Annotated in this window: 86 protein-coding genes, 1 tRNA gene and 1 pseudogene; 52 read left to right on the plus strand and 36 right to left on the minus strand. The window is 66.3% G+C overall.

The window, feature by feature from the left end; translation table 11 throughout:
• Positions 1 to 293 precede the first annotated feature (293 nt).
• The 3 genes from ACYCUK_RS05425 to ACYCUK_RS05435 form a co-directional block, all read right to left on the minus strand.
• The gene (locus ACYCUK_RS05425; RefSeq protein ID WP_461593810.1) at positions 294 to 1,280 is read right to left on the minus strand and encodes an aldo/keto reductase; all 987 of its coding nucleotides are present in this window, start codon (positions 1,278 to 1,280) and stop codon (positions 294 to 296) included.
• 373 nt (positions 1,281 to 1,653) lie between these two features.
• Positions 1,654 to 2,124, minus strand: coding sequence for a pilin (locus ACYCUK_RS05430; protein WP_461593811.1), 471 nt, complete (start codon positions 2,122 to 2,124; stop codon positions 1,654 to 1,656).
• Positions 2,125 to 2,346: 222 nt separating this feature from the next.
• Positions 2,347 to 3,225: an alpha/beta hydrolase gene (locus ACYCUK_RS05435; protein ID WP_461593812.1), complete on the minus strand. Its 879-nt coding sequence runs from the start codon at positions 3,223 to 3,225 to the stop codon at positions 2,347 to 2,349.
• A gap of 235 nt (positions 3,226 to 3,460) precedes the next feature.
• Between ACYCUK_RS05435 and ACYCUK_RS05440 the strand changes: the two genes are divergently transcribed.
• From ACYCUK_RS05440 to ACYCUK_RS05450, 3 genes are all read left to right on the plus strand, one after another.
• Positions 3,461 to 3,865, plus strand: a complete 405-nt coding sequence (locus tag ACYCUK_RS05440) for a MerR family transcriptional regulator (RefSeq protein WP_461593813.1) — start codon at positions 3,461 to 3,463, stop codon at positions 3,863 to 3,865.
• A gap of 121 nt (positions 3,866 to 3,986) precedes the next feature.
• Positions 3,987 to 4,466 (plus strand): PaaI family thioesterase, encoded by a 480-nt coding sequence (locus ACYCUK_RS05445; protein WP_461593814.1) that lies wholly within the window; start codon positions 3,987 to 3,989, stop codon positions 4,464 to 4,466.
• A gap of 70 nt (positions 4,467 to 4,536) precedes the next feature.
• Positions 4,537 to 5,715, plus strand: a complete 1,179-nt coding sequence (locus ACYCUK_RS05450; RefSeq protein WP_461593815.1) for an isovaleryl-CoA dehydrogenase — start codon at positions 4,537 to 4,539, stop codon at positions 5,713 to 5,715.
• Between the two features lie 28 nt (positions 5,716 to 5,743).
• On the opposite strand, the gene ACYCUK_RS05455 is transcribed toward ACYCUK_RS05450, so the two are convergent.
• Positions 5,744 to 6,907, minus strand: a complete 1,164-nt coding sequence (locus ACYCUK_RS05455) for an alanine--glyoxylate aminotransferase family protein (protein WP_461593816.1) — start codon at positions 6,905 to 6,907, stop codon at positions 5,744 to 5,746.
• A 236-nt stretch (positions 6,908 to 7,143) separates the two neighbouring features.
• Between ACYCUK_RS05455 and aceK the strand changes: the two genes are divergently transcribed.
• The 24 genes from aceK (at position 7,144) to ACYCUK_RS05575 (ending at position 30,263) form a co-directional block, all read left to right on the plus strand.
• Entirely contained in the window at positions 7,144 to 8,964 is a 1,821-nt protein-coding gene (aceK, locus tag ACYCUK_RS05460) for a bifunctional isocitrate dehydrogenase kinase/phosphatase (RefSeq protein WP_461593817.1), read from the plus strand.
• Positions 8,961 to 10,157 (plus strand): acetyl-CoA C-acyltransferase, encoded by a 1,197-nt coding sequence (locus ACYCUK_RS05465; protein WP_461593818.1) that lies wholly within the window; start codon positions 8,961 to 8,963, stop codon positions 10,155 to 10,157. Before aceK ends, ACYCUK_RS05465 begins: the two co-directional genes overlap by 4 nt.
• Positions 10,154 to 10,534, plus strand: coding sequence for a RidA family protein (locus tag ACYCUK_RS05470; RefSeq protein ID WP_461593819.1), 381 nt, complete (start codon positions 10,154 to 10,156; stop codon positions 10,532 to 10,534). Before ACYCUK_RS05465 ends, ACYCUK_RS05470 begins: the two co-directional genes overlap by 4 nt.
• A 1-nt stretch (position 10,535) precedes the next feature.
• A complete protein-coding gene (locus ACYCUK_RS05475) occupies positions 10,536 to 11,663 on the plus strand; it encodes an acyl-CoA dehydrogenase family protein (RefSeq protein WP_461593820.1) in 1,128 nt (375 codons plus the stop codon).
• Between the two features lie 28 nt (positions 11,664 to 11,691).
• Entirely contained in the window at positions 11,692 to 12,294 is a 603-nt protein-coding gene (locus ACYCUK_RS05480; protein WP_461593821.1) for a DsbA family protein, read from the plus strand.
• A gap of 61 nt (positions 12,295 to 12,355) precedes the next feature.
• Complete coding sequence (locus ACYCUK_RS05485) at positions 12,356 to 14,053, plus strand: AMP-binding protein (RefSeq protein WP_461593822.1); 1,698 nt, start codon at positions 12,356 to 12,358, stop codon at positions 14,051 to 14,053.
• 80 nt (positions 14,054 to 14,133) lie between these two features.
• Positions 14,134 to 15,747, plus strand: a complete 1,614-nt coding sequence (locus ACYCUK_RS05490; RefSeq protein WP_461593823.1) for a carboxyl transferase domain-containing protein — start codon at positions 14,134 to 14,136, stop codon at positions 15,745 to 15,747.
• A gap of 45 nt (positions 15,748 to 15,792) precedes the next feature.
• The gene (locus tag ACYCUK_RS05495; protein WP_461593824.1) at positions 15,793 to 16,047 is read left to right on the plus strand and encodes a type II toxin-antitoxin system VapB family antitoxin; all 255 of its coding nucleotides are present in this window, start codon (positions 15,793 to 15,795) and stop codon (positions 16,045 to 16,047) included.
• Positions 16,044 to 16,442 carry a type II toxin-antitoxin system VapC family toxin gene (gene vapC, locus ACYCUK_RS05500; RefSeq protein ID WP_461593825.1) on the plus strand — a complete coding sequence of 133 codons (399 nt, stop codon included), beginning with the start codon at positions 16,044 to 16,046 and terminating at the stop codon, positions 16,440 to 16,442. The genes ACYCUK_RS05495 and vapC overlap by 4 nt, the downstream gene beginning before the upstream one ends.
• A 40-nt stretch (positions 16,443 to 16,482) precedes the next feature.
• Positions 16,483 to 16,773, plus strand: a complete 291-nt coding sequence (locus ACYCUK_RS05505) for a YciI family protein (RefSeq protein ID WP_461593826.1) — start codon at positions 16,483 to 16,485, stop codon at positions 16,771 to 16,773.
• A gap of 44 nt (positions 16,774 to 16,817) precedes the next feature.
• On the plus strand, positions 16,818 to 17,354 hold the full coding sequence (locus ACYCUK_RS05510) for a DinB family protein (protein ID WP_461593827.1): 537 nt from the start codon (positions 16,818 to 16,820) through the stop codon (positions 17,352 to 17,354).
• Entirely contained in the window at positions 17,351 to 18,145 is a 795-nt protein-coding gene (locus ACYCUK_RS05515) for an enoyl-CoA hydratase-related protein (RefSeq protein ID WP_461593828.1), read from the plus strand. Before ACYCUK_RS05510 ends, ACYCUK_RS05515 begins: the two co-directional genes overlap by 4 nt.
• 19 nt (positions 18,146 to 18,164) lie before the next feature.
• The gene (gene bioB / locus ACYCUK_RS05520) at positions 18,165 to 19,181 is read left to right on the plus strand and encodes a biotin synthase BioB (RefSeq protein ID WP_461593829.1); all 1,017 of its coding nucleotides are present in this window, start codon (positions 18,165 to 18,167) and stop codon (positions 19,179 to 19,181) included.
• Positions 19,182 to 19,210: 29 nt separating this feature from the next.
• A complete protein-coding gene (locus ACYCUK_RS05525; protein ID WP_461593830.1) occupies positions 19,211 to 19,915 on the plus strand; it encodes a DUF4126 domain-containing protein in 705 nt (234 codons plus the stop codon).
• Positions 19,916 to 20,081: 166 nt separating this feature from the next.
• Positions 20,082 to 22,196 carry an acetyl/propionyl/methylcrotonyl-CoA carboxylase subunit alpha gene (locus ACYCUK_RS05530; protein ID WP_461593831.1) on the plus strand — a complete coding sequence of 705 codons (2,115 nt, stop codon included), beginning with the start codon at positions 20,082 to 20,084 and terminating at the stop codon, positions 22,194 to 22,196.
• Positions 22,197 to 22,233: 37 nt separating this feature from the next.
• Positions 22,234 to 23,184, plus strand: coding sequence for a 2-hydroxyacid dehydrogenase (locus ACYCUK_RS05535; RefSeq protein ID WP_461593832.1), 951 nt, complete (start codon positions 22,234 to 22,236; stop codon positions 23,182 to 23,184).
• Positions 23,185 to 23,247: 63 nt separating this feature from the next.
• Complete coding sequence (locus tag ACYCUK_RS05540; protein ID WP_461593888.1) at positions 23,248 to 24,207, plus strand: hydroxymethylglutaryl-CoA lyase; 960 nt, start codon at positions 23,248 to 23,250, stop codon at positions 24,205 to 24,207.
• Between the two features lie 146 nt (positions 24,208 to 24,353).
• Complete coding sequence (locus tag ACYCUK_RS05545) at positions 24,354 to 24,842, plus strand: YbaK/EbsC family protein (RefSeq protein WP_461593833.1); 489 nt, start codon at positions 24,354 to 24,356, stop codon at positions 24,840 to 24,842.
• A gap of 57 nt (positions 24,843 to 24,899) precedes the next feature.
• Positions 24,900 to 25,136, plus strand: coding sequence for a DUF1289 domain-containing protein (locus ACYCUK_RS05550; protein WP_461593834.1), 237 nt, complete (start codon positions 24,900 to 24,902; stop codon positions 25,134 to 25,136).
• 60 nt (positions 25,137 to 25,196) lie between these two features.
• Entirely contained in the window at positions 25,197 to 26,252 is a 1,056-nt protein-coding gene (gene dusB / locus ACYCUK_RS05555; protein WP_461593835.1) for a tRNA dihydrouridine synthase DusB, read from the plus strand.
• A complete protein-coding gene (locus ACYCUK_RS05560) occupies positions 26,252 to 26,491 on the plus strand; it encodes a helix-turn-helix domain-containing protein (protein ID WP_112485148.1) in 240 nt (79 codons plus the stop codon). Before dusB ends, ACYCUK_RS05560 begins: the two co-directional genes overlap by 1 nt.
• Before the next feature lie 191 nt (positions 26,492 to 26,682).
• Complete coding sequence (purH, locus tag ACYCUK_RS05565) at positions 26,683 to 28,263, plus strand: bifunctional phosphoribosylaminoimidazolecarboxamide formyltransferase/IMP cyclohydrolase (protein ID WP_461593836.1); 1,581 nt, start codon at positions 26,683 to 26,685, stop codon at positions 28,261 to 28,263.
• Between the two features lie 40 nt (positions 28,264 to 28,303).
• A complete protein-coding gene (ruvC, locus tag ACYCUK_RS05570; protein ID WP_461593837.1) occupies positions 28,304 to 28,894 on the plus strand; it encodes a crossover junction endodeoxyribonuclease RuvC in 591 nt (196 codons plus the stop codon).
• A 205-nt stretch (positions 28,895 to 29,099) separates the two neighbouring features.
• Positions 29,100 to 30,263 (plus strand): branched-chain amino acid ABC transporter substrate-binding protein, encoded by a 1,164-nt coding sequence (locus tag ACYCUK_RS05575; RefSeq protein ID WP_461593838.1) that lies wholly within the window; start codon positions 29,100 to 29,102, stop codon positions 30,261 to 30,263.
• Between the two features lie 69 nt (positions 30,264 to 30,332).
• On the opposite strand, the gene ACYCUK_RS05580 is transcribed toward ACYCUK_RS05575, so the two are convergent.
• The 9 genes from ACYCUK_RS05580 to ACYCUK_RS05620 all read right to left on the minus strand — a co-directional run bounded on the left by ACYCUK_RS05580 (position 30,333) and on the right by ACYCUK_RS05620 (position 37,679).
• Positions 30,333 to 30,761 carry a F0F1 ATP synthase subunit epsilon gene (locus ACYCUK_RS05580; protein ID WP_461593839.1) on the minus strand — a complete coding sequence of 143 codons (429 nt, stop codon included), beginning with the start codon at positions 30,759 to 30,761 and terminating at the stop codon, positions 30,333 to 30,335.
• 80 nt (positions 30,762 to 30,841) lie between these two features.
• Positions 30,842 to 32,257, minus strand: a complete 1,416-nt coding sequence (atpD, locus tag ACYCUK_RS05585; RefSeq protein ID WP_112485140.1) for a F0F1 ATP synthase subunit beta — start codon at positions 32,255 to 32,257, stop codon at positions 30,842 to 30,844.
• Between the two features lie 36 nt (positions 32,258 to 32,293).
• Positions 32,294 to 33,172 carry a F0F1 ATP synthase subunit gamma gene (atpG, locus tag ACYCUK_RS05590; protein WP_461593840.1) on the minus strand — a complete coding sequence of 293 codons (879 nt, stop codon included), beginning with the start codon at positions 33,170 to 33,172 and terminating at the stop codon, positions 32,294 to 32,296.
• Positions 33,173 to 33,291: 119 nt separating this feature from the next.
• On the minus strand, positions 33,292 to 34,848 hold the full coding sequence (gene atpA, locus ACYCUK_RS05595; protein ID WP_461593841.1) for a F0F1 ATP synthase subunit alpha: 1,557 nt from the start codon (positions 34,846 to 34,848) through the stop codon (positions 33,292 to 33,294).
• 48 nt (positions 34,849 to 34,896) lie between these two features.
• On the minus strand, positions 34,897 to 35,442 hold the full coding sequence (locus tag ACYCUK_RS05600) for a F0F1 ATP synthase subunit delta (RefSeq protein ID WP_461593842.1): 546 nt from the start codon (positions 35,440 to 35,442) through the stop codon (positions 34,897 to 34,899).
• Between the two features lie 12 nt (positions 35,443 to 35,454).
• Complete coding sequence (locus ACYCUK_RS05605; RefSeq protein ID WP_112485132.1) at positions 35,455 to 35,925, minus strand: F0F1 ATP synthase subunit B; 471 nt, start codon at positions 35,923 to 35,925, stop codon at positions 35,455 to 35,457.
• Positions 35,926 to 35,971: 46 nt separating this feature from the next.
• Entirely contained in the window at positions 35,972 to 36,220 is a 249-nt protein-coding gene (gene atpE / locus ACYCUK_RS05610; RefSeq protein ID WP_013107156.1) for a F0F1 ATP synthase subunit C, read from the minus strand.
• Between the two features lie 61 nt (positions 36,221 to 36,281).
• Positions 36,282 to 37,142, minus strand: coding sequence for a F0F1 ATP synthase subunit A (gene atpB, locus ACYCUK_RS05615; RefSeq protein ID WP_112485130.1), 861 nt, complete (start codon positions 37,140 to 37,142; stop codon positions 36,282 to 36,284).
• A gap of 60 nt (positions 37,143 to 37,202) precedes the next feature.
• Entirely contained in the window at positions 37,203 to 37,679 is a 477-nt protein-coding gene (locus tag ACYCUK_RS05620) for an ATP synthase subunit I (protein ID WP_461593843.1), read from the minus strand.
• A gap of 125 nt (positions 37,680 to 37,804) precedes the next feature.
• On the opposite strand from ACYCUK_RS05620, the gene ACYCUK_RS05625 reads away from it, so the two are divergent.
• Together ACYCUK_RS05625 and ACYCUK_RS05630 are read left to right on the plus strand one after the other, a co-directional pair.
• A complete protein-coding gene (locus ACYCUK_RS05625; RefSeq protein WP_461593844.1) occupies positions 37,805 to 38,062 on the plus strand; it encodes a hypothetical protein in 258 nt (85 codons plus the stop codon).
• 49 nt (positions 38,063 to 38,111) lie between these two features.
• Entirely contained in the window at positions 38,112 to 38,558 is a 447-nt protein-coding gene (locus ACYCUK_RS05630) for a CopD family protein (protein ID WP_461593845.1), read from the plus strand.
• A 22-nt stretch (positions 38,559 to 38,580) separates the two neighbouring features.
• Here ACYCUK_RS05630 and hemB read toward each other — a convergent pair whose 3' ends face one another.
• Positions 38,581 to 39,582 carry a porphobilinogen synthase gene (gene hemB, locus ACYCUK_RS05635; protein ID WP_461593846.1) on the minus strand — a complete coding sequence of 334 codons (1,002 nt, stop codon included), beginning with the start codon at positions 39,580 to 39,582 and terminating at the stop codon, positions 38,581 to 38,583.
• Between the two features lie 299 nt (positions 39,583 to 39,881).
• Between hemB and ACYCUK_RS05640 the strand changes: the two genes are divergently transcribed.
• The 5 genes from ACYCUK_RS05640 to ACYCUK_RS05660 all read left to right on the plus strand — a co-directional run bounded on the left by ACYCUK_RS05640 (position 39,882) and on the right by ACYCUK_RS05660 (position 43,995).
• Positions 39,882 to 40,322 (plus strand): CopD family protein, encoded by a 441-nt coding sequence (locus tag ACYCUK_RS05640; protein ID WP_461593847.1) that lies wholly within the window; start codon positions 39,882 to 39,884, stop codon positions 40,320 to 40,322.
• A gap of 11 nt (positions 40,323 to 40,333) precedes the next feature.
• On the plus strand, positions 40,334 to 41,467 hold the full coding sequence (locus ACYCUK_RS05645) for a VanZ family protein (RefSeq protein ID WP_461593848.1): 1,134 nt from the start codon (positions 40,334 to 40,336) through the stop codon (positions 41,465 to 41,467).
• Between the two features lie 12 nt (positions 41,468 to 41,479).
• Entirely contained in the window at positions 41,480 to 41,821 is a 342-nt protein-coding gene (locus ACYCUK_RS05650) for a (2Fe-2S) ferredoxin domain-containing protein (RefSeq protein WP_461593849.1), read from the plus strand.
• Positions 41,818 to 42,501 carry an alpha/beta hydrolase gene (locus ACYCUK_RS05655; RefSeq protein ID WP_461593850.1) on the plus strand — a complete coding sequence of 228 codons (684 nt, stop codon included), beginning with the start codon at positions 41,818 to 41,820 and terminating at the stop codon, positions 42,499 to 42,501. The genes ACYCUK_RS05650 and ACYCUK_RS05655 overlap by 4 nt, the downstream gene beginning before the upstream one ends.
• A gap of 246 nt (positions 42,502 to 42,747) precedes the next feature.
• Positions 42,748 to 43,995, plus strand: coding sequence for a D-alanyl-D-alanine carboxypeptidase family protein (locus ACYCUK_RS05660; RefSeq protein WP_461593851.1), 1,248 nt, complete (start codon positions 42,748 to 42,750; stop codon positions 43,993 to 43,995).
• 121 nt (positions 43,996 to 44,116) lie between these two features.
• On the opposite strand, the gene miaB is transcribed toward ACYCUK_RS05660, so the two are convergent.
• The 8 genes and pseudogenes from miaB to ACYCUK_RS05700 form a co-directional block, all read right to left on the minus strand.
• Positions 44,117 to 45,469, minus strand: a complete 1,353-nt coding sequence (gene miaB, locus ACYCUK_RS05665; protein ID WP_461593852.1) for a tRNA (N6-isopentenyl adenosine(37)-C2)-methylthiotransferase MiaB — start codon at positions 45,467 to 45,469, stop codon at positions 44,117 to 44,119.
• Between the two features lie 96 nt (positions 45,470 to 45,565).
• The gene (locus tag ACYCUK_RS05670; protein WP_461593853.1) at positions 45,566 to 45,955 is read right to left on the minus strand and encodes a hypothetical protein; all 390 of its coding nucleotides are present in this window, start codon (positions 45,953 to 45,955) and stop codon (positions 45,566 to 45,568) included.
• 133 nt (positions 45,956 to 46,088) lie between these two features.
• Complete coding sequence (gene rfbC / locus ACYCUK_RS05675; RefSeq protein WP_461593854.1) at positions 46,089 to 46,658, minus strand: dTDP-4-dehydrorhamnose 3,5-epimerase; 570 nt, start codon at positions 46,656 to 46,658, stop codon at positions 46,089 to 46,091.
• A 31-nt stretch (positions 46,659 to 46,689) separates the two neighbouring features.
• Entirely contained in the window at positions 46,690 to 47,583 is an 894-nt protein-coding gene (gene rfbA, locus ACYCUK_RS05680; protein WP_461593855.1) for a glucose-1-phosphate thymidylyltransferase RfbA, read from the minus strand.
• 215 nt (positions 47,584 to 47,798) lie between these two features.
• Positions 47,799 to 51,020 carry a type I restriction endonuclease subunit R gene (locus tag ACYCUK_RS05685; protein WP_461593856.1) on the minus strand — a complete coding sequence of 1,074 codons (3,222 nt, stop codon included), beginning with the start codon at positions 51,018 to 51,020 and terminating at the stop codon, positions 47,799 to 47,801.
• A gap of 414 nt (positions 51,021 to 51,434) precedes the next feature.
• A pseudogene (locus tag ACYCUK_RS05690) lies at positions 51,435 to 53,801 on the minus strand (AAA family ATPase).
• A gap of 54 nt (positions 53,802 to 53,855) precedes the next feature.
• Positions 53,856 to 55,067, minus strand: coding sequence for a restriction endonuclease subunit S (locus ACYCUK_RS05695; RefSeq protein ID WP_461593857.1), 1,212 nt, complete (start codon positions 55,065 to 55,067; stop codon positions 53,856 to 53,858).
• A complete protein-coding gene (locus ACYCUK_RS05700) occupies positions 55,064 to 56,698 on the minus strand; it encodes a type I restriction-modification system subunit M (protein ID WP_461593858.1) in 1,635 nt (544 codons plus the stop codon). The genes ACYCUK_RS05695 and ACYCUK_RS05700 overlap by 4 nt, the downstream gene beginning before the upstream one ends.
• 263 nt (positions 56,699 to 56,961) lie before the next feature.
• On the opposite strand from ACYCUK_RS05700, the gene ACYCUK_RS05705 reads away from it, so the two are divergent.
• On the plus strand, positions 56,962 to 57,939 hold the full coding sequence (locus ACYCUK_RS05705) for a serine/threonine protein kinase (protein ID WP_461593859.1): 978 nt from the start codon (positions 56,962 to 56,964) through the stop codon (positions 57,937 to 57,939).
• Positions 57,940 to 58,049: 110 nt separating this feature from the next.
• Here ACYCUK_RS05705 and ACYCUK_RS05710 read toward each other — a convergent pair.
• The 3 genes from ACYCUK_RS05710 to ACYCUK_RS05720 all read right to left on the minus strand — a co-directional run bounded on the left by ACYCUK_RS05710 (position 58,050) and on the right by ACYCUK_RS05720 (position 61,052).
• Positions 58,050 to 58,126 (minus strand) — tRNA-Met (locus tag ACYCUK_RS05710).
• 74 nt (positions 58,127 to 58,200) lie between these two features.
• Positions 58,201 to 58,977, minus strand: a complete 777-nt coding sequence (locus tag ACYCUK_RS05715; protein WP_461593860.1) for an enoyl-CoA hydratase — start codon at positions 58,975 to 58,977, stop codon at positions 58,201 to 58,203.
• 203 nt (positions 58,978 to 59,180) lie between these two features.
• Complete coding sequence (locus ACYCUK_RS05720) at positions 59,181 to 61,052, minus strand: M61 family metallopeptidase (protein ID WP_461593861.1); 1,872 nt, start codon at positions 61,050 to 61,052, stop codon at positions 59,181 to 59,183.
• Between the two features lie 261 nt (positions 61,053 to 61,313).
• Here ACYCUK_RS05720 and ACYCUK_RS05725 point away from each other — a divergent pair, with 261 nt between their 5' ends.
• The gene (locus tag ACYCUK_RS05725) at positions 61,314 to 62,099 is read left to right on the plus strand and encodes an EAL domain-containing protein (RefSeq protein WP_461593862.1); all 786 of its coding nucleotides are present in this window, start codon (positions 61,314 to 61,316) and stop codon (positions 62,097 to 62,099) included.
• A gap of 46 nt (positions 62,100 to 62,145) precedes the next feature.
• Here ACYCUK_RS05725 and ACYCUK_RS05730 read toward each other — a convergent pair whose 3' ends face one another.
• On the minus strand, positions 62,146 to 62,499 hold the full coding sequence (locus ACYCUK_RS05730; protein ID WP_461593863.1) for a hypothetical protein: 354 nt from the start codon (positions 62,497 to 62,499) through the stop codon (positions 62,146 to 62,148).
• A 241-nt stretch (positions 62,500 to 62,740) separates the two neighbouring features.
• Between ACYCUK_RS05730 and ACYCUK_RS05735 the strand changes: the two genes are divergently transcribed.
• The 5 genes from ACYCUK_RS05735 to ACYCUK_RS05755 all read left to right on the plus strand — a co-directional run bounded on the left by ACYCUK_RS05735 (position 62,741) and on the right by ACYCUK_RS05755 (position 69,857).
• Complete coding sequence (locus ACYCUK_RS05735; protein ID WP_461593864.1) at positions 62,741 to 64,048, plus strand: TolC family protein; 1,308 nt, start codon at positions 62,741 to 62,743, stop codon at positions 64,046 to 64,048.
• Positions 64,045 to 65,655 carry an efflux RND transporter periplasmic adaptor subunit gene (locus tag ACYCUK_RS05740; protein WP_461593865.1) on the plus strand — a complete coding sequence of 537 codons (1,611 nt, stop codon included), beginning with the start codon at positions 64,045 to 64,047 and terminating at the stop codon, positions 65,653 to 65,655. Before ACYCUK_RS05735 ends, ACYCUK_RS05740 begins: the two co-directional genes overlap by 4 nt.
• On the plus strand, positions 65,652 to 68,789 hold the full coding sequence (locus ACYCUK_RS05745) for an efflux RND transporter permease subunit (RefSeq protein ID WP_461593866.1): 3,138 nt from the start codon (positions 65,652 to 65,654) through the stop codon (positions 68,787 to 68,789). The genes ACYCUK_RS05740 and ACYCUK_RS05745 overlap by 4 nt, the downstream gene beginning before the upstream one ends.
• Before the next feature lie 177 nt (positions 68,790 to 68,966).
• On the plus strand, positions 68,967 to 69,497 hold the full coding sequence (locus ACYCUK_RS05750) for a hypothetical protein (RefSeq protein ID WP_461593867.1): 531 nt from the start codon (positions 68,967 to 68,969) through the stop codon (positions 69,495 to 69,497).
• Positions 69,498 to 69,653: 156 nt separating this feature from the next.
• The gene (locus tag ACYCUK_RS05755) at positions 69,654 to 69,857 is read left to right on the plus strand and encodes a hypothetical protein (protein ID WP_461593868.1); all 204 of its coding nucleotides are present in this window, start codon (positions 69,654 to 69,656) and stop codon (positions 69,855 to 69,857) included.
• Positions 69,858 to 70,008: 151 nt separating this feature from the next.
• On the opposite strand, the gene ACYCUK_RS05760 is transcribed toward ACYCUK_RS05755, so the two are convergent.
• Together ACYCUK_RS05760 and ACYCUK_RS05765 are read right to left on the minus strand one after the other, a co-directional pair.
• Positions 70,009 to 70,728, minus strand: a complete 720-nt coding sequence (locus ACYCUK_RS05760; RefSeq protein ID WP_461593869.1) for a DsbC family protein — start codon at positions 70,726 to 70,728, stop codon at positions 70,009 to 70,011.
• 144 nt (positions 70,729 to 70,872) lie between these two features.
• A complete protein-coding gene (locus ACYCUK_RS05765) occupies positions 70,873 to 72,069 on the minus strand; it encodes an FAD-dependent monooxygenase (protein ID WP_461593870.1) in 1,197 nt (398 codons plus the stop codon).
• Positions 72,070 to 72,175: 106 nt separating this feature from the next.
• Between ACYCUK_RS05765 and ACYCUK_RS05770 the strand changes: the two genes are divergently transcribed.
• Positions 72,176 to 74,659, plus strand: a complete 2,484-nt coding sequence (locus ACYCUK_RS05770; RefSeq protein WP_461593871.1) for an AsmA family protein — start codon at positions 72,176 to 72,178, stop codon at positions 74,657 to 74,659.
• Between the two features lie 77 nt (positions 74,660 to 74,736).
• On the opposite strand, the gene ACYCUK_RS05775 is transcribed toward ACYCUK_RS05770, so the two are convergent.
• The 5 genes from ACYCUK_RS05775 to ACYCUK_RS05795 all read right to left on the minus strand — a co-directional run bounded on the left by ACYCUK_RS05775 (position 74,737) and on the right by ACYCUK_RS05795 (position 79,602).
• Positions 74,737 to 75,639, minus strand: coding sequence for an ABC transporter ATP-binding protein (locus tag ACYCUK_RS05775; RefSeq protein ID WP_461593872.1), 903 nt, complete (start codon positions 75,637 to 75,639; stop codon positions 74,737 to 74,739).
• Entirely contained in the window at positions 75,636 to 76,382 is a 747-nt protein-coding gene (locus ACYCUK_RS05780) for an ABC transporter ATP-binding protein (protein WP_461593873.1), read from the minus strand. The genes ACYCUK_RS05775 and ACYCUK_RS05780 overlap by 4 nt, the downstream gene beginning before the upstream one ends.
• Positions 76,372 to 77,349 (minus strand): branched-chain amino acid ABC transporter permease, encoded by a 978-nt coding sequence (locus ACYCUK_RS05785; protein ID WP_461593874.1) that lies wholly within the window; start codon positions 77,347 to 77,349, stop codon positions 76,372 to 76,374. The genes ACYCUK_RS05780 and ACYCUK_RS05785 overlap by 11 nt, the downstream gene beginning before the upstream one ends.
• The gene (locus ACYCUK_RS05790; RefSeq protein WP_461593875.1) at positions 77,342 to 78,223 is read right to left on the minus strand and encodes a branched-chain amino acid ABC transporter permease; all 882 of its coding nucleotides are present in this window, start codon (positions 78,221 to 78,223) and stop codon (positions 77,342 to 77,344) included. Before ACYCUK_RS05790 ends, ACYCUK_RS05785 begins: the two co-directional genes overlap by 8 nt.
• 137 nt (positions 78,224 to 78,360) lie before the next feature.
• Complete coding sequence (locus ACYCUK_RS05795) at positions 78,361 to 79,602, minus strand: amino acid ABC transporter substrate-binding protein (RefSeq protein ID WP_461593876.1); 1,242 nt, start codon at positions 79,600 to 79,602, stop codon at positions 78,361 to 78,363.
• 520 nt (positions 79,603 to 80,122) lie between these two features.
• Between ACYCUK_RS05795 and ACYCUK_RS05800 the strand changes: the two genes are divergently transcribed.
• The 7 genes from ACYCUK_RS05800 to ACYCUK_RS05830 all read left to right on the plus strand — a co-directional run bounded on the left by ACYCUK_RS05800 (position 80,123) and on the right by ACYCUK_RS05830 (position 88,710).
• On the plus strand, positions 80,123 to 81,364 hold the full coding sequence (locus ACYCUK_RS05800) for a GTP cyclohydrolase II (RefSeq protein ID WP_461593877.1): 1,242 nt from the start codon (positions 80,123 to 80,125) through the stop codon (positions 81,362 to 81,364).
• A complete protein-coding gene (locus ACYCUK_RS05805) occupies positions 81,361 to 82,821 on the plus strand; it encodes a DUF1688 family protein (protein WP_461593878.1) in 1,461 nt (486 codons plus the stop codon). The genes ACYCUK_RS05800 and ACYCUK_RS05805 overlap by 4 nt, the downstream gene beginning before the upstream one ends.
• Positions 82,822 to 82,880: 59 nt before the next feature.
• Positions 82,881 to 83,516: a uracil phosphoribosyltransferase gene (gene upp, locus ACYCUK_RS05810; RefSeq protein WP_461593879.1), complete on the plus strand. Its 636-nt coding sequence runs from the start codon at positions 82,881 to 82,883 to the stop codon at positions 83,514 to 83,516.
• The gene (locus tag ACYCUK_RS05815; protein WP_461593880.1) at positions 83,516 to 84,307 is read left to right on the plus strand and encodes a TetR family transcriptional regulator C-terminal domain-containing protein; all 792 of its coding nucleotides are present in this window, start codon (positions 83,516 to 83,518) and stop codon (positions 84,305 to 84,307) included. The genes upp and ACYCUK_RS05815 overlap by 1 nt, the downstream gene beginning before the upstream one ends.
• A gap of 57 nt (positions 84,308 to 84,364) precedes the next feature.
• Positions 84,365 to 85,639, plus strand: a complete 1,275-nt coding sequence (locus ACYCUK_RS05820) for an amidohydrolase family protein (protein WP_461593881.1) — start codon at positions 84,365 to 84,367, stop codon at positions 85,637 to 85,639.
• A gap of 206 nt (positions 85,640 to 85,845) precedes the next feature.
• Positions 85,846 to 87,255, plus strand: coding sequence for a purine-cytosine permease family protein (locus ACYCUK_RS05825; RefSeq protein ID WP_461593882.1), 1,410 nt, complete (start codon positions 85,846 to 85,848; stop codon positions 87,253 to 87,255).
• A 132-nt stretch (positions 87,256 to 87,387) separates the two neighbouring features.
• Positions 87,388 to 88,710 carry a solute carrier family 23 protein gene (locus ACYCUK_RS05830; RefSeq protein WP_461593883.1) on the plus strand — a complete coding sequence of 441 codons (1,323 nt, stop codon included), beginning with the start codon at positions 87,388 to 87,390 and terminating at the stop codon, positions 88,708 to 88,710.
• A 1-nt stretch (position 88,711) separates the two neighbouring features.
• Here ACYCUK_RS05830 and ACYCUK_RS05835 read toward each other — a convergent pair whose 3' ends face one another.
• Positions 88,712 to 89,044: a hypothetical protein gene (locus tag ACYCUK_RS05835; RefSeq protein ID WP_461593884.1), complete on the minus strand. Its 333-nt coding sequence runs from the start codon at positions 89,042 to 89,044 to the stop codon at positions 88,712 to 88,714.
• 137 nt (positions 89,045 to 89,181) lie between these two features.
• Between ACYCUK_RS05835 and ychF the strand changes: the two genes are divergently transcribed.
• Entirely contained in the window at positions 89,182 to 90,273 is a 1,092-nt protein-coding gene (ychF, locus tag ACYCUK_RS05840) for a redox-regulated ATPase YchF (RefSeq protein ID WP_461593885.1), read from the plus strand.
• A 348-nt stretch (positions 90,274 to 90,621) separates the two neighbouring features.
• Complete coding sequence (locus ACYCUK_RS05845; RefSeq protein ID WP_112488140.1) at positions 90,622 to 90,831, plus strand: cold-shock protein; 210 nt, start codon at positions 90,622 to 90,624, stop codon at positions 90,829 to 90,831.
• A gap of 122 nt (positions 90,832 to 90,953) precedes the next feature.
• Here ACYCUK_RS05845 and ACYCUK_RS05850 read toward each other — a convergent pair whose 3' ends face one another.
• Positions 90,954 to 91,658, minus strand: coding sequence for a fumarylacetoacetate hydrolase family protein (locus ACYCUK_RS05850; protein ID WP_461593886.1), 705 nt, complete (start codon positions 91,656 to 91,658; stop codon positions 90,954 to 90,956).
• Between the two features lie 259 nt (positions 91,659 to 91,917).
• Between ACYCUK_RS05850 and rarD the strand changes: the two genes are divergently transcribed.
• A complete protein-coding gene (rarD, locus tag ACYCUK_RS05855; RefSeq protein WP_112485068.1) occupies positions 91,918 to 92,799 on the plus strand; it encodes an EamA family transporter RarD in 882 nt (293 codons plus the stop codon).
• A 17-nt stretch (positions 92,800 to 92,816) separates the two neighbouring features.
• Here the strand turns inward: rarD and ACYCUK_RS05860 are convergent.
• On the minus strand, positions 92,817 to 93,024 hold a 208-nt coding region (locus tag ACYCUK_RS05860), incomplete at its 5' end, for a hypothetical protein (RefSeq protein ID WP_461593887.1).

Below are 93,024 nucleotides of genomic sequence, written 5' to 3' on the forward strand. Positions count from 1 at the left end.
GACCTGGGCGAGATAGGTCTGCCACGGGCTGTCGGGCTGGGGGTCGATGTAGGACAGGGGATTCTTCGGGCTGGCTTTTTGCAGCATGGCGGTTTCCGTGTAGTGCGGCGCTCGTGGCGCCTTGTGGGTGTGGTGTTGTTGTGAACGGCCGGTCGGGCCACCTCCACTCTACGCCCGGGCCAAGTCTGAATCCACCTCGGTTGCGGCAGCTTGGCCGGATTGACGCATGCCGTTCCCTCGGCGCCCCACGGCGCGAGGGGAGCATCGAGCCGGCTCGGAGCCCTGTCGGGCAGCTACCGGTTCACCGCCTTCAGCGCCGCCTCGGGGTAGCGCGTGCCCTGGGCCGCACCCGGAGGCATGGCCTGATGGATGCGCAGCAGGTCGTCGGTGGACAGCGGCACTTTCAGCGCGCCCAGGTTCTCCTCCAGGCGGCTGATGCGCCGCGTGCCGGGGATGGGAATGATGTCGTCGCCCTGCGCCAGCAGCCAGGCCAGCGCCAGTTGCGCCGCGGTGCAGCCGCGCTCGGCGGCCATGTCGTGCAGGGTGTCGGCCAGGTGCAGATTGGCGGCAATGGCGTCGGCCTGGAAACGCGGCGAATGCAGCCGCCAGTCGCCGGGGCTGAGGTCTTCCTGCCTGCGGATCGCGCCGGTGAGAAAGCCGCGCCCGAGCGGGCTGTAGGCAACGAAGGCGATGCCGAGTTCGCGCACCGTGTCGAGCAGTTCGCCTTCCGGGTCGCGGCTCCATAGCGAGTATTCGGTCTGCAGCGCGGCAATCGGGTGCACCTTGTGGGCACGGCGGATGGTGGCGGGCGCCGCCTCCGACAAACCGAGCCAGCGCACCTTGCCGGCATGCACGAGATCGGCCATCGCCCCCACCGTCTCTTCGATCGGCACCTGCGGGTCCACGCGGTGTTGGTAGTACAGATCGATGACGTCGAGCTTGAGCCGGCGCAGGCTGGCGTCGCAGGCCTGGAGCACATACTCCGGGCGGCCGTTGACCCCGGCAAAGCTGCGGTCCGGCCCCCTGACGTTGCCGAACTTGGTGGCCAGCACCGCCTGGTTGCGGCGCCCGCGCAAGGCGCGGCCCAGCAGTTCCTCGTTGTCCCCCGCGCCATACATATCGGCGGTGTCGAGGAAATTCACGCCCAGGTCCAGCGCGCGGTGGATGGTGGCGATCGACGCCGCCTCATCCGCCGGGCCATAAAACTCCGACATGCCCATGCAGCCCAGGCCCAGCGCGGACACCAGCGGACCGCTGATGCCCAGATGTCGCATTTGCATAACCATCACCTCCCAAAATGCCAGGCTCCGAAGCTTGGCGCCCGATGCCTGCATCCTAGGAAAAACCACCCGCTCACGCTGCAACAGTTTGTTTGCAGCTGCCGTGAATGATGATGGGAGGGCGATGCGCGAATGCCCCCAGGTACCGTGGCGTTTGCCGCCTTCGGCACCCAAGGGCTCGCCATGGGGTGGTTGGATGTTGCCGGTGCCGGTGCCGGTGCCGGTCAGCGGCCGCGGTCCCGCCAAGAAAAAGCCCGCCTTGCGGCGGGCGAAAGTCCCGGAGATGAGAGAACAACACAACTTGTTCACTCTTCATCTAGCAGATTGCGTGCCAGCTCGTGCCGCACGCGCGTGCGGCAGCGTGGCTGAGGGGTCAGGTGCAGGAGGTTGGCAGGTACGCGGTGGCGATGGGCTGGCTGCCGCCGGAGACGCAGGTCCAGGCGATGGCGCCGGCGCTGGTGCGGGCGGAGAGCAGCAATGTGCTGCCCAGGATGTCGCTGTTGGCCTTGCGCCCGTACTGAACCTGAATCACGCCAGCGCTGCGCATGGTGACGTTGCTGACGTAGTTGCCCTGGATGGTGCCGGGCAGGTTGAGCGAGGCATTGCTCGCCGGCAGATAGCCTTTCTGCCCGTAAAAGTCCCCCAGGGCCAGCTTGGTGCCACCCGCAAGGGAGAGCCCCTCGGAAACCTGGGCGCGAATCACATAGGTTTGATAGGCGGGAATGGCGATGGCGGCGAGGATGCCGATGATGGCGACCACGATCATCAACTCGATGAGCGTGAAACCCCCGCTGGCGCTGCGGTGTCGGTTTCGCCGCGGGTGTGGGCGCTTGGCTTGCAGCATGGCGTGCCTCTGATCTTGGTTTGGATATGGGGTAGCGCTGGACACGCCGCTGGCCCCCAGGTGGGGGCACTGGGCGAGCAGCAAGAGTTGCGCCATGCGGAAATTAGGGCTGGACGTGCAACTTGTCACAAAAACGTCGAAATTTTGCGCCGGAAGCCCGTGCGGCATTGCCATGTTTTGTCACACTCCGACCGATTTCGCGCATGAATGCGACATAAAGCGTCAGCCGGCTGCGCCGAGCCCCGCATGCTTCGCGAGGGCACGCGCCAGGGCCAACAGCGAACCTTCGGGCCGCTCCAACTCGTGCAGGATGTCGAAGTGGTTGCGCCCGGACAGCGCGTGGAACTGCGCCGGCTCGCCTGCGGCCTGGAGCGCTGCGGCATAGGCACGGCTCTGGCGCTGCAGTTCAGGCAGTTCGGCCGCGCCGACGGCCACCTCGGTGATGCGGCCGGGCCGGATGCGGCGCTGCGGACTGCACTCGGCGATCTCGTCCTCGCTGAGTTGCAAGGCGTCGTTGAGGGCGCCACGCGCAATCGGTGCCAGCTCGAACAGACCGCTGATGGCGAGCACCGCGGCCACCGCCGGGTGGGCACGGTGCATGGCGGCCAGATGACCGCCGGCCGAATGCCCCGCCAGCACGATGCGCGGCGGCTGCCCTTGCGACTGGCCGAGCCCGGGGTGGGACTGCAGCGCGTCCAGCAGCAAACCGACTTCGGCGACGATGTCGGGCATGCGCACCTGCGGCGCCAGGGTGTACTCGCCCAGCACCACATGGAAGCCGGCTGCCAGCGGGCCGGTGGCGATGCAGGCGAAATCATCCTTGCTGCGCCATTGCCAGTAGCCGCCGTGGAGAAAGGCGAGGATGGGCGCGGCATTGGCGGCGCCGGCCGCTCGCACTGGCGGCGCGGGTGCAAACCAGTCGAACACCTGGCGCGGACCCGGGCCGTAAGGGATGTTGCGCGTGCAGTCATGCTGCGCGTACGCGGCCTGGCTGCGTCCCAGCAAGTCGTGCAGCAAGGACTGCGCGTTGGGCACGGCAGCGGAGTTGTCGTAGGCGGCGCTGTATTGCTCCCGGGTTTGCAGCGGGGTGGGCTCGGACATGGGCTGGGATATGGGTGGAGCAAGGGGGGGGGGTGGAACAAGGCGGGTGAAGCAAGGCGGGTGGAGCAAGGCGGGGAGAACAAAGCGTATGGCCAAAGCCGAAATTGTGCGCGCCAGGCCAGGCGGTTTCAGGCCAGGGCCGATTGCCGCCGATTGCCGATCGGCCGCTGCAGACCTTCTGACTACACTTGACGTATACGTCAATTCGGTCCCGACCTTCCAGCCCGCGCTCCCCATGGCCAAACCGCTGCCACCCCGCTACACCATCGCTGAACTGGCGCGCGAGTTCGAGCTCACGCCGCGCGCGATTCGCTTCTACGAGGAAGCGGGCTTGCTCCAACCCGAACGCGAGGGACGGCAGCGGGTGTACTCGCAAGGTGACCGCACGCGCCTGAAACTCACGCAACGCGGCAAGCGCCTGGGGCTGAGTCTGGCGGAGATCAAGGAACTGGTGACGATGTACGAGTCGCCCCGCGACACTGCGCCGCAACTGCGCCGCTTCCTGGACGTCCTGGGCGCGCACCGCCGCGACATCGAGGAGCGCATGGCCGAACTGCAAACCACGCTGGATGAGATTGGCGGCTATGAAGCCGAGGCTCGCGCCCTGCTGGCGAAGCAAGGCGCCAGGGAGGCCCGGTAGGGGACAGCGCGCGACATCCGCTTCAGCCGGCTGCTACGATTGCCGTTAACGTAAACGTCAATCAAATTCTCCATCAACGCGACCATCCATCCGCACCTGCCACCATCCCGGGCACCGAACCATGCAGCAGCCACCCACCGAAACCCAGGGCGCGCAGGAAGCCGCCGCTGCGCTTTCCCCGACGCAGGACGCCGCCGTGCGGCAGAGCTTTGCGCGCCAAGGCCTGATGCGGCATTGGGACGCGGGCATCGAGCATCTGGCGCATGGCAGGGCCGACCTCCGGCTGCCGCACTCCGAGCGCGTGAGCCAGCAGCAGGGCAGCTTTCACGGTGGGGCGATGGGCGCGCTGGCCGACATTGCCGCCGGCTACGCCGCGATGACCGTCGCGCCCGAAGGCATGGAGGTGGCCACGGTGGAGTACAAGATCAATTTCCTGGCGGCCTGCAGCGGCGGCGCGTTGCTGGCGCGGGGGCGGGTGGTGCGCGCCGGCCGGCGCATCATCATCACGGCGGCGAACGTGGTTCACCAGGCCGACGATGGCCGCGAGACGCTGTGCGCCGTGATGCAACAGACCATCATGCCGGTGACGAAAGGCTATTGAGCACCACCGCCCGGAGGCGCGCGGCAAACAACGCACGCCACGAACAAGACGATACCCAAGGAGACTCGCGATGAACCTGCCCGGACTGGACTTTCAACTCGGCGAAGACATTGACGCGCTGCGCGAGGCCGTGCGCAACTTTGCGCAGGCCGAGATCGCGCCGCGCGCGGCGGACATCGACCGCAGCGACCAGTTCCCCATGGACCTCTGGCGCAAGTTCGGCGACCTCGGCCTGCTCGGCGTGACCGTGCCGGAGTTGGAGGGCGGCAGCGGCATGGGCTATCTGGCTCACATGGTGGCGATGGAAGAAATCTCCCGCGCCAGCGCTTCGGTGGCCTTGAGCTACGGCGCGCATTCCAATCTCTGCGTCAACCAGATCCGGCGCAACGGCAATGCCGCGCAGAAGGCGCGCTACCTGCCCAAGCTCCTGTCGGGCGAGCATGTGGGCGCGTTGGCCATGAGCGAGCCGGGCGCGGGCAGCGACGTGGTCAGCATGAAGCTGCGCGCCGACAAGCGCGGCGATGCCTACGTGCTCAATGGCACCAAGATGTGGATCACCAACGGGCCCGACGCGCACACCCTGGTCGTGTATGCCAAGACCGATCTGGCCGCGGGCAGCAAGGGCATCACCGCCTTCATCGTGGAGAAGGGATTCAAGGGCTTTTCCGTGGCGCAAAAGCTCGACAAGCTCGGCATGCGCGGCAGCCATACCGGCGAACTGGTGTTCCAGGACGTCGAGGTACCCGCCGAGAACGTGCTGGGCAGCGTGGGCGGCGGCGCGAACGTGCTGATGAGCGGGCTGGATTACGAGCGCGCGGTGCTGGCTGGGGGGCCGGTGGGCATCATGCAGGCGGTGATGGACAACGTCGTGCCCTACGCGCATGAACGCAAACAGTTCGGCCAGGCGATTGGCGAATTCCAGCTCATCCAGGCCAAGCTGGCCGACCTCTACACCACGCTGCAAGCCGGGCGCAGCCTGCTCTACATGGTGGGCAAAAACCTCGACGCCCTAGGCGACGGCCACGCCAGAGGCGTGCGCAAGGACTGCGCCGCGGTCATTCTCTGGTGCGCCGAGAAAGCCACCTGGATGGCGGGCGAAGGCATCCAGATCTTCGGCGGCAACGGCTATATCAGCGACTACCCGCTGGGGCGGCTGTGGCGCGACGCCAAGCTGTACGAAATTGGCGCCGGCACGTCCGAGATCCGCCGCATGCTGATCGGGCGGGAACTGTTCGCGCAAACGGCCTGAGTCGATGGCTGCGCGCATGCAAAGCGTGTCACGCCATCTGCGGCCGGGTCTGCGGCGCCGGCACCAGGCCCACGGCGTCGAACGCGGCCTCCAGCCGACGCACGGCGGCGGGTACGTCGGCCCATTTGTCCAGGCCGAACAAGCCGAGGCGGAAGCTCATGAAATCGGCCGGCTCGTCGCAGGCCAGGGGCACGCCCGCAGCGATTTGCAGGCCAGCGGCGGCGAACTTCTTGGTGTTCTGGATCTCGGGGTCGCGGGTGTAGCTCACCACCACGCCTGGAGCTTGAAAACCAACTGCCGCCACGCTTTTCACGCCACGGCGTTCCAGCGAGGCACGCACCGCGCGGCCGAGTTCGATCTGCGCCGCCTTGAGCTTGGGCAGACCGATGGCGCAGGCTTCGCGCATGACATCGCGGGTCTGCTCCAGCGCCTGGGTGGGCATGGTGGCATGGTAGGCATGGCCACCCTTGACGTAGGCCTGCATGATCTGCTGCCACTTCTTCAGGTCGCAGGTGAAGCTGTCGCTCTGGGTGGTGTCGAGCTTGGCCACGGCGCGCTCGCCCAGCATGGCGAAGCCGCAGCAGGGCGGGCCGCTCCAGCCTTTTTGCGGCGCGGAGACGAGCACGTCCACCAGGTTGTCCTGCATGTCCACCCACATCGCGCCGGAAGCGATGCAGTCGAGCACGAACAGGCCGCCGACTTCGCGCACCGCCGTGCCGATGGCGCGCAGATGGTCGTCGGGCAAGATCAGGCCGGCGGAGGTTTCCACATGCGGCGCGAACACCACGGCGGGGCGCTCGCGGCGAATGGCGGCGACCACCTCGGCGATGGGCGCGGGGGCGAAGGGCGACTCGCTGGCCTCGGCGGTGCGGCGTGCCTTGAGCACCGTCACCTTGTCGCTGAGCTTGCCCATCTCGATGATTTGCGACCAACGGTAGCTGAACCAGCCGTTGCGCACGATGAGCGCGCTCTGGCCTTGCACGAACTGGCGCGCCACGGCTTCCATCGCGAAGCTGCCGCTGCCGGGCACGATCACGGCTTGGTGCGCGTTGTAAGCGGTTTTCAGCATGTCGGACAGATCGCGCATGACCTGCTGGAAGCGCTTGGCCATGTGGTTGAGCGAGCGGTCGGTGTAGACGACCGAATATTCCAGCAGGCCGTCGGGGTCGACATCGGGAAGCAGTCCGGGCATGGCGTGTCTCCTGAAAATGTGAAGATGGGTGATGGGGCTGACCGGGCATGGCGCACCGTGCGACTCGCCGCACCTGCCTTGCGTTCTGCTGCGACGCAGCGGGCCAGCCTGTCCAACTCAAGGGCGTTCAGCCTAGCACGCAGGCTGCCGCGGGGCATGGCGCCCGGCCCTGTTCCTGAAACTGAAACGCGGGCGCGGGTACAGTCGGAGACGTTCTTGTTTTGTGGGCGCGCCCGATGAACCAATTTCCACCCCGGCTGGATTCGCATGTCGCGTTCGCCATCGCCCGCGCCATGCTCGACGGCTTCAACAAGCATTACCGCCTGTTCCGTGAGGTCAGCCGCGAGGCCAAGGCGCGGTTCGAGGCGGCCGACTGGGCCGGGCAGCAGCGGGCGCAGCGCGAGCGCATCGCCTTCTACGACACCCGGGTGGACGAAGCCACCGAGCGGCTGCAGACCGAGTTCGACGCCGGACATCTGGACACGGCCATCTGGCACCAGGCCAAGCTGCATTACATTGGCCTGCTGACCAACCATCTGCAACCCGAGCTGGCCGAAACCTTCTTCAATTCGGTGACGACCAAGATCCTGCATCGGCAGCATTTCCACAACGACATCCTGTTCGTGCGTCCGGCCCTCTCCACCGAATACATCGAGTACGACGAGCCGGCCGCGCAACCCACCTTCCGCGCCTACTACCCCACACGCGAAACCCTGCGCGACACGCTGGTGCGCATCATCCACAACCACCTGCTGCAGCTTCCGTTCGAGCATCTGGAGCGCGACATCGACCAGGTGCTGGAGGCCGTGGAGCGGCGGCTGGAGGGCGCGCGGCTGCGCAGCAATTTCCAGATTCAGGTGCTGTCCTCGCTGTTCTACCGCAACAAGGGCGCCTATGTGGTGGGCAAGATCATCAACGGCTTCTGGGAGTTTCCGCTGGCGCTGCCCATCCTGCACGACGCGCGCGGCCGGCTCGTCATCGACACCGTGCTGCTGCACGAGGACGACCTGCTGCTGCTGTTCTCCTTCGCCCGCGCCTACTTCATGGTGGACATGGCGGTGCCCTCGGCCTATGTGCAGTTTTTGCGCACGCTGATGCCGCGCAAACCGCGTTCCGAGCTGTACAGCGCGCTCGGCCTGGCCAAGCAGGGCAAGACCTTGTTCTACCGCGACTTCCTCTACCACTTGCGGCATTCGAGCGACCGCTTCACCACCGCCCCGGGCATCAAGGGCATGGTGATGCTGGTGTTCACCCTGCCCTCGTTTCCCTTCGTGTTCAAAGTCATTCGCGACTTCTACCCCGCCCCGAAAGACACCACGCGCGAGAAGATCAAGGCCAAGTATCTGCTGGTGAAGCAGCACGACCGCGTGGGCCGCATGGCCGACACGCTGGAGTATTCCAACGTGGCCTTCCCGCGCGAGCGCTTCGATGCCGAGCTGATTGCCGAACTCAAGGCCACCTGCGCCTCGCTGGTGGAAGAGGAAGGCGATTTGCTCATCATTCGCCATTGCTACATCGAGCGGCGCATGATTCCGCTGAACATCCACCTGCAGGAGGCCACGCCGGCGCAACTGGAGGCGGCGGTGATCGACTACGGCAACGCCATCAAGGACCTGGTGGCGGCGAATATTTTCCCGGGCGACATGCTGTGGAAAAACTTCGGCATCACGCGCCACGGCAAGGTGGTGTTCTACGACTACGACGAGATCGAATACATCACCGACTGCAACTTCCGCCACGTGCCCGCGCCGCGCTGCGAAGAAGACGAAATGGCCGCCGAGCCCTGGTACCCGGTGGGCCCGCACGACATCTTTCCCGAGACCTTCGGCACCTTCCTGCTCGGCAACCCCAAGGTGCGCGAGGTCTTCATGCGCCACCACGCCGATCTGCTCGACGCCGCGTACTGGCAGCAGCAACAGCAGCGCACGCGCGAGGGCCATGTGTTCGACGTGTTTCCGTATGACACGACGCGCCGCTTCGGCCATCGGCATGCGCAGTCCGCGTCCGCGCCGGTGGGCGCGGCACCCCTTTCAACAACCGCTCTGGAGGCATCATGAATTCCGATCCCATCGTCATTGTTTCCGCCGCGCGCACCCCCATCGGGGGGCTGCTCGGCGACTTCGCCGCCGTCCCCGCCTGGGATCTCGGCGCCACGGCCATCGCGGCTGCCGTGCAACGTGCCGGCATTGCCGGCGACGCCGTGAACGAAGTCCTCATGGGCAATTGCCTCATGGCCGGCCAGGGCCAGGCCCCGGCGCGGCAAGCCGCGCTCAAGGCCGGGCTGCCGCAATCCGCCGGGGCCGTGACGCTGTCGAAAATGTGCGGCTCGGGCATGCGGGCGATGATGTTCGCCCACGACATGCTGGCCGCGGGTTCGGCCGATGTGATGGTGGCCGGCGGCATGGAGAGCATGACCAACGCGCCCCACCTGGCCTTCGTCCGCAAGGGGGTGAAGTATGGCGCCACCCAGTTCTACGACCACATGGCGCTCGATGGCCTGGAAGACGCCTACGAGCGTTCACCAAACGGCGGCGGCAAGGCGATGGGCGTGTTCGCCGAAAGCTGCGTCAGCAAGTACAGCTTCAGCCGCGCCGAGATGGACGCCTTCGCCATCGCCTCCACCGAGCGCAGCAAGAAAGCAAACGAGGACGGCAGCTTCGACTGGGAAATGGCGCCGGTCACCGTGGCGGGTCGTGGCGGCGACACACAAATCAACCGCGACGAGCAGCCGTTCAAGGCCAAGCTCGACAAGATTCCCGGCCTGAAGCCCGCGTTCAAGAAAGACGGCGCCATCACCGCCGCCACCTCGTCGAGCATTTCCGACGGCGCAGCCGCCTTGGTGCTGATGCGCCAATCCACCGCCGCCAAGCTGGGCTGCAAGCCCATCGCCCGCATCGTCTCGCATGCGGTGCACGCGCAGGCGCCGGAGTGGTTCACCACCGCGCCGGTGGGCGCGATCCAGAAGGTGCTGGACAAATCCGGCTGGAAGGCGGCCGACGTGGACTTGTGGGAAGTGAACGAGGCCTTCGCCGCCGTCACCATGGCGGCGATGCGCGAATTCAGCCTGCCGCACGACATCGTCAACGTGCATGGCGGCGCCGTGGCGCTGGGCCACCCCATCGGCGCGAGTGGCGCGCGCATCGTCGTCACCCTGCTGGGCGCACTGCGCAAGCACGGGCTCAAAAAAGGCGTGGCCGCGCTGTGCATCGGCGGCGGCGAGGCCACCGCCATGGCGGTGGAACTGCTGTGAACAAACACATCAGATCCGGCTCCAGCTTCGAGACCCTTGCCGGCTACAGCCGCGCCGTGGTCGATGACCGCTATGTGCATGTCTCCGGCACCACGGGTTTCGACTACACCGCCATGACCATCAGCGACGACGCGGCGGAGCAAACCCGGCAATGCTTTCGCAATATCGCCGCCGCCTTGCGCGAGGCTGGCTGCACGCTGGACGATGTGGTGCGGGTGCGCTACCTGCTGACCGACGCCGCCTTGTTCGACCAGCTCGCGCCCATCTTCGGCCAGCACTTTGCCCGTGCACGCCCGGCCGCGACGGCGCAAATCTGCGGCTTGATCGACCCTCGCATGCGCGTCGAAATCGAAGTGACCGCCAAGCTGCCCGACTGACATGCTGCTCTCCGACGACCACCGACTCATCCGCGACGCGGTGCGCGACTACGCGCAAGCGGAAATCGCGCCGCACGCCGCCGCCTGGGCGCGAGAGGCCCGCTTCCCACGCGAGGCCTTGCAAGGCCTGGCCGCGCTCGGCTGCCTGGGCATTGCCGTGCCAACACAATGGGATGGCGCCGGGCTGGACTATCTGGCGCTGGCGCTGGCGATCGAGGAAATTGCCGCCGCCGACGGCGCCACCAGCACCATCGTCAGCGTGAACAACTGCCCGGTGTGTTCGATCTTGATGGCCTGGGGCAGCGAGGCGCAGAAGGAGCGCTGGCTCAAGCCGGTGGCGCGCGGCGAGACGATCGGGGCGTTCGCGCTGACCGAGCCGCAGGCTGGCTCGGATGCATCGAATTTGCGAACAAGCGCAAGGCTGGATGGCAGCCGCTACGTGCTCGACGGCGTCAAGCAGTTCATCACCAGCGGCAAGCACGGCGGTGTCGCCATCGTGCTGGCGGCCACCGACCGGGCTGCGGGCAAGAAGGGCATCAGCGCTTTCATCGTGCCCACCGATGCGCCGGGTTATGTCGTGGAACGCTTGGAACACAAGACCGGGCAGACCGCAAGCGACACCGCGCAGATCCGCTTCGACGCCTGCCGCGTGCCGCTGGAAAACCGCATCGGCGCCGAAGGCGAGGGCTACAAGATCGCGCTCTCCGGTCTGGAAGGCGGGCGCATCGGCATTGCGTCGCAGGCGGTGGGCATGGCGCATGCGGCGTTCGAGGCGGCCCTGCGCTACGCCCGCGAGCGCAGCGCGTTCGGCAAGCCGATCGTCGAGCATCAGGCGGTGCAGTTCCGGCTGGCGGACATGGCGATGCAGATCGAGGCGGCGCGGCAGCTGGTGTGGCACGCGGCCAGCCTGAAGGATGCCGGCCAGCCTTGCCTGAAAGAAGCTGCGATGGCCAAGCTGTTGGCCAGCACCATGGCCGAGCGCGTGTGCAGTGACGCCATGCAGATCCACGGCGGTTACGGCTATGTGGAAGACTTCCCCGTCGAGCGCATCTGGCGCGACGTGCGGGTTTGCCAGATTTACGAAGGCACCAGCGATGTGCAGAAAATGCTCATCGCCCGCGCGCTATAACGTCGGGAACAGCCCCCGGAGACTCACCATGCCCGTCAGCCCCATCACCTTTTATTTCGACTTCACCTCGCCCTACTCCTACCTCGCCAGCACCCGCATCGAGGCGCTGGCGGCGAAGCACGGCCGTGGCATCGAATGGGTGCCCATCCTGCTGGGGCCGGTGTTCGCAGCAACGGGCGCCAAGGCGCTGGTGGACCAGCCGATCAAGGGCGATTACGCCCTCATCGACATCCCGCGCTCGGCCCGTTTTCTCGGCGTGCCCTATCTCCATCCCGAGCGCTTCCCCGTGGTCACCTATCAGGCCGCGCGCGTGGTCATCGGGTTGCAACGGGAGCACCCCGACAAGGCCGCGCCCTGGGTGCATGCCTGCTTCGGCGCCTACTTTGCGCACAACCGCAACATCAGCGACATGCCAGTGCTGCACGAGCTGGCGCGGGAACTGGGATTGGAGCCGGCGCAGGTGGATGCCTGGTGCGGCGATGCGCAGATCAAGGCCCAGCTCAAGGCGAATGTCGATCGCGCCCTGCAAAGTGGCGTGTGCGGCGCGCCATTTTTCGTGGTGGACGACGAGCCTTTCTGGGGCGTGGACCGCCTGCCCCAGCTCGACGCCTGGCTGACGGCGAGATTCTGAAGTCTTGCCATCATCCAACCAGACGGTGCCCGAGCGCCGCACCCGAACCCTGGAGACAACCATGACCGACGTTCTCACCACCAGCTATGCCTGCGGCGACAAGCTCGCGCCGCTCATCACCCAGACCCTGGGCGATTTCTTCGATGCGATGGCCGCGCGCCAGGGTGAGCACGAGGCCCTGGTGTCGCGCCACCAGGGCCTGCACCTGAGCTACGCCGAACTCAAGCGCGAGGTCGACCGGCTCGCCAGCAGCCTGTTGCGCAGCGGCCTGCGCAAGGGCGACCGCGTCGGCATCTGGGCGCACAACGGCGTGGAATGGGTGCTGATGCAACTGGCCACGGCCAAGGTGGGCGTGATCCTGGTGAACATCAACCCGGCTTACCGCACATCGGAAGTGGAGTACGCGCTGAACAAGGTGGGCTGCCGCGCGCTGGTGACGATGACGCGTTTCAAGACCAGCGACTATCTGGCCATGCTGCGCGAACTCGCGCCGGAGCTTGCCACTTGCGCTCCGGGTGAACTGCGCGCCGCGCGCCTGCCGGACTTGCGCCTCGTGGTGCATCTTGGCCTGGAAGCCGAACCCGGCATGCTGCGCTTCGCCGACTGGCTCGCGCAAGGCAGCGGCGCCGACCCGATGGTGGCGCAGGCGGCGGCGCAGCTGGCCGCGTTTGATCCCATCAACATCCAGTTCACCAGCGGCACCACCGGCTTCCCCAAAGGCGCCACGCTGACCCACAGCAACATCCTGAACAACGGCTATTTCATCGGCGAGGCCATGCGCCTCACCGCGGCCGACCGGCTGTGCATTCCAGTGCCGCTGTACCACTGCTTCGGCATGGTGCTGGGCAACCTGGCATGCCTCACGCATGGCGCCACCATCGTTTATCCGAACGATGGGTTCGACCCTTTGCTCACCCTGCAGACCGTGCAGGAAGAGGCCTGCACCGGACTGCATGGCGTGCCCACCATGTTCATCGCCATGCTCGACCATCCGCGCTTCGCGGAGTTCGACATGGGCACGCTGCGCACCGGCATCATGGCCGGCAGCCCCTGCCCGACCGAGGTGATGAAACGGGTGGTGCGCGATATGCACTTGAGCGAGATCACCATCGCTTACGGCATGACCGAAACCGCGCCGGTGAGCTGCCAAAGTTCCACCGACACGCCGCTGGACAAGCGCGTCAGCACCGTCGGCCAGGTGCAGCCGCATCTGGAGGTGAAGATCATCGACCCGCAAACCAGGGCCACCGTGCCACCCGGCACGCCGGGCGAGCTCTGCACCCGCGGCTATTCGGTCATGCACGGCTATTGGGGCGATGCGGAGAAGACGCAAGAGGCCATCGACCCCGAGGGCTGGATGCACACCGGCGACCTGGCGACGATGGACGCCGAGGGCTATGTGAACATCGTCGGCCGCATCAAGGACATGGTGATCCGCGGCGGCGAGAACATTTATCCACGCGAGGTGGAGGAATTCCTCTATCGCTGTCCCGTGGTGCAGGACGTGCAGGTGGTGGGCGTGCCCGATGCGAAGTACGGCGAGGAGTTGTGCGCCTGGATCATCGCCAAAGCTGGCACGTCTCCCACGGACGACGACATCCGCGAGTTCTGCAAAGGCCAGATCGCGCACTACAAGATCCCGCGCCACATCCGCTTCGTGCAGAGCTTTCCAATGACCATCACCGGCAAGGTGCAGAAATTCAAGATTCGCGAAGCCATGCAGCGGGAGTTGGGCGTGCAGCCGGAGCGCACGGCCTGAATCCGGCTCGACAACTTCACGGCCATACGGCCAGCCGCCAACCCGCAAGCCCTTGCCTCCCCCAGGACCGAATTCCCGCCATGCCCCGTCTTGAATCCAGCATCGACCTCCGCAGCGCCGCCTTCGCCGCGAATGCACAAACCATGCGCGCGTTGCTCGACGACTTGCGCGCCAAGCTGGCCCTGGCGGCCCTGGGCGGCGGCGAGGCCGCGCGGGCCAAGCACACCGCGCGCGGCAAGCTGCTGCCGCGCAGCCGCGTGGCCGCTTTGCTCGATCCCGGCACGCCTTTCCTGGAGTTCTCGGCGCTGGCGGCGCTGGGCCTGTACGACGACGCCGCGCCGGGCGCGGGCATCATCACCGGCATCGGCCGCATCCAAGGGCGCGAGTGCGTGGTGGTGTGCAACGACGCCACGGTGAAGGGCGGCACCTATTACCCGATGACGGTGAAAAAGCATCTGCGCGCACAAGACATCGCCCGCGAAAACCGCTTGCCCTGCATCTATCTGGTGGACTCGGGCGGCGCCAATCTGCCCAATCAGGACGAGGTGTTTCCCGACCGCGACCACTTCGGCCGCATCTTCTACAACCAGGCGACGATGAGCGCTGCGGGTGTGCCGCAGATTGCGGTGGTGATGGGTTCGTGCACCGCGGGCGGCGCTTATGTGCCGGCGATGAGCGACGAGTCGGTCATCGTCAAGGGCCAGGGCACCATCTTCCTCGCCGGCCCGCCGCTGGTGAAAGCCGCCATCGGCGAAGTGGTGAGCGCCGAAGACTTGGGCGGCGCCGACGTGCACACGCGGCTCTCGGGCGTGGCCGACCACTACGCCCACGACGACACCGAGGCGCTGGCGATCACCCGTCGCATCGTCGGCCATCTGCCCGCCGCAGCCGACAAGCGCCAGGGGCTGGAGTTGCGCGAACCACGCGCCCCCGCCTACCCGGCCGAGGAACTACACGGCCTGGCGCCACTGGATTTGCGCAAGCCGCTGGACGTGCGCGAGATCATCGCCCGCATCGTCGACGGCTCGGAGCTCGACGAATTCAAGGCGCGCTACGGCACCACCCTGGTGTGCGGCTTCGCCCACATCCAGGGCATGCCGGTGGGCATCGTCGCCAACAACGGCATTTTGTTTTCCGAGTCGGCGCTGAAGGGTGCGCACTTCATCGAGCTGTGCTGCCAGCGCCGCGTGCCGCTGGTGTTCCTGCAGAACATCACCGGCTTCATGATCGGCAAAAAAGCCGAGAACGAAGGCATTGCCCGCAACGGCGCGAAGATGGTGACGGCCGTGGCCTGCGCCGCGGTGCCGAAGTTCACGGTCATCATCGGCGGCAGTTTCGGTGCCGGCAACTACGGCATGTGCGGCCGCGCCTACGGCCCGCGCCAACTCTGGATATGGCCCAACGCGCGCATCAGCGTGATGGGCGGCGAGCAGGCGGCCAGCGTGCTGGCCACGGTGCGGCGCGACGGCATCGAGGCCAAGGGCGGCGCCTGGAGCGCGGCGGAGGAGGAGGCCTTCAAGGCGCCCATCCGCGACCAATACGAAACCCAGGGCCACCCCTACCACGCCACCGCCCGGCTGTGGGACGACGGCGTCATCGACCCCGCCGAGACCCGCCGCGTCCTGGCGCTGGGGCTGTCGGCAGCGCTCAATGCGCCGATCCCCGAAACCCGCTTCGGGGTGTTCCGGATGTGAGGCAGAAGCCTACAATGTGTATCACTCCATCATTTCACACACATCATGCGCACGAACATCGACATCGACGACGCACTCATGGACGCGGCGATGCGCGCCGGCCCGTTCAAGACCAAGAAGGACGCGGTGGAGGCCGGCTTGAAGCTGCTGCGCAGGCAGGCAGCCTACCGCGACTTGCTCGCCCTGCGCGGCAAGCTGCGCTGGGAAGATCCCTTGGCCGCGGATGCCGCGCCGCCCATGGTGCAGGCATCGCGCAACGCCTACGGCCCCGCGGCGACCCGGGGCAAGGCGGCGAAATGATCCTGGTGGACAGCTCGGTGTGGATCGATTTTTTCAACGGCCGCACGACCCGGCAGACCGACCAGCTCGCCTGGCTGCTCGAAGACATGGCGCCGCTGGCCGTGGCCGACCTGGTGCTGTTCGAAGTGCTGCGCGGTTTCCGCCACGAGCGCGACCACCTCGCCGCGCGCAAGACCCTGGCCGAATTGACCACGGTGGACATCGGCGGCGAGCACAACGCCCTGCAAGCCGTGCAGCACGACCGCCTGCTGCGCGCGATGGGCTACACCATCCGCAGCCTCATCGACATCCTGCAAGCCAGCTACTGCATCGAGCACGGCCACGCCCTGCTGCACGACGATGCCGACTTCGACGTGATGGAAGACCTGCGCGGCCTCAAGGTCTGGCGGCACTGATCCATACACATCCCCTGCCCTGCAAACGCACGCTCAGACCATGTTCCTCATCCTGCTGAAGTACATCCGCCCGCTCGACCAGGTCGAAGCCCACCTCGCCGCGCACCGCGAATACCTGCGCCGCCGCTACGCCGACGGCAGCTTCCTCATGTCGGGCCGCATGGAGCCGCGCACCGGAGGCGTGATCCTGGCGCAGGCCGCGAGCCGCGATGCGGCCGAGGCCATGATGCACGAGGACCCCTTCTACACGGCAGGCGTGGCCGAATACACCCTGGTGGAATTCCACCCCACCATGACCGCGCCCGCACTGGCGCAGTTCAAGGCGCATTGAGCCCGCTGCCGCCCCCGTCGCCACCGATCCATGGAGCCTCGACCATGACCAACCTGCGCAACCATCTACGCACCATGGCCCGCTACCACGCCTGGGCCGCGCGCAAGCTGCTCGACGAGCATGTGGCCGCGCTGCCGGAGGCCGATTACCGGCGCGATTGCGGGCTGTTTTTCAAGAGCGTGCACGGCACCTTGAACCATCTGCTGGTCGGTGAGCACCAGTTGTGGTTCAGCCGCTTCGCGCTCGGCATTTCGCCAAGCGGCATCGCGCTCGACCAGGAAGCCGAGCCCGACCGCGCCCTGCTGGCCCAACGCCTGCTCGCCGCGGCACAGGCGTGGGGGCCGTTCATCGAAGCCTTGCCGGAAGACCGCTTCTCAGGCTCGTTCAACTACACCAGCAGCAAGGGCGTGCCGGTGACCGCGCCTTATGCCGCCACCCTGGCGCATGTGTTCAACCACGGCACCCACCATCGCGGCCAGATCACCGCCGCACTGACGATGATGGGCCACACCTGCCCCGAACTCGACCTGATTTACATGCTGCAGGCCGAGCGCCGCCAACAGGAGCAGCAACAGCAATGAGCGCAGCACCCATCCACCTTTCCCGCAACGGCGCCGTCGCCACGGTCACGCTGGCGCGCCCCGAGGTGCGCAATGCCTTCGACGCCGCCACCATCGCCGCGCTGCACGCCGCCTTCATCGAGCTGGGCGCCGCGCCGCAGGTGCGCGTCGTCGTGCTGGCGGCCGATGGCCCGGCGTTCTCTGCCGGCGCCGACCTGAACTGGATGCGCGAGATGGCCGGCTACAGCGACGCCGAGAACCGCGACGACGGGCTCAAGCTCGCCCGCATGCTGCGCGCCATCGCCGATTGCCCCAAGCCCGTGATCGCGCGGGTGCAGGGCGACGCCTTCGCCGGCGGCGTGGGCCTGGTGGCGGCGTGCGATCTGGCCGTGGCGCTGCAGTCCGCCCGCTTTTGCCTGAGTGAGGTCAAGCTCGGGCTGATTCCCGCCACCATCGCCCCGCATGTGCTGCGGGCGATGGGGCCGCGCGCGGCGCAGCGCTACAGCCTCACCGCCGAGGTCTTCGACGCCGCCACGGCGCGGCAGACGGGCCTGATCCACGAGGTCGCGACGGACGCCGCCGCGCTCGATGCCCAGGTGCAACAATGGTGTGCGGCGCTGCTGGCCGCCTCGCCCCAGGCGCTGGCTGCCGCCAAGCGGCTGTTGGCCGACGTGGCGCACCGCCCGCTGAACGAGGCGCTGCTGGCCGACACCGCAGTACGCATTGCCGAAGCCCGCTCCAGCGCCGAAGGGCGCGAAGGCATCGCCGCCTTCCTCGCCAAGCGCAAACCCTCCTGGGCGCAGCCCTCCTGAATTCGTCTCGCAAACCGCCATGACCACGACCACCTCTTCCTCCTGGACTCCCGCGCGCATCGAAGCCCTGCTCGCCCTGCCGCTGCCTGAACTGCTGTGGCAGGCGCAGCAGACGCATCGCGCGCACTTCGACCCCACCGAGGTGCAGCTCTCCTCGCTGCTGTCGATCAAGACCGGCGGCTGCGCCGAAGACTGCGGCTACTGCCCGCAATCCGCGCATTACGACGTCGGCGTGAAGGCCGAGAAGTTGATGGACGTGGATCTGGTACTGGCCAACGCCCAGGCGGCGAAGGACGCCGGCGCCAGCCGCTTCTGCATGGGCGCGGCGTGGCGCGAACCCAAGGACCGCGACATCGACAAGGTGGCTGCCATGGTGGAGGGCGTGAAAGCCCTGGGCCTGGAAACCTGCATGACCCTGGGCATGCTGCAACCCGCGCAGGCGCAGCGTCTGGCCGACGCCGGGCTGGACTACTACAACCACAACCTCGACACCTCGCCCGAGTTCTACGGCAGCATCATCACGACCCGCACCTACCAGGAGCGGCTCGACACCCTGCACGCGGTGCGCGAGGCCGGCATGCATGTATGCTGCGGCGGCATCGTCGGCATGGGCGAGAGCCGGCGCGACCGCGCGGGCCTGCTGGCCGAGCTGGCGAACCTCGACCCCTACCCCGAATCCGTGCCGATCAACGCACTGGTGCGCGTTGCCGGCACGCCCTTGGAACACGCCGCCGACCTCGATCCCTTCGAGTTCGTCCGCACCGTGGCCGCAGCGCGCATCGCCATGCCCCGCGCCTGGGTGCGGCTGTCGGCCGGACGCAAGGAACTGGGCGACGGCATCCAGGCCCTCTGTTTCCTGGCCGGCGCCAACTCCATCTTCTACGGCGACACCCTGCTGGTGACGGGCAATGCCGATGTCGACGCGGACCGGGCCTTGTTCGCGCGGCTCGGGCTGCGGGCCACGGGCGTGCAGGCTGCTGCGCCGCAAGCTGCCCCGGCTCCACGTCGCGTCATTCCGATGCAGACCGCGCTTTGACGCTTTGATCCACGCAGGCCAGCGCCGCCATGACCCCGCCCGCATCCGACACCCTTCAACTGCTCGCGCTCGCCGCCGCGCTGGGCTGGGCCAGCGGCTTTCGCGCTTTTCTCGTGCTGTTCGCCGTTGGCGTGGCGGGGCTGGCCGGCTGGGTCCATCTGCCGGGCGGGCTGCAAGTGCTCGCCAGTCCGGTGGCGGTGGGCATCACCGGCGTGCTGGCGCTGGCCGAGTTCATCGGCGACAAGATTCCGGGCGTCGACAGCCTGCTCGACTTCATCTCCACGCTCTTGCGCATTCCCATGGGCGCCTTGCTCGCGGCCAGCGTGTTCGGGCTCAACCACGGCTTCGTCGCCGCACTGGCGGCAGCGGCTGGTGGCAGCCTGGCTGCCGTGAGCCACGGCACCAAGCTCACCACCCGCGCCGCCATCAACACCTCGCCCGAACCATTCTCGAATGTGGGCGCCTCGTTCGGCGAAGACGCGCTGGTGCTCGGCGGCCTGTGGCTGTCTTGGGCGCACCCGCTGGTGTTCTTCGTCGCCCTGGTGCTGACCCTGATCGCCATGGTGTGGCTGGCGCGCAAGAGCTTTCGCTTCGTCCGCGGCCTGCTCGGCAAGATGGTGCGCCTGTTCAGCGGCCGCCCCGAACCCGGCCCGCCCATGCCGCCCGCCCCCTCGCCACGCCCGCTGCCGCCGATGCACGATGTGACCGATGTGCATGTTCAAGACAAGCCTTGAGCTGCAAAAGTCAACCATCGGGTTCGCGAACAATTCTTCTTTTCTGAGGCCTGCTGAGATGTTCTCGAAAGTGCTCATCGCCAATCGCGGCGACCAGTGTCCCCGCAAGGGGCGCGCAGCGCCGCCGCAGGCGATCTCGCCGCGCACAGACTGGAGGCCTGCTGACATGTTCTCGAAAGTGTTGATCGCCAACCGCGGCGAGATCGCCTGCCGCGTTGCTGCCACCTGCCGCGAACTCGGCATCCGCATCGTGGCGGTGTATTCCGAGGCCGACGCCCAGGCGGCGCATGTGGCGGCTTGCGACGAAGCCATCTGCATCGGCCCGGCGCCTGCGGCGCAGAGCTATCTCGACGCCGCGCGCATCCTGCAGGCCGCGCGCGACAGCGGGGCGCAGGCGGTGCATCCGGGCTACGGCTTCCTGAGCGAAAACGCGGCGTTTGCGCAAGCCTGCGCGGATGCAGGCGTGGTCTTCATCGGGCCGCCGCCAGCAGCCATCCATGCGATGGGATTGAAAGCCGAGTCCAAGCGCCTGATGCAGGCGGCCGGTGTGCCGCTGGTTCCGGGCTACCACGGCGCCGAACAGGACGACACACTGCTCGCGGCCGAGGCGGCGCGCATCGGCTATCCGGTGTTGATCAAGGCCAGCGCCGGCGGCGGTGGCAAGGGCATGCGCGAAGTCATGGCGGCGGCGGACTTCGCCGCTGCCTTGGGCTCGTGCCGGCGCGAGGCCAAGGCCGCTTTCGGCAACGATGCGGTGCTGATCGAGAAGCTGGTGGCCAAGCCGCGCCACATTGAAATCCAGGTGTTCGCCGACAGCCACGGCCACACCGTGGCGCTGTTCGAGCGTGACTGCTCGTTGCAGCGCCGCCACCAGAAAGTGGTGGAGGAAGCGCCCGCGCCCGGCCTCACGCCCGAGCAGCGCGCCGCGCTGGCGCAGGCCGCGGTGGCCGCGGCGCAAGCGGTGGGCTACGTCGGCGCCGGCACGGTGGAGTTCATTGCCGAAGGCGATGGCGCCGGCGGCATCCGCAGCTTTTATTTCATGGAGATGAACACCCGGCTGCAGGTGGAGCACCCGGTGACGGAAATGATCACCGGGCTCGACCTGGTGGCGTGGCAGTTGCGCGTGGCCGCGGGCGAGCCGCTGCCCGCAGCGCCGCAGATGCCGCATGGGCACGCAGTCGAAGTGCGGCTGTACGCCGAGAACCCTGCCGCCGGCTTTCTGCCATCCACCGGCCGGCTTGCACGCCTGGAGCTGCCGCCGCATGTGGCCTTCAAGGTGGACGGCAACCCTGCCGCGCTGCGGGTGGACAGCGGCGTGCGCGAGGGCGACGCCATCACCCCGCATTACGACCCGATGATCGCCAAGCTCATCGCCTGGGGAGAAACCCGCGCGCAAGCCCTGGCGCGCATGGCGCAGGGCTTGCGCGCCGTGCGCATCGTCGGGCCCGACACCAACGCGGCTTTCCTGCACCGCCTGGTGCAATCGCCCGCCTTCATGGCCGGCCACATGGACACGGGCCTGATCGCCCGCGAGCAGGGCACGCTGTTGGCCGAAGCGCTGGCGCCCGAACACGCCGCGCTGGCCGCCACCTGCGCCCTGCTGGAAGCCGAGCGCGCGCAACAAACCCTCGACCCCTGGAGCGCCTGCGACGGCTGGAGCAACGGCGTGCTGCCGGCACGCGAGCTGCATTGGCAGTGGGGCACGCATGCGCTGCCGGCCAGCTTGATGCGCGGCGCCGAAGGTGGCTGGCGACTGGCCTTGGCGGCGTCGCAGCCACAGCCGCTGCATTGGCATGCCGTACCCAGCGGCCCGAACGAGCTGGCGCTGTCGATCCGCTGGGGGGAGCAGACGCTGCGCGCGCATGTCGTGCGCCAGGACGACAACCGGGATGACAGCCGGAACGGCAGCCAGGCAGCCAAACCCGCGCGCCTGCATGTGTTCGCGTCGGACGGCCACGCCGCGCTGTCGCTGCGTGAAGCCAGCACCCATGCCGCCAGCGGCGCTGGCGGCAATGGCCGCTTGAGCGCGCCCATGCCCGGACGCATTGCCGCGGTGCTGGTGGCGCCGGGGCAGACGGTGCAAACGGGCCAGCCGCTGCTGGTGCTGGAAGCCATGAAAATGGAACACACGCTGCAGGCCAGCGATGGCGGCGTGATCGACGCCGTGCTGGTTGCCGTGGGCGAGCAGATTCAGGAGGGCGCTTTGCTGCTGCGCATGCGGGCAGCCGAGGCGAGCGAACAGGACGCCGCCGGAGTCACCACGACCGGCAGCGCCGCCTGAGCCCATCGACCCTGGCCCGCCCATCCACCCCTCGCGCATGCGCCTCGCCGTCTGGGATCCTGATGAGCCGTTTCGCCGCTGGCGCGAGGCGCTGGTGCAGCATGCCGCCGACCTCAAGCTGGCGGTCGAGGTCATCGACGCCAGCGCCGAGCCCGAAGCCCAGGCCGATTTCGCCCTGGTGTGGCATCCCCCGAGCGACTGGCTGAGCAGCCAGCTCGGCCTGCGTGCCGTGTTCAACCTCGGCGCCGGAGTCGACGCCGTGCTGCCGCAGATGCAGCGCAGCCTGCCCGGGGTGCCGCTCATCCGCCTGGAAGACGCCGGCATGGGCCGGCAGATGGCCGACTATGTGAGCGAGGCCGTGCTGCACGCCTGGCGCCGCATGGCGGACTACGCCGCGCTGCAACGCCAGGGCCGCTGGGAGCCGCTGGTGCTGCCGCCGCGCGGCAGTTTCAACATCGGCTTTCTCGGCCTGGGGCAGATGGGATTTGCCGCCGCCAAACGCGTCGCGGCGATGGACTTCCCGGTGCTGGCCTGCAGCCGCAGCGGCCAGGCGCGCGCCGGCTTCGACGCCCCCTGGCCGATCTACCCGCTGGACCGGCTCGACGCCTTTCTCGCCCAGACCCGGGTGCTGGTGGTGTTGTTGCCGCTCACCGCGCAGACCCGCGGCTTGCTGGACTACGCTGCGCTGTGCCACTTGCCGAAAGGCGCGCACCTGGTCAACGCCAGCCGTGGCGCCGTGCTCGACCAGGATGACTTGCTCGACTTGCTGCACAGCGGCCACCTCGCCAGTGCCACGCTCGACGTGTTCACCACCGAGCCGCTGCCGCAGGATGACCCGCTGTGGCGCCACCCGCGTGCGCGCATCACCCCGCATGTGGCGGCGCAAACCCTGGTCGGCCCGGCGGCGGCGCAGGTGATGCGCAAGATCGCCGCCATCGAGCGCGGCGAACGTCCCGGCGGCGTGGTGGACGCGCGGCTGGGGTATTGAACACGACGGCCCGTCCGCCAAGCTGATGTTGTTCGAGAACACGAGGAGATGAGCATGAGCCCGATGACCCTTCCCCGCCATGTCAAGCTGGTCGAAGTCGGCCCGCGCGACGGGCTGCAGAACGAAGCCAACCCGGTGCCGCTGGCGGTCAAGGTCGAACTCATCGACCGCCTCTCCGCCGCGGGCTTCGCCAATGTGGAAGCCGCGGCTTTCGTCTCGCCCAAATGGGTGCCGCAAATGGCCGACAGCGCGCAGGTCATGGCCGCCATCCGCCGCCACCCCGGCACGGTGTATTCGGCCCTGGTGCCCAACCTGAAGGGGCTGGAAGCGGCACTGGCTGCGGGCGCGAACGAAGTGGTGGTGTTCAGCGCCGCGTCGGAGGCGTTCGCCCGGCGCAATATCAACTGCTCGATCGCCGAATCCATCGCCCGCTTCGAGCCCGTGGCGCAAGCCGCCAAGGCCAGCGGCTTGCGCCTGCGCGGCAGCATTTCCTGCGCCCTGGGCTGCCCGTATCAGGGCGAGGTGCTGCCCGCCGCCGTGGTCGATGTGGTGCAACGCATGGCCGCGCTCGGCTGCGATGAGATCGACATCGCCGACACCATCGGCGTGGGCACGCCGGGCCGGGTGCAGGCGGTGTTCGAGGCCACGGCTAAAGCCTTTCCCATCGAGCGTCAGTCCGGGCATTTCCACGACACCTACGGCCAGGCGCTGGCCAATATCCTCGCCGCGCTCCAGGCGGGCGTGAGCATCTTCCACGCCTCGGTTGCGGGCCTGGGCGGCTGCCCCTATGCGAAAGGCGCCACCGGCAACGTCGCCACCGAAGACGTGCTCTACATGCTGCAAGGCTTGGGGCTGCACACCGGCGTGGACCTTCGCGCCGTGGTCGATGCCGGCGATTTCATCAGCCGCAGCATCGGCCGCCCGAACAACAGCCGCGCCGGGCGGGCGCTGCTGACGAAGTGGCAAAGTACGGACAACAACGCGCGCTCCGCCCAGGCGCCTGCCGCGCAGGCCGCAGCCTGAGTCGCCCCGATGAAGCGCAGCGCCATGTGGAACGACAGGGACCTGCACGCCCGCCCGCATCAACCGGGCCGCGGCCTGCTGCGGCTTGCATCTGCGCGACGTGGGCTGCGTCCATGGCCATGACGCATCCTGCCCCTGAGTCCTCAATGTTCGTGTCGTCGGACTCGGCCCAGCGCGTTGCCGCCGCGCTGCAAGCCCTGGGCCATGACGCGCCGCCCGTGATGCTCGACGCCGCCGCCCGCACCGCGCAGCAGGCGGCGGACGCTTTGGGCGTGCAGCTCGGGCAGATCGCCAAGTCCATCGTCTTCCGTCATGTCGATAGCGACCGCGCCGTGCTGGTGGTGTGCGCCGGCGACCGGCGCGTGGACGAAGCGCTGGTGGCGCGGCAGGTGGGCGCGCTGGCGCGGGCCGACGCCGGCTTCGTGCGCGCGCGCACCGGGTTCGCCATTGGCGGGGTGAGTCCGGTGGGGCATCGCGAGCCGCCGCTGGCGCTGATCGACCAAAGCCTGTGGCGCTTCGATCGCATCTGGGCCGCCGCCGGCCACCCGCACGCGGTGTTCCCGCTGGCGCCCGACGACCTGCGACGCTGGCTGGGCGCTGCGCCCAGCGCCGTCACGACAGCGCCCGTCGCCTGAACCCGCAGCCGACATGCCCCCGGCCTTGCGCCGCAAGCTTCCGCCCAGCCTCACGCCATGTCCGTCCCCTCCCCCTGCATCCAGATTTGCACCATGGACACCACCAGCGGCTATTGCCAGGGATGCTGGCGCACACTGGACGAAATTGCCGCCTGGAGCACCCTGGGCGACGCCGACAAGCTGCGTGTGTGGCGTGTTCTGCGTCAACGCCGGAAGACCGCCGCGCAGGCCGCGCCCAAGCCCGCGCAAGACGCGCGAGCGGGAACGCATGGCGGCCCGAACCCGCAGGACTAGAATCCGCCTCCTGCACAAAAAACAGGCAGCGCGGACGCCGCGCCCAGGCTCGTTTCTTCCATGTCCTCCCCACGCCCACAAGCCCCCACCGAAGCCAGTCCGGCCGCGCTGCGCCTGGGCAACTTCGTGCTGCCCAACCGCGTGTTCGCCGCCCCCATGGCCGGCGTCACCGACCTGCCCTGGCGGCAGATGGCGCGCAAGCTGGGCACGGGGCACTGCGTCAGCGAGATGGTCACGTCCAAGCGCGAGTTGTGGGACACGCTCAAGACCTCGCGCCGCCGCGACCACACCGGCGAACCCGGCCCGGTGGCGGCGCAACTGGTGGGCGTGGACCCGGCCGACATGGCCGATGCAGCGCGCGCCAATGTGGAGGGCGGCGCGCAGATCATCGACATCAATATGGGCTGCCCGGCGAAGAAGGTGTGCAGCCGCTGGGCCGGCTCGGCGCTGATGCAGGACGAGACGCAGGCGCTGCGCATCGTCGAAGCCGTGGTGCAGGCCATGCAGCCGCTGGGCGTGCCGGTGACGCTGAAAATGCGCACCGGCTGGTGCACCACTGAGCGCAACGCGCCGCGCATCGCCCGCGCCGCGCAGGACGCCGGCGTGGCGATGGTCGTGGTGCATGGGCGCACCCGCGACCAGGGCTATGGCGGCGGCGCCGAGTACGACACCATCGCCGCCATCAAGCAGGCGCTGCGCATTCCGGTGGTGGCCAATGGCGACATCGACAGCGCCGCCAAGGCGCGCGCCGTCATGCTTGCGACCGGCGCCGACGCGGTGATGATCGGCCGCGCCGCTTTAGGCCGCCCCTGGCTGCTGGGCCACATCGCCCAGGCGCTCGAGAGCGGCGTCGAACCCGCGCCTCCCGGCTTGCAGCAGCAAGGCGCGTGGCTGCTGGAGCATCTGGACGCGCACCATCTGTTCTATGGCGATGCTGGCACGAAAACCGCCCGAAAGCACGTGGGCTGGGCGGTGGCCGACCTGCCTGGCGCCGCGGCGTTCCGCGCCGGCTTCAACACCTTGACCGAGCCGCAGGCGCAGCGCGACGCCGTGGCGGCGTATTTCGACATGCTGAGCAGCGCACGCAGCTCCGACCTCCTTCCCTTAGCAGCCTGATGAGCAAGAAATCCTCCCTCGAGCAATGCGTCATCGACAGCCTCGATGCGTATTTCGACGACCTCAACGGCACCGAGCCGCATGGCATTCACGCCATGGTGATGCAGACCGTGGAAAAACCGCTGCTGCAAACCGTGATGCGCCGCACCCAGGACAACCAGTCGCTCGCGGCCGACTGGCTGGGCATCAACCGCAACACCCTGCGCAAGAAGCTGAAGGACCACAAGCTCATCAAATGAGTGCCGTCTTGCGCGCGGCGAGCGTTGCGTGCGGGTGTTGCGTGCGGGCATGGTCTGCGCGGCCTGGCCAGAACATGCCGGGCCCATGCTCAAGGACCAGACCACGCCCCGAACCTCCGCTCCAGCGCATCTCACCTCACCGACGACCCCGCATCACTGAAGCCCTTCTTCCCAAGTTCTGCCCGACCCCCATGTACGCACTGCTCTCCGTTTCCGACAAAACTGGCGTCCTCGACCTCGCACGCCGCCTGCACGCCAAAGGCGTGACGCTGCTGTCCACCGGCGGCACCGCCAAGCTGCTGCTCGAGGCCGGCCTGCCGGTGACGGAAGTGGCGACGCACACCGGCTTTCCCGAGATGCTCGACGGCCGCGTCAAGACCCTGCACCCCAGGGTGCACGGCGGCCTGCTGGCGCGGCGCGACTTGCCGGCGCAAATGCAGGCCATCGCCGCGCACGGCATCGCGGCCATCGACTGGCTGGTGGTCAACCTCTACCCCTTCGAGGCCACCGTGGCCAAGACGGGCTGCACGCTCGAAGACGCGATCGAGAACATCGACATCGGCGGCCCGGCCATGGTGCGTTCGGCGGCGAAGAACTGGCAGGGCGTGAGCGTGCTCACCGATTGCGCGCAGTACGAGGCCGCGCTGGCCGAGTTCGAGGCCAGCGGCGCGGTGTCGCAAGCCACGCGCTTCGCCCTGGCGGTGGCGGCGTTCAACCGCATCGCCCAGTACGACGCCGCCATTTCCAACTATCTGTCCGCGCTGCAGGCCGACGGCACGCAAGCCACCTATCCCGCCCGGCTCAACTCCAGCTTCGTCAAGCTGCAAGACCTGCGCTACGGCGAGAACCCGCACCAGAGCGCCGCGTTCTACCGCGACCTGCATCCCGCCCCCGGCTCGCTGCCGCTGGCGCGGCAACTGCAGGGCAAGGAGCTGAGCTACAACAACATCGCCGACGCCGACGCGGCGTGGGAATGCGTCAAGAGTTTCGCCACCGGCGCCTGCGTCATCGTCAAGCACGCCAACCCCTGCGGCGTGGCGCTGGGCGACACGGCCGAAGCCGCTTACCGCAAAGCCTTCGCCACCGACCCCACCTCGGCCTTCGGCGGCATCATCGCCTTCAACCAGGCTGTGGACGAAGCCGCGGCCAAGGCCTTGAGCGGCCAGTTCGTCGAAGTGCTCATCGCCCCCGCCTACAGCGACGCGGCGCTGGCCGTGCTGGCCGCCAAAGCCAATGTGCGCGTGCTCGCCATCGACCTTGCCCAGGTGGACCGCCACGGCGCCACCCCCTGGGCCCAGGGCCGCAACGCGCAGGATGTGAAGCGCGTGAATTCCGGCATTCTGGTGCAGACGGCCGACAACGCCGTGCTCACCACCGCCGACCTCAAAGTGGTGACCAAGCGCGCACCGAGCGATGCCGAAATCGCCGACCTGCTGTTCGCCTGGACCGTGGCCAAGTTCACCAAGTCCAATGCCATCGTGTTCGCACGCGACGCCCAGACCATCGGCGTCGGCGCGGGGCAGATGAGCCGGGTCGACTCCACCCGCATCGCCACCATCAAGGCCGCCAACGCCGGGCTTGCGGTTGGCGGCAGCGCCGTCGCCTCCGACGCCTTCTTCCCCTTCCGCGACGGCGTCGACGTGCTCGCCGCCGCCGGCGCCAAAGCCGTGATCCAGCCCGGCGGCTCGATGCGCGACGCGGAAGTGATCGCCGCCGCCGACGAACACGGCCTGGCCATGGTGCTCACCGGCGTGCGCCACTTCCGCCACTGAAACCGAGCCGGTGGACCCTCACCGTGGTGCAATACACGCCATGCGCATCCTCGGTATCGACCCCGGACTCAACATCACCGGTTATGGCCTGCTCGAAACCCGGGGCCAGCGGCTGCATTACCAGGCAAGCGGCGCGATTCGCATTCCGAAGGGCACGCTGCCGGATCGGCTGAAGACGCTGTTCGAGGGCGTGAGTCAGGTGGCGCAGGACGCGCGGGCCGATATCGCGGTGGTGGAAATCGTGTTCGTCAACGTCAACCCGCAGTCCACGCTGCTGCTGGGGCAGGCGCGCGGGGCGGCGATTGCAGCGCTGGTCGCCAGCGGTTTGCCGGTGGTGGAATACACGGCTTTGCAACTGAAGAAGTCCGTCGTCGGCTACGGCCGCGCCAGCAAGGAGCAGATGCAGGAGATGGTCATGCGCCTGCTCGCCCTGCCCGGCCAGCCGGGGCCGGATGCGGCCGACGCGCTGGGCTTGGCCATTTGCCACGCGCACGCCCACCGCGGGCTGACTGCGCTGCAGGTGGCCAGCCCGGACAACGGCAGGGTTTCCAGAGACGCTGCTTCAGCGGGAACCTTGAGTGCGGCGCAGCTGCGTGGCCTGCGCGTGCGCCGCGGCAGGCTGGTGGGTTGATCTGCAGCAGCGCCACTGCCCTGCTGCGCATGGCGCGAGGTCGTCGCGCATGCGCATGGCATGTCCCGTTGCGGCGGTGAGCCATCCCGAATGGCAACACCGCGCGCACGAATTTTGCTTACGCTGAACCAGCCCTTCATCGCGCTGCTGCTGGTGCAAGTCGCCGCCGCGCCTTGCCCAGATGACCTGATTTCCGGAGATAGCCATGCCGCACACCCCAGCCGTTCGACGCAAGCTCACTGTTTTGGCGGCACTGCTCGCACCGATGCTGTGCACCGCAGCCGCGCAGGCTGCCGAGATGCGCGTGGTCATCGGTGTGGCGGTGCCACTGTCGGGACCGCTCTCTGCCAGCGGCCAGGACGCCGTGAACGGCGTGCAACTGGCCATCGACAAGCTCAATGCGGAGCATGCCCGCATCGCTGGCCAGCCGGTGCGCTGGATCATGGACGCCGAGGACGATCAGGGCCTACCCAACCAGGCCACATTGGTGGCGCAGAAATTGGTGGACGAGCAGGTGAACGGCGTCGTCGGCCACCAGACCTCGGGCTGCACCTTCCCTGCGGCCCGCATCTACAGCGCAGCGGGCATCCCGCAGATCACGCCATCATCCACCGACCCGAAAATCGCCCAGCAGGGCTACAAGACGTTTTTCCGCATGATTGCCAATGACGACGCTCTCGGCGCCGGCCTGGCCAACTATGCCGACCAAACGCTGAAAGCCAGGCGCGTTGCGGTGGTGGACGACCGCACGGCCTACGGCGAAGGTGTCGCCGATGTGTTTGCCGCCACGGCCAAACGCGATGGCATGACGGTGGTGGATCACGAATACACCGACGACAAGACCACGCAGTTTTCCGCCATCCTCACCCGCATCAAGGGCCTCCACCCGGACGTCGTGTTCTATGGCGGCATGTACAGCCAGGCCGGCCCGCTGTTGCGGCAGATGCGTCAGTTCGGGATGAAGGCCACGCTCATGGGTGGCGACGGCATTTGTGCGCCAGCCATGGCGACGCTCGCTGGCAATGCGGTCAACGGCACGATCTGCGCCCAGGGCGGTGTGCCCCTGAGCCAGTTGCCGAAGGGCCAGGCCTGGAAAGCCGATTACATCCAACACTTCGGCCAAGGCGCTTTCCAGCTCTACTCGCCCTACGCCTATGACGCAGCCATGGTGCTGGCCCATGCCATGATGAAGGCCCGATCGGCGGATCCCAAGGTCTACCTCCACGCCATCCGGGACGTGGACTACGACGGCATCACCAAGTCCCATATCCGCTTCACCCCGACAGGCGAGTTGATGCACCCGAGCATCACCCTCTCGATGTTCGAGCATGGCAAGAAAACACCGCTCGCGGTGGAACGCGTGAACTGAATCGGCGGGGCAACACGATGAGGCGGCGATGCGATCGCGCGAAGTTGGGTCGCCCAGGAGTCGCCCGGCTCAATGGGGTCGGTTGCGCAGCTTGCGGATGGCGGCGAGTTGCGCTGCCAACATGGCAAGCTCACCTTCGACGACGGCAATGTCCTGGGCGTCCTTGGCATTGGCACGATTCTCCTGCGCCAGCTTGAGGGCTTCCTGGGCCTTGGCTTCATCCAGGTCCTTGCCACGGATGGCGGTGTCGGCCAGAACCGTCACATGCCTGGGCTGGACTTCAAGCACGCCACCGGCGACGAAGACGAAATCGTCCTCGGTCCTGGTGCCGTCCGTGCGCTCGATGCGCACCGCGCCCGGTTTGATGCGGGTGATGAGGGGCGTGTGGCCGGGCAGAATGCCGAGTTCGCCGGACTCACCCGGCAAGGCGACGAAACGCGCTTGCCCGGAATAGATCAGCTCTTCGGCACTGACCACATCGACTTGAAAAGTGTTCATGATGACTCCGGGGGTGCCTCGGGCTGCACGTGCATGCCATGTCGGCGCGCGACTCGGCATGCTCTGGGCAGACGCAGCGATCAGTTCAGTTTCTTGGCCTTCTCGAAGGCTTCGTCGATGGCGCCGACCATGTAGAAGGCCTGCTCGGGCAACGCGTCGCACTCGCCGTTGGCGATCATCTTGAAGCCGCGGATGGTTTCCTTCAGTGGCACGTACTTGCCAGGCGAGCCGGTGAACACTTCGGCAACGTGGAACGGCTGCGACAGGAAGCGCTGGATCTTGCGGGCGCGCGACACGGTGAGTTTGTCTTCGGGCGAGAGCTCGTCCATGCCCAGAATGGCGATGATGTCGCGCAGCTCCTTGTAGCGCTGCAGAATGCCCTGCACCGAACGGGCGGTGTTGTAGTGCTCTTCGCCCACGACGTTCGGGTCGAGCTGGCGCGACGTGGAATCGAGCGGGTCGACTGCGGGGTAGATGCCCAGCGAGGCAATATCACGCGACAGCGCCACGGTGGAGTCCAGGTGGGCGAAGGTGGTCGCAGGCGAGGGATCGGTGTAATCGTCCGCGGGGACGTAGACGGCCTGGATGGAGGTGATGGAACCGGTCTTGGTCGAGGTGATGCGCTCCTGCAGCACGCCCATTTCCTCGGCCAGCGTCGGCTGGTAGCCCACGGCGGAAGGCATGCGTCCCAGCAGCGCGGAGACTTCCACGCCGGCCAGGGTGTAGCGGTAAATGTTGTCGACGAAGAACAGGATGTCGCGGCCTTCGTCACGGAATTTCTCGGCCATGGTCAGGCCGGTCAGGGCCACGCGCAGGCGGTTGCCCGGAGGCTCGTTCATCTGGCCGAACACCATGGCCACCTTGTCGAGCACGTTCGACTCCTCCATCTCATGGTAGAAGTCATTGCCCTCGCGGGTACGCTCACCCACGCCGGCGAACACCGACAAGCCGCTGTGCTGCTTGGCGATGTTGTTGATGAGTTCCATCATGTTCACGGTCTTGCCAACGCCGGCGCCGCCGAACAGGCCGACCTTGCCGCCCTTGGCGAAAGGGCAAACCAGGTCGATCACCTTGATGCCGGTTTCGAGCAGGTCGACCGAGGGCGAGAGTTCATCGAACTTGGGAGCCTTGGCGTGGATGGAGCGGCGCTCGTCGCAGGCGATGGGGCCGGCTTCGTCGATCGGGCGGCCCAGCACATCCATGATGCGTCCGAGGGTGCCGTTGCCGACAGGCACGGTGATGGGCTCGCCGGTGGCGTCGACCGCCATGCCGCGGCGCAGGCCGTCGGTCGATCCGAGGGCAATGGTGCGTACGACACCGTCACCAATTTGTTGTTGCACTTCAAAGGTGATGCCTTTTTCCGCCAGCCCCATTTCCTGGTTGTCGGACAGGCGCAGTGCCTCGTACACGACGGGCATGTGCTCGCGCGGGAATTCAATGTCGATCACAGGGCCGATGCACTGAACGATCTTGCCTTGGGTTTGGGCCGTGGTCATCTAGTTCTCCAATATGCAGTGATGGGTGGCAGCGCCTTAAACGGCGGCTGCGCCCCCGACGATTTCAGACAATTCCTTGGTAATGGCAGCCTGGCGGCTCTTGTTGTAGACCAGTTGCAGTTCACTGATCACCGTCTTGGCGTTGTCAGACGCCGCCTTCATCGCCACCATGCGGGCCGATTGCTCGCACGCCATGTTCTCGGTCACGGCCTGGTAGACCAGCGCCTCGATGTAGCGCACCAGCAGCGCATCGATCACCGGCTTGGCATCGGGCTCGTAGATGTAGTCCCAGCTGTGTTGCTTGCGCTCCGCATCGGACGTGCTCATGGCCTGCTTGGACAGCGGGATGAGCTGTTCGACCCGCGGCTGCTGCTTCATGGTGTTGACGAAGCTGCTGAACGCGATGTAGATGGCATCGATCTCGCCACGCTCATAAGCGTCGAGCACCACTTTGACCGGGCCGATGAGCTTGTCCAGATGCGGTTTGTCGCCCATCTGCACCAACTGAGAGACAACGTTGACACCCAGGCGGTTGAAGAATTGCAAACCCTTGTTGCCAATGGCGCAGGCCTGCACGGCAACGCCCTCACCCTGCCATTCCTTGATGTTCTGGGTCAGGGCACGCAAGATATTGGTGTTGAGGCCGCCGCACAGGCCCTTGTCGGTGGTCACCAGGATGACGCCCACCTTGCGCACCGGGCTACGCGCCGCCATGAAGGGGTGGCTGTACTCGGGGTTGGCTTGGCTCAGGTTGGCGGTCATGGAGCGCACCTTCTCGGCGTAAGGCCGGGCTGCACGCATGCGCTCCTGCGCCTTGCGCATTTTCGAGGCAGCGACCATTTCCATGGCCTTGGTGATCTTGCGCGTGTTCTGCACGCTCTTGATCTTGACGCGAACTTCTTTCATTCCAGGCATGCAGGATCTCCTTCAGCCATGCGGCGCAATTCGGTCGCAAGCGGCCGGGCAAGCTCGGCAACCGGCGACAACGCGATGTGGGCACGCATGGACTGGATCAGGGTGAATGGTGGAATGAATCAATACGCGCCGTTCTTCTTGAATTCGGCGATGGCCGTTTTCAAGAGGGCTTCGTCGTCCTTGCTCAAGTCTTTCTTCGACTCGATGCTCTCCACCAGGGCAGCATGCTTGGACTGCAGATAGTCGTGCAAGCCCTTCTCGAAGCCCAGCAACTGCTTGACGTCGACGTCGTCAAGATAGCCGTTGTTCACCGCATACAGCGATGCGGCGAGTTGCCACACCTGAACCGGCTGGTACTGGGGCTGCTTGAGCAGCTCGACCACGCGACGGCCGCGCTCGAGCTGGCGACGCGTGGCGTCGTCGAGGTCGGAGGCAAACTGGGCGAAGGCCGCGAGTTCGCGGTATTGCGCCAGGTCGGTACGAATGCCGCCCGACAGCTTCTTGATGATCTTGGTCTGTGCCGCACCGCCCACGCGCGACACCGACACGCCGGCGTTGATGGCGGGGCGCACACCGGCGTTGAACAGATCGGTCTCGAGGAAAATCTGGCCGTCGGTGATGGAGATCACGTTCGTCGGCACGAAGGCCGAGACGTCACCCGCCTGGGTCTCGATGATGGGCAGCGCGGTGAGCGAGCCGGTCTTGCCCTTGACTTCGCCGTTGGTGAATTTCTCGACATATTCCTCGTTCACGCGGGCAGCGCGTTCGAGCAGACGGCTGTGCAGGTAGAACACGTCGCCGGGATAGGCTTCGCGACCCGGGGGGCGGCGCAGCAGCAAGGAAATCTGGCGATAAGCCCAGGCCTGCTTGGTCAGGTCGTCATAGATCACCAGGGCGTCGCGGCCGCGGTCGCGGAAATACTCGCCCATGGTGCAGCCGGAATAAGGGGCCAGGTACTGCATTGCGGCCGAGTCGGACGCCGTGGCGGCGACAACGATGGTGTAGTCCATCGCGCCATGCTCTTGCAACTTGCGCACGACGTTGGCAACCGTCGAAGCCTTCTGGCCTACGGCAACATAGATGCAGATCAGGTCCTTGCCCTTCTGGCTGATGATGGCGTCCACCGCCACCGCCGTCTTGCCGGTCTGGCGGTCGCCGATGATCAGTTCGCGCTGGCCACGTCCGACCGGAACCATGGCGTCGATGGCCTTGACCCCGGTTTGCACCGGCTGCGAGACCGATTTGCGCCAGATCACGCCGGGCGCGACCTTCTCGACCACGTCGGTCATCTTCGCATTCACCGGGCCCTTGCCATCGATGGGCACACCCAGGGTGTTGACCACCCGGCCGATGAGTTCCGGGCCAACCGGGACGGACAAGATCTTCCCGGTGCACTTGACCGTGTCGCCTTCGGAGATGTGGCCGTATTCGCCCAGAACCACCGAGCCGACGGAATCGCGCTCCAGGTTGAGTGCCAGGCCGAAGGTGGGCTGGCCGTCCTTGTTCGCCGGGAATTCGAGCATTTCGCCCTGCATCACGTCGGACAGGCCGTGCACCCGCACGATGCCGTCGGACACGGACACCACGGTGCCCTGGTTCTTGACGTCGGCGGTGGCGCCAAGGCCCTCGATGCGGCTTTTGATGAGTTCGGAAATTTCTGCGGGATTGAGTTGCATGGTGGCCTCGGAAGACTTAGGCGGTGATGGCTTGGCGGTCGGTGCTGCTTAGGCTGTGAGAGCAACGCGCATGGCGTCGAGCCGTGCGCGCACCGAGGTGTCGAGCACCTCGTCGCCCACGGCAACGCGCACGCCGCCGATCAGCCCGGGATCGATTTCGACACGGGTGTAGAGCTTGCAACCAAACTTGCGCTCGAGCGCGGGCAACAAAGCCTCGAGCTGCGCCGGCTCCAGTGGAAAGGCGCTGCTGATGACGGCCTCGGCACGGTGCTGCGCGGCGTCTTTGAGCTGGTGAAACTGCTCGGCGATTTCAGGCAAGGCGGCCAGGCGTCGGTTTTCGAGCACGACCTGCAGCAAGTTGCGCACGGCAGCGCCGGCTTGCTGCGGCATGGCCGACAGCAGCAGGGCACCGAGCTTGTCGGCAGGAAGCTGTGGGTCGCCCGCGAGAGTCCGGATTTGCGGGTCGCGCGCGATCACGGCAAGTGCATTCAGCGACGCGGCGACATGCTCCAGCGACTCGGATGCGGGCTGGTTTTGTATGGCCCGGAAAATCGCTTCGGCATAAGGCCGCGCGATGGTGGCGAGTTCAGCCATGACGGGCTCCGATCACAGTTCGGCCTTGAGCCGGGCGAGCAAATCGGCATGAACCTGCGGATTGACCTCGCGGTGCAGGATGGCCTCGGCGCCCTTCACGGCCAGCCCGGCAACCTGGTCACGCAGACTCTCGCGAGCCTTGATCAGTTGCTGGTCGGCCTCGGCCCTGGCCTGGGTGATGATGACCTCGCCGGCTTCCTCGGCCTTCTTGCGTGCATCCTCGATGATGGCTTGCGCGCGGCGCTCGGCTTCGGCCAGGCGTTGCGCGCTTTCATGATGCGAACGGGCAAGCTCCTGCTCGACCTCCTTGTTGGCCGAAGCCAGTTCGGCCTTGGCGCGATCCGCCGCAGCCAAGCCGTCGGCGATTTTCTTGGCGCGCTCGTCCAATGCCTTGGTGATAGGTGGCCAGACGAACTTCGCCGTGAACCACGCCAGCAGCAAGAACACCACGAGCTGCGCAATCAGTGTTGCGTCCAGATGCATGGCGCTAACCTTTGCGTTGAATCAGTCGGTGGGTGGTGCGCTGCAATTACTTCAGCACGAAGGGGTTGGCGAAGGTGAACATCATCGCCAGACCGACACCGATCAGGAAGGCCGCGTCGATCAGGCCGGCCAGCAGGAACATCTTGGTTTGCAGTTCGTTCATCAACTCGGGCTGGCGCGCGGCGGATTCGAGGTATTTGCTGCCCATGATGCCGATGCCGATGCAGGCGCCATTGGCACCCAGACCGATGATCAGACCCGCAGCCAAAGCGACATAGCCGAGAACGTGTTCCATGAAATGCTCCTGTTGAAAAGTTGGTAGTCAGTGATAAAGAAAAGGGAAAATCAAACTCGAATCAATGATGGTCGTGAGCCTGGCCGATGTAGACCAGGGTCAGCATCATGAAAATGAAACCTTGCAGCACGATGATCAGCATGCTGAAAACGGACCAGGCGAAACCCGCCACGATATTGCCGAAAAACAGCGTCCACCCGGTCAGGCTGCTCAGACCCGCAGCCCCCATGAGGGCAATGATCATGAACAGGATTTCTTCGGCATACAGATTGCCGAACAGTCGCATGCCGTGGGACAAGGTCTTGGCCAGATATTCGAGCAGTTGCATGGCGAAGTTCAACGGCCACAGCAGAAAATGGTTGCCGAACGGGGCGGTGAAAAGCTCGTGCACCCAGCCACCGACTCCCTTGATCCGCATGCCGTAATACAAACTCAGCAGCAGAATGGTGATGGACATGCCGAGGGCAATGGACAGGTCCGCGGTCGGCACGACGCGCAGATACATGTGCTCGGGGTTGTGCCCGGCCATGGCGCCAGCGCCTTGCCACAGACGCGGCAGCAGGTCGACCGGCAACAAGTCCATCGCGTTCATCATCACGATCCAGACAAAGGAGATGAACGCCAGCGGCGCGACGAACTCGCGCGACTTGGCGCTGCGCACGATGCCGCGTGCCTGCTCATCGACGAACTCGACCAGGAATTCGACCGCGGCCTGCATGCGGCCGGGCGTGCCGCTGGTCATGTGCCTGGCCACGCGCCAGAGGATGAAGCAGGCGAGCAAGCCAAGAGCCACCGAGACGGTGATCGAGTCGATGTCGACGATGCCAAAATCGATCACACCCGTGCGCGGACCGCTGGTCCAGTGCGTCAGGTGGTGGATGATGTATTCGCCGGCGGTGATGGATTGCTGGTCTGCAGACATGGGTAGATCAGTCGATTGAACGATCGCGGACAGTAAATGGCCGATTCAGTGAGGACAGGCTCAGGCTTTGGGCGCTTTGCCGCGCAGCTTGCCGCGCAATACAAGAGCGATCCAGTACACCTGCAAGGTCGCCACCAGGCCCACCAACATCGCCGGCCAACTCAGGCCGGGAAGCAGGCGAGGCGCCAGGAGCAAAAGAACCACGGTCAGCGCAATTTTCAGCAGCTCACCAAAAGCAAACCCGAACAGCGCAAATGCTGGTTGCAGCTTCACCAGCCAGGCGCGCATGCCACCGGCGAACAATGCCGCCGGCAACATGACCACGATACAACCATACAAAGCCGACAACGCAGCCGGAAGACCGGCGATGCCGTACGCCGCAATCGCGGCCAACGCGCCCACCAAGGCCTGGAGCCCAACGACGGTCCACACCGAGACACCCGGCTTGGCCAGCATCAACGCCTGCGCCTGCTCACGCGTCAGCGGCTTGCGCTCGGTCTTGTCGGCATCGTCCTGCCAGGAATCGGAAGCTTGCACTTGTCTCACTTGACCAGGGGAATTTCGTTCGTCAGCCACACGCGGCGCCGCTTGGGGCGGCTGACCGGACAGGTGCCCGACAGGATTTGTCGCTCCGTGCGCTGCCGACCCAAGCACGCTGTCGCATGCAAGCCGCCCACGTATATTTGTGTTTGAGTTGTAACAATTCAGAGGGCGACGAAGCAGCGGAAGTATACGGGATGGTTTTTCCCGTTTCATCGCTTTTCAACGTCCCAAGCCTGGATTTGTTGCCCGTCAAGGTTTCAGAGGCGGCGGAGCAACAGCCGCTGTCCGACTTGCGCAACACTGACCTGGGCATGTTTGAATGCGTGCTCTCTCACCAGCAAATCCAAAGGATGGTCCCGAGGTTTGCTCGCCCATGAAGGGTGTGGCTCTGCTTGCAGCGCCCTTGGGTACAGCCCCGGAGATCCCATGAACGGCTTGCTGATTTTTGTCCACCTGGTGGGCGCGATGGTCTGGATGGGCGGCATGGCCTTCGTGCTGTTCAGCCTCAGACCCGCCGCATTCGCCGAGTTGGAGCCCCCCTTGCGGCCACGCATCATGTTCGCGAGTCTGCGGCGTTTCTTCCCCCTGGTCTGGGGCAGCATTGCGCTGCTGCTGGCCAGCGGGTTGTGGCTCATGCTGCAGGCGGGTTTCGCCCATGCCCCACCGGCCTGGCATGCCATGTTCGGCATCGGCCTGGTGATGATGGCGCTGTTCGGGCACATCTATTTCGCGCCGTTCAAGCGCGCGCGCCGTGCGGCTGCGGAGCAGGACTGGAGCCGGGTGGCCCAGTCGCTGCAGCAGATTCACAAACTGGTGGCGATCAATTTCACGCTGGGGTGGATCGCCATCGCGCTGGTCACGCTCTGGCGCTGAAGCCAGGCGGCTTCGCGTTCTTTCAAGACCCGCGCAGCAAGCGCGCCGCGTCGCGCGCGAAATAAGTGAGGATGCCGTCGGCGCCGGCGCGCTTGAATCCGAGCAGCGACTCCATCATCACGGCATCGCCATCGAGCCAGCCGTTTTGCGCCGCGGCCTTGAGCATGGCGTATTCGCCGCTCACCTGATAGACGAAGGTGGGCATGCGGAAGGTGTCTTTCACCCGCCGCAGGATGTCCAGGTAGGGCATGCCCGGCTTGACCATCACCATGTCGGCGCCCTCCATGAGGTCGAGTTGCACCTCGCGCAGGGCTTCGTCGGAGTTGCCCGGGTCCATCTGATACACCTTCTTGTCCGACTTGCCCAGATTCTTGGCGGAACCCACGGCATCACGAAACGGGCCGTAGAAGGCGCTGGCGTATTTGGCGCTGTAGGCCATGATGCGGGTGTGGATGTGGCCCTGCGCCTCCAGCGCCTCGCGGATGGCGCCGATGCGCCCGTCCATCATGTCGCTGGGAGCGACGATGTCCACTCCAGCCTGCGCTTGCACCAGCGACTGTCGCACCAGCATGGCCACCGTCGGCTCGTTCAGGATATAGCCGGTGTCGTCCAGCAGACCATCCTGGCCATGGGAGGTGTAGGGGTCCAGCGCCACATCGGTGAGCACGCCGAGCTGCGGAAATTCCAATTTCAGCGCACGCACCACGCGCGGCACCAGGCCGTCGGGGTTGGCGGCCTCGGCGCCATCGGGCGTTTTCAGTTCCGGGGCGATCACCGGGAACAGCGCCAGCACCGGAATGCCGAGCTTGACGCAGTCTTCGGCCACGCCCAGCAGCAAGTCCAGGCTGAGGCGTTCGACTCCCGGCATGGAGGCCACGGCTTCATGCCGCTGCTTGCCGTCCAGCACGAACACGGGATAGATCAGGTCATTGACGCTCAGGCTGTGCTCGCGGACCAAACGCCGGGTGAAGTCGTCGCGGCGCAGGCGGCGCAGGCGCAAGGCCGGATAGTTGGCGGTAACCATAAAAATTGCATCCTTTTATGTGACGATGGGAACCTCTTGAGCTTACGCGACTCAAGATGGACAGGTGGCTGCCGCGAGGCGCTTCCTCCCGCTTCTCCTCCCTGAGCGGGGGCCTTGGTTTCAAGGCTATTGACCCCGACACCCCCTGTCGGGGTTTTTTTTGCCGGAACGCTGCCGCATGGCCCCGGCACATGGCCTGGGAACCCCAGGTCGGCGCTTGAAACACAGGTGCCCAAGGCCTTGGCAACACGGCGCGCCGGCGTGAAATTTAAACTGGCGGCCAACAACAAGGAGCAGTCATGGTTTTTCTCTGGGTCAAGGCTCTGCACATCATTTTTGTCATCTCGTGGTTCGCCGGCCTGTTCTACCTGCCTCGCATCTTCGTCAATCTGGCCATGGTGCCGCCCGGCAGCGAAGCCGAGCGTCAGCGCCTGCTGCTCATGGCCCGCAAGCTCTACCGCTTCATGACCATCCTGATGATTCCCGCAATCGGCTTCGGCCTCGTGCTGTGGCTGTATTACGGCATTGGCCTGCGCGGCCCGGGCAACGGCTGGATGCATGCCAAGCTGACCCTGGTGCTGGTGCTGCTGGGCTTCCACCATGCCTGCGGGCGCGTGCTGCGCAAGTTCGAGCAGGGCCGCAACACCCGCAGCCACATGTGGTTTCGCTGGTTCAACGAGGTGCCCACCATCGCCATGTTCATCATCGTGCCCCTGGTCGTCATCAAGCCATCGTTCTGAGCCGGCATGCGGTGAAGCACGCCCCTTCGGTGTTTTCGCGCTACGCACTGGCGGCTTACTGGCTGCTGGTGCTGTACGCCAGTCTCTATCCCTTTTCCGGCTGGCGCTGGCAGGGCCTGAGTCCGCTCGACTTCGTCACCGCGCCGCTGCCGCGCTACATCACCCTTGACGACATCTGGCTCAACGTCGCCGGCTATCTGCCGCTCGGCCTGCTGGCGGCCGCCAGCCTGCGCCCGCGATGGACGGGCTGGCGCGCCTGGCTGCTGGCGTCCATCGCTTGCAGCCTGATGTCGTTCGCGATGGAAACCTCGCAGGCCTTCCTGCCGGTGCGCGTGTCGTCCAATGTCGACTGGATCACCAACACTCTGGGCGGGGCGCTGGGCGCGGCGCTGGCGGTGTGGCTGCTGCCACGGCTGTCACTCAGCCAAAGGGTGCGCCAGCTGCGCGAGCGCTGGTTCGCGCGCGATGCCAGCCTCGGGCTGCTGCTGCTGGCGGCGTGGCCGCTGGCCTTGCTCTGGCCGCCTCCCGCGCTGTTCGCCACCGGCCAGGTGGCGGGCAGCCTGGCGCAAAGCCTGATCGACACCAGCCTGACCGCGCCCGATGTCACGGCCCCATTCGCGCGCTGGTTCAACTCCGACGCCCTGCTGGCCCTGACCACGCCGCAGCCCATGGGTGCGCAGCAGCAGGCCTGGATCGCCGCGACCATGCTGATGGCGGCGCTGTGGACCAGCGCGGCGCTGACGCACAGCGGCGCGCCACGCGTGCGCATCGGCCTGGCGCTGACGCTGGCTGGGCTGACGGCCATGAGCCTGTCGGCCGCGCTGGGCTTCGGCCCCGAACACGCGCTGGCCTGGGCCACGCCCGCGGCCACGCATGGCCTGGCGCTGGGCCTGGTCATCGGCCTGCCGCTCACCCATCTGCCGCGCCGGTTGTGCGCCGCGCTGGCGCTGATCGCGCTGATCTGCGGGCTATGGTGGATCAACCAGGCCGGGCCCGATCCGTATTACGCGCAAAATCTCCAAACCTGGAGCCAGGGCCTGTTCATCCGCATGTTCGGCCTGCCGCAATGGCTGAGCTGGCTGTGGCCTTACGTCGCCGTGCTCTATCTGCTGGGGCGCGTCGTGCGGCCTGGCGCAGCAACCTGAACCGTCAACCGCATGAGCTACTACGCCCACCATATTTTCTTCTGCCTCAACCAGCGTGAGGGCGGTCGCCCCTGCTGCGCGGCGCGCGGCGCCGAAGCCGCGTTCGACCACTGCAAACAAGCGGTGAAAGCCGCAGGTCTGTCCGGGCCCGGACAGGTGCGTGTGAACCGCGCCGGCTGCCTCGACCGCTGCGAGGAGGGCCCGGCCTGCGTGGTCTACCCCGAAGGCGTCTGGTACACCTATGTGGACCAGCATGACATCGACGAAATCGTCGAGCGCCACCTCAAGGCCGGCGAGGTGGTCGAGCGCCTGCTGCTGCCCGACGCTCCGCCACTCACAACACCCGCGCCATGAACCGCAACACCCAGCGCGAGCGCATTGCCGGCCCGGTGGGCTGGATCGAGGTGGCGGTCGATACGCCGGCGCAACCGCCGCGCGGCTTGGCGCTGGTCGCCCACCCCCACCCCCTGCACGGCGGCACGCTGGACAACAAGGTGGCGCAGACCTTGGCGCGCGCCTGGCTGCAGCTGGGTTACTGCACCGTGCGGCCGAATTTTCGCGGCGTCGGCGGCAGCGAAGGCAGCTATGACGCCGGGCGCGGCGAAACCGAAGACCTGCGCGCCCTGCTGCGCCATTACACGGCGACGCTTGCGGCCCGGCTCGAGCTGGAACCGACAACGCTGCCACTTGCGCTCGCCGGCTTTTCCTTCGGCGCCTTCGTCGCTGCGCAACTCGCACAAACGATGCACGCCGAGGGCCGCAGCATCGGCCATCTCACGCTGGTCGGCCCGGCGGTGGTCAACTTTCCTGTGCCCGCCCTGCGGCTGGGCGACGGCACACAGCTGGCCGAACGCCTGCTCGTCATCCACGGCGAACAGGACGAGGTGGTCCCGCTCACGGCCGTGCTGGACTGGGCGCGGCCGCAGCAGCAGCCGGTGTTGGTGATGCCCGGGGCGGGACATTTCTTCCACGGCCTGCTCACGCCGCTCAAGGATTGGGTCAGCACCTGGCATGGCACCGCCAGGTGCGATTGACCCGTGCCTCGTCCACCCCATCGGCTGCAGGCATCCGTGCTGCAGATACAGGCCGATGCAATCTCGTCAGCCGCAGGCGAACAATTTCACCGGCGCCGCACTCCAAACCGACATTCTTTTTAACGGCTTGTCATCTGCGGCGCTGCTATGGTGCGCAGTGTCACGACTCGGCTGCACCGGGTCGCCGCAGCCCGCCCTGCCCACCGGCGGCTTTGTTCAACTGTTTCCATCTTTCTCGCTCGAACCATGCCTTTCAAGATGCCCCGATCCCTGGCCCTGCTCGCACTGGCGGCAGCGCTGAGCTGCGCCTGCCTCGCCCAGGCCGCCCCGAAACCTGCCGCCGCGCCCGCACCCACCCCGCTCACCACGGGTGTGGGCAATGTGCCCACCGGGCCCACGGCGGCACTGCTCGAATCCGTGCCGCTGCCCAATATGCAGGCGCGCAGCTGGCTGGTGCTGGACATGACCAGCAACCAGATCCTGGCCGAGCAGAATGCCGACCAGCAGGAGGCTCCGGCCTCGCTGACCAAGCTGATGACGGCTTATCTCACCTTCAAGGCGCTGAAAGACGGCTCCGTCAAGCTGAACCAAATGGTGACCGAAACCAACGAGGCCTGGCGCACCGGCGGCTCGCGCATGTTCATCGACCCGCGCGTCCCGGTGTCGGTCAATGACCTGCTGCTGGGCATGATCGTGCAGTCGGGCAACGACGCGGCGATGACCCTGGCGCAGACCGTGGGCGGCTCGGTGTCGGCCTTCGTCGGCATGATGAACCGCCAGGCCCAGCAGTGGGGCCTGAAGGGCACGCATTTCATGGACCCGACCGGCCTGCCCGACCCGGGCCATCACACCACCGCGCATGACCTCTCCGTCATCGCCGCGCACATCATCCGCGACTTCCCCGCCGACTACGCCCGCTACTTCAAGGTCAAGGAATTCACCTACAACCACATCACCCAGCCCAACCGCGTGAGCCTGCTGTTCACCGACCCCTCGGTGGACGGCATGAAAACCGGCTACACCAAGGAGGCGGGCTACTGCATGATCACCTCGGCGCAGCGCAACTTCCCCAACGGCCCGCGCCGGCTGCTGACCGTGGTGATGGGCACGCCGAGCGAGCATGCACGCAGCGCCGAAAGCGAGAAGCTGCTGAACTGGGCGTTCCAGAACTTCGACGACATTCATGTGGTGACGGCCAACAAGCCGGTGCTCGGCGCCCATGTCTGGAAAGGCGAGAAAGACCATGTGCAGCTCGGCAGCTTCGACACCCTGGCGGTGAGCGTGCCGCGCGGCGACGGCGCCAAGATCAAGACCACGGTACAGCGCCCCGACCCCCTGGTGGCGCCCATCGCCCGAGGCCAGAAAATCGGCACCCTGCAGGTCACGCTCGACGGCAAGCCCATTGCCAGCTACCCGCTGGTGGCGCTGGACGCCGTGCCGCAAGCCGGTTTCTTCAAGCGCGTGTGGGATTCACTGCGCCTGGCGATCAAATAACTGGCGCTCGGCGGCGCTGGACAACAGTCCGCCACGATGACAAAACGGCCCGATTTTCGGGCCGTTTTGTCGTGGGCGTCGCGCGAAATGGTTGACGCCGATGGATGCAGGCCGTGGCGGCTCATGCCGCGATGGCGGCCTCATGCTCCAGCCACTCGCCACGCAGCGAATGCGGCATCGCCGCGGTGATGCGCACATCCAGCAGCGCACCCACCAGGTCGCTCGCCCGATGCGCCGGCACGGCGAAATTGACGATGCGGTTGTTGGCACTGCGGCCCTGCAGCTCGGCAGCGTTCTTGCGGCTGGGGCCTTCCACCAGCACCTGCTGCCGCGTGCCGACCATGGCTTGCGATATCGCCTGCGCGTTGGCCTCGATGCGCGCCTGCAGGGTTTGCAGCCGCGCCAGCTTCACCTCGGGTGGGGTGTCGTCAACCAGGTTGGCTGCGGGCGTACCCGGGCGGGGGCTGAAAATGAAGCTGTAGCTGGCATCGAAGCCCACGTCGTCCACCAGCTTCATGAGCTGCGCGAAGTCGGCGTCGGTCTCGCCGGGGAAGCCGACGATGAAATCCGACGACAGCGTGATGCCCGGGCGCACCGCGCGCAGGCGACGCGCGATGTGCTTGAACTGCAGCGCGGTGTAGCCGCGCTTCATCGCCGCCAGAATGCGGTCGGAGCCATGCTGCACCGGCAGATGCACATGCGGCACGAGCTGCGCGATGCGGCCATGCGCCTCGATCAGGCGCTCGGTGAATTCGTTCGGATGGCTGGTGGTGTAGCGCAGGCGCTCGATGCCGGGAATGGCGGCGACATACTCCAGCAGCAAGGCGAAATCGCCCTCCTCGCCCTCCACCGGAGCCCGCCAGGCGTTGACGTTCTGCCCCAGCAGGGTGATTTCCCTCACCCCCTGCACCGCCAGTTCGGCCACCTCGGTCAGCACGTCTTCCAGCGGCCGCGACACTTCCTCGCCGCGGGTGTAGGGCACGACGCAATAACTGCAATATTTGCTGCAGCCTTCCATGATGGACACGAAGGCGGCGGCGGCCTCGGCCCGCGCCGGGGGCAGGTGGTCGAACTTCTCGATTTCCGGAAAGCTGATGTCCACCTGCGCCCGTCCGGTGCGCTCGCGTGCCGCCAACAGCTCGGGCAGGCGGTGCAGGGTTTGCGGGCCGAACACCAGGTCGACAAACGGCGCGCGCGCGACGATGGCCGCACCTTCCTGGCTGGCCACGCAGCCGGCCACGCCGATGCGCAGCCCGGGCTTGCCGGCCTTCAACGCGCGCAGCCGGCCCAGGTCGCTGAACACCTTGTCCTGCGCCTTCTCGCGGATGGAGCAGGTGTTGAGCAGGATGAGATCGGCGTCCTCCGGCTTGTCGGTTTTTTCATAGGGCTGGTCGGCGTCGAGCACATCGGCCATCTTGGCCGAGTCGTACTCGTTCATCTGACAACCGAAGGTCTTGATATAGAGCTTTTTCATGGCGATGCATTCAGGTGGAGCGCCGCAGCGCGACCAGGCGCGCGAGGCGTGGATAGGTGTCAATCTGGCGGGCAGCGACCCGCAGGCCATGCAAATTCAACCCGCCCCGAAGCCGCAGTTCGAGGCGGCATTGGGCACAGTGGCCAGCGATGGATCCTTGGGGCTGACGAGCCAAACGCGGAACACGCTGCCAGAGGCGTCGCGCAGAAACACGACCGCACTCTCCAGGCCAGGCAACTGGCCGGTGAGCACGACGCGCTGCTCGGCGTCGAGCACGCGCACACCTGGGCCCAAGGTGTAGGGGACGCAGTTGATGGTGATGTTGGGCCAGGAGCCGAAGCTGGCCACGCCTTTGAGGCTGCCGCTTGGGAACAGGCGTTGCAACTGGGCTTGCGCCGTGCCTGCGCTCATCCAGCAAAGCAGCATGGCGAGCCCGAGCCGAAGGCTTGCCGAACGCATGGAGTTGGTGCGAAGCACGCGGTTCATGGTGTCGATCCAGAGGCGTGAAGGTCGTTCGACCCGAACTTGCCGCATGGCCCGAAAGGCACGCAGCGCAGACCAAAATGGTAGCAGCCGGGGCGGCTTGGCAGACGCCCCGCGGGGCTCGACGGGCGCGATCTCAGCCGTACAGCTCGGCGTGCTTGAGGCTGGGCGCTGCCGCGTCCTTGGCCGCCAGGCCGGGTTGCTTCCCCACTGCCGCCAAATCCTGCAGCGGCCAGGCGATGGCCAGGTCAACATCGTTCCACAGCAGACTGCGCTCGTGCTCGGGGTACCAATAATCGGTGGTCTTGTAGAGAAATTCGGCGCTTTCGCTCAGCGTCAAAAAGCCGTGCCCAAAGCCCGGCGGCACCCAGAGCTGGCGCTTGTTCTCGGCGCTCAGCTCCACACCGACCCAGCGGCCGAAATGGGGTGAGTGCCGGCGCAGGTCGACCGCCACGTCCCACACGCGGCCCTGGGTCACGCGCACCAGCTTGCCCTGAGGCTTGACCAGTTGGTAGTGCAAGCCGCGCAGCACGCCCTGGGCCGAGCGCGAATGGTTGTCCTGCACGAAATCGGCGTCGACGCCGGTGGCGGTCAGGAAATCGCGGCGGCTGTAGCTCTCGAAAAAGAAGCCGCGCGCGTCGCCGAAGACCCGGGGCTCGAGCACGAGCACGTCGGGCAAAGCCGTGGGGGTTGCGGTGTAGGGCATGAGGAATGGGCAGCGACGTTGATGGGCCGAGTCAACGCGCCGGCTCTTGCAGCAGGCGCAGCAGGTATTGGCCGTAGCCGTTCTTTTTCATCGGCTCGGCCAGACGCTGCAATTGCGTGGCGTCGATCCAGCCCTGGCGGTAGGCGATTTCCTCCGGACAGGCCACTTTCAGGCCCTGGCGCTTCTCAATGGTGGCGATGAACTGGCCGGCGTCCAGCAGGCTTTCGTGCGTGCCGGTGTCGAGCCAGGCATAGCCGCGACCGAGGGTCTGCACCTGCAGCGCGCCTTGCTCCAGATAAACGCGATTGACGTCGGTGATCTCCAACTCGCCGCGCGGCGAAGGCTTGAGCGCGGCGGCGATATCGAGCACCGCGTTGTCGTAGAAATACAGCCCGGTGACGGCGTAGCTGCTCTTGGGGCTGGCCGGTTTTTCTTCCAGGCTGACCGCGCGTCCCTGCACGTCGAACTCGACCACGCCGTAGCGTTCGGGGTCTTGCACGTGATAGGCGAAGACCGTGGCGCCGCGCTCCTGGGCGCTGGCCTGCTGCAGCAGCGTCTGAAAATCGTGCCCCCAGAACAGGTTGTCACCCAACACCAGGCTGCTGGGAGCATGGCCGACGAAGTCGCGGCCGATGATGAAGGCCTGCGCCAGTCCATCGGGACTGGGCTGCACGGCGTATTGCAGATTCAGCCCCCACTGGCTGCCGTCGCCCAGCAGCTGGGTGAAGCGCGGCGTGTCCTGCGGCGTGGAGATGACGAGCACGTCGCGCATGCCCGCCAGCATCAACGCCGACAGCGGGTAGTAGATCATCGGCTTGTCGTACACCGGCAGCAGCTGCTTGCTCACCGCCTGGGTGACGGGATAGAGCCGCGTGCCGGAACCGCCGGCGAGGATGATGCCTTTGCGTGACTGGGGCAAGTTCATGGACGATCTGCGTTGCATGCGATGGGAGTGAAGGAGAGCAGGGAGCGTACAAAAAAGCCGCCGACCCAGGCGCGGAATGGGTGCCTGATGTTAAACGCCCGCCTTGTGGGCTGAGCCCCATCGGGTGGCGCTTCAGGCGATCGAATGGATGTCCGATTTCCGAATTCGCCCCCCATGTGCGCCATGCCGGGGGCTGAGGCATTGGCGCCGTGCGGTCAGCCCATGTATGCGCTGCGTCCGGCCCCGTAGTAATGATCGAATACATGCGCATACGCGCGCGCCAGTTTTTCGCTGCGCACGTCCTTTGAATACTGGGCCGGCAAGCGGCGCATCTCCAGCTTGATGGTCTGCATCACCGCCGCCTTGGCCTGCTGTTTCTCGCGCCAGTCCAGCACCAGCTTTTCGCGCTTGAGCGTGGCCAGCAGCTCGCGACACACGCGCTTGACCTCGGCTTGCTCGGCCTGGCTCAGCTTCGGCTCGGGCTTGGTGAGGATGTCGAACAGGGCGAGTTCCTCCTCGCTCAGGTTCTCGGCCACGGCGCGCTGTTCTTCCACGCTCAGGTCGCGGGTGAACTGCACCAGCTCGTCAAACAACTCTTCGATGTTCTTGCTGCCGGCGTTGTAGGCGTCGATCAACTGCTGGAACTTCTCGGCCAGGTCTGCGCGCATCGGGTTGATCTGCACCATCGCATCGAGGCGGCCTTCGATCAGGCGGCGCAGCTTCTCGGCCTCGGTGCGCTTGTGGCCGCCCTGGTCGAACCGGTCCTGCAACGCCTTGAAGTCGATCTCGGACAGATTGATCAGCGCCTCGGGCTTGGCCGCGGGGCCGATGTGATAACCCTCGGTGGCGATCGAATCGTTGAGCAGCGCCTCCACGTCACCCATCACGGCGCTGATGTCGGGCTGGCCGGTTTCGGCGCGGATCTTGGCGGCGAGATAGCTCACCAGCACCACCATCGGCGCCAGCTCGTGCGCCAGCGGGTCGGGCAGGATGGCCTTGAACAGCCGCGCCACCTGGCCGGCGAGACGCAGGTAGTGCTTTTTCTCGGCATCGCTGGCGAGCAAGGCTTCCACCGCCTCGTCGATCAGGCCGATGCGCGCGAAGCCCTGCGCAGCGGCGATGGCATCGAGGCTCACGCCGTGCAGCACGGCGAAGGTCAGCGCCTGCTGCAGCGCCGCGCGCAAGGCTTGCACCAGTTCAGCCTTGTCAAGAATGGGCGGGCCGCTGCGGCTGCCGGGGTTGGCGTACACCGCCAGCGCATCCTGCAGCGCACGGAAGATGCCCACGTAATCGACGATCAGCCCCGACTCCTTGCCCGGCGCCACACGGTTGGCGCGGGCGATGGTCTGCATCAGGGTGTGCGCCCGCATGGGCTTGTCGAGGTAAATCGTCGAGCAGGTCGGTACATCGAAGCCGGTGATCCACATCGCGCACACGAACACCAGGCGCAACGGGTCGGCCTCGTCCTTGAACTTCTCGTCGAGTTTTTCCTTCAGCAGGCGCTGGCGGTGCGGGGTGATGTTCAGTCCCTTCCTTGCCAGGTCTTCCACCTCGTTCTGACCCTGCGATACGACCACGGCCATGTCCGTGGTTTCCAGCAAGCGAATGCGCGCAATCAGTGCCTCGCGCGCATCGCCCCGGGCCTGCTCCAGCGCCGCCTGCAGCCGCGCGATCTCGGCTTTCCAATGCACCTGCACCTTGTCGTACATGCGCACCGCGGTGGCCTTGTCGATGCACACCATCATCGCCTTGCCACGGTAGCCGCGGCCGACGAAGTGCCGCACCACGTCGCGGGCGATGGCCTGCAGTCGATCCTCGCGGGTGATGATGTGGTACTCGCGGCCGAACTCGCGCTCCAGCTTCTTCTCCTGATCCTCGTCCAGCTCGGCGGCTTCGAGCAGGTCTTCCAGGTCGCGGTTGAGCTCGGCGTTGGTCAGCTGTACCTCGGGGATGCGGTTCTCGTAGTACAGCGGCACGGTGGCGCCGTCGGCGATGGAACGGGCGAAGTCGTACACGCTGACGTAATCGCCGAACACCTCGCGCGTGCGTTCTTCCTCGCCCGCGATCAGCGGCGTGCCGGTGAAGCCGATGAAACCGGCATTGGGCAGCGCGTTGCGCATGTTCAGCGCGAATACGTCGTACTGGCTGCGGTGCGCCTCGTCGGTGATCACGATCACGTCCGATCGGTCCGACAGTTGCGAGTAGCGTTGCCCCGGCTCGTTCCTGAATTTCTGGATCAGGGTGAAGATGTAGCGCTCGCTGCCGCGCAGCAGTTGCCGCAGGTGCTCGCCGCTGGTGGCGCGCACGTCCTCACGCGCGGTAGCGCCGGTGGCCTTGAAGGTCTTGCTGATCTGCGCGTCCAGTTCCTCGCGGTCGGTCACGACGACGAAGGTGCAACTGCCCAGCACCTTGCGCAGCACCTTCTGCGTGAAGAACACCATCGACAGACTCTTGCCGGAACCCTGGGTGTGCCAGAACACGCCCAGACGCTTGCGCTCGGCCGGCTCGCTGGCGCGCAGCTCCTGCAACCGGGCGATGGCCTGGTTCACGCCGAGCAACTGGTGGTTCTTCGCGGTCTTCTTCACCAGGCCGCCCTTGGCCTCCTCGAACAAGGTGAAATTCTCGATGTAATCGAGCAGCCGCGCCGGTTGCAGCAGGCCGCGCAGCGCGCGCTCCAGGCTCACGCTGCCGCCGGCCTCGCCCAGCACCTCGGCCTCGTCGTCCACCCGCTTCCAGTCGAAGAAGTGCTCCCAGGCGCTGGTCAGCGTGCCGATGCGCGTGTCGCTGCCGTTGCTCAGCAGGATGAAGGCGTTGGGATGGAACAGTTGCGGAATGCTCTGGCCGCGGTAGTCGCGCAGGTTGTCGTCGAATGCGCTTCTCAAAGGCACGCTGGGCTTTTTCAGCTCGATGAACACCAGCGGCAGGCCGTTGACGAAGCCCAGCAGATCGCAGCGGCGGCGGTACATGTCGCCCGCCACCCACAGTTGCGAGGCGAGGAAAAAATCGTTGTTGGCGGGCTCGGTCCAGTCGATCACGCGCAGCGTGTCCACCGTGTGGCCGCCGTGCGCGTCCGGCAGGCTCACCTTCACGCCGTCTTTCAGCAGGCGGTACAGCTCGCGGTTGGCGTTCACCGCAAGCTGCGCGCTGCGGTTTTCGGTGAGCTGGTCGATGGCCTGCGCGTAAGCCGTGTCCGGCAGGCCCGGATTCAAACGCTGCAGCGCCGCGCGCAGGCGGCGCGTGAGGATGACCTGATGCTCGCTCTCACGGCCTTCCGTGCCGTGCGTGCCCAGGGTTTCGCTGAACAGGTTTTTGAAGCTCCAGCCCAGCTCCTGCAGCAGGTCGATGGCGGCCTGCTCCACCAGCAAACCCTCGCCATAGCTGGCCGAGACTTCACGGACGGTGAGGACGGTGCTGGAGAGCTTGCGTGGGGTGTTCAAGGCTTATTCCCTGCCCGGCGAGAGCACGGCGCCGCGCAGGCCGGACACCCCTTCTGCACGTCTGGCTCGTGTAAGGATGACACGGGTTTGACTCTGATGGCGATCATGGGCGTCCTCGCGGGCGATCGGTCTCTTTACACTCTTTACAGTTTGCCATCATTGGCCGTGACTTCCAGATGCCGGGCTACGTCGCACTCGCTGCATCTTGTTATCCAACAATAAGTCATTAAAAGTCATAATCTTGGGAAACGAGATCCGACTTGGATTGGATAAATTCAAGGCTAAATGCCACCGTCGGCGGCTAATTTATCCAATCCCGCTGGCGATGATGAACTGTTGGCATCGACATCGGGTAGGTGCATGCGTGCGAGACAGCCCTTTGAACGGCGATCACGAGCACGCGGCGCGGAACGCTCATGTCACTGTCTGAAGGGAACCTGCGTTCGAAACGAGCTGTGCCATTCTCTCGTAATGCTGCCGGTCGCAGGTAAGGATCAGTTCCAGAACCTCTTGAAGGATGGCCGGAGCCTCCGACAAGACAGATAGGTCGTGGTCAGGCTCAGCCACATGGTCGTGGTGCGAGTAGGTGTGCAGGAACCGCAGGATGCGGGTCTTCTTCGCCGTGTCGTAGTCAACACACTCCAGCATCTGGAAGAGCTCACCCGACTTGTCCGGCATTCGGAAGGCCAAGAATGCCTCCAGCAGGCGGCGTGCGATGTTTGGCATCGCGTAATAGGCTTCCAGACCAGCCGCAGCTGTCTTGTGTGCTTCCTCGTAGACCCGTTTGAACAGGTAGTGGTACTCGGACTCATACTGATGCAAGAACGGATCAAGAACATCCAGTCTTGCAGTTCTTTCACCACCAACAAACTCAGTCGCGAGCATGTAGAACCGGGCAGGTTGCTGGTTCAAGTCCTTTCTCTTCTGACCGGGGAGGTTGTAGTACCAGTTCCTGACTTGCCGGAAAAAGGCGAAATTGTGCGTCAGCACAAAGAGCTGCCCGGCGGTGGCGGTTCGCTGCTTCATGAAGCCGAACGCGCTGAACAGCGAGTTGGCGTCAAGGCTGGATACCGGATCGTCGATGACGACGATCCCCGTCGCCAAGTCGAAGTCGGTGCCCTTCAACGATTTGAGGAAGTAGAGGAAGGCAATTGCCGTGCGCTCGCCATCACTCAGGTGCATAGCAGGCGTGCCGCCACGCATGATGCGGTAACCGTTTTGCTCAACCTCGAACCTCAGATCATCACGACCGAGATAAGCGGCAACCTCCCGGTTCAGCTCATCTGCCGGGCGTCGATGCTGTAGCACCTGCGTCTCCAATGCAGTGAGCTGGCGCCAGAGGTTCGCGGCGGTTTCGTGTGCCACAGACTCTTCAGTACCCGCGTCCGCAACTGCTTTCGACTTCACCAGCCAGCCCGGCAGTGCTTTGAGAACCTCATGCTGGGCCAGCTCTCGACGCGCCGTCTGGACCTCTGATGCAAACCTGTCGGTGCGCTGGTTGTGCGCCGCGATGATCACCTTCATCTGATCGAAGGCTGTCTGTCCCATGACGGAAGCAATAGAGGCCGTACCAGCCAGCATCACACCAAAAAACTTCTCAACACCGCCGGCTTGCCCATCGTCAGTGCTGACGCTTGCGATGAAACTGGTCAACTCAAAACGTTTGAACGGCTCATCGCGCTTTGCTCTCAGTGCGCGCAACAGAGCTTCCAGAGACAACCCGACAATGCCGGCCTGTTGGATCACCTTGCGCACAGCCTCCTCGTAATCTGCCCGCAGGTTCGGGTATAGCGCCTCCTTCGGTGGCATGCGCAGCGTCTGCGTGAAATTCTCGGCCGCCGTGATCTCGCTGATGAGGTGATCAACGACCAATTGAAAGCGTTTGAACTCGTCGTTGAAGTGCGCCTCAAGTTGCCGCATGCGTTGCTCAGGCAACGGCTGATCGCAAAAGCGACACTTGCTCGATGCGTGCTCGCCACTGTGCAGGCCGAGACCCGTGTTGACCCATGCGGCAACGATCGGGTTCTCGACCAAGTCGTTGATGACCGATGAGACCACAGAGCGCTCAAGCATGGCTTGGGTCCGCGTCATGAGGTCAACAAAATCCGGAAAGGAGATAGATGGCTCACTGAGCTTATCCATCAGCTTCCCGTCTTTGATCTCCAGATATCGCTTACGCTGATCGACAGTCAGCTCGTTCGGTCGCGGCTATGTGCTGGCAAGTCGCTGTGCATCGGCTTTGAAATTGGCCGCGTTGTAGTTGTTGTAGGAACCCCCACCAGCTACAGTCAGCAGATTCTTGATGCTTCTGGCCTGATCGGAGCAGTAGCCCTCAAGAGCTGTCGTCGCTTCTGCCTTCTTGCGGCTCCAGCCCGACTCGGCCTCCACCTGCGTGTTGCGTTGCTCTTTCAGCGCTTCGATCTGCTTCTGCTTTTCTACACTGTCTTCGCCAAGGTAAAAGACGGGAGGTAGCTGCTGATCCGCACTCTCGAAGACGTTGCGGATCACCGTGTCGCGGTTGAACGTCCGCACTGCAGGCAACGCAGCGCTGCCGAAGTCGGCGCCGGCTACGCGGGTTTCATCGACAAGGATTTCAACTTGCCCTTCGGTCAGCGCCTCGTGCCGCTGAACCAGGCGAAAGACGTTCGAGAGCGCGGTCTTGCCGGAGCCGTTCCAGCCGTAGATGACGTTGAACCGCGCGAAGTCCGGCAAGCCGTTTGGCCAACTGAAGTCACGAAAGATGCGATAGCCCTTGGCTTTTTGCAGTCGTCTGATCTTCATGTTCCGGTCCCTATCTCGCAGACCTGGCGATGTTCATGATGTGGCGCTGATCGCTCATGCCGCGACTCCCTGCGGCTCGGGCAGATCGGACACGTCCAGCTCACCGGAAATCAGCTTGGGCAGCAGCAGGTCACGGGTAGTGCGGAGGTTTGCAATCGACCTAACCAATGTGGCACGAAGCTGAAAAAACGGGTGAACCAACGCATCAAATTCCCTCATAATGTTTTTGGGTGGAAGTACGATCGGAATCCGATTGATAGCAGCCTGTGTGAGCTTGGGCTGTGCCGCGCCAGTGATGTACCCACGTATCGGTTGCCGCTCAAGTCTTAAATACAAGAATTCCGTGCTCGCATGCTGCGAGCCGCGAAGAATATGTGTGTGGTTGTTAGCCCAGAACTTCCCATCAGTGAGTTGGAGAACGGGGTATCCGTCCGGTGTCTCCACGCTGCCGTCTTCCGCTAGAAGCAAGTACTGGCCGTCAAACAAGTATTCGCGCACGTAGTCGAAGATCTTGGCTGCGCCGTAGTATGGGTAGGGGCCTCTGAAATCCTCACGCTCCATTTTTGAGAGAGGCCGTCGAAAGCGGTCGTGATTCTCAGCCACCGCACCGAGAGAGGCTAGCTCCCACCCCTCCGGCACCGGGCCGAGGGCGGACTCGACCATGCGGGTTTGCTCGTGGCCGGGGAAGCGGAAGCGCACGAACCATTCCTCGTAGATGCGCCGCGCCATTTCCCCCAGAATCGCGATGCGCCGCGTGTTGTTCTCGATCAGGTCGTCGTAGGCGGAGAGGATGGCGGCGATGCGGCGTTGTTGGATCGCTGGCGGAACAAGGAAGTCGAAGGTCAGCAGCTTGTCAACGCTGAGGTTGTCCTGAGTCGTTCCACGGGAGGCGTTCTGCATCCCTTTCTTGATGGTGTCGATGTAGTACTTGATGAATCGAGTATCTGCCTTGGCTGGATCTGCGATGAACCCGACAACGCTGTCAGGAAAACATCCAGGAATGCCAAGGATTGCCGTGTCCGCGATGTTTGCGGCAATCGTGATGCACAAAGTGCCCGCTGGCCACAGCTTGCTTTGAGCAAGTCCGAGTTCGCTGTAGGTCTGCGTAAATTTACGCAGATAAAGCTCAGCAGCCTTGACATCACCTGTCTGGAAAAAGGGCCACTGACCACCGTAGAGCGCAGGATCATTTCTTGGGCGATGGCGCGACTTGCCACGAGCCACCGAGCCGAGCAGATCCAACCGTAGTGACTTATGATCGGTCATGCGTAGTTCGACAAGACTTTTGAGAGATTCGCGGCTACGAGGCTCTCGAGTTCTCCGGCTTCCCCATTGAGTACTTCCAACTCTTCCTGCAACTCCTCCAACCGCTCCCTGAAATCAAACCCATCCGCCGCGCGCTCGCCCACGCCGACATAGCGCCCCGGATTCAGGCTCCAGCCCTGCGCCTCGATCTCGGCCCGCGTCGCGGCCTTGCACAAGCCGGCCACGTCGCGGTAGCGGCCTTCGGGAAACTTCTCGGCCAGCAGCGCGGCGCTGCCGGCCTCGTGCTCGGCGGCCTCGCCGCGGTACAGGCGCACGATGTTGGCGAGGAACTCCAGTTGCTCGGGCGTGAACTCGCGGATGGCACGGGTGATTTGCTTGAAGAAGGGGCGCGCGTCGATGAACAGTACCGTGTCGCGGTTGCGTACCCTCACCCCCAACCCCTCCCTTGGGGGCTTCCGTTGGTCGTCTCCCGGGGGGAGAGGGGAGATGGCGCGTTTGCTCTTGTCGAAAAACCACAGTGTGCAGGGCAGGGTGACGGTGTAGAAGAAGTTGCTGCCGACGCTGACGATCACGTCCACCGCGCCGCCCTGGATGAGCTTTTTGCGGATCTCCAGCTCGCTGCCGCGCGCGTCGCCGGCCGAGTTGGCCATGACGAAGCCGGCGCGGCCGCTGTCGTTGAGCGCGGCGTGGAACAGTTGAATCCACAGGTAGTTGGCGTTGTCGGTGCTGGGCAGGCCGAGGGCGAAGCGGGCGTCGTCCTTGAGTCGGTCCTTGTCCACGCCCGACACATTGAACGGCGGATTGGCCATGACGAAGTCGAAGCGGCCGGTGATGTTGGTGCCGCGCCCGGACACGGCCTTGTGCGGGTCTTCGTAGTAGGTGTTGGATTCGCGGATGTCGCCGGACAGGCCGTGCACGGCGAGGTTCATCTTGGCCAGCTTCACCGTGTCGGCGGCCTTCTCGGTGCCGAACACGCTAAGCTCGGTGGTGGCGTTGCGGCGGTGGCGGCGCACGAATTCGGCGGACTGCACGAACATGCCGCCCGAGCCGCAGGCCGGGTCGAAAATGCGGCCATGAAACGGCTGGATGATTTCCACGATCAGCCGCACGATGCTGGTAGGCGTGTAGAACACGCCGCCTTTCTGCCCTTCCTTGAGCGCGAAGTTGCCGAGGAAGTATTCGTACACCTTGCCGAAGGCGTCGCCTTGCAGGTCCAGCGGGGCGAGCAGGCGCAGCAGTTCCACCAGGGTGGCGTTGGGCAGCGCGTTGTAGCCGCGCGGCAGCACGCCGCGCAGTTCGGGGTTGTGGTCTTCGACCAAGGCCATGGCGTCGGCAATGGCCCGGCCGAGATTCGCGCCTTCGGTCAGGCTGAGCAGGTGGGAGAAACGGGCTCGTTCCGGCAGATAGAGCACGCCCTCGGCCTGGTAGTCCATGGGCTCGCGCTCATCGGGCGGGATGCCCTTGGCCGCAAGCACCGCGCCGGTTTCGGTAAACCGCTTGTCGGCATAGCGCAGGAAGATGAGCCCGAGCACCGGCGTGGAAAACTCGGCAGGCTTGAGTCCGGTGTTGGCCCAGAGTTGATCGGCAGTCGCCCACAGGCGGTTTTCTACAGCGACGAGGTCGGATGCCATGCGTTGGGCGTGTGTTGTTCGGATGGGGGGGTGCGGCTTATTGTTGCATTGCGCCGAGCCTTCGGTGCCCGCATCAAGGCAGGCGGCTGTGCCGCTTGGCGAGAGAGTGCCGACGTTGAGCGGGTTGAGCACAGCCCGGCGCTTGGGGCATTCGGTTATCTTGCTGCGAGCAATGCAAAGTCGGAGTTCAGGGTGCTGGGACAAGACACTGGCTCGTTCTCTCAACCGCCCAGGCTCTGGCGCACCTCTGACCATCAAGAAACGTGAATCCCGACACCGCTTATGCCGACCTGACGCCCGATTGCCTACTCAACGCGATCGACAGCCTCGGCACGCGTTGCGATGGCCGGCTGCTGCAGTTGAACAGTTTCGAGAACCGCGTCTACCAGGTCGGGCTCGAGGACGGCAGCCTGCGCATCGCCAAGTTCTACCGGCCCGGGCGTTGGAGCGATGCGGCCATTCTCGAAGAGCATGCGTTCACCCTCGAGCTCGCGGAGCGGGAGATTCCCGCTGTACCGCCGCTGTCGTTCGGCGGGCAAACGCTGCACCATGGCGAGGGCCATCGCTTCGCGCTGTTCGCCAGGCAGGGCGGCAGGCCTCCTGACCTCGAGCGAGAGGAGACACTCGAATGGCTGGGGCGTTTCCTCGGCCGCATCCATGCGGTCGGTGCAAGCTGCGAGTACCAGGCACGGCCCTCTCTCGACATCCGGAGCTTCGGTTTCGAGCCGCGCGATTTCCTCGTTGCCGGCGACTGGCTGCCCGAGGAATTGCGGCCGGCCTGGATCAGCGTCGCCGACCAGGCGCTCGATGGTGTGAGCCGCGCCTACCAGCGCGCCGGCGACGTGCAGATGCTGCGGCTGCATGGCGACTGCCATGCCGGAAACCTCCTATGGACCGACGACGGCCCGCATTTCGTCGACTTCGACGACAGCCGCAGCGGACCCGCGGTGCAGGATTTGTGGATGCTGCTCTCTGGCGACGCGGCGGACATGCGCCGCCAGCTCTCGGCGCTGCTGCGCGGCTACGCGATGTTCCGCGCGTTCGACGACCGCGAGCTGCATCTCGTCGAAGCGCTACGCACGCTGCGCCTGATCCACTACAGCGCCTGGATCGCCAGCCGCTGGCACGACCCGGCCTTCCCCGCCGCCTTTCCCTGGTTTGGCAGCGCCCGCTACTGGCAGGACCGCATCCTTGAGCTGCGCGAGCAAGTGGCGCTGATGCAGGAACCGCCGCTGGTCTGAGCGGCCCCAGGGCCAAGCCCAGCCCGCCCCCCGTGGGGGTCAACAAAACTTGGGGCGGCGCGGCGCAAAAAGAAAAGGGGTGACGATTTCTCGTAACCCCTTGAATTTGCTGGTGGCGCTTCAGGGACTCGAACCCCGGACCTGCGGATTATGATTCCGTCGCTCTAACCAACTGAGCTAAAGCGCCAAGCCGTTGATTATAAACATAGCGACGCACCACCTGGAAGCAAGGCGCGCAGCGCATCCCAGCGAGCTTCGAAGTCAGCGATTCTCGAAATGTGGCGCGCGCTTTTCCAGAAAAGCGGCCATGCCCTCCTTCTGGTCGTGCGTGGCGAACAGGCTGTGGAAGCTGCGGCGCTCGAACAACATGCCCTCGGACAGCGGCGCCTCAAAAGCCCGGTTGACGCATTCCTTGGCCATCATCACGACCTGCAAGGGATGGCTGGCGATGATTTGCGCCGCGCCCAGCGCTTCGCCGAGCAGTTTGTCGGCAGCAACCACGCGCGACACCAGGCCGGCACGCTCGGCCTCGGCCGCATCCATCATGCGGGCGGTGAGCACCAGATCCATGGCCTTGCCCTTGCCGACCGCGCGCGGCAGGCGCTGGGTGCCACCGGCGCCGGGGATGATGCCGATCTTGATTTCGGGCTGGCCGAATTTGGCGTTGTCGGCGGCGATGATGAAGTCGCACATCATCGCCAACTCGCAGCCCCCGCCCAGGGCGTAGCCGGCCACAGCGGCAATCACCGGCTTGCGCATGGTGCGCAGGCGCTCCCAGTTGCGGGTGATGAAGTCCTGGCGATAGGCCTCGGTATAGCTCTTGTTCGCCATGGCGGCGATGTCGGCGCCGGCGGCGAAAGCTTTGTCGCTGCCGGTGAGCACGATGCAGGCGATGGCGTCGTCGGCATCGAACGCCGACAGCACCGCGCCGAGTTCATCCATCAACGCGTCGTTCAGCGCGTTGAGCTGTTTCGGCCGGTTGAGGCGAATGAGGCCGACACGGCCCTGGGTTTCAGTGAGCAGGTGCTCGTAGGACATGGCGAGTTCCGTCTTGGGGCTGGCAATGCCGCAAGCATAGGACGGAAACCGGTGGCGCTTGCGGGGTGCGCAACCGCGCCTTGGCGGGTTTGATCTGCGCAGCGGAACAGGCGCTCGAAGTCGGCTTCGGTGCAGCGCAGGGCCAAGGGGCCGACGGTGCCGGCTTCAAGCGCAAGCCAGCTTCAGCAGCATGCCGGCACGACTCAAACCCCCAGCCAGCGTTTGCGCCGCAGCGTGGCACCGGCTGCGGCAGCCGGTGCCACGCTGAGCGCCACCGGCCCTGGCGCTGGCGCTGGCCCTGGCGCTGGAAGCATCGCCTGAAGCTGCATCAGGCGTGCATCGCGCATGACATGCGCCTGCCAGGCATCACCCGCGCGCCCGCGCGCATGCAGGCGCTTGAGTTGTTCCGGGCTGGCGCGCTGGCCGTTGATGGCAAGCAGGATGTCGCCGGGCGCCAGGCCCGCCTGCTCGGCCCAGCCTCCGGCCAGCACCTGTCGCACCTGCGGCCAGCCCTGCGCATCGTCGAGCCGCAGCCCCAGGCTGCTGAGGGCGTCGGGCTTGCCCTGGCTCCAGCGCACACCCACGCTGGCCAGCAGGCGCTTGAGCGGGAGTTCGTCGCGGCCATGCACATGGCGGGCAAACAAGCCGCGCAAATCCAGGCCGCTGACTTCGCGCACCAGCGCGGGCAAGGCGTCCTCGGGCACACCCTGGCCATGCAAGGAAGCATCGTCACGGCCGTAGCGCTGCCACAGCAGACGCATGACATCGTCCAGCGTGGTTTGGCTGCGGCTGCGCAGCGTCAGGTCCAGCGCCAGGGCGAACAAACCGCCCAGGGTGTAGTAGCTGACGGTGGCGTTGGCGGTGTTCTCGTCGGGCCGATAGAACTTGATCCAGGCGTCGAAACTGGCATCGGCCAGGCTTTGCACCTGCCGGCCCGGCGTGGCCTGCACGGCGTTGATGGCACGGGCCAGCAGGTCGAGGTACTGCTGCGGCTCGATCAGCCCGGCGCGGCGCAGGATGAGGTCGTCGTAATACGAGGTGAAGCCCTCGAACAGCCACAGCAGGCCGGTGGTGTTTTCGCGCTCCAGGTCGTAGGGCGTGAGGGCTTGCGGGCGGATGCGCTTCACATTCCAGGCGTGGAAATACTCGTGACTGCACAGGCCGAGAAACTGACGATAGCCGGCGCTGCGCTCGGCGCCGTCGCGGGGATGCGGCAAATCGGACTCGGCACATATCAGCGCGGTGCAATCGGCATGCTCCAGGCCGCCGTAACCGCTGGCGGTGGGTGCCAGCAGAAAGGCGTAGCGCTTGAACGGGGCGCGCGGACGTTCCGGCTCGAACAGGGCGATTTCGGTTTCGCAAATGCTCTTGAGATCGGCCCTGAGTCGCTTCGTGTCCACCTCGCCGCGCAACCGGTCCGCATGGGCGATGACCATTTCGTGCGGCGTGCCATGGGCGCGAAACTGCAGGCGCAGCAAGCGGCCCATTTCCACCGGATGGTCGATGAGCCGGTCATAGTCGCTGGCCTGATACAGGCCGAAGCCGCGCGCGTCAACCTGCGCGGCAGGCAGGGTGGTGGCCACGCTCCAGTCGGGCTGTGACGCGGGCGGCAGAATGTGCAGCGCGTGGGGCTTTGCTTCCCAGCCGGCCGCAGCCAGCAACAGGCTGGACGGGTTGAAGAAAGCGCGCGTGGCATCGAGCCAGGCGGTGCGCACCGAGGCGTCGCGCGCATACACCGTCCAGCTCAGTTGCAGCGGCCCCCGGCATGGCGCGGCGCGCCAGCGGTTTTTGGCCACCTTGCGCAAGGCCACCGGTTTGCCCTGGCAACGCGCTTCGACCCGCAACACATGCCGGGCGAATTCACGCACCAGATAGCTGCCGGGTATCCACACCGGCAGCCAGAACTCCTGGCCCTGGGGGTCGGGCGTGGCCAGCCGCAGCTCCACGGCGAACAGGTGGGCGCGCATGTCGTCCATGCGCACGCTGTAGTGCGGGCCTTCTGCGGCCGCGTTCGCCGTGGCCCGGGCCACGGCGGAACGAGGGCGAGATGCAGGAATTTTGGCGGTCTGGGGCATGGGCGTTGGTGGCGTCGGACGTCTTTGTAGCGGTGCTCGATCCCTGGAGGCTGGCGGGGCGAAGCCATGCGGCTTGCACGCGGGTTGGCGATGGCGGCGCGGCAACTGTGGGCAACCACGGCATGCCTCCTGAATCCCTGCATTGTTCGCATCTCGCCACGATTTTGCGCAAGAGCGCATTCTGCTTTGCGTCCAGCCTTCGAAACCGGCGGTGCCATGCTAATCTGGCCGGACATAACGCGAGAGGCCGACAGGAAAGCCATGGAACGTGACGTGTTCAGCGAAATTGCCATCCATGCCGGCACGGGCTCTCCCTCGCTCGCGTATCAGCCCCAGGTGCAATATCCGGGCGGCGAAATCGTCGGCCTGGAAGTGCTGTTTCGCTGGCGTGCCGACACCGCGCCCAAGCGCCATTCCCCACTCACCTTCCTCCCCCGCCTGTCGCCGTCGCAAACCAGCGAGCTGTTTTTCTGGGTGGTGGACGAGGCCGTGTCGGAAGCCCGCGTGCTGTCGAACTGGACCGGCTGGCGCGGCTATATCTCGGTGAACATCGAGGCCGACCAGCTCGGCGACCCCGACCTCGTGCGCCGCATCGACCAGGTGCTGCAGCGCAACCAGTGGCCGGCCAATCGGCTGATCATGGAGGTCACCGAGCGCCGCCCGATTCCAGTGTTCCCCAGCGTGCTGCGCAACATCACCGCCCTGCAACAGGCCGGCATCCTGATCGCGATGGACGACTTCGGCGAAGGCTACGCCTCGTTCGAATACCTCAAGCGCCTGAGCCCGGCACACATCAAGATTCCCGCCGGTTTCACCACCGAACTGAACACCGATGTGCGCAACCAGGAAATCGTGCGCTCGCTGGTCGCCCTGGCGCAGCGCCTGAACATCATGATCGTGGCCGAGGGGGTTGAAACCCAGGAGAATGCCGAAGCCCTGCACACCCTGGGCCTGCGGGTCATGCAGGGCTATCTGTTCGGCGAGCCGCGCGAACTGGAAGACTGGGCCCAGTTCCTCAAGCAGACCGGTAAGATCACCACGGCTTGAGCGACTCGGCAACGCGACTCGACACCGCGATTCGGCCGAGGAGTCGTCACCCCCGATTGACAAGCCTGAACGCATCGCTAAGATACTCCCACCTGGTTTTCGCCCCTTTGCTCCGATCCAAGTCCATGCAATCCTTTCGAACGTTCCCCCGCATCTGGGCGTTGGTCTGTGCATTGGTATTTTTGCCTTGGACGCAAGCGGCAATGGCCCAGGCGGTCGTCCTTCCAGCCTCTTGCTGCGAAGCGGCGCCGGCCATGGCTTCCATGCCCATGCAAGGAGCCAGCCAGCTCATCGCGTTGGCCAATCCAGCCAACAGGCAGGTCGAGCGTGCGTTTTGCCAGGCGGCCTGCAGTAACCTGAGCGCCGCCATTGCAGCCAGCCCGACCAGGAACTTGGTCACACCCCATGCGGCGCTGGTCCAGCGCGTCGTGCTGCTGCAAACCCTACCCAGGCCGCCTGCCCGGCAGTCCCTGCGGATCGAGTCGCCACCTCCCTCCAAGCCGCCTTTCCTCGCGGCTCGCCTCCAAGTTTGACCCCTTCGGCAGCACCCGTCCCGGTGAACCTTCACCGGGCGGTGTTCGTGTTCGCCTTGCGATCAGCGCTGCGGTCTTGCAGCGTTCCATCCGCCGAAGAGGAAAGCGATGTCCCTCATCCTGCAGTGCCGCCGTGCGCAAGCCCGGCGGTTGTCATCCGTCTGGTCTGAACGCCCGGCGGCCATCCCCGTTCTTGTCACGCTTCTACTGCTCGCCGGCCTGGCCGCACCCGCCCAAGCCGCGCCCCTGACCCTCGGTGCCGCCGAGGCCCAACTGGCGCGGAGCAACCCCAGCCTGGCCGCAGCCGCGCAGCGCATCCGCGCCATCCAGCACCAGGCCGCGGCGGCCACGCAGTTGCCCGACCCACATGTGTCGTTCGACGCGGTCAACCTGCCCACCAACAGCTTCTCGCTGACGCAGCAGAGCATGACCATGCTCAGCGTCGGCGTCAGCCAGAGCTTTCCGCCGATCGGCAAGCTGGCCCTCGAAGGTGACAAGCTGCAGGCGCAAGCCTCGGAGCAGCACTTCAACCGCGAAGCCAAACGCGCGCAACTGGTTCTCGCCTTGCGGCGCGCCTGGCTTGCGGCGGTGTACACGCGCCAGGCCATGGCGGCGGTGCAGCGGCAGCAGTCGCTGGCGCGTGAGAACGTCGACGCGGCCATGGCCAGCTACCGCTCGGGCAACGGACCGCAGAGCGATGTGTTGCGCGCCCGTCTCGCCGAGGACGAACTGCGCAACGACCAAAGCGCGCTCGCCGCGGATGAAGCGGCGTCCCTGGCCGACATTGCCCAGGCACTCGGCAGCGATCAAACGCCGGAGATCGATCCTGACTGGCCGAGCTTGTCGCCAGGCGCGACGGCTCCCGAGCAAGCGCCCCCGACCCAGCCGCTGCTGCGCATGGCCCAGGCCAAGGTGCGGATCGCCCAGGCTGGCGTGCAGGTGGCCAAGAAGGATTTCCTGCCGGAGATCACGGTTGGCGCCTCCTACGGCAAGAGCTTTTTTCCGGGCTCCCCCAACTTTTTCTCCGCCGGGGTCTCGATGAACTTGCCGATCTTCTCCAGCCATCGGCTGGATCAGGAACTCGACAGCGCCCGCGCCCAGGTGATGGAAGCCCGCTATGACGAGCAGGACCAGCGGCTGGCCTTGCAGCAGCAGATTCGCACCGCCACGGCGCGCATGCGCAGCCAGCAGGAGAAGTGGCAGCGCATGCGCACGCACATGCTGCCGCTGGCGCATGCGGCGTACGACTCCACCCTCACCACCTACAGCAACGGCCGCGCCAGCATGAGCGACGTGCTGAAGGCGCAGCAAGCCGTTTTTGCCCTTGAACTCCAGACCCTGCAACAGCGCCGGGATCTGCTGGCCACCCAGGCCGAACTCGACTACCTGACAACGCCTTCGGAGCAGCAGCCATGAATTTGCGAACCTTCACTCTCGGCCTCGGCCTGTTGCTGGCCGGCATCGGCGCGGGCCTCTGGAGCAGCCGCTGGCTGCCGCACGGCGCCTCGGTCCCCGAGACGCCGAACGCCGCGGCGGCCCCGGCTTCCGCAGCAGCTTCCGCAGCAGCGCCGGCAAGCCGCCGGGTGCTGTATTGGGCCAACCCGATGAACGCCGCCATCCACTCCGACCACCCGATGAAGGACAACATGGGGATGGACTATGTCCCGGTCTACGCCCCGGCTGCGGCGCCGCAGCGCCGGGTGCTGTACTGGGCCAGCCCGATGAATCCGGCGATCCATTCGGACCATCCGATGAAGGACAACATGGGCATGGATTACGTGCCGGTCTACGCCCAGGCCGAAGCCGGTGCGGCCGACAACGGGCTGCGCATCGACCCGCGCCAGACGCAAAACCTGGGCGTGCGCCTGACGGCCGTGCAGATGCGCCCCATGGGCCAGGCGATCCAGACTGTGGGCACCGTGGCGGTGGACCAGAACCGCGTCACCACCGTCACCCCGCGCTTCTCCGGCTGGGTCGTGCATCTCAAGGTGCGTGCCGTGGGCGACCCGGTGGCGCGCGGTCAGGTGCTGGCGGAGATTTACTCGCCCGAGCTGTACAGCGCGCAGCAGGAATACAGCATTGCGCGCCGGCAAGCCGGCGCGGCCGGCGGTCATCCCGACAGCCAGGGCTTGCTGGCCGCGGCCAAACAGCGCCTGCTGCTGCTGGGCCTGCCCGAGGCAGCACTCAAGCAGTTGGAGGCCTCGGGCCAGCCGATGCGCGACGTTCCCATCCTGGCGCCCGAGAGCGGCGTGGTGACGGCGCTCAATATTCGCCAGGGCAGCTATGTCTCGTCGCAGAACAGCCTGTTCGAGATCGCCAATCTGGATCGGGTCTGGGTCAATGTGGCGCTGTACGACTACCAGATGCCGTGGGTGCGCCTGGGCGACGGCGTGCAGCTCCAGCTTCCGGCCTACCCCGGCAGGAATTGGGATGGGCGCTTGAACTTTCTCTACCCCACGCTGGACCCGCAAACCCGCACCATCACCGCGCGCCTGAGCTTCGCCAACCCCGGCGGCATTCTGCGCCCGGGCATGTATGCCAACGCCACGGTGCAGGCCCAGGCGCAAACCGCGCTGGCGCTGCCGAGCAGCGCAGTGCTGCGCACGCAAGATGGCGATTACGCCATGCTGGCGCAGGCGGGCGGCCACTTCCTGCCGGTGCAAGTTGCACTCGGCCCGGAGGCGAACGGCTGGGTGGTCATCGCCCGAGGGCTCAAGGCGGGTGACCAGGTGGTGGAAAGCGCCCAGTTCCTGCTGTACTCCGAATCGCAGTTCCAGTCGGTCAAGGCGCGCATGCTCGGTGGTCATGCCGGCGCGAGCGGCATGCCCGCCACGGGAGCGATGCCAGGCATGCCGCCAGCGAGCGCCCCGCAAGCCGGCGCTGCTGGGCCAATGACCCCGCGAACGGTCGCACCAATGGCCGCACCGACGGTCGCACCACCCGCCACGCCAGCAGCCGCACCGCCGCCCGCCGCCGGGTCGATGGCCGGGATGAACATGGCCCCTGGCCGGAGCGCCCCATGATCCGGCGGCTCATGGAGTGGTGCTTCGAGAACCGCAGCCTGACGGTGATCGGCGCGCTGATGCTGCTGGCCGCGGGCATCCTGGCGGTGCGCAACACGCCGCTGGAGGCCATCCCCGACATCTCCCCCACCCAGGTCATCATCAAGACCTCCTACCCCGGGCAGGCGCCGCAGGTGGTGCAGGATCAGGTGACCTATCCGCTGGAGACCACCCTGCAGTCGGTGCCGGGCGCGCGCGCGGTGCGCGGCTATTCGATGTTCGGCGACTCCTTCGTCTACGTCATCTTCAAGGACGGCACCAACATCTACCAGGCGCGCAACCTGGTGCTCCAGTATCTCAGCCAGGTGCAATCCAAACTGCCGCCCGGGGTGACGCCGGCGCTGGGGCCGGACAGCTCGGGGGTGGACTGGGTTTACATGTACGCCCTGACCGATACCGGTGGCACGCAGGACCTGAGCCAGCTCACCACCTTGCAGAACTGGTTCCTCAAGTACCAGTTGCAGGGCATCCCGGGGGTGGCCGAGGTCGCCACCGTCGGCGGCATGGTGAAGGAATACCAGGTGGTGGTGAACCCGCAGGCCCTGCTGGCCTACAACCTCACCCTGCCCCAAGTGGAGGATGCCATCCGCGCCGCCAACGGCGAGACCAGCGGCTCGGTGGTCGATCTCGGCGAAGCCAGCTATATGGTGCGCACCACCGGCTATATCCGCTCCTTGCGGGATCTGGAGAACGCGCCGCTGGCGGCGCGCGGCGGAGTGCCGTTGACGCTCAAAGACGTCGCCCGCGTGCAGTTCGGGCCGGAGCTGCCCAACAGCGCCGCCGACCTCAACGGCGAGGGCGCGGTGGTCGGCGGCATCGTGATGATGAACCAGGGCTCGAACGCCGATGCCATCATCCGCCGGGTCGAGGACAAGATCCGCGCCATCCAGCCCTCGCTGCCGCCGGGGGTGAAGATCGTCACCACCTACAGCCAGGCGCCGCTGATCCAGCGCGCCATCCACACCCTCACCGAGAAGCTGCTGGAAGAGTCGCTGATCGTCGCCCTGGTGTCGTTCCTGTTCCTGCTGCGCGCGCGCTCGGCGCTGGTGGCCATCGTGTCGCTGCCGCTGGGCATCCTCGCCGCCTTCCTGGTGATGTGGGCGCAGGGCATTCCGGCCAACATCATGTCCCTGGGGGGCATCGCCATCGCCATCGGCGCGATGACCGACGCCGCGATCGTGATGATCGAGAACATGCACAAGCATATGGAGCAGGATCCCGGCGCCGATCCCTGGATGAAGGCGCGGGTGGCGGCATCGGAAGTCGGGCCGGCGCTGTTTTTTTCGCTGCTGATCATCGCGGTGTCGTTCCTGCCGGTGTTCGCGCTCGGCGGCGAGGAGGGCAAGCTGTTTCGGCCCCTGGCCTTCACCAAGACCTATGCCATGGCCGCGGCCGCCATCCTGTCCATCACCCTGGTGCCGCTGCTGATGGCGTGGTTCATTCGCGGGCATATCCGCCCGGAGGGGAAGAACCCCTTGAACCAGGTGCTGATCTGGCTCTACCGCCCCTTGATCCACGGCGTGCTGCGGGCTCCCTGGGTGGTCATCGTGCTGGCCTTCGTCGCCGTGGCCAGCCTGTATTTCCCCTGGAAGCATCTCGGCTCGGAGTTCATGCCGCCCTTGAACGAAGGCACCCTGCTCTACATGCCGGTGTCGCAGGATCCGTCGATCTCCATCGGCCAATCCGCCGCGATCCTGCAGCAGAGCGACCGCATCATCAAGACCTTCCCCGAAGTGGAGAGCGTGTTCGGCAAGGCGGGCCGGGCGCAGACAGCGACCGACCCGACGCCGATCTCGATGTTCATGACCGTCGTGAACCTCAAAGACCGCAACACCTGGCCGGCCGGCATGACCACCGCCAAGCTGATCGAGAAGATGAATCAGGCGCTGCAGATTCCGGGGGTGTCGAACACCTGGACCCAGCCGATCAAGGGCCAGGTGGACATGCTGACCACCGGCCTGCAGACGCCGCTCGGCATCAAGGTCACCGGCAGCAACCTCGACACGCTGAACCGGCTGGGGCAGGAGATCCAGGCCGCGCTGCAAACCGTTCCGGGCACCCAGAACGCCTATGCGGCGCGGGCCACCGGCGGGCGCTACATCGTGGTCGACACCAACCGGCTGGCAGCCGCCCGCTACGGCCTTTCGGTGGCGGATGTGAACCGCCTGGTCGAGACGGCGATCGGCGGGCAGATGCTGTCCACCGCCGTCAACGGCCTGGAGCGCTTCCCCATCAGCCTGCGCTATCCGCGCGAACTGCGCCAGTCCTTGTCCACGCTGATGGAAAGCCGCATCGCCACGCCCGAGGGCAGCCAGATTCCGCTGGCGCAGGTGGCCACGCTGCGCATCGAGGGCGGCCCGCCCATGCTCACCAGCGACAACAGCCGCCTGAATTCCTGGGTGTACATCGACCTCAAACCCGGCACCAGCATCGGCGGCTACGTCGCCGCGGCGCAAGCGGCCCTGGCACAGAAGGTTCATCTGCAGCCCGGTTTCACGCTCGACTGGGTTGGGCAGTACCAGGCGCTGGAGCAGGCCGTGCAGCGCCTGAAGATCGTCGTGCCGGCGGTGATCGGCCTGATCGCGCTCCTGCTGTATTTCAACTTCAAGAACCTCACCGAGGTCGCCATCATCCTGCTGACCCTGCCGCTGTCGCTGGTGGGCGGATTCTGGTACGTCGATTGGCTGGGCTACAAGCTCTCGGTGGCGGTGGGCGTGGGCTTCATCGCCACCGCCGGGGTGGCCTCCGAGTTCGGCGTGGTCATGCTGCTGTATCTCGACGCGGCGCTGGAGCGGCGCAAGATTCACGACCGCCTCAACACCTGGGACGACCTCAAGCAAACGGTGGTCGAGGGCACCTTGCTGCGGCTGCGGCCCATGGCGATGACCCTGACCATGGTGGTCGGCGGCCTGCTGCCCATCATGTTCAGCGAAGGCGCCGGTGCCGACGTGATGAAGCGCATCGCCGCGCCCATGGTGGGCGGCATGCTGACGGCTGCCTTGCTGGCGCTGCTGGTGATTCCGGCGGTTTACGCCCTGTGGCAGAAGCGGCGCCTGGGGCTGGGCGCAGGCCCCCGCCAGGAGGCAACCCCGTGAAGCCCAGGACCTTGCGGCCATCGTTTCCGTCTGCGACCCGAACTCAGGAAAGCCCATTGCAGTCCAAGTGGGACGGACTTCCGAGGCCTGCAGCGCCAACGGCAGCGGCCCGAACAAGCCCGTCAGCGCCATGCCTCTTTTATCGTACATCCCCTTTGCTTCAACCTGGAGACCATCATGCAACGTCGCTCTTTCGTGACCACTCTTATGGGTTTTGTTGGAACCGTCGTGGGCTACTTCACCGGACGTGGCGCCCCGCCCGCCCAGGCCCAGGGGATGATGGGGGGCGCAATGATGGGCGGCATGATGTCGCCGGGGAATATGAACGGGCCCATGCGCACCGGCATGGAGCTGTTCGAGCGCCACGAACTCATCCGCCGCGAAGTCAAGGAACTGCCCAACGGAGTGTATGACGTGACCACCTCGGCCGACCCCGCCACCGCAGCGCTGATCAAAGAGCATGTGGTGGACATGTATGCGCGGCTGGCGCAGGACCGCCCCTTTCCCTACCCCATGAGCAATAGCGTGCCGCAGATGTTCGCCAACCCGACCAAGTACCAGCGCAAGCTCGACATCCTGCCCGATGGCGTGGCCGTGACCGAGACCTCATCCGACCCGGAGATGGTCGCCGTGATCAAGGCGCACTCCCGCGAACTCGACCGCTTCGCCAAGGAGGGCATGCCGGCCATGATGCGCGGGATGATGTGATGCGTGCATTCGCGGCGCCATGCAGAGATGGCCGGAACGGTCTGCATGGCGATCCTGGCGAGGCGAAGTCTTCCATGTGGGGTTGCCACAGCAGCCAACCCCATGTCTTGGCTGCTGTGTCAGCGCTGCTGCATTTCAATCTTCTGGAGAATTGCCATGAAAAAACTGTTGATCGTCATCACCCCCCTGCTGATGCTGGGCGCCGCCTATCCGGCGTTTGCTGCGGGCAACAATGGGGTGCAGACCCGGGAGGCGCAAATTCAGGCCTGCTTCCGGATGCATTATCAATTGATGGACAGGCCCGCCGTGCGCAATCCGCTGGACTGCTGGAGGACGCATGGATTTTTGATGAATCCGTGACCAGCCTCGCGGCATATGCCCGCATGCCGCATGGGCCGGACTGACCAAGTTCGAAGTCATGCCACCAACCAAGGTCCTTGCTGACGCCCATGAAAAAGCCCGCGATTGCGGGCTTTTTCATGGGCGCGTGGATGGGCCTCGACCCACGACCTCACTTCATCGCCAGGCGCTTGTCGATCTCGGCAGCGTCCACCGCGCCGGTGATGCGCTGGCCGTTTTCCAGGAACATGGTGGGGGTGCTTTCGACACCCAGCTTCTGGCCCAGGGCAAGGTTGGCTTGCAGGGGCGTGGCACAGCTTGCGGGGGCTTTCGGCGGCTCCTTCTGGTCGTTCATCCAGGCTTCCCAGGTTTTGCCTTTGTCGGCGGCGCACCAGATGTCGCGCGCCTTGGCGGGCGACTCGGGGCGAATGACGGGGAACAGGAACACATGCACCGTCATATTGCTCATTTTTTCCAGCGTCTTGTTGAGCTGGTGGCAGTAGGGGCAGTAAGGGTCTTCGAACACGGCGAGCTGACGCTTGCCGTTGCCGTAGACCACCTTGAACGCGTCTTTCAGCGGCAACTCGCTCCACTTGATTTTCCGCAGATCCTCGACGCGCGTCTTGGTGATGTTGATGCCGTTCTTGGTGTCGAGAATTTCACCGGCGAAGAGGAAGGTGCCGGTGGAATCGGTGTAGAACACGCGGTCGCCGAGGTCCACTTCGTACAGGCCGGCGTAGGGCGTCTTGATGATCTGCGCCGAGGCGGGGAAGTTGGGCAGCACCTTGGACAGCGCCTTGCGCACATCCGCCGTGCTCTGCGCCTGGCTGGCGCTGGCGAACACGGTGCTGGCGGCGAGCAACAGGGTGGCGGCGATACAGCGAAATTTCATGGGAGTTCCTGAACATGGATGCGGCTGGAGCAAGCGGCCGCGCGTTGCATCGAGGACCGTGGGCGCAGGAGTCGATGGGGATCGTCGCAAGGCTCGCTTGCCGCCGCGGGGGGGCGGACCAGGCTTGCGTTGCCTTGGGGGCACTCAGGCCATCACGGACAAACCCGAAGCATAGCCCGCCAACAAACGCTTCAAGGGTGTCAGGTGATTGGTGCCGGCCAGCCCGAGGGCACGCAGCGGCGCGAGCCAGGCCATGCCGGGGGCGTAGAGCCGGTGCAGGCCGTCGGTCGCCAGTTCCAGCGCCAGCACCTGCTCGGCGCGGGCGCGGGCATAACGCCGCAACACCCGCGCATCGCCGACTGCTTGCGCGTCGCCACGCCCAGTCAACACCGCAACCAGCGCCTGCACGTCCTGCAAGCCGAGGTTGAGGCCATGCCCGGCCAGGGGATGGATGACATGGCCGGCGTCGCCAAGCAGCGCCGTGCCGGGCGCCACCAGACTGCGGGCGCGCTGCAGCACCAGGGGCCAGGCGCCAATCTCTCCGGCCGCAGCGAAAGGCGCAAGGCGGGCTGCGCCCAGGGCTTCGAGGTGGGACTGCAAGCTGGGCACCAGACCTTCGGCGCCGGCTGCGCGCAAGGTCGTGGCCAGGGCGTCGGGGGCGGACCACACCAGGGAAACCTGATGCTCGCCGCCCTGATCGACCAGGGGCAGCAAGGCGATGACGCCGGCCTCGGTGAACGCCTGGTAGGCGGTGCCGCCATGCGGCAGGGCGCAGCGCAAATTGCACACCAGTCCGGTCTGGCCATAAGGTTTGCGGCGCAGGCCGATGCCGGCCCAGTCGCGCACGCGGCTGTGGCGCCCGTCGGCACCCAGCAGCAGGCCGGTGCGCGCCACGCTGCCATCCGCCAGGGTGAGCGCCCATTGCGCGCCGTCGAACTGCGCCTGCTCGACGCCGCCGGGCACGAGCGTGGCGCCGCGCTCGAACTGCAGCGCGAGGTCGAGCGCGCGCTCCACCGCGTCGGACTCGGCGATCCACGCCAGCGCCTCGACGCTTTGCGCATAGGCGTCGAACTGCAGCGCCGCGCCATCGGCCGCAATGCGCATGCGGGCCACCGGCTGCACCCGCGCCTGCGGCAATTGCGACCAGACGCGCAGGCCATCGAGAAAGCGGCGCGACGCGGCGTTGAAGGCGTAAACGCGCTGGCCGTAGCCTTGCGCTGGGGCGGCCGCCGCAGGCCGGGCGCCGCACAGCAGCACGCGCAGGCCGGCCTGCGCCAGCGCCAGGGCGGCGGCCTTGCCGACCAGTCCACCGCCGGCGATGACGACATCTTCGCCAGGCAACGAAGGGCCGCTCCCGGGTTTGTTTGGCCCCCGCGGAGGGAGTCCGCTGGCGGGCTTGCTGGGGCGTAGCGTGCGCATCGTCATGCCGTCGATACCTGTGCCTAGAATGAACGTCCCTTCATTTTGCGCCCGCCCCGGCGCGGCAGTGCACTGCCGCGCCGAACACACCTCCGATGCAAGGACACTTGAACACACCGTGCTGCGGCAGGCTGCCACCATGGGCAACAAGCTGATCAAGAGCGCCGTCGCGGCGCTGATTGCCATCGGCATCCTGGTGGTTGGCGGGGTGGGACTGGTGCTGCTGGCGTTCGACCCGAACCAGTACAAGGCGGCTCTCATCAGCGCGGTGCAGCAACGCTATCACCGCACGCTGCAATTGCCCGGCACCATCGAGCTGCGGCTGTTTCCGCCCTTCACCCTGAACACCGGGCCCATGCGCCTGAGCGAGCCCGGCAGCAATGCGCTGTTCGCCCAGGCCAGCGATATGCGCCTGCATCTGAACCTGCTGGCGCTGCTGCAGCGGCAGATCGTGGTCGACCGCATCGTGCTCGATGCGCCACACATCGTCGTGCAGCGCAACACGCAGGGGCAATTCAATTTCGACGACCTGCTGCCCAAGGCCGATACCGCGCCTTCTTCTGCCGCATCCCCGCCTGCCAAGCCGACCGCGCCGGTGGGCATGCTGGTGCGCAAGCTCAGCATCAACGGCGGCGACATCGCCTTGAGCGATGCCAGGACCGGCGTCAGCGGCCGCTTCAGCGGCTTGAGCCTGGAACTCTCCGGACTGGGCGAACCCGCCTTGAGCCCGATGAGCTTGAGTGCGCGCGCCACGTTCACCAAACCCCTGCTGGACGCGAACTTCAGCCTGAAAGGCCAGTTGCAAGCCGCGCCGCACAACCCGCTGCTGCTGCAAGACTTCATGCTGCGCAGCGACGGCAACATCCTGGGCATCAAGAAACTGTTGGGCAATGTGTCGGGCAGCCTGAGCTATACGCCAGCACCGGCCGCAAGCCCGCTTGCGGCGGCGGCCGGCGAACCCGAGCCCAAGCCACAGCCGGGCAGGGATGGCGGCTTGCAGCTGCAGAACGTGCAGATCAAGGCCCAGGGCCAGAATGCGAAGGGCGAACCGCTGCAATTCGATGCAAGCCTGCCGCTGTTCGACTGGAGCGGCAACAGCATTCAGTTGGGAGCTTTGCAGGCGCGGGCGCTGCTGGGCGCGGCACCGCGCACCCTGCACCTCGAACTCGAAGCCCCGGCCTGTTCAGGACCGGCGGCCAAGCTTGCCATCCCCGGCTTGCGCTTCGATCTGCAGCAAGGCCAGGGGCCGCAAGCGCCGGGCCTGCACGCCAGCTTGCAGGGCGCGCTGAATCTGGATCTGCCCGGACTGCAAGCCAGCTTCGACGCCGCCCGGCTGCAAGGCAGCTGGCGGGCGGACAGTCCGCAGGCGCAAGCGCTCGCCTTCGACCTGCAAGGCCGTCTGAGTTACGCACAGGCAGGCGCCGAAGCCAGCTTTGCCCTGGCCGGACAGGCCGGGCCGGCCAAGGTGCAGCTCACCGGCGCCAGCAAGCAAGGCGCCATCACGCTGCAGGCCGACGCCGACCGGCTCGATCTCGACGCTTTGCTCGGCACCCACGCCACCGTCGCTTCGGCGCAGCCAAGTACTGCCAAGCCAGTACCCAAGGCCGGGACGCCCGCGGCAGCACCCATCGACCTGACTCCCCTCAAGGATCTGCAACTCGATGCCCGCCTGCAACTGGGAAGCCTGCGCTTCAAGGGCATGCAATGGAACGCTTTGACGGCGCATGTGCGCGACGACGGCAACACCCTCAGCGTCGATCCGTTTGCGATGCAGGGCTATGGCGGCACGCTGGGCGGCACGCTGCAGGTGGACCTGAACCATGCCGGCTACGCCCTGATGCAGACCGCCCAGCACCTGCAAATCCAGCCCATCATCCAGGCCTTGAGCGGGTATGACCTGCTGCTCGGCACGGCCGACGCCCAGCTCGCGCTGACGACGCGCGGTGCGAGCACCACCGCCCTGCTCGGCGCGCTCGACGGCACGGCGCAATTCGAGGTGCGCAACGGCGCCATCAAGGGCTTCAATCTGGCGCAAAGCCTGCGGCAGGCCGGCAACCTGCTGCGCCTGCGGCAAGACAGCCTGGGCAGCACCAGCGGCCAGGAGCGGACCGATTTCTCATCGCTCTCGGTGAGCTTCCAGCTCGCTCAGGGCGTGGCCTCCAGCCGTGACCTCAACGTGCAAAGCCCGCTGCTGCGGGTGGGTGGCGAGGGCCGTGTCGACCTGCCCGCCCGCACGCTCGACTATGTCTTGCGTCCCACGCTCGTCGGCACCCCCGCCGGGCAGGGCGGCCCACAAGCGGCCGCCCTCAAGGGCCTGACCGTCCCGGTGCGCATCAGCGGCGCCTTCTCCCGGCCGCAGTACGCGGTGCTCTGGTCGCAGGCCGCGGGCGGCGCCATCGAGAGCGCGCTGAAAAACCGCGCCGAGCAGGAACTGCAAAAACGCCTCGGCGTGAAAGACCGGCAGCAACTGCGCGAGCAGCTGCAAAACCGGCTCAAGGGTTCGTTGCGCTGAGGTCCGTGGCGCGCATTACAAGGGAACGCGGGGCCGCTCCCAAGTTCCCTTAACACCCGGGCCGACCCTGGGGGCGCTCACAAGCCGAAATAGGTCTCGCGCACGGCGTCGCTCGCCTCCAGCTCGGCGCGGGTGCCCGAGAGTTTGACCCTGCCGTGGTCGATGAGGTAGCCGCAATCGGCCAGTTCGAGGAAGGCGACGTTCTGTTCGGCAATCAGCAGCGAGGTGCCGTGGCCGATGCTGGTCTTGAGCACCTGGATCACCTGCTTGACGAACACCGGCGCCAGCCCCGACGAAGGCTCGTCCATCAGCAACAGCTTGGGCTCGGCCACCAGCACCTTGGCGATGCCCAGCATCTTGCGCTGCCCGCCCGACAGGGTGCCGGCGGCGTCACGGTGCTTGGCGGCGAGATCGGGGAACAGCTGGAACAGGCGCTCCTTGCGCTGGCGCACCTTGGCGTCGGGCAGGAAGTAGCCACCGAGAGCGATGTTCTCGTCAATGGACAAGGAGGGGAACACGCCGAGCTCGGACATGAAGGCGATGCCACGGCGAATGCGCTGGTCGGGAGCCCATGCATCGATGCGTTCGCCCTCGAAGCTGATGCTGCCGCGCCAGCAGGGCAGCAGGCCGATGAGGGTGCGCAGCAGGGTGGACTTGCCGGCGCTGTTGGCGCCGAGCAGCAGCACGGTTTCGCCGGCAGCGACGTCGAGATCGACACCCCACAGCACCTGCATCGCGCCGTAGCCGGATTGCACGTCGCGCACGGCGAGCAAGCTGTTGGAGGTCTGTTGGGGTTCACCCGCCTTGGGGCGGCCCTGCGGCGTGCTCATGGACTCCCCTCGCGCTTCGCGCGTCCCCTCCGGGAGGGGTTCGCCCGCCTTGGGACGGCCCTGCGGCGTGCTCATGGACTCCCCTCGCGCTTCGCGCGTCCCCTCCGGGAGGGGTTCACCCGCCTTGGGGCGGCCCTGCGGCGTGCTCATACCTCGCCTCCGAAAAATGCGGCGACCACTTCCGGATCGCGCGAGGCGGCGTCGAGCGAGCCTTCGAACAACATGCGGCCGGCGCCGAGGACGATGACTCGCGCGGTGATGTTGTTGAGGAACGCCATCAGATGTTCGACCACGATCAGGCTGATGCCGCGCTGGGCGAGTTTGAGCAGCAGCTCGGCGATGCCGCCGAGTTCGGCAGGGTTGAGCCCGGCGCCGATTTCATCCACCAGCAGCAGCTTCGGCCCGGTGGCCAGGGCGCGGCCGAGGTCGAGCAGCTTTTGCTGGTTGACGGTGAGCGAACCCGCCAGCTTGTCGGCCTGGGCGAGCAGGTTGATGTCGCGCAGGACGGCTTCGACGTCGACCTGCTGCTGCGCATGGCCGAAGTGGGCGGCGACTTCGATGTTTTCACGCGCGGTCATGTCGCGGAAGTTCTTGGGCACCTGGAAGGTGCGGTTGATGCCCAGCCGCGCCAGCTTGTGCATGGGTACTTGGTGCACGGGCTGGCCCGCGTAGGTGATGCTGCCGGCGTCGGCCCGGTACAGGCCGGAGATGACGTTGATGGTGGTGGTCTTGCCCGAGCCGTTGGGGCCGACCAGACCGACGATTTCCCCCGGGGCGAGACTGAAGCTCACGTCGTTCAACACCACGTGGCCGCCGAAGCGCTTGCTCACGCCCGCGAGTTGCAAAATGGGCTCGGCGCCGCCCGCGGCGCTTGCGGGGGTTTCAGAAAACACGCACACCCCTCCGCGTGAACAGCGACAGAATGCCGCCGGGCAGGAACAGCACCAGCAGCACGATGAGCAGGCCGTAGATGAGCTGGAAATACTGCGGCGTGGAAATGCCGATGGCCGCGTACAGCGTGTACAGCACGGCCGCGCCGATGATGGGGCCGATGACCGTGCCGACACCGCCGAATAGCGCGAAGACGATGGCGAACACCGAGATCTGCAAGGTGAACACCGCCTCGGGGTAGAACACCGAGAGGTTCCATGCATAAGCCCCGCCGGCCAGACCGGCGACGCTGGCCGAGATCAGCCAGGTGAGCAGGCGTGCGCGCACCACGTCGATGCCGGCCATGCTCGCGCTCACCGGGTCCTGCCGCATCGCCCGCAGCCCCATGCCGAAGCGCGAACTGCGGAACCACGCCGCCAGGCCCGTGGCCAGCAGCAGCACGGCCAGCATGGTGTTGTAGCTGGCGCCGGGCGCATACACCTGCTCGATTTTCAGGCCGTAAGGTCCGCCGGTGATGTCCGCGAGATTGGTGTTGGAGACAACGAAATACAGGATTTGCGACGCCGCCAGACTGGCGATGGAAAAGTACGCCCCCGACAGGCGCAGCAGCGGGCCGAGGACGAGCGCCATCAACGTTGACGCCACGCCGCCGCCCAGCACGCAGAGCAGCACCGGCAAGCCGCTGTGCAGCACCAGCAGCGACGTGGCATAGGCCCCGCAACCGAAAAACCCGACATAGCCGAAGGGCAGGTAGCCGGTGAAGCCGTACAGCAGGTTCAAGCCCTGCGCCAGAACGATGAACGTCATCAGGGTGAACAGCAGCGTCTCGTTGCCGTACACATGCGGCAGCAGCAGAAACACGACGGCCAACAACAGCAGCACGATCAGCCCGGGCCGCAGGCGCCGCAGCCGGGAAGGCTCGGGCATGGAGATGGCGATAGGTTCGGCCATGGGGGTCGGTTCAGGCATTGCGCACCGCCTTGCCCAGCAGGCCGGTGGGACGGATGAGCACGATGATCAACAACAGCACGTAAGGCACGAGGTTGGACCAGGAGGAGTAGTAGGTTTGCATCAGCATCGTGCCCAGGCCGAACACCAGGCCGCCGATGACCGTGCCCAGCGGGTTGCCCAGCGAGCCGATGATGACGATGGCGAACGAGGTGGTGGTGAGTTCGTTGCCCAGGTCCGGCGAGACCGAGCCGAGCAGATACGGCAGGAACACCCCGGCCGTGCCGGCCAGCGCCAGGCCGGCGACGAAGGCGATGACCGAGACGCGGTTGACGCTGATGCCAGTGGCCAGCGCCTCGTCGCGGTTGGCCATGATGGCGCGCGTGGCGTAACCCAGCTTGGTGTGCGCGAAGTACAGATACAGCCCGACGATGGCGGCCAGGCTGAACGCCGCGGCCACCCACCAGCTGTCGGGAAATTGCTGGCCGAGCAGGCCGATGTTGCCGGAACCCAGCGCCTCGCTCGGCAGCGAGCGCTGATCGGCGCCGAAGGCCAACCCTGTGAGCGCTTCGAGCATCTGGCCGATGCCGAAGAACAGGATGAAGGACAGCATCTCCGGGTCACCGCTGCGCTGCAGGCGCGGCACCACGGCGTAATACAGCGGATAGCCGATGACGACGGCACAGGCGATGGACAGCGGCACGCCCCACAGCGGGTTAAAACCGAAGTGCCGCGAGACGATCCAGGCGGCATAGCCACCGAGCACGATGAACTGCCCGTGCGCCAGGTTGATGATGCGCATGACGCCAAAAATCAGATTCAGCCCGATGCCGATCAGGCTGAAAAAAATGCCGTACAGAATGCCACCAATGATGGCGTATGCGAGCAGTTCCAAACGCTCTCCCTGATCGATGCTTCAAGCAAACGTCTGCAACGCTTCCCAGCCGGCCGGCACCTGGGTGCGGGCGGCTTGTTCACCGCCCCGGGGGAGGGGCGGCCACAAGGGAAGCGTCGGGCCGCGCGGCCCGTGACTTACGGCTTGGGCGCCGGATACACGGCTTTGCCAGTCGCCTTGTCCTGCGGGTAGACCACGACCACCTTCATGCTGTCGGCCTCGGGCACCAGCTGCGCCACCGGGAAGGGCTGGCCGAGCTGGGCGCCGTTGGCGTTGATCTTGAACTCGCCGAGCAGGGTGGTGGTCTTGCCCGACATGTCCATCAACGCCTGATGGAAGTCAAGCTGGGTGAACTTGGGCGCCATGTCCAGCATGTGCTGGATGATGAGGCCGGTGTTGTAGCCCGCCGCGTCCAGGAAATTGGGCGCCTTCTTCTTGGCGGCCGTGAAGGCGTCGACGAACTGCAACGTGTTCTGCCCGTAGCTCACCTTGTCGTACTTCACCAGCGGCGGCGTCGGATAGGTGTAGGTGTAGGCCAGCCCCTTGGCCCCAACGTTCTTGGTCAGCAGACTGAGCAACTGCCCCGGGAAGATGGTGAAGGTCATGGGGAAGTGCAGCCCGCTTTGCGACAGCGCCTTGAGGAAGGCAATGTCATTGGGCGGATAGCCGAACTCCAGCACCGCGTCGGGGTTGCTCGCGGCGATGGTGTGCAGCAGCACGGTGTAGTTGGACTCGCTGGTGGACACGCCGTGGTAGTACACCGGGGTGACGCCGCCCTTGGCCAGCACGTCCTTCATCGTGGTGGCCTGCGAGGCGTCGAAGTCATTGGCGTCGTAGACGATGGCGATGCGCTTGATCTTTTGCTGCAACAGGTATTTGGCCAGAGGAACCGGCCAGACCTGCGACGACGGAATGCTCACATCGGCCAGGTAGTTGGTCGGCTTGGTGAAGAAATTGGCGCCCGAGCCGGTGGGGTCGATCAGCAGCATGTGGTGCTCGGCCGCCAGCGGCACGGCCACCGAGGTGAGCACCGAGCCGAAGTCGGCCACCAGCACGTCCACCTTGTCCTGGGTGATGAGCTGGTTGTAGAGCGTGGTGGCGGTGGAGGTGGAGCTTTGATCGTCGTAGGCGATGATCTTCACGGGGATCTTTTTGTCGTAGGCCTTGACGAACAGGCCGCCGTCCTTGTTGACGGCGTCGACCCAGTATTGCAGACCCTCGTACTGGCCTTGGGACGCCACGGCGAAGGCGCCGCTGCTGGCATACAGGGTGCCGATCTTGATCACCGAGGGCGCGGCTGCAGCGTGCGCGGCAACTGCCGCCACGCTCATTGCCATGCCTGCGGCGGCACGTTTCCATGCATTGGGCATGCTGGTCATGATGTGAGTCTCCGGAGTATCCCGCCCGAGCTTCAAAGCCCTTGTGCAACCCCGAAGTCAGGGCCGGGTCGTGGTTGAAATGTCGTGATTCATTCTCGGTTTCGACGCATTGGGAGTCAATGCGTCGGCGCACGCAAGTGCAACAGCATGCTTCAACGGCTTGGCTTGCAGACGCGCGCCAGCACTCGAATTGGCGCCGCCGTGACAATTTGTTTTGTGCGCGGCGTGTCTCCGGCAAGGCGCGGGCGCGCAAGAAGCAGCGCAGATGGCCGGCGAGGGCGTTAGCCGCGTCGCCCGCGATGTCGAACCCATCGTTGGCCGTGCCATGCACCAAACAGGCGCAACGGTGCACCACGAGCGGTTTGAACGCCGCTGCGCACAGCAGCCTTCAGGTCTGCGCTCCCAGGCAAGCGGCTTCAAGCGCACCGTGAAACGCACGCGGCCAGCGGGAAAACCCGGCACGATGCTTGCATCCATCGCCGTATATTCTGACCAATCGGTCAAGTTTTTGGAGCCCTTCATGTCCAGTCACGTCGTGCTCTCATCGCATCCCGGCCAGGGCAGCATGGTGCAGCCGCCTGAAATCCATTGGGGCGCCGCCACGGCCGCTGCGCGCGGTCCGGTGGTGGCCACGCTGACCGATCCGCGCCGGCGCAACGCCATCGGCACGCATGCGGGGGCCTATGCGCTGTACCGCGCGCTGGCGGTGGCCTCGGGCGCGCTCGACCGCGACCACCGGCCCGACTTCACCGACACCGCGCCGGCCGCCGCCATCGGCCCGCATCCGCAGTGGGCCGAGCCCGGCAAGATCGTTTCGCTCGACCCCTGGGGCCATCTGGTGCCCGAGGTGTTCGCCGCGCAGATCGCTGCCGGGCTGGACCTGCGCCCGACCATCGCCGTCACCCGCGCGCACATCAATATGCCGGAGCTGAAAGACGCCATCGCCAAGGGCCGGCTCACACCCGACGGCGCGATCCTGCATGCCAACGGCGACGTGCGCGTGACCAAGGCCGCGGTCGATCCGGTGTGGTGGCTGCCGGGCATTGCCGCGCGCTTCGGCGTGCGCGAACCGGCGCTGCGCCGCACCCTGTTCGAGCAGACCGGCGGCATGTTCCCGGAACTGGTGACGCGGCCCGACCTGAAGGTGTTCCTGCCGCCCATCGGCGGCATGACGCTGTACTTCTTCGGCGACGTCGCCCAGCTCGGCAAGCCCGAGACCCGCGTGGCCTGCCGCGTGCACGACGAGTGCAACGGCTCGGACGTGTTCGGCTCCGACATCTGCACCTGCCGGCCCTATCTGGCGCATGGCATCGAGGTCTGCATCGAGATGGCGCAGCAGGGCGGCGTCGGCCTCGTCGTGTACAACCGCAAGGAGGGCCGCGCCCTGGGCGAGGTGACCAAGTTCCTGGTCTACAACGCGCGCAAGCGCCAGCTCGGCGGCGACCGCGCCGAGACCTATTTCGAGCGCACCGAATGCGTGGCCGGGGTGCAGGACATGCGCTTCCAGGAGCTCATGCCCGACGTGTTCCACTGGCTGGGCATCACCCGCATCGACCGCTGGGCGTCGATGAGCAATATGAAGCTCGACGCGCTGACCCAGGCCGGCATCGAGGTCGTCGAGCAGGTGGCCATTCCCGAGGACCTGATTCCGCCCGATGCGCGCGTGGAAATGGACGCGAAAAAAGCCGCCGGCTACTTCACGCACTACACGCCGAGCGAAGAAGAACTGGCGCTGCCGAAGGGTCGGGGGCTGGAGGAATGAGTCATCGCAAGCTGCCCCTGGGCGACGCCCAAGCTCCCCTCCCAAGCCTTCCCCAACCATGGGGAGGGAGTGAATTCACGTCTCCTGCGCGAGGCGAAGGCGCCGCTTTCTCCTCCCCCGAGCACGCGGAAGATCGCGCCTTCTCCTCCCCCACCGGTGGGGGAGGCCGGGAGGGGGAAGCGCGGCAGATGGAGCACTCCCGGAACGCCGCCCCGGCGCTGGCGCAAAGCCTGCTGAGCGCTGCCGCCGTGCGCAGCCATGCGGCGCAAATCATGGCGCATGCGCGGCGCGGCGAGCTGGCGCATTTCACCTGGCATCCCGAGCGCATGGACGCCACGGCCGACTATGTGGTCGACACCATCCGCAGCCGCCACCCCGATTTGCGCGTGCCCATGCACAGCCGCTGGCGCCACTTCGAGACCGGCGGCGTCGACCGCTTCGCAAGCCTGCTCGACCCACTGCACACCACGCCGCAGGAGCGTGCGCGCATCGCCATCGACCTCGTGGTCCCCAGCGTGCTGCTCGACGCCGGTGCCGGCCCGCAGTGGCGCTATGCCGACGCCGGCAGCGGCCAGACCCTGGCGCGCTCCGAAGGGCTGGGCGTGGCCAGCCTGGCGCTGTTCGCCAGTGGCCGGCTGTCGGACGACCCGGCCCAGCCCTTGCGCTGCGACGCCGCCGCGCTGCGCCGCTGCGACGCCGCCGTGCTGGCGCAGGCCTTCCAGGTTGGCCCCGACAACCTGCTGGTGGGGCTGGAAGGTCGCGCCCGGCTGCTGCGCAGTCTGGGCGAAGCCATGCGCGCCGCGCCCGCCGTGTTCGCCGACCCCGAACGCCCCGGCAGCCTGCGCCTGGGACGCTTGTTCGACCATTGGCTGGCCCAAGCCGCGGCGCAGGGCGAAGTTGGGGGCGAAGTTGGAAGCATCAGCGTGCGCGCCGACACCATTCTGTCCACCCTGCTGCGCCTGCTCGGCCCGGTGTGGCCGGGCCGGTTGACGCTGGCCGGCGTGAACCTGGGCGACTGCTGGCATCACCCCGCCACGAGCGACGGCTATATGCCCTTCCACAAACTGACGCAGTGGATGAGCTATTCGCTGATCGAGCCGCTGCAATGGGGCGCCCTGCAGGTGCGCGAACTCGACGCCCTCACCGGCCTGCCCGAATACCGCAACGGCGGCCTGCTGCTCGACCTCGGCCTGCTGCAGCCGCGCGACGCGGCGCTGGCGAGCAAGCCGCTCACCGTGGACAGCGAGCCGGTGGTGGAGTGGCGCGCCCTCACGGTGGCGCTGCTCGACGACCTCGCCGACGCCGTGCGCGCGCGCCTTGGCGTGAGCGCGGCGCAATTTCCACTGACGCAGGTGATCGAAGGCGGCGCCTGGTTCGCCGGCCGCCGCATCGCCGCCGAGCGCCGCGCCGGTGGTGGGCCGCCGCTGCACATCGTCAGCGACGGCACGGTGTTTTGACGCCTCCCAGGCCGCGCCCCGCTCACCCCATGACAACACAGCATGAACGGAGAACCCACATGAACGATCCCATGGTCCATGTCGTCAACCACCCGCTGGTGCAGCACAAGCTGACGCTGGCGCGCAGCAAGGACACCACCACCGACAACTTCCGCCGTCTGGTGCGCGAGATCGCCGCGATGCTGGCGTTCGAAGCCACGCGCGACCTGCCCACCGAGGAGGTGGACGTGGTCACCCCGGTGGCCGCCTGCCGCATGCCGCTGCTCAGCGGCAAGAAGCTCTGCCTCGTGTCCATCCTGCGCGCCGGCAACGGCATGCTCGACGGCATGATCGACCTGCTGCCCAACGCCCGCGTCGGCCACATCGGCCTGTACCGCGACCCGGACACCCTGGAGCCGGTGGAGTACTACTTCAAGGTGCCCGACGACATGGCCGAGCGCCTGGTCATCGTCGTCGACCCCATGCTCGCCACCGGCAACTCCGCCGCTGCAGCGCTGTCGCGGCTGAAGGAAGCCGGTGCCACCACGCTCAAGCTCGTCAACCTGCTGGCCGCGCCCGAAGGCGTGCGCACCGTGCGCGCCGCCCATTCCGACGTGCCCATCACGCTGGCCGCCATCGACGAGCGGCTCAACGACCATGGCTACATCGTCCCCGGCCTGGGCGACGCCGGCGACCGGATTTTCGGGACCAAGTGATGGCGGCCGAGCCGGCGCAGATCGCTGGGGCAGCGCCCCGGCGGAGCGCTGCGGCGCTGGCCGTGCCGCCCGCGGGCCGCATCCGCCAGGCGAACGAAGCCGGCATCGTGCGCGCGGCCGAGGCCGTGTTCGCGCGCGATGGTTTTCGCGGAGCCAGCATGGCCGAGATTGCCGCGCAGGCCGGGGTGGCCAAGGCGAATATCCACTACTACTTCCGCACCAAGCAGCAGCTCTACCGCGCGGTGCTGGAGGGCATGCTGCACGACTGGCTGGCGGAGACCGACAGCATTCGCGCCGATGCCGACCCGGCGCAGGCGCTGGACGCTTATGTGCGCGCCAAGATGGCGCTGGCGCAAACGCGGCCCGAGGCCTCGCGCGTGTTCGCCGGCGAGATGCTGCGCGGCGCCCCCGAGATGCAGGACATTCTGCGCGGCGAACTGCGCGAGCTGGTGGCGCGCAAGTCGGCCGTGATCGAGGGCTGGATCGCGCAGGGGCGCATGGCCCCGGTCGATCCGCCGCATCTGTTTTTCACCATCTGGGCTGCGACCCAGACCTATGCCGACTTCGCCCCCCAGGTACGTGCCGTGCTGGGCGCGCGCAGCCTGCGCGGCGCCCCCTGGCAACGCGCCACCGAGCATGTGGTCAGCCTGGTGCTGCGCGGCTGCGGGCTGGGCGCGCTTGCAGCGGGCACGGCGCCGAGCCGTGCGGCTGGCGGCTTGCGCACGCCAGCCGCTCCCCACCCCAGCCCTCCCCGCAAGCGGGGAGGGAGCAAAACCTCCAGGCGGGTCTGAGGACACGTCTGGGCAAGCCGCGACCAAGCGACTGAAGCAACCCGGAAGGAACGCACGATGCTGGACCTCATTCTTCGCGACGCCACCCTGCCCGACGGCCGAGTCGGGATCGACATCGGCGTCGAGCATGGCCGCATCGCCGCGCTGCAGCCGCATCTGCCGGCGCAGGCCGGGCGCGAAATCGACTGCGCCGGCCAGCTCGTCACCCCGCCCTTCGTCGATGCCCATTTCCACATGGACTCCACGCTCAGCCACGGCCTGCCGCGCGTGAACCAGAGCGGCACCTTGCTGGAGGGCATCGCGCTGTGGGGCGAACTCAAACCCCTGCTGACGCAGGAGGCGCTGGTCGAGCGCGCGCTGGCCTATTGCGACTGGGCCGTGGCCAAGGGGCTGCTCGCCATCCGCTCGCATGTGGACGTGTGCGACGACCGGCTGCTGGCGGTGGAGGCGCTGCTGCAGGTGCGCGAACGGGTGAAGCCTTATCTCGACCTGCAACTCGTCGCCTTCCCGCAGGACGGCGTGCTGCGCTCGGCCAACGCCCTGGCCAACCTCAAGCGCGCGCTCGACCTGGGCGTGGACGTGGTCGGAGGCATTCCGCACTTCGAGCGCACCATGCAGGATGGCGCCGAGTCGGTGCGCATCCTGTGCGAACTCGCCGCCGAACGCGGGCTGGTGGTGGACATGCATTGCGACGAGTCCGACGACCCGCTGTCCCGCCACATCGAAACCCTGGCCTTCCAGGCCCAGCGCCTCGGGCTGCAAGGGCGCGTCACCGGCTCGCACCTCACCTCCATGCACAGCATGGACAACTATTACGTCAGCAAGCTGCTGCCGTTGATGCGCGAGGCGGGTGTGGCCGCCATCGCCAACCCGCTGATCAACATCACCCTGCAGGGCCGGCACGACAGCTACCCCAAGCGCCGCGGCATGACGCGCGTGCCCGATCTGCTGGCCGCGGGCGTGCCGGTGGCGTTTGGCCAGGACTGCGTGACGGACCCGTGGTACAGCCTGGGCAGCGGCGACATGCTCGAAGTGGCACACATGGGCCTGCATGTGGCCCAGATGACCGGGCAGGAGGCGATGCGCCAATGCTTTGCCGCCGTCACCACCACGCCCGCCGCCATCCTCGGGCTGCAGGGCTACGGCCTGGAGGTGGGCTGCCGCGCCGACCTGGTGCTGCTGCAAGCTGGAGACCCGGTCGAAGCCATCCGCCTGCGTGCCACGCGGCTGGCGGTGATCCGCGGCGGCAAGCTCATCGCCGCCACGCCGCCCGCGACCGCAGCACTGCAGTTGCCAGGGCGGCCTGCCACGGTGGATTGGAGCCGTGGCTGAGGCCGGGCCAGCGTCGCTTGCGCGCGTGTTCGACCTCGGCGGCGGCCTGGGGATGCCCGGCATGGAAAGCCGCGCAAGGTCGGCGTCTTGTCAGGGTCGCCGGGAATGAATTTTGCTTGGTTTTTGTATACGATTTGGCGTCATTCGGAACGCGCCAAACAGACACCCGCACGACACACCCCTGCCCCGCACAACGAGGACTCTCCATGAACAGTTCCATCGCCCCACCCGCTCTGCCCGGCTACGAGCCCGGCATCGAAACCCGCGGCATCGAGCGCGTGCCACCGAATCAGCGCGCGCATGTGCGCATCTTCGACAACTTCACCATGTGGCTGTCGGCCAACCTGGTCATCTCCACCGTGGCGCTCGGCGCGCTCGCCATTCCGGTGTTCGGCCTGGGCTTCTGGGACAGCGTGGCGGTCATCGTCGGCTTCAACATCCTGGGCGTGCTGCCGGTGGCGTTCTTCTCCACGCTGGGCCCCAAGCTCGGCCTGCGCCAGATGACCATCTCGCGCTTCTCCTTTGGCTGGAACGGCGCCAAGGTCATGGCCCTGTTCAACGTCGCGGCTTGCATCGGCTGGTCGGCGGTGAACGTCATCGTCGGCGCGCAGATCGTCACCGCAATCTCCGGCGGCGCCGTGCCCACCTGGGCCGCCATCCTCATCATCGCCGCGCTCACCACCGTGGTCAGCATCTACGGCTACCGCTACGTGCACCGCTACGAGCGCTACGCCTGGATGCCCATGGCCATCATCTTCCTCATCGTGCTGTTCACCGCAGGCGGCCAGATGCAAACCCTGCCCACCCCGGTGTGGACCATGGCGCACGCGGCCTCGCTGGTGTCGTTCGGCGGCGCCATCTTCGGCTTCGCCACCGGCTGGAGCTCCTACGCCGCCGACTACAACGTGAACCAGCCCGAGAACACGCCTCCCCCGCGCGTGTTCTGGCTCACTTTCCTGGGCGTGTTCATTCCCTGCGTGCTGCTGGAAATTTTCGGCATGTCGCTCACCACCGTGGCCGCCTACGGCAAGGCCAGCGCCAATGGCGGCGGCGCCCTGCTCGCCGCGGTGCTGCAGCCGCTGGGCGGCACGGGCAAGCTGCTGCTCCTGCTGCTGGCACTGTCGGTGATCGCCAACAACATTCCCAACGACTACAGCCTGGGCCTGTCGATGCAGGTGCTGGGCAAGGGCTTCCAGAAGATCAACCGCGCGGTGTGGACCCTGATCGGCGCCGTCGTCTACATCGCCATCGCCATTCCGTCGGCCGCGCACTTCAACGCCACGCTGGAGAACTTCCTGCTGCTGGTCGCATACTGGCTGGGGCCCTGGGCCATCATCCTCATCCTGGAGCACGCCGTGTTCCGCCGCGGCCGCTACAACGTGGACGACTGGAACACCCGCAGCAAGCTGCCCGTGGGCTGGGCCGCCGCCATCGCCATGGCCGCCGGCCTGTTCGGCGTCTACCTGGGCGCGGCGCAGACCATGTTCGTCGGCCCCGTCGCCGGCCTGTTCAACCCGCCCTACGGCATGGACATCGGCTTCGAGCTTGGCGTGGTGATTGCCGCCATCGTCTACCTCATCCTGCGTCCGATCGAGCTGCGCGGCAGCGCGCCCTGAGTCTGCCGCACCAACACAAGCGGCAGCCGCAACGCACGGCGGCAGCCGAGCATTCCTGAAAACCCGCACATCACTTACAACGGGGCCGCCTCGCTGACGCAGGCAAGCCCGACAACCCAGGGAGCTGCAACCATGGCCGAGTCCTATTTCCCCCAATGGCGCCTGAAAACCCACGGCGTCATCGCCCCCGACGAGCGCATGCCCGTGCCGCAGACCCTGGCGATGGGCCTGCAGCATGTGGTGGCCATGTTCGGCTCCACGGTGTTCGCGCCGCTGCTCATGGGTTTTTCGCCCAACATCGCCATCCTGATGAGCGGCGTGGGCACGCTGATCTTTTTCCTCGTCGTCGGCGGGCGGGTGCCGAGCTACCTCGGCTCCTCGTTCTCCTTCATCGGCGTGGTCATCGCCGCCAGCGGCTACGCCGGCTCGGGCGCCAACCCCAATATCGCCGTGGCGCTGGGCGGCATCGTGGCTTGTGGCGTGGTGTATGCGGCCATCGGGCTCGTCGTCATGGGCATCGGCACGCGCTGGATCGAGCGCCTGATGCCGCCGGTGGTCACCGGCTCGGTGGTCGCCGTCATCGGCCTGAACCTCGCGCCCATCGCCATCAAAAGCCACGGCGCGAGCAACTTCGACGACTGGATGGCGCTGATCACCTTCGTCAGCATCGGCCTGGTCGCCGTGTACACCCGCGGCATGGTGCAGCGCCTGCTCATCCTGGTGGGGCTGCTGGTCGCCAGCGTGATCTACGCCCTGCTCACCAACGGCCTCGGCCTGGGCGTGCCGATGGACGTCTCCGGCCTCGCCAACGCCGCCTGGTTCGGCATGCCGGCCTTCACCGCGCCGGTGTTCGAACCCAAGGCCATGAGCCTGATCGTGCCGGTGGTCGTGATTCTCGTGGCCGAAAACCTCGGCCACATCAAGGCCGTCACCGCCATGACCGGGCAGAACCTGGACCGCTACATGGGCCGCGCCTTTCTCGGCGACGGCATCGCCACCATCGTCTCGGGCTCGGCCGGCGGCACCGGCGTGACCACCTATGCCGAGAACATCGGCGTCATGGCGGCGACCAAGATCTACTCCACCCTCATCTTCGCCACCGCCGCGGTCATCGCCATCGTGCTCGGCTTCAGCCCCAAGTTCGGCGCGCTCATCCACCTCATCCCCTTCCCGGTGCTGCGCGGCGTGGCCATCGTCATCTTCGGCCTCATCGCCGTGTCCGGCGCGCGCATCTGGGTGGACAACAAGGTGGACTTTTCCGACAGCCGCAACCTCATCATCGTCGCCATCACGCTGATGCTGGGCACCGCCGACTTCACCCTGAAGTTCGGCGGCTTCGCCCTCGGCGGCATCGGCACCGCCACCTTCGGCGCCATCCTGCTCTACGCCCTGCTCGGCCCCAAGGGCGGGCCCGCGACGAAGGTGGACGACAAGGTGCTGGACGCGGTGCAGTGACCTAGCCCAGCATGGCCGCTCCCGCCAAACCCAAAGCCCGCAACCCTGCCGCCAGCCAGGCCCATGACTGCCAGCGCAAGGTTTCGCTGAGATCATCCGGCGGCAGGGTGGGCGGCGGGTCGAGGCTCTGGAACTGGCCGAGGGCGTAGAGGGTTTCGCCCGGCAGGATCAGCTCCTCGGTATGGCGGTGCCCACCGTCGCCGGACCACAGCACCGCGCCCGGAGCCTCGGGCACGAACCGCGGCGTCGCGCCCACCCGCACCCGCTTGTTGCCGGCGCGCACCTCGGCGCCGTCGGGGCCGACCAGCAGGGCGATCAGGACGACGGGGAACATGGCGGGATCCGGCAGGGCGGGCGCGAAAGCGTAGGCGTCACCAACCCCAACAAGCCGCGGTTGCGGCGCCGCGCCACCCGCGCCACCCGCAACGGGCGGCCTCCTACAATGCGCGCTTTGCCCCCACGCCACCTGCCATGAGTCTCAAATGCGGCATCGTCGGCCTGCCCAACGTGGGCAAGTCCACCCTGTTCAACGCGCTGACCCAAAGCGCCATTCCCGCCGAGAACTACCCCTTCTGCACCATCGAGCCCAATGTCGGCGTGGTGGAGGTGCCCGATGCGCGCCTGCAGCAGCTCGCCGCCATCGTCAAGCCGCAGCGCGTGGTGCCGGCGGTGGTGGAGTTCGTCGACATCGCCGGACTGGTGGCGGGCGCCAGCCAGGGCGAAGGCCTGGGCAACCAGTTCCTCGCCCACATCCGCGAAACCGACGCCATCGTCAACGTGGTGCGCTGCTTCGACGACGAGAACGTGATTCATGTGGCTGGCCGCATCGACCCGCTGGCGGACATCGGCGTGATCCAGACCGAGTTGTGCCTGGCCGACCTCGGCACGGTGGAAAAGTCGATTCACCGCATGAACAAGCAGGGCCGCGCCGGCGACAAGGAAGCGCTGAAAACGGCCGAGCTGCTGCAGCGCTGCGAAAAGGCGCTGAACCAGGCGCAGCCCGTGCGCGCCATGGGCCTGTCCGACGACGAGATGGCGCTGATCAAGCCGCTGTGCCTGATCACCGCCAAGCCGGCGATGTTCGTCGGCAACGTGACGGAGGACGGCTTCACCGACAACCCCCACCTCGACCGCCTGCGCGAGTACGCCGCCAAGGAAAACGCGCCGGTGGTGGCGATCTGCGCCAAGCTGGAGAGCGAGCTGGCCGGCATGTCACCCGAGGAAAAGAAAGAATTTCTCGCCGAACTCGGGCAGGACGAGCCGGGCCTGAACCGCCTCATCCGCGCCGGCTACAGCCTGCTGGGCCTGCAGACCTATTTCACCGCGGGCGTGAAGGAAGTGCGCGCCTGGACCATCCCCATTGGCGCCACCGCGCCGCAGGCCGCCGGCGTGATCCACACCGACTTCGAGCGCGGCTTCATCCGCGCCCAGACCATCGCCTTCGACGACTTCATCAAGTACAGCGGCGAGCAAGGCGCCAAGGACGCCGGCAAGATGCGCGCCGAAGGCAAGGACTACGTGGTGAAAGACGGTGACGTGCTGAACTTCCTGTTCAACGTCTGAGCACCCTCGGGCCGCGCTTCGGCGCTGTCACCACAGATGCCACGTGGCTTTCACCGCGCCATGCCCTCTCAAGAAAACGCAGGGCCCCCCCGAGTTTTCTTGCCCCCCTCGGGGGGCCTGACGCGAAGCGGCAGGTTTGGTGGCCCTCTGCAAGGCACCCAACGCGATTCGCCCGCATCCGGTATACTTCGACTCGTAGGTATGCACAAGGTTGTCGTTTTGCAGGTTTTTGCTGTTTACTGCCGCTCCCCGCGGCAAGCCCGGTTGAATTCCCCAAGTGATGTTCTTGCGTGTCTCTGCACTGCGGCGGCATGTGCTGCGCAGCATTTGAAAAAGTAAGGAATGATCATGGCGACCCAAACGGGCATTGTGAAATGGTTCAACGAAGGCAAGGGCTTCGGCTTTATTGCCCAGGATGGCGGCGACGCTGACCTGTTCGTCCATTTCAGCGAAATTCAAGGCAGCGGCTTCAAGACCCTGACCGAAAACCAACGCGTCGAATTCGAAGTCAAGCAGGGCCAGAAAGGCCTGCAGGCTTCCAACGTGCGTCCGGTCTGATTCTCGACCCAGCCGTTGGCTGAAAAACCGCGACTTCGGTCGCGGTTTTTTTTCGTCCGGGTTGTGCATCGGCACCGCTGCAAGCGCAGTGCTGCAGACCCACGATCCAACCCGAGGACGCCTCAGGCCCCGACGCTGATGTCCAGCGCACCCACGCCATCCACGCCGCCGCGCAGGCGGTCGCCGCGCTGCACCGGCCCGACGCCGGCGGGCGTGCCGCTGAAAATCAGGTCGCCAGGCTCCAGCCGGAACAGGCGCGAGAGATGGGCGATGATTTCGGGCACGCTCCAGATCATGTCGCCCAGCTTGCCACGCTGGCGCGATGCGCCGTTCACCTCCAGCCAGATCGCCGCGCTGGGTGCAAGCGCGGTGCCCTGAGCCGGCAACAGCGCCGAGCAGGGCGCCGCCGCATCGAAAGCCTTGCCCACCTCCCACGGACGGCCGAGCTTCTTCGCCTGCCCCTGCAAGTCGCGGCGCGTCATGTCGAGCCCCACGGCATAGCCCCAGACATGGCCGAGCGCCGCGTCCACCGCGATGTCGCTGCCGCCTTGGCCGATGGCCACCACCAGTTCAATCTCGTGGTGCACGTCACTGCTGGCCGGCGGATAGGGAAACACGCCGCCGCTGCCCAGCAGCGCGTCGGGCGTTTTCATGAAAAAGAACGGTGGTTCGCGTTCGGGGTCGTGGCCCATTTCGCGCGCATGTTCGGCGTAGTTGCGCCCCACGCAATAGACCCGGCGCACCGGGAAGCGCTGGGCGCTGCCCGCCACGGGCAGGCTGGGCACCACGGGTACAAAGACATAGCTGGGTTCGGCTTGCAGCGACATGGCTGATGGCTCCGTGTTGATGGGGTCGTGACGCATCTGCCCCGGCTTGCCGACCGGCACGCGGCCAGCTGGTGCGTCCACCCGAAAGCTTAGGGCAACACCCGCCATCCATGCCTGACACCAGCGCGTTCGCCGCATCTCCCGCCATGGGCCTTCACCGCGATTCCGAGACCAGGACGCTTGCCTCGGCGCTGGCGTCGGCAAAAGACTGGCGGCCCACGTACGATGGCGAGTTCCCGTTCACACACTCCCAACAAACATGAATCCCGGCGTGGCTTACGCCCTGGGCGCCTACACCCTGTGGGGCCTGTTTCCGCTGTATTTCAAGCTGCTGCACCAGGTGCCGGCCCTGCAAATTCTGGCTCACCGCATGGTGTGGTCCTTGCTGCTGGTGTTTCTCATCCTGCTGGTGCTCAAGCGCTGGGCCTGGATGCGCCTGCTGCGCGAGCAGCCCGCGGTGCTGGCCCGCTTTGCCGGCAGCGCCTTGCTGCTGGCCTGCAACTGGGGCACGTACATCTGGGCCGTGAACCACGACCATGTGGTCGAGGCCAGCCTGGGCTACTACATCAACCCGCTGTTGAACGTGGCGCTGGGCACCTTCATCCTGCACGAGCGCCTGCGGCTCGTGCAATGGCTTGCGGTCGGCATCGCGGCGCTGGGGGTGGGCTGGATGACGACCGAAGTGGGCCATGTGCCGTGGATCGCCCTGACCCTGGCCTTCAGCTTTGCCGGTTACAGCCTGCTGCGCAAGACGGCGCCGCTGGGCTCGCTCGAAGGCCTGGCCGTGGAAACCGCGGTGCTGTTTCCGCTGGCGCTGGCCTATCTGGCCTGGGAAAGCGCGCAGGGTGCGAATGTGTTCGCCAGCAGCGACTGGAGCCTGCGCTGGCTGCTCGTCGCCGCCGGGCCGGTGACCACCATTCCGCTGCTGCTGTTCGCTGCCGGGGCGCGGCGCATTCCGTTCTCGCTGCTCGGCATCCTGCAATACCTCACGCCCACCATCCTGCTGGGGCTGGGCGTTTGGCTCTACCACGAGCCTTTCGGCACGAACAAGGCCATCGGCTTCGGCCTGGTGTGGGCCGGCATTGCCGTGTATGTGGTGGAAGGCTTGCTGGCCTTACGGGCAAGGCGCTACGCCGCCTGAACTTGAATCGGCCCGCCTCAGCGTCGGGTGCGCCGGCAAGCCAGCACGCTGGCGGCGACGGCAGCGGCCAGCACGCTGGCGTAGTCGAGCACGGCACCATCACGCAGCAAGCCGCTGCCGACCAGGACGAGATGCGTCACGAGTGCGGCCAGCGCCGCCCAGAACACCTGTCGGCCCAGCCTCGAAGCGCAGGGCCGTAGCACCCTCGGGCTGACCGCGCCGATG

The sequence above is a fragment of the Thiomonas sp. genome, assembly GCF_054608695.1.

What these genes read in the sequence shown, in the direction of transcription:
- ACYCUK_RS05425 (WP_461593810.1), bottom strand. Translation starts at nt 1,280, where the DNA reads ATGCAAATGCGACATCTGGGCATCAGCGGTCCGCTGGTGTCCGCGCTG.
- ACYCUK_RS05430 (WP_461593811.1), bottom strand. Translation starts at nt 2,124, where the DNA reads ATGCTGCAAGCCAAGCGCCCACACCCGCGGCGAAACCGACACCGCAGC.
- ACYCUK_RS05435 (WP_461593812.1), bottom strand. Translation starts at nt 3,225, where the DNA reads ATGTCCGAGCCCACCCCGCTGCAAACCCGGGAGCAATACAGCGCCGCC.
- ACYCUK_RS05440 (WP_461593813.1), top strand. Translation starts at nt 3,461, where the DNA reads ATGGCCAAACCGCTGCCACCCCGCTACACCATCGCTGAACTGGCGCGC.
- ACYCUK_RS05445 (WP_461593814.1), top strand. Translation starts at nt 3,987, where the DNA reads ATGCAGCAGCCACCCACCGAAACCCAGGGCGCGCAGGAAGCCGCCGCT.
- ACYCUK_RS05450 (WP_461593815.1), top strand. Translation starts at nt 4,537, where the DNA reads ATGAACCTGCCCGGACTGGACTTTCAACTCGGCGAAGACATTGACGCG.
- ACYCUK_RS05455 (WP_461593816.1), bottom strand. Translation starts at nt 6,907, where the DNA reads ATGCCCGGACTGCTTCCCGATGTCGACCCCGACGGCCTGCTGGAATAT.
- aceK (WP_461593817.1), top strand. Translation starts at nt 7,144, where the DNA reads ATGAACCAATTTCCACCCCGGCTGGATTCGCATGTCGCGTTCGCCATC.
- ACYCUK_RS05465 (WP_461593818.1), top strand. Translation starts at nt 8,961, where the DNA reads ATGAATTCCGATCCCATCGTCATTGTTTCCGCCGCGCGCACCCCCATC.
- ACYCUK_RS05475 (WP_461593820.1), top strand. Translation starts at nt 10,536, where the DNA reads ATGCTGCTCTCCGACGACCACCGACTCATCCGCGACGCGGTGCGCGAC.
- ACYCUK_RS05480 (WP_461593821.1), top strand. Translation starts at nt 11,692, where the DNA reads ATGCCCGTCAGCCCCATCACCTTTTATTTCGACTTCACCTCGCCCTAC.
- ACYCUK_RS05485 (WP_461593822.1), top strand. Translation starts at nt 12,356, where the DNA reads ATGACCGACGTTCTCACCACCAGCTATGCCTGCGGCGACAAGCTCGCG.
- ACYCUK_RS05490 (WP_461593823.1), top strand. Translation starts at nt 14,134, where the DNA reads ATGCCCCGTCTTGAATCCAGCATCGACCTCCGCAGCGCCGCCTTCGCC.
- ACYCUK_RS05495 (WP_461593824.1), top strand. Translation starts at nt 15,793, where the DNA reads ATGCGCACGAACATCGACATCGACGACGCACTCATGGACGCGGCGATG.
- vapC (WP_461593825.1), top strand. Translation starts at nt 16,044, where the DNA reads ATGATCCTGGTGGACAGCTCGGTGTGGATCGATTTTTTCAACGGCCGC.
- ACYCUK_RS05505 (WP_461593826.1), top strand. Translation starts at nt 16,483, where the DNA reads ATGTTCCTCATCCTGCTGAAGTACATCCGCCCGCTCGACCAGGTCGAA.
- ACYCUK_RS05510 (WP_461593827.1), top strand. Translation starts at nt 16,818, where the DNA reads ATGACCAACCTGCGCAACCATCTACGCACCATGGCCCGCTACCACGCC.
- ACYCUK_RS05515 (WP_461593828.1), top strand. Translation starts at nt 17,351, where the DNA reads ATGAGCGCAGCACCCATCCACCTTTCCCGCAACGGCGCCGTCGCCACG.
- bioB (WP_461593829.1), top strand. Translation starts at nt 18,165, where the DNA reads ATGACCACGACCACCTCTTCCTCCTGGACTCCCGCGCGCATCGAAGCC.
- ACYCUK_RS05525 (WP_461593830.1), top strand. Translation starts at nt 19,211, where the DNA reads ATGACCCCGCCCGCATCCGACACCCTTCAACTGCTCGCGCTCGCCGCC.
- ACYCUK_RS05530 (WP_461593831.1), top strand. Translation starts at nt 20,082, where the DNA reads ATGTTCTCGAAAGTGTTGATCGCCAACCGCGGCGAGATCGCCTGCCGC.
- ACYCUK_RS05535 (WP_461593832.1), top strand. Translation starts at nt 22,234, where the DNA reads ATGCGCCTCGCCGTCTGGGATCCTGATGAGCCGTTTCGCCGCTGGCGC.
- ACYCUK_RS05540 (WP_461593888.1), top strand. Translation starts at nt 23,248, where the DNA reads ATGACCCTTCCCCGCCATGTCAAGCTGGTCGAAGTCGGCCCGCGCGAC.
- ACYCUK_RS05545 (WP_461593833.1), top strand. Translation starts at nt 24,354, where the DNA reads ATGTTCGTGTCGTCGGACTCGGCCCAGCGCGTTGCCGCCGCGCTGCAA.
- ACYCUK_RS05550 (WP_461593834.1), top strand. Translation starts at nt 24,900, where the DNA reads ATGTCCGTCCCCTCCCCCTGCATCCAGATTTGCACCATGGACACCACC.
- dusB (WP_461593835.1), top strand. Translation starts at nt 25,197, where the DNA reads ATGTCCTCCCCACGCCCACAAGCCCCCACCGAAGCCAGTCCGGCCGCG.
- ACYCUK_RS05560 (WP_112485148.1), top strand. Translation starts at nt 26,252, where the DNA reads ATGAGCAAGAAATCCTCCCTCGAGCAATGCGTCATCGACAGCCTCGAT.
- purH (WP_461593836.1), top strand. Translation starts at nt 26,683, where the DNA reads ATGTACGCACTGCTCTCCGTTTCCGACAAAACTGGCGTCCTCGACCTC.
- ruvC (WP_461593837.1), top strand. Translation starts at nt 28,304, where the DNA reads ATGCGCATCCTCGGTATCGACCCCGGACTCAACATCACCGGTTATGGC.
- ACYCUK_RS05575 (WP_461593838.1), top strand. Translation starts at nt 29,100, where the DNA reads ATGCCGCACACCCCAGCCGTTCGACGCAAGCTCACTGTTTTGGCGGCA.
- ACYCUK_RS05580 (WP_461593839.1), bottom strand. Translation starts at nt 30,761, where the DNA reads ATGAACACTTTTCAAGTCGATGTGGTCAGTGCCGAAGAGCTGATCTAT.
- atpD (WP_112485140.1), bottom strand. Translation starts at nt 32,257, where the DNA reads ATGACCACGGCCCAAACCCAAGGCAAGATCGTTCAGTGCATCGGCCCT.
- atpG (WP_461593840.1), bottom strand. Translation starts at nt 33,172, where the DNA reads ATGCCTGGAATGAAAGAAGTTCGCGTCAAGATCAAGAGCGTGCAGAAC.
- atpA (WP_461593841.1), bottom strand. Translation starts at nt 34,848, where the DNA reads ATGCAACTCAATCCCGCAGAAATTTCCGAACTCATCAAAAGCCGCATC.
- ACYCUK_RS05600 (WP_461593842.1), bottom strand. Translation starts at nt 35,442, where the DNA reads ATGGCTGAACTCGCCACCATCGCGCGGCCTTATGCCGAAGCGATTTTC.
- ACYCUK_RS05605 (WP_112485132.1), bottom strand. Translation starts at nt 35,925, where the DNA reads ATGCATCTGGACGCAACACTGATTGCGCAGCTCGTGGTGTTCTTGCTG.
- atpE (WP_013107156.1), bottom strand. Translation starts at nt 36,220, where the DNA reads ATGGAACACGTTCTCGGCTATGTCGCTTTGGCTGCGGGTCTGATCATC.
- atpB (WP_112485130.1), bottom strand. Translation starts at nt 37,142, where the DNA reads ATGTCTGCAGACCAGCAATCCATCACCGCCGGCGAATACATCATCCAC.
- ACYCUK_RS05625 (WP_461593844.1), top strand. Translation starts at nt 37,805, where the DNA reads ATGCAAGCCGCCCACGTATATTTGTGTTTGAGTTGTAACAATTCAGAG.
- ACYCUK_RS05630 (WP_461593845.1), top strand. Translation starts at nt 38,112, where the DNA reads ATGAACGGCTTGCTGATTTTTGTCCACCTGGTGGGCGCGATGGTCTGG.
- hemB (WP_461593846.1), bottom strand. Translation starts at nt 39,582, where the DNA reads ATGGTTACCGCCAACTATCCGGCCTTGCGCCTGCGCCGCCTGCGCCGC.
- ACYCUK_RS05640 (WP_461593847.1), top strand. Translation starts at nt 39,882, where the DNA reads ATGGTTTTTCTCTGGGTCAAGGCTCTGCACATCATTTTTGTCATCTCG.
- ACYCUK_RS05650 (WP_461593849.1), top strand. Translation starts at nt 41,480, where the DNA reads ATGAGCTACTACGCCCACCATATTTTCTTCTGCCTCAACCAGCGTGAG.
- ACYCUK_RS05655 (WP_461593850.1), top strand. Translation starts at nt 41,818, where the DNA reads ATGAACCGCAACACCCAGCGCGAGCGCATTGCCGGCCCGGTGGGCTGG.
- ACYCUK_RS05660 (WP_461593851.1), top strand. Translation starts at nt 42,748, where the DNA reads ATGCCTTTCAAGATGCCCCGATCCCTGGCCCTGCTCGCACTGGCGGCA.
- miaB (WP_461593852.1), bottom strand. Translation starts at nt 45,469, where the DNA reads ATGAAAAAGCTCTATATCAAGACCTTCGGTTGTCAGATGAACGAGTAC.
- ACYCUK_RS05670 (WP_461593853.1), bottom strand. Translation starts at nt 45,955, where the DNA reads ATGAACCGCGTGCTTCGCACCAACTCCATGCGTTCGGCAAGCCTTCGG.
- rfbC (WP_461593854.1), bottom strand. Translation starts at nt 46,658, where the DNA reads ATGCCCTACACCGCAACCCCCACGGCTTTGCCCGACGTGCTCGTGCTC.
- rfbA (WP_461593855.1), bottom strand. Translation starts at nt 47,583, where the DNA reads ATGAACTTGCCCCAGTCACGCAAAGGCATCATCCTCGCCGGCGGTTCC.
- ACYCUK_RS05695 (WP_461593857.1), bottom strand. Translation starts at nt 55,067, where the DNA reads ATGACCGATCATAAGTCACTACGGTTGGATCTGCTCGGCTCGGTGGCT.
- ACYCUK_RS05700 (WP_461593858.1), bottom strand. Translation starts at nt 56,698, where the DNA reads ATGGCATCCGACCTCGTCGCTGTAGAAAACCGCCTGTGGGCGACTGCC.
- ACYCUK_RS05715 (WP_461593860.1), bottom strand. Translation starts at nt 58,977, where the DNA reads ATGTCCTACGAGCACCTGCTCACTGAAACCCAGGGCCGTGTCGGCCTC.
- ACYCUK_RS05720 (WP_461593861.1), bottom strand. Translation starts at nt 61,052, where the DNA reads ATGCCCCAGACCGCCAAAATTCCTGCATCTCGCCCTCGTTCCGCCGTG.
- ACYCUK_RS05725 (WP_461593862.1), top strand. Translation starts at nt 61,314, where the DNA reads ATGGAACGTGACGTGTTCAGCGAAATTGCCATCCATGCCGGCACGGGC.
- ACYCUK_RS05735 (WP_461593864.1), top strand. Translation starts at nt 62,741, where the DNA reads ATGTCCCTCATCCTGCAGTGCCGCCGTGCGCAAGCCCGGCGGTTGTCA.
- ACYCUK_RS05740 (WP_461593865.1), top strand. Translation starts at nt 64,045, where the DNA reads ATGAATTTGCGAACCTTCACTCTCGGCCTCGGCCTGTTGCTGGCCGGC.
- ACYCUK_RS05745 (WP_461593866.1), top strand. Translation starts at nt 65,652, where the DNA reads ATGATCCGGCGGCTCATGGAGTGGTGCTTCGAGAACCGCAGCCTGACG.
- ACYCUK_RS05750 (WP_461593867.1), top strand. Translation starts at nt 68,967, where the DNA reads ATGCAACGTCGCTCTTTCGTGACCACTCTTATGGGTTTTGTTGGAACC.
- ACYCUK_RS05755 (WP_461593868.1), top strand. Translation starts at nt 69,654, where the DNA reads ATGAAAAAACTGTTGATCGTCATCACCCCCCTGCTGATGCTGGGCGCC.
- ACYCUK_RS05760 (WP_461593869.1), bottom strand. Translation starts at nt 70,728, where the DNA reads ATGAAATTTCGCTGTATCGCCGCCACCCTGTTGCTCGCCGCCAGCACC.
- ACYCUK_RS05770 (WP_461593871.1), top strand. Translation starts at nt 72,176, where the DNA reads ATGAACGTCCCTTCATTTTGCGCCCGCCCCGGCGCGGCAGTGCACTGC.
- ACYCUK_RS05775 (WP_461593872.1), bottom strand. Translation starts at nt 75,639, where the DNA reads ATGAGCACGCCGCAGGGCCGCCCCAAGGCGGGTGAACCCCTCCCGGAG.
- ACYCUK_RS05785 (WP_461593874.1), bottom strand. Translation starts at nt 77,349, where the DNA reads ATGCCTGAACCGACCCCCATGGCCGAACCTATCGCCATCTCCATGCCC.
- ACYCUK_RS05795 (WP_461593876.1), bottom strand. Translation starts at nt 79,602, where the DNA reads ATGACCAGCATGCCCAATGCATGGAAACGTGCCGCCGCAGGCATGGCA.
- ACYCUK_RS05800 (WP_461593877.1), top strand. Translation starts at nt 80,123, where the DNA reads ATGTCCAGTCACGTCGTGCTCTCATCGCATCCCGGCCAGGGCAGCATG.
- ACYCUK_RS05805 (WP_461593878.1), top strand. Translation starts at nt 81,361, where the DNA reads ATGAGTCATCGCAAGCTGCCCCTGGGCGACGCCCAAGCTCCCCTCCCA.
- upp (WP_461593879.1), top strand. Translation starts at nt 82,881, where the DNA reads ATGAACGATCCCATGGTCCATGTCGTCAACCACCCGCTGGTGCAGCAC.
- ACYCUK_RS05815 (WP_461593880.1), top strand. Translation starts at nt 83,516, where the DNA reads ATGGCGGCCGAGCCGGCGCAGATCGCTGGGGCAGCGCCCCGGCGGAGC.
- ACYCUK_RS05820 (WP_461593881.1), top strand. Translation starts at nt 84,365, where the DNA reads ATGCTGGACCTCATTCTTCGCGACGCCACCCTGCCCGACGGCCGAGTC.
- ACYCUK_RS05825 (WP_461593882.1), top strand. Translation starts at nt 85,846, where the DNA reads ATGAACAGTTCCATCGCCCCACCCGCTCTGCCCGGCTACGAGCCCGGC.
- ACYCUK_RS05830 (WP_461593883.1), top strand. Translation starts at nt 87,388, where the DNA reads ATGGCCGAGTCCTATTTCCCCCAATGGCGCCTGAAAACCCACGGCGTC.
- ACYCUK_RS05835 (WP_461593884.1), bottom strand. Translation starts at nt 89,044, where the DNA reads ATGTTCCCCGTCGTCCTGATCGCCCTGCTGGTCGGCCCCGACGGCGCC.
- ychF (WP_461593885.1), top strand. Translation starts at nt 89,182, where the DNA reads ATGAGTCTCAAATGCGGCATCGTCGGCCTGCCCAACGTGGGCAAGTCC.
- ACYCUK_RS05845 (WP_112488140.1), top strand. Translation starts at nt 90,622, where the DNA reads ATGGCGACCCAAACGGGCATTGTGAAATGGTTCAACGAAGGCAAGGGC.
- ACYCUK_RS05850 (WP_461593886.1), bottom strand. Translation starts at nt 91,658, where the DNA reads ATGTCGCTGCAAGCCGAACCCAGCTATGTCTTTGTACCCGTGGTGCCC.
- rarD (WP_112485068.1), top strand. Translation starts at nt 91,918, where the DNA reads ATGAATCCCGGCGTGGCTTACGCCCTGGGCGCCTACACCCTGTGGGGC.